This is a genomic window from Pseudomonas sp. 10-1B, from assembly GCF_000935045.1.
Classification (GTDB): domain Bacteria; phylum Pseudomonadota; class Gammaproteobacteria; order Pseudomonadales; family Pseudomonadaceae; genus Aquipseudomonas.
In genome coordinates this window covers 111989-225344 of record NZ_JYKS01000023.1, presented here as the reverse complement: position 1 = coordinate 225344, position 113356 = coordinate 111989, and the positions used below count along the sequence as shown (strand labels likewise).

At 63.2% G+C, this 113356-nt stretch carries 103 protein-coding genes and 1 other RNA gene (1 of these 104 only partly in view); 63 read left to right on the top strand and 41 right to left on the bottom strand.

The features are described 5' to 3' along the window. Positions 1-148 precede the first annotated feature (148 nt). The 9 genes from TZ03_RS14405 to yaaA form a co-directional block, all read right to left on the bottom strand. Positions 149-1252 (bottom strand): mannuronate-specific alginate lyase, encoded by a 1104-nt coding sequence (locus TZ03_RS14405; RefSeq protein WP_051098627.1) that lies wholly within the window; start codon positions 1250-1252, stop codon positions 149-151. Positions 1253-1259: 7 nt separating this feature from the next. Continuing rightward, positions 1260-2699, bottom strand: a complete 1440-nt coding sequence (locus TZ03_RS14400; RefSeq protein WP_051098624.1) for an alginate O-acetyltransferase — start codon at positions 2697-2699, stop codon at positions 1260-1262. Positions 2700-2712: 13 nt separating this feature from the next. After that, entirely contained in the window at positions 2713-4272 is a 1560-nt protein-coding gene (gene algG / locus TZ03_RS14395) for a mannuronan 5-epimerase AlgG (RefSeq protein ID WP_051098623.1), read from the bottom strand. 22 nt (positions 4273-4294) lie between these two features. Then, a complete protein-coding gene (locus TZ03_RS14390; protein WP_051098621.1) occupies positions 4295-5773 on the bottom strand; it encodes an alginate export family protein in 1479 nt (492 codons plus the stop codon). After that, positions 5770-7221, bottom strand: a complete 1452-nt coding sequence (algK, locus tag TZ03_RS14385) for an alginate biosynthesis TPR repeat lipoprotein AlgK (protein WP_051098619.1) — start codon at positions 7219-7221, stop codon at positions 5770-5772. The genes TZ03_RS14390 and algK overlap by 4 nt, the downstream gene beginning before the upstream one ends. A gap of 90 nt (positions 7222-7311) precedes the next feature. Continuing rightward, positions 7312-8478: an alginate biosynthesis protein Alg44 gene (locus TZ03_RS14380; protein WP_051098617.1), complete on the bottom strand. Its 1167-nt coding sequence runs from the start codon at positions 8476-8478 to the stop codon at positions 7312-7314. Between the two features lie 37 nt (positions 8479-8515). Next, positions 8516-9997: a glycosyltransferase family 2 protein gene (locus tag TZ03_RS14375; RefSeq protein ID WP_051098615.1), complete on the bottom strand. Its 1482-nt coding sequence runs from the start codon at positions 9995-9997 to the stop codon at positions 8516-8518. Between the two features lie 73 nt (positions 9998-10070). Further along, positions 10071-11387: a nucleotide sugar dehydrogenase gene (locus TZ03_RS14370; RefSeq protein WP_051098613.1), complete on the bottom strand. Its 1317-nt coding sequence runs from the start codon at positions 11385-11387 to the stop codon at positions 10071-10073. An 848-nt stretch (positions 11388-12235) separates the two neighbouring features. Then, positions 12236-13015: a peroxide stress protein YaaA gene (gene yaaA, locus TZ03_RS14365; RefSeq protein WP_051098611.1), complete on the bottom strand. Its 780-nt coding sequence runs from the start codon at positions 13013-13015 to the stop codon at positions 12236-12238. A gap of 138 nt (positions 13016-13153) precedes the next feature. On the opposite strand from yaaA, the gene TZ03_RS14360 reads away from it, so the two are divergent. The 5 genes from TZ03_RS14360 to moaE all read left to right on the top strand — a co-directional run bounded on the left by TZ03_RS14360 (position 13154) and on the right by moaE (position 17283). Beyond that, the gene (locus TZ03_RS14360) at positions 13154-14281 is read left to right on the top strand and encodes a polysaccharide deacetylase family protein (RefSeq protein ID WP_051098609.1); all 1128 of its coding nucleotides are present in this window, start codon (positions 13154-13156) and stop codon (positions 14279-14281) included. A 281-nt stretch (positions 14282-14562) separates the two neighbouring features. Next, positions 14563-15957: a PhoH family protein gene (locus TZ03_RS14355; RefSeq protein WP_051098608.1), complete on the top strand. Its 1395-nt coding sequence runs from the start codon at positions 14563-14565 to the stop codon at positions 15955-15957. Positions 15958-16118: 161 nt separating this feature from the next. Further along, positions 16119-16589, top strand: coding sequence for a cyclic pyranopterin monophosphate synthase MoaC (moaC, locus tag TZ03_RS14350; RefSeq protein ID WP_051098607.1), 471 nt, complete (start codon positions 16119-16121; stop codon positions 16587-16589). Then, entirely contained in the window at positions 16589-16834 is a 246-nt protein-coding gene (gene moaD, locus TZ03_RS14345; protein WP_051098606.1) for a molybdopterin converting factor subunit 1, read from the top strand. The genes moaC and moaD overlap by 1 nt, the downstream gene beginning before the upstream one ends. Positions 16835-16836: 2 nt before the next feature. Next, positions 16837-17283 (top strand): molybdopterin synthase catalytic subunit MoaE, encoded by a 447-nt coding sequence (gene moaE, locus TZ03_RS14340; protein ID WP_051098605.1) that lies wholly within the window; start codon positions 16837-16839, stop codon positions 17281-17283. Positions 17284-17411: 128 nt separating this feature from the next. Here moaE and rhlB read toward each other — a convergent pair whose 3' ends face one another. Both rhlB and TZ03_RS14330 read right to left on the bottom strand, forming a co-directional pair. Beyond that, positions 17412-18875 carry an ATP-dependent RNA helicase RhlB gene (gene rhlB / locus TZ03_RS14335; RefSeq protein WP_051098604.1) on the bottom strand — a complete coding sequence of 488 codons (1464 nt, stop codon included), beginning with the start codon at positions 18873-18875 and terminating at the stop codon, positions 17412-17414. A 107-nt stretch (positions 18876-18982) separates the two neighbouring features. After that, complete coding sequence (locus tag TZ03_RS14330; protein ID WP_051098602.1) at positions 18983-19639, bottom strand: alpha/beta hydrolase; 657 nt, start codon at positions 19637-19639, stop codon at positions 18983-18985. 332 nt (positions 19640-19971) lie between these two features. On the opposite strand from TZ03_RS14330, the gene TZ03_RS14325 reads away from it, so the two are divergent. From TZ03_RS14325 to TZ03_RS14310, 4 genes are all read left to right on the top strand, one after another. Beyond that, positions 19972-21000: an amino acid ABC transporter substrate-binding protein gene (locus TZ03_RS14325; RefSeq protein WP_051098601.1), complete on the top strand. Its 1029-nt coding sequence runs from the start codon at positions 19972-19974 to the stop codon at positions 20998-21000. A 67-nt stretch (positions 21001-21067) separates the two neighbouring features. Further along, positions 21068-22246, top strand: coding sequence for an amino acid ABC transporter permease (locus TZ03_RS14320; protein WP_051098599.1), 1179 nt, complete (start codon positions 21068-21070; stop codon positions 22244-22246). A 10-nt stretch (positions 22247-22256) separates the two neighbouring features. Beyond that, positions 22257-23354: an amino acid ABC transporter permease gene (locus TZ03_RS14315; RefSeq protein ID WP_051098597.1), complete on the top strand. Its 1098-nt coding sequence runs from the start codon at positions 22257-22259 to the stop codon at positions 23352-23354. A 10-nt stretch (positions 23355-23364) separates the two neighbouring features. Next, the gene (locus tag TZ03_RS14310) at positions 23365-24129 is read left to right on the top strand and encodes an amino acid ABC transporter ATP-binding protein (protein ID WP_003251792.1); all 765 of its coding nucleotides are present in this window, start codon (positions 23365-23367) and stop codon (positions 24127-24129) included. Between the two features lie 173 nt (positions 24130-24302). On the opposite strand, the gene algW is transcribed toward TZ03_RS14310, so the two are convergent. Then, entirely contained in the window at positions 24303-25463 is a 1161-nt protein-coding gene (gene algW, locus TZ03_RS14305) for a Do family serine endopeptidase AlgW (protein WP_051098595.1), read from the bottom strand. A 167-nt stretch (positions 25464-25630) separates the two neighbouring features. On the opposite strand from algW, the gene TZ03_RS14300 reads away from it, so the two are divergent. The 3 genes from TZ03_RS14300 to cysN all read left to right on the top strand — a co-directional run bounded on the left by TZ03_RS14300 (position 25631) and on the right by cysN (position 29478). Continuing rightward, positions 25631-26389, top strand: a complete 759-nt coding sequence (locus TZ03_RS14300; RefSeq protein WP_051098593.1) for a Nif3-like dinuclear metal center hexameric protein — start codon at positions 25631-25633, stop codon at positions 26387-26389. Positions 26390-26643: 254 nt separating this feature from the next. Then, a complete protein-coding gene (gene cysD / locus TZ03_RS14295) occupies positions 26644-27561 on the top strand; it encodes a sulfate adenylyltransferase subunit CysD (protein WP_013974136.1) in 918 nt (305 codons plus the stop codon). 15 nt (positions 27562-27576) lie between these two features. Then, positions 27577-29478: a sulfate adenylyltransferase subunit CysN gene (gene cysN / locus TZ03_RS14290; protein WP_051098591.1), complete on the top strand. Its 1902-nt coding sequence runs from the start codon at positions 27577-27579 to the stop codon at positions 29476-29478. A 425-nt stretch (positions 29479-29903) separates the two neighbouring features. Here cysN and TZ03_RS14285 read toward each other — a convergent pair whose 3' ends face one another. The 3 genes from TZ03_RS14285 to TZ03_RS14275 form a co-directional block, all read right to left on the bottom strand. Beyond that, entirely contained in the window at positions 29904-30170 is a 267-nt protein-coding gene (locus TZ03_RS14285) for a bacteriocin immunity protein (RefSeq protein WP_051098590.1), read from the bottom strand. Then, on the bottom strand, positions 30164-30484 hold the full coding sequence (locus TZ03_RS14280) for an S-type Pyocin (RefSeq protein ID WP_051098588.1): 321 nt from the start codon (positions 30482-30484) through the stop codon (positions 30164-30166). Before TZ03_RS14280 ends, TZ03_RS14285 begins: the two co-directional genes overlap by 7 nt. Positions 30485-30599: 115 nt before the next feature. Continuing rightward, the gene (locus tag TZ03_RS14275) at positions 30600-31079 is read right to left on the bottom strand and encodes an Lrp/AsnC family transcriptional regulator (RefSeq protein WP_016488989.1); all 480 of its coding nucleotides are present in this window, start codon (positions 31077-31079) and stop codon (positions 30600-30602) included. A 126-nt stretch (positions 31080-31205) separates the two neighbouring features. Here TZ03_RS14275 and TZ03_RS14270 point away from each other — a divergent pair, with 126 nt between their 5' ends. Further along, the gene (locus TZ03_RS14270; RefSeq protein WP_051098585.1) at positions 31206-32402 is read left to right on the top strand and encodes a methionine gamma-lyase; all 1197 of its coding nucleotides are present in this window, start codon (positions 31206-31208) and stop codon (positions 32400-32402) included. A 162-nt stretch (positions 32403-32564) separates the two neighbouring features. On the opposite strand, the gene TZ03_RS14265 is transcribed toward TZ03_RS14270, so the two are convergent. Then, positions 32565-33002 (bottom strand): YhcB family protein, encoded by a 438-nt coding sequence (locus TZ03_RS14265; protein WP_051098583.1) that lies wholly within the window; start codon positions 33000-33002, stop codon positions 32565-32567. Positions 33003-33137: 135 nt separating this feature from the next. Here TZ03_RS14265 and TZ03_RS14260 point away from each other — a divergent pair, with 135 nt between their 5' ends. From TZ03_RS14260 to zapE, 3 genes are all read left to right on the top strand, one after another. Continuing rightward, positions 33138-33773, top strand: coding sequence for an alpha/beta hydrolase (locus TZ03_RS14260; RefSeq protein WP_051098581.1), 636 nt, complete (start codon positions 33138-33140; stop codon positions 33771-33773). A 25-nt stretch (positions 33774-33798) separates the two neighbouring features. Further along, entirely contained in the window at positions 33799-35148 is a 1350-nt protein-coding gene (locus TZ03_RS14255; protein ID WP_051098579.1) for a tryptophan--tRNA ligase, read from the top strand. A gap of 164 nt (positions 35149-35312) precedes the next feature. After that, positions 35313-36407, top strand: coding sequence for a cell division protein ZapE (gene zapE / locus TZ03_RS14250; protein WP_051098578.1), 1095 nt, complete (start codon positions 35313-35315; stop codon positions 36405-36407). Positions 36408-36513: 106 nt separating this feature from the next. Here the strand turns inward: zapE and TZ03_RS14245 are convergent, their stop codons facing one another. After that, positions 36514-37434 (bottom strand): GlxA family transcriptional regulator, encoded by a 921-nt coding sequence (locus TZ03_RS14245; protein WP_177328470.1) that lies wholly within the window; start codon positions 37432-37434, stop codon positions 36514-36516. Between the two features lie 258 nt (positions 37435-37692). Beyond that, positions 37693-38733 carry an NADP(H)-dependent aldo-keto reductase gene (locus TZ03_RS14240; RefSeq protein ID WP_051098576.1) on the bottom strand — a complete coding sequence of 347 codons (1041 nt, stop codon included), beginning with the start codon at positions 38731-38733 and terminating at the stop codon, positions 37693-37695. Positions 38734-38990: 257 nt separating this feature from the next. On the opposite strand from TZ03_RS14240, the gene rplM reads away from it, so the two are divergent. From rplM to TZ03_RS14205, 7 genes are all read left to right on the top strand, one after another. After that, positions 38991-39419, top strand: coding sequence for a 50S ribosomal protein L13 (gene rplM / locus TZ03_RS14235; protein ID WP_003260798.1), 429 nt, complete (start codon positions 38991-38993; stop codon positions 39417-39419). Positions 39420-39433: 14 nt separating this feature from the next. After that, on the top strand, positions 39434-39826 hold the full coding sequence (gene rpsI, locus TZ03_RS14230; RefSeq protein WP_003260797.1) for a 30S ribosomal protein S9: 393 nt from the start codon (positions 39434-39436) through the stop codon (positions 39824-39826). Between the two features lie 263 nt (positions 39827-40089). Then, the gene (gene petA / locus TZ03_RS14225; protein WP_051098574.1) at positions 40090-40683 is read left to right on the top strand and encodes a ubiquinol-cytochrome c reductase iron-sulfur subunit; all 594 of its coding nucleotides are present in this window, start codon (positions 40090-40092) and stop codon (positions 40681-40683) included. Beyond that, positions 40683-41894, top strand: a complete 1212-nt coding sequence (locus TZ03_RS14220; protein WP_003251825.1) for a cytochrome b — start codon at positions 40683-40685, stop codon at positions 41892-41894. The genes petA and TZ03_RS14220 overlap by 1 nt, the downstream gene beginning before the upstream one ends. Further along, entirely contained in the window at positions 41894-42673 is a 780-nt protein-coding gene (locus TZ03_RS14215; RefSeq protein ID WP_051098572.1) for a cytochrome c1, read from the top strand. Before TZ03_RS14220 ends, TZ03_RS14215 begins: the two co-directional genes overlap by 1 nt. A gap of 117 nt (positions 42674-42790) precedes the next feature. Beyond that, positions 42791-43414: a glutathione S-transferase N-terminal domain-containing protein gene (locus TZ03_RS14210; protein WP_051098570.1), complete on the top strand. Its 624-nt coding sequence runs from the start codon at positions 42791-42793 to the stop codon at positions 43412-43414. Positions 43415-43424: 10 nt separating this feature from the next. Then, positions 43425-43856 carry a ClpXP protease specificity-enhancing factor gene (locus tag TZ03_RS14205; protein WP_051098568.1) on the top strand — a complete coding sequence of 144 codons (432 nt, stop codon included), beginning with the start codon at positions 43425-43427 and terminating at the stop codon, positions 43854-43856. A gap of 144 nt (positions 43857-44000) precedes the next feature. On the opposite strand, the gene TZ03_RS14200 is transcribed toward TZ03_RS14205, so the two are convergent. The 4 genes from TZ03_RS14200 to TZ03_RS14185 form a co-directional block, all read right to left on the bottom strand. Next, positions 44001-44579, bottom strand: a complete 579-nt coding sequence (locus TZ03_RS14200; protein WP_051098566.1) for a BON domain-containing protein — start codon at positions 44577-44579, stop codon at positions 44001-44003. Then, positions 44576-45169 (bottom strand): phosphoheptose isomerase, encoded by a 594-nt coding sequence (locus TZ03_RS14195; RefSeq protein WP_012274070.1) that lies wholly within the window; start codon positions 45167-45169, stop codon positions 44576-44578. The genes TZ03_RS14200 and TZ03_RS14195 overlap by 4 nt, the downstream gene beginning before the upstream one ends. Positions 45170-45255: 86 nt before the next feature. Then, positions 45256-45627: a YraN family protein gene (locus TZ03_RS14190; RefSeq protein WP_051098564.1), complete on the bottom strand. Its 372-nt coding sequence runs from the start codon at positions 45625-45627 to the stop codon at positions 45256-45258. Beyond that, positions 45627-47444 carry a penicillin-binding protein activator gene (locus tag TZ03_RS14185; RefSeq protein WP_051098562.1) on the bottom strand — a complete coding sequence of 606 codons (1818 nt, stop codon included), beginning with the start codon at positions 47442-47444 and terminating at the stop codon, positions 45627-45629. The genes TZ03_RS14190 and TZ03_RS14185 overlap by 1 nt, the downstream gene beginning before the upstream one ends. A 186-nt stretch (positions 47445-47630) precedes the next feature. On the opposite strand from TZ03_RS14185, the gene rsmI reads away from it, so the two are divergent. The 18 genes from rsmI (at position 47631) to lpxC (ending at position 67042) form a co-directional block, all read left to right on the top strand. After that, on the top strand, positions 47631-48506 hold the full coding sequence (rsmI, locus tag TZ03_RS14180; RefSeq protein WP_051098560.1) for a 16S rRNA (cytidine(1402)-2'-O)-methyltransferase: 876 nt from the start codon (positions 47631-47633) through the stop codon (positions 48504-48506). Positions 48507-48573: 67 nt separating this feature from the next. Beyond that, an RNA gene (gene rnpB, locus TZ03_RS27965) (RNase P RNA component class A) lies at positions 48574-48933 on the top strand. 308 nt (positions 48934-49241) lie between these two features. After that, on the top strand, positions 49242-49697 hold the full coding sequence (mraZ, locus tag TZ03_RS14175) for a division/cell wall cluster transcriptional repressor MraZ (RefSeq protein WP_004575120.1): 456 nt from the start codon (positions 49242-49244) through the stop codon (positions 49695-49697). Then, positions 49694-50641: a 16S rRNA (cytosine(1402)-N(4))-methyltransferase RsmH gene (gene rsmH / locus TZ03_RS14170; RefSeq protein ID WP_051098558.1), complete on the top strand. Its 948-nt coding sequence runs from the start codon at positions 49694-49696 to the stop codon at positions 50639-50641. Before mraZ ends, rsmH begins: the two co-directional genes overlap by 4 nt. Then, entirely contained in the window at positions 50638-50931 is a 294-nt protein-coding gene (gene ftsL, locus TZ03_RS14165) for a cell division protein FtsL (RefSeq protein WP_051098555.1), read from the top strand. Before rsmH ends, ftsL begins: the two co-directional genes overlap by 4 nt. After that, complete coding sequence (locus tag TZ03_RS14160) at positions 50931-52664, top strand: peptidoglycan D,D-transpeptidase FtsI family protein (protein ID WP_177328468.1); 1734 nt, start codon at positions 50931-50933, stop codon at positions 52662-52664. The genes ftsL and TZ03_RS14160 overlap by 1 nt, the downstream gene beginning before the upstream one ends. Beyond that, positions 52661-54151 (top strand): UDP-N-acetylmuramoyl-L-alanyl-D-glutamate--2,6-diaminopimelate ligase, encoded by a 1491-nt coding sequence (locus tag TZ03_RS14155; protein WP_414860308.1) that lies wholly within the window; start codon positions 52661-52663, stop codon positions 54149-54151. The genes TZ03_RS14160 and TZ03_RS14155 overlap by 4 nt, the downstream gene beginning before the upstream one ends. After that, complete coding sequence (locus TZ03_RS14150; protein WP_051098551.1) at positions 54144-55511, top strand: UDP-N-acetylmuramoyl-tripeptide--D-alanyl-D-alanine ligase; 1368 nt, start codon at positions 54144-54146, stop codon at positions 55509-55511. The genes TZ03_RS14155 and TZ03_RS14150 overlap by 8 nt, the downstream gene beginning before the upstream one ends. Beyond that, the gene (mraY, locus tag TZ03_RS14145) at positions 55511-56593 is read left to right on the top strand and encodes a phospho-N-acetylmuramoyl-pentapeptide-transferase (RefSeq protein WP_016488965.1); all 1083 of its coding nucleotides are present in this window, start codon (positions 55511-55513) and stop codon (positions 56591-56593) included. The genes TZ03_RS14150 and mraY overlap by 1 nt, the downstream gene beginning before the upstream one ends. 6 nt (positions 56594-56599) lie before the next feature. Beyond that, the gene (gene murD, locus TZ03_RS14140) at positions 56600-57946 is read left to right on the top strand and encodes a UDP-N-acetylmuramoyl-L-alanine--D-glutamate ligase (RefSeq protein WP_177328467.1); all 1347 of its coding nucleotides are present in this window, start codon (positions 56600-56602) and stop codon (positions 57944-57946) included. Continuing rightward, the gene (gene ftsW / locus TZ03_RS14135) at positions 57943-59157 is read left to right on the top strand and encodes a putative lipid II flippase FtsW (protein WP_051098546.1); all 1215 of its coding nucleotides are present in this window, start codon (positions 57943-57945) and stop codon (positions 59155-59157) included. The genes murD and ftsW overlap by 4 nt, the downstream gene beginning before the upstream one ends. After that, entirely contained in the window at positions 59147-60226 is a 1080-nt protein-coding gene (gene murG / locus TZ03_RS14130) for an undecaprenyldiphospho-muramoylpentapeptide beta-N-acetylglucosaminyltransferase (RefSeq protein WP_051098545.1), read from the top strand. The genes ftsW and murG overlap by 11 nt, the downstream gene beginning before the upstream one ends. Beyond that, positions 60219-61667, top strand: a complete 1449-nt coding sequence (gene murC / locus TZ03_RS14125; RefSeq protein WP_051098543.1) for a UDP-N-acetylmuramate--L-alanine ligase — start codon at positions 60219-60221, stop codon at positions 61665-61667. Before murG ends, murC begins: the two co-directional genes overlap by 8 nt. After that, positions 61664-62620, top strand: a complete 957-nt coding sequence (locus TZ03_RS14120; protein ID WP_051098541.1) for a D-alanine--D-alanine ligase — start codon at positions 61664-61666, stop codon at positions 62618-62620. Before murC ends, TZ03_RS14120 begins: the two co-directional genes overlap by 4 nt. 5 nt (positions 62621-62625) lie before the next feature. Then, a complete protein-coding gene (locus tag TZ03_RS14115) occupies positions 62626-63495 on the top strand; it encodes a cell division protein FtsQ/DivIB (RefSeq protein ID WP_051098539.1) in 870 nt (289 codons plus the stop codon). A 14-nt stretch (positions 63496-63509) separates the two neighbouring features. Further along, entirely contained in the window at positions 63510-64766 is a 1257-nt protein-coding gene (gene ftsA / locus TZ03_RS14110) for a cell division protein FtsA (RefSeq protein WP_051098537.1), read from the top strand. Between the two features lie 55 nt (positions 64767-64821). Next, positions 64822-66018 carry a cell division protein FtsZ gene (gene ftsZ / locus TZ03_RS14105; protein WP_003251871.1) on the top strand — a complete coding sequence of 399 codons (1197 nt, stop codon included), beginning with the start codon at positions 64822-64824 and terminating at the stop codon, positions 66016-66018. Positions 66019-66130: 112 nt separating this feature from the next. Then, the gene (gene lpxC / locus TZ03_RS14100) at positions 66131-67042 is read left to right on the top strand and encodes a UDP-3-O-acyl-N-acetylglucosamine deacetylase (RefSeq protein WP_051098535.1); all 912 of its coding nucleotides are present in this window, start codon (positions 66131-66133) and stop codon (positions 67040-67042) included. 426 nt (positions 67043-67468) lie between these two features. Here the strand turns inward: lpxC and TZ03_RS14095 are convergent, their stop codons facing one another. Next, a complete protein-coding gene (locus tag TZ03_RS14095) occupies positions 67469-67930 on the bottom strand; it encodes a DUF721 domain-containing protein (RefSeq protein WP_051098533.1) in 462 nt (153 codons plus the stop codon). 372 nt (positions 67931-68302) lie between these two features. On the opposite strand from TZ03_RS14095, the gene secA reads away from it, so the two are divergent. The 4 genes from secA (at position 68303) to TZ03_RS14075 (ending at position 74157) form a co-directional block, all read left to right on the top strand. Continuing rightward, positions 68303-71038, top strand: coding sequence for a preprotein translocase subunit SecA (gene secA / locus TZ03_RS14090; protein WP_051098531.1), 2736 nt, complete (start codon positions 68303-68305; stop codon positions 71036-71038). Positions 71039-71210: 172 nt separating this feature from the next. Continuing rightward, complete coding sequence (gene argJ / locus TZ03_RS14085) at positions 71211-72428, top strand: bifunctional glutamate N-acetyltransferase/amino-acid acetyltransferase ArgJ (RefSeq protein WP_051098529.1); 1218 nt, start codon at positions 71211-71213, stop codon at positions 72426-72428. Positions 72429-72583: 155 nt separating this feature from the next. Beyond that, positions 72584-73216 carry a glutathione S-transferase family protein gene (locus TZ03_RS14080; protein WP_051098526.1) on the top strand — a complete coding sequence of 211 codons (633 nt, stop codon included), beginning with the start codon at positions 72584-72586 and terminating at the stop codon, positions 73214-73216. Continuing rightward, positions 73213-74157 carry a Nudix family hydrolase gene (locus TZ03_RS14075; protein ID WP_051098524.1) on the top strand — a complete coding sequence of 315 codons (945 nt, stop codon included), beginning with the start codon at positions 73213-73215 and terminating at the stop codon, positions 74155-74157. The genes TZ03_RS14080 and TZ03_RS14075 overlap by 4 nt, the downstream gene beginning before the upstream one ends. A 137-nt stretch (positions 74158-74294) precedes the next feature. Here the strand turns inward: TZ03_RS14075 and TZ03_RS14070 are convergent, their stop codons facing one another. From TZ03_RS14070 to TZ03_RS14060, 3 genes are read right to left on the bottom strand one after another with little or no spacing between them, the layout of a single operon-like run. Beyond that, complete coding sequence (locus TZ03_RS14070; RefSeq protein WP_051098521.1) at positions 74295-74855, bottom strand: cob(I)yrinic acid a,c-diamide adenosyltransferase; 561 nt, start codon at positions 74853-74855, stop codon at positions 74295-74297. A gap of 1 nt (position 74856) precedes the next feature. Then, positions 74857-76881, bottom strand: a complete 2025-nt coding sequence (locus tag TZ03_RS14065) for an ATP-binding protein (protein ID WP_051098519.1) — start codon at positions 76879-76881, stop codon at positions 74857-74859. A 38-nt stretch (positions 76882-76919) separates the two neighbouring features. Beyond that, positions 76920-77837, bottom strand: a complete 918-nt coding sequence (locus TZ03_RS14060) for a putative 2-dehydropantoate 2-reductase (RefSeq protein WP_051098517.1) — start codon at positions 77835-77837, stop codon at positions 76920-76922. 100 nt (positions 77838-77937) lie between these two features. On the opposite strand from TZ03_RS14060, the gene TZ03_RS14055 reads away from it, so the two are divergent. The 3 genes from TZ03_RS14055 (at position 77938) to TZ03_RS14045 (ending at position 80845) form a co-directional block, all read left to right on the top strand. Further along, positions 77938-78423 carry a YajQ family cyclic di-GMP-binding protein gene (locus TZ03_RS14055; RefSeq protein ID WP_013974099.1) on the top strand — a complete coding sequence of 162 codons (486 nt, stop codon included), beginning with the start codon at positions 77938-77940 and terminating at the stop codon, positions 78421-78423. Between the two features lie 114 nt (positions 78424-78537). Next, positions 78538-79380 carry a mechanosensitive ion channel family protein gene (locus TZ03_RS14050; RefSeq protein WP_051098515.1) on the top strand — a complete coding sequence of 281 codons (843 nt, stop codon included), beginning with the start codon at positions 78538-78540 and terminating at the stop codon, positions 79378-79380. Between the two features lie 220 nt (positions 79381-79600). Beyond that, entirely contained in the window at positions 79601-80845 is a 1245-nt protein-coding gene (locus TZ03_RS14045; RefSeq protein ID WP_051098513.1) for an MFS transporter, read from the top strand. Between the two features lie 229 nt (positions 80846-81074). On the opposite strand, the gene TZ03_RS14040 is transcribed toward TZ03_RS14045, so the two are convergent. Continuing rightward, on the bottom strand, positions 81075-82622 hold the full coding sequence (locus tag TZ03_RS14040) for an AmpG family muropeptide MFS transporter (protein ID WP_051098510.1): 1548 nt from the start codon (positions 82620-82622) through the stop codon (positions 81075-81077). 43 nt (positions 82623-82665) lie between these two features. Then, complete coding sequence (locus tag TZ03_RS14035; protein WP_051098508.1) at positions 82666-83019, bottom strand: MGMT family protein; 354 nt, start codon at positions 83017-83019, stop codon at positions 82666-82668. A 151-nt stretch (positions 83020-83170) separates the two neighbouring features. On the opposite strand from TZ03_RS14035, the gene TZ03_RS14030 reads away from it, so the two are divergent. The 10 genes from TZ03_RS14030 to TZ03_RS13985 all read left to right on the top strand — a co-directional run bounded on the left by TZ03_RS14030 (position 83171) and on the right by TZ03_RS13985 (position 92192). Further along, complete coding sequence (locus tag TZ03_RS14030; protein WP_051098506.1) at positions 83171-84181, top strand: DUF481 domain-containing protein; 1011 nt, start codon at positions 83171-83173, stop codon at positions 84179-84181. A 177-nt stretch (positions 84182-84358) separates the two neighbouring features. Then, positions 84359-85090, top strand: coding sequence for a HugZ family protein (locus tag TZ03_RS14025; protein WP_051098503.1), 732 nt, complete (start codon positions 84359-84361; stop codon positions 85088-85090). Positions 85091-85155: 65 nt separating this feature from the next. Next, entirely contained in the window at positions 85156-85617 is a 462-nt protein-coding gene (locus TZ03_RS14020) for an FxsA family protein (protein WP_051098501.1), read from the top strand. Between the two features lie 535 nt (positions 85618-86152). Further along, on the top strand, positions 86153-86446 hold the full coding sequence (locus TZ03_RS14015) for a co-chaperone GroES (protein ID WP_003260750.1): 294 nt from the start codon (positions 86153-86155) through the stop codon (positions 86444-86446). 48 nt (positions 86447-86494) lie between these two features. Then, positions 86495-88135, top strand: coding sequence for a chaperonin GroEL (gene groL, locus TZ03_RS14010; RefSeq protein ID WP_051098499.1), 1641 nt, complete (start codon positions 86495-86497; stop codon positions 88133-88135). Positions 88136-88482: 347 nt separating this feature from the next. Continuing rightward, on the top strand, positions 88483-89166 hold the full coding sequence (gene colR / locus TZ03_RS14005) for a two-component system response regulator ColR (protein WP_047933189.1): 684 nt from the start codon (positions 88483-88485) through the stop codon (positions 89164-89166). Next, the gene (locus TZ03_RS14000) at positions 89156-90466 is read left to right on the top strand and encodes a sensor histidine kinase (protein WP_051098497.1); all 1311 of its coding nucleotides are present in this window, start codon (positions 89156-89158) and stop codon (positions 90464-90466) included. Before colR ends, TZ03_RS14000 begins: the two co-directional genes overlap by 11 nt. Positions 90467-90573: 107 nt before the next feature. Beyond that, a complete protein-coding gene (locus TZ03_RS13995) occupies positions 90574-91254 on the top strand; it encodes a class I SAM-dependent methyltransferase (protein WP_051098495.1) in 681 nt (226 codons plus the stop codon). 6 nt (positions 91255-91260) lie between these two features. Further along, entirely contained in the window at positions 91261-91959 is a 699-nt protein-coding gene (locus tag TZ03_RS13990; protein ID WP_051098493.1) for a lipopolysaccharide kinase InaA family protein, read from the top strand. Next, entirely contained in the window at positions 91959-92192 is a 234-nt protein-coding gene (locus TZ03_RS13985) for a hypothetical protein (RefSeq protein WP_051098491.1), read from the top strand. The genes TZ03_RS13990 and TZ03_RS13985 overlap by 1 nt, the downstream gene beginning before the upstream one ends. Before the next feature lie 168 nt (positions 92193-92360). Here the strand turns inward: TZ03_RS13985 and TZ03_RS13980 are convergent, their stop codons facing one another. The 9 genes from TZ03_RS13980 to TZ03_RS13940 form a co-directional block, all read right to left on the bottom strand. Further along, positions 92361-95405: a multidrug efflux RND transporter permease subunit gene (locus TZ03_RS13980; RefSeq protein WP_051098489.1), complete on the bottom strand. Its 3045-nt coding sequence runs from the start codon at positions 95403-95405 to the stop codon at positions 92361-92363. Positions 95406-95417: 12 nt separating this feature from the next. Further along, a complete protein-coding gene (locus TZ03_RS13975; protein ID WP_051098487.1) occupies positions 95418-96542 on the bottom strand; it encodes an efflux RND transporter periplasmic adaptor subunit in 1125 nt (374 codons plus the stop codon). Between the two features lie 234 nt (positions 96543-96776). Then, complete coding sequence (locus tag TZ03_RS13970) at positions 96777-97874, bottom strand: DUF1513 domain-containing protein (RefSeq protein WP_051098485.1); 1098 nt, start codon at positions 97872-97874, stop codon at positions 96777-96779. A gap of 2 nt (positions 97875-97876) precedes the next feature. Further along, positions 97877-98941 (bottom strand): imelysin family protein, encoded by a 1065-nt coding sequence (locus TZ03_RS13965; protein ID WP_051098483.1) that lies wholly within the window; start codon positions 98939-98941, stop codon positions 97877-97879. Between the two features lie 18 nt (positions 98942-98959). Next, positions 98960-100387 carry a di-heme oxidoredictase family protein gene (locus TZ03_RS13960; protein WP_051098481.1) on the bottom strand — a complete coding sequence of 476 codons (1428 nt, stop codon included), beginning with the start codon at positions 100385-100387 and terminating at the stop codon, positions 98960-98962. Between the two features lie 277 nt (positions 100388-100664). Next, positions 100665-101999, bottom strand: coding sequence for an imelysin family protein (locus TZ03_RS13955; RefSeq protein ID WP_051098479.1), 1335 nt, complete (start codon positions 101997-101999; stop codon positions 100665-100667). Between the two features lie 160 nt (positions 102000-102159). Further along, complete coding sequence (locus tag TZ03_RS13950) at positions 102160-104211, bottom strand: putative bifunctional diguanylate cyclase/phosphodiesterase (protein ID WP_051098478.1); 2052 nt, start codon at positions 104209-104211, stop codon at positions 102160-102162. 269 nt (positions 104212-104480) lie between these two features. Next, entirely contained in the window at positions 104481-105077 is a 597-nt protein-coding gene (locus tag TZ03_RS13945; RefSeq protein WP_003255187.1) for a superoxide dismutase, read from the bottom strand. 309 nt (positions 105078-105386) lie between these two features. Beyond that, complete coding sequence (locus TZ03_RS13940) at positions 105387-105986, bottom strand: LysE/ArgO family amino acid transporter (protein ID WP_051098475.1); 600 nt, start codon at positions 105984-105986, stop codon at positions 105387-105389. A gap of 104 nt (positions 105987-106090) precedes the next feature. On the opposite strand from TZ03_RS13940, the gene TZ03_RS13935 reads away from it, so the two are divergent. The 3 genes from TZ03_RS13935 to TZ03_RS13925 all read left to right on the top strand — a co-directional run bounded on the left by TZ03_RS13935 (position 106091) and on the right by TZ03_RS13925 (position 108983). Further along, complete coding sequence (locus tag TZ03_RS13935) at positions 106091-106981, top strand: LysR family transcriptional regulator ArgP (protein WP_051098473.1); 891 nt, start codon at positions 106091-106093, stop codon at positions 106979-106981. A 49-nt stretch (positions 106982-107030) separates the two neighbouring features. Then, positions 107031-108026: an NAD-dependent epimerase/dehydratase family protein gene (locus TZ03_RS13930; RefSeq protein ID WP_051098471.1), complete on the top strand. Its 996-nt coding sequence runs from the start codon at positions 107031-107033 to the stop codon at positions 108024-108026. Positions 108027-108113: 87 nt separating this feature from the next. Beyond that, on the top strand, positions 108114-108983 hold the full coding sequence (locus TZ03_RS13925; protein ID WP_051098469.1) for a hypothetical protein: 870 nt from the start codon (positions 108114-108116) through the stop codon (positions 108981-108983). Positions 108984-109090: 107 nt separating this feature from the next. Here the strand turns inward: TZ03_RS13925 and TZ03_RS13920 are convergent, their stop codons facing one another. Both TZ03_RS13920 and TZ03_RS13915 read right to left on the bottom strand, forming a co-directional pair. Beyond that, a complete protein-coding gene (locus TZ03_RS13920; protein WP_051098466.1) occupies positions 109091-110140 on the bottom strand; it encodes an alkene reductase in 1050 nt (349 codons plus the stop codon). Positions 110141-110157: 17 nt separating this feature from the next. After that, positions 110158-110460 carry an ArsR/SmtB family transcription factor gene (locus TZ03_RS13915; RefSeq protein ID WP_051098465.1) on the bottom strand — a complete coding sequence of 101 codons (303 nt, stop codon included), beginning with the start codon at positions 110458-110460 and terminating at the stop codon, positions 110158-110160. A 150-nt stretch (positions 110461-110610) separates the two neighbouring features. On the opposite strand from TZ03_RS13915, the gene TZ03_RS13910 reads away from it, so the two are divergent. After that, positions 110611-111195: an ACP phosphodiesterase gene (locus tag TZ03_RS13910; protein WP_051098463.1), complete on the top strand. Its 585-nt coding sequence runs from the start codon at positions 110611-110613 to the stop codon at positions 111193-111195. A 123-nt stretch (positions 111196-111318) separates the two neighbouring features. Here the strand turns inward: TZ03_RS13910 and TZ03_RS13905 are convergent, their stop codons facing one another. Both TZ03_RS13905 and olsB read right to left on the bottom strand, forming a co-directional pair. Further along, complete coding sequence (locus tag TZ03_RS13905) at positions 111319-112107, bottom strand: lysophospholipid acyltransferase family protein (RefSeq protein ID WP_051098461.1); 789 nt, start codon at positions 112105-112107, stop codon at positions 111319-111321. Next, positions 112107-112862, bottom strand: a complete 756-nt coding sequence (gene olsB / locus TZ03_RS13900; protein WP_051098458.1) for an L-ornithine N(alpha)-acyltransferase — start codon at positions 112860-112862, stop codon at positions 112107-112109. Before olsB ends, TZ03_RS13905 begins: the two co-directional genes overlap by 1 nt. Positions 112863-113023: 161 nt before the next feature. Here olsB and TZ03_RS13895 point away from each other — a divergent pair, with 161 nt between their 5' ends. After that, a protein-coding gene (locus TZ03_RS13895) for an acyl-CoA dehydrogenase (RefSeq protein ID WP_051098456.1) crosses the window boundary here: on the top strand, positions 113024-113356 show its 5' end (the start). The gene runs 555 nt beyond the window's last position; only the first 333 of its 888 coding nucleotides appear in the window; its start codon is at positions 113024-113026; the stop codon falls past the right edge of the window.

Here is a 113356-nt window from a genome sequence, read left to right as displayed (position 1 = left end):
ACAGCGCCCCCCAAACCCCCCACACAAATGTGGCGGGCTACCTAGATCCCTGTAGGAGCGGGTTTACCCGCGAAGAGGCCGGCACAGGCACCGCACATGGCAGGCCCGGCCCTTTCGCGGGTAAACCCGCTCCTACAAGAGCTTTGCGTTACTTTTTCGATTCTGCGCTTGGGTCGTAGACCCGGGTCAGGTCGCCGCCCAGCCGGAAGCTGTTGAACGGCTGCATGCCGCGCTTGCGCTGCAGGGTGTCGCCACTGCACGCATACAGGCTGCAGTAGGGCTCCATCCAGGCGTACTTGCTGTCGATCTTCAGGTCTTTCATGTCCTGCTTCTGGCCATTGCGGGCCTTGAACGCGCTGGGGTCCTTCGACCCGGCCAATACCCGCTGCGCCAGGCGCTGCAGGGCATTGTCGTTCTCGCCACGCACATCCACGCCATTGACCTGGGCGAAGCTGGCGATCATCGCCAGTGGTGGCAGGGCGTAGTTGTGGTAGGCCAGGGCGCGCTGCTTGCGCTTGATCTCGTTGGGCAAGAAGCCCTGCTCGTCGACCTGGTTGGCGCCGATCTTGTATTCCTTCACCGCCCAGTCGAACAGGTCGCGGCGGTCAGTAGCCACGGCCGTGGCCATCACCGACCAGGCCGCCCAGTAGCTGTGGTTGTTGATCTTTTCCAGCGGCAGGTTGCTCCAGTCACGCACGGTTTGCTCGGCCAGGCGGGCGAACCATTTTTCGATCAGCTCTGCCTCGGCCTGGTGCGCGGCCAGCGGCTGCGAGTTGGAGAACTTCAGGCGCAACCACGAACCACTCATGCTGCCCAGCGCCCATTTGCGCATGGATTTGCCGGTGTGGTTGTAGTCGGTCGACATCAGCGCATCGGCACGCGCCCAGCTGCCCAGCCAGGCCAGGGTGCAGTCGAGCTGCGCCGGGCGGCCGTCACGCATGTACTGGCCGACCATCTTGCTCACGACCTTTTCCAGTGTGGTGATGTCCGCGGTGGACTTGCGAAAGGCTTTCTCCGAGGCGACGTTGAGCGTTGCCCGGGCCTTGTCCGAGCCCTCGTACTTGCTGCGGAACTGCAGTGCGCCGGTGTATGGCTTGGGTGCCGCTTCACAGCGGAAATTGCCGTCCCCGGTTTTCAACTGCTCGATGCCCTCGTAATACCCCTGCGGTGGCACCAGGGCGGCATGCGCGGCACTGCCAAACAGGGCCAAGGCAAGCAGGGCGGGGCTGAAGATTGGTTTGAATGCAGTCATGGTCGCCTCACTGGCCGGCCTGCGCGGTCTGCGCAGGCATGGCGAAGTTGTTGCGTTTGCAGAGCTTGGCCTCGACCTTCTGGGTGCCGCTTTCCGGCCCCTGAATCTCGAACGCCAGCAGGCTCTGGCTGGCCCAGTCCTCGTCTTCGCGCATCTGGAAGACAAAGCGGCCGTCGGTTTCGGAGGTTTCCGGTTTTTCCAGCTTGATGTCCTCGTGGCGGCCGTTGAGGTACCAGAGGGTGGCCTGCAGCACCTTCACCGACGGGTCTTCGAACTTGACGTCCATCTGCAGGTTGCGGTTGACCAGGTTTTTGATCACGCCGCCCTTGCCGTTGACCATCAGCTCGTTGTTGCCGGGCTTGAGGGTGGTGCTGGCGCTCATCAGCGCCGGTCGGTCATCGCAGCCGTCGTCGAGCAGGCCAAGGATCTGCCGCCAGATGGTTTCCTGGTCCAGGCGGTACAGCGGCGAGAATTCCCAGATCAGGATCTTCGGCGGGTTGTTCTGGAATTCTTCGCTGCCCAGGTACTGGATCATCGAGCCTTCCAGGCCGCCGCCAGGGAAGGCGACGTTGAGCACGTCGGCGCCAATGTACTGTTCGAGGAAACCGGAGAAGTTGTAGTTCTTGCCACTGTGGCTGGTGCCGACCAGGGTGATCTGCGCGTTGCCGCCGTCACCGAACAGGTCGTCGCCGCCGCTGGAACCTTTCGGTTCGGTGGCGAACTGGTCCATGTACTGGACGGCGTAGCTGGTGCCGCATAGCTGGCCGGCGACGTTGTGCAGGGTGCCGGTCTTGCCCATGCGCCCGGACTTGTGGGTTTCGAATTCCTTGCGCGGGATGCCTTCGAAGGCCGGCATCTTGTGCACGGTGTCGGCCACGATCTTGGCCGCGCGCTCGGCGCCGTACGGCGTCCAGTGCTGGTCGCCACGGAAGTAGAAGTCCTTGCCCTGGTCGGCGGCGGCCAGTTGCTCGTTGGTCAGCGGCGACAGGTCGGGCACGTTGTAGCCCATGCTGGCGAAGCGCTTGAGCATGGCCTGGTAGTTGCCCAGGGCCTTCTGGTAGTCGAACGCGGCTTTCTCGGCCGGGTTGAGCATGTTGCGGTTCACCAGGCCACGGGTCGGCTGGTACACCACCACCAGTTCCACGCCGCGCTTCTTGAATGCGTCGTGCACCTGCTGCAGGCGCTTGTAGCCGGCCGGCGTGGTGTTGAACTCGGTGCGCAGGTCTTCGCGGGTACGGAACAGCCAGTCACCCTGGGCCTGCACCAGCGTGGTGAAGTTCTGCTGGTAGCGGGTGGTGTAGCGGCTGGCGTCGTGCGCTTCGGGGCACAGCTGGCAGCAGGGCTCGGCGCTGAAGGTCGGGGCCTTGACCTCTTCGGCGCGCACGCCCTGGCTGATCGCCAGGAGGGCGGCGGACAGGCCCAGCAGTTTCATCAGGTGTGGAGTCATGGTCTGGGCTTCCTTAATCGATCATTTCGGTCTGGCGTTCGACCGGGTCGATCAGCACAGCCTTCTGCTGGCGCACCAGCAGGTCGAGGATTTCGTCCTGGCGTTCGCCGAGGATGCCGTTGAGGCTGATGCCACTGGCCTTGCGCGGGGCGAGCATGGACACCTTGTACAGCTCGACCGACAGCGGCGAGTCGATCGACAACGGGCCGGAGCCGTTGGCCGCCAGCTCGCCGCCGACCACGATCAGCGACACCTTGGTGTCGAACGGGTCGAGGGCGATGTCGCGGTCGGTGTCGGAAAGGTCCTTGATGTGGCCGTACACGCCGACCAGGCCGTTGGCCATGGCGACGTTTTCGTACAGGCGGATGTTCACGCTGTTACGCACGCGGATGCCGTGGCGGCGGTTGTTGATCAGCTTGTTGCCCCAGATCAGGTTGTCGCCGCTTTCGTACAGGGTGATGCCGTCGGTGTGGTTGCGGTAGATCTCGTTGTAGGCCACCAGGTTGTTGACGCTGTTACGGTCGATCACCACGCCGGAGAGCTTGTTGTCGTAGCTCTTGTTGTTGATGATCCAGCTGTCGTTGACCTCACGCGAAACGATGATGCCGTGCTTCTTCTTGGTGCCATGCACCGTGTTGCCGGCGATGATCAGCCGGTGCGAACGGTCGTGCGGGTCGATGCCGTAGACGATGTTGTCGCGGTAGGTGCTGTCCTTGACCACGAAATCCTGGGTCTCGTAGCAGTAGAAGCCGTACCACATGTCGCTGAACTCCGAGCCGATGATCCAGCCGGTGGGCTCCGGGCGGCCCATGCGCTTGGCCATGTTCGGTGTGTACTGCGAGATGCTCACGCCATACGACTTGGACTTGGCGTAGCCGAAGCTGGCCATCTTGCTGTTGACGATGTAGGTCTCGGTGCCGCCCCACGACAGCAGGAACGGGCGGAATTCCTTGGGCGAGCGGAAGGTCGCCGGGCCGTTGTCCTTTTCCCGCCAGCCAGTTACCTGGGTGTCGGTGACGAACAGCTTGCCGTCGTTGACCAGGAACGAACCGCCCTCCTGGGACAGGCGCAGCTGCTTGACCTTGCCGTCGATCTCGAGGATGCCCTTCTGCCCGACCACGATCGGCAGACGCGCCAGGTAAACCCCTGGCTCGACTTCGCTGAGGTACTGCCGGGGTACCTTCTTGCTCAGCTCGACCAGGTCGACATGGCCGTCATCGACGAAGATCGCCTGCGGGATGCCGTGCTGGCGCTGCACCCACTCGGCTGCCTTGTTGTCACCGCCGACGAACTCCTTGAGGGTGTCCTCCTGGAACATGCGGCGCAGGCTGACCTTGCCCTTGTGGCGGCGGTCGATCTTCTTCTGCACGGCCTGGGCGGTGTAGCCGGTCAGGTCGGGCAGCTTGGGCGGGTCCATCTGCAGCGGCTCGATCGGCGCGCTGGCCACGGTGTAGGTCTTGGCCTGCTGCAGCTCCTTGGCGATCACCTGGGGCTCTGCGGCGCTGGCCAGGCCCGAGGCCAGCAGCAAGGCGCTGGCCAGCAGGCTGTGACGTAAGTGCGGGTGAAGGTTCATAACGGTAAGTCCTCTACCGGCCTCAGAAGCGCCAGATCACATCGACGAAGGCGCGGTGCATGTACGAGTCCGTTTCCTTGCCGTAGGCGTCGCCTGGCTTGAACACGCCGGCGCGCAGGCGCACCAGCGCGGAGGGCTCGTCGATGGCCTGGCTCATCGAGGCCGGCAACAGGCCTTGCTTGAAGTACTTGGTCACGACCACGTCCATTTCCTGGCCGAGGTCTTTTTCGCCGTCTACCAGTGGGCGGTTCACGCCGTTGTCGTTGACCACCGCGTTGATGCCGCTGGAGCCGATGTTCTGGTTGCCGTCGACACGCCAGAACTTGTGGTAGATGAAGCTGGCGTCGTAGTCGTCGCGCAGTTGCCAGGAGGCGAACAGGGTGGCCGCCTGCAGGTTGCCCAGCTCGCCGCGGAAGGCTTCGCCGAAGCGGTGCACGCGTGAGCGGGTGCCGGTGTAGTTGGAGCGGTTGCTCTCCAGGCCAGTCTGCTCGAAGTTGTTCGAGCCGTCGTCGCCACCGCCGCCGCTGCCGCGGGCGTATGCCGCACCGACCTGCCATTGCGGGTCCAGGCGCAGGCGGATACCGAGGTCGGTGGCCCAGGCGTTGACGTCGCCGCTCTGTTTGCCGGTGGCGACCTGTTCGTCACCTACGGCCTGGCTGCTCAGGGTGTCGCGGTCACCGGTCAGCCAGGTGACGCTGCCCCAGTAGTTGACGGTGTGATCGTTGCGCCAGTTGTAGGCGTCGCTGTTGGCCTCCAGGCCCAGCCAGGTGAGGTCGCCGGTGCGGGTCTTGTCCAGCCCGTCGATGGTTTCGCCCGGGTTCTTCAGGCTGCCGCTGTCGTGGCTGTGGTGGGCACGTACGCCTACCCAGTGGCCAGGTGTCCACTGCGTGGCGAGGTTGCCGTAGATGTGCGTGCGGTCCTTGTCTTCCGGGGCCAGCTCGGTCAGGTCGGTGCGGTATTCGCTGAAGCGCTGGGCCACGCCCAGGTCGGCCTTGAGCAGGGTGGTGTCGAAGGTCCAGTTCAGCGCCTCGATGTTGGTATCGCGCCACATGCCATCGTCGCTGCGCAGGCGCTGGCGGCCCAGGCGCAGCTGTTCGCCGGGGTACTGCGTGAGGCCGCTGTAGCCGACCCAGAACTCACGCATGGCCAGGTAGCTCTTGTCTGGCGTACGGCCGTGGTTGCTGGTGTCGGTGGCGCTACCGTCGTCGTTCTGGCGCAGGGTATCGGTTTCGATGGTGTCGGTGGCGGCCACAGCCTGGCCCATGGCGTAGGCGCTCCAGTTACCGCGCTCGCCATACACCCAGGGGCGCAGGTCAAGGCCCAGGCCGTTGACGTCACCGCCGGAGCGGGTGCCGAGGTCGCGGTCGTCTTCGGACTGGCCAGTGATCTTCACATCGAGGCCGAAGTTTTTCTGGGCCGTCATGTCGGCCAGGGTCGGGCAGGACCACAGCAGGGCGAAGCTCAGGCCGATGCCGGCTTTCACGAAGGGATTGAGCGTCATAGCGAGTCCTCACCGTCTACTTCTTTTTCGTCGTCTTGCAGGGCTTCGAGGGCCAGGGTGCTGTTGCTGCCCTGGGCCATGCTGCCGCGGGCCTGCTTCTCCTGCGCCAGCAGGCGCTGGGCCTGGCTGCGCTGGTCAGGCGTGAGTTGCTGGTCGAGCTGTTGCAGCAGTTCGCTGGACTGCGGCGTCGGGTTTACCTGCGACAGCTGGGCGAACACCCAGGCGTTGCCTGGTTCAGGGCGGATGCCATGGCCTTCGCTGAACAGCTGGGCCAGGGCGTAGTCGGCGCTGTTCTGCCCGCCACGGGCGGCGGCCAGCAGATGGTCGACCGCCTTCTGCGGCTCGACGTTGCCCAGGTAGCCGCGGCGGTACAGCTGGCCCAGGTAGTAATGGGCGCTGATTTCGCCGGCATCGGCGGCGGCCTGCAGGTGTTGCTCGGCTTTTGCCGCATCGGCAGGCAGTGTCTTGCCTTCGTAGTACAGGCGCCCCAGTAACAGTTCGGCGCGTGGCTGTTCGGCTTCGCGGCCCTTGTCGATGTAGGCCAGCAACTGGTCGTTGTCGCCCAGTTCGGGGAAGTCGTACACCAGCTGGGCCAGGCTGACCCAGGACGCCGGGTTGGCCGGGGCCACCTGTTCGAGCAGCTCCTTGGCGGTTTTTTCGTCGGTCTGGCCGAGGCTGCGGTCGGCCAGCACCCGGGCAACGCTGTCGACCCGGGTGGCCGGTACTGCGCCGCGGGCGTAGGCGGCCTTGAGCTGATCGAGCAGGGCGGCCTGCTGGTCGGCCTGGCCACGCTTCTGGTACACGGTGGCCAACTCGACGTAGCAGATGTCGGTGGTGTTCAGGGCGGCCTTGCAGATCTTTTCCACTTCGCCCAGATGCTGGTCGTAGGTGCCCTGGGTGCGGTACAGCAGCACCTGGGCCAGGCCCGCTTCCGGGTTGCCGGCGGCGCGCCACTGGTCGATCTGCTGCTGTGCGTTGACCTTGGGGAAGCTCTGCGGATAGGTCAGATAGAGCATCGCCAGCGGGATCAGGGTATTGCTTTCACCTTGCTGGGCGGCGAGCTTGAGCAAGGTCTCGGCTTCTTCACGCTCGGCCTGGGTGCTGTCGGGCTTGGCCACCAGCAGGCGGCCAAGGCGCGCCTGGGCACGTGGCGAGGTGGCCGCGGCGGCGCGGTAGGTGGCCTCGGCTTCCTTGACTTGCGCCGGGTCGCGGGTGGCCACCTTGATGTCGGCCAGGCCCACTTGCGCATCGCTGTAGCCCAGGTCGGCCAGGGCCTTGTAGTTGCGTTCGGCCAGCGCCGTGTCACCGCGCTTCATGGCTTCGTTGGCCAGGCGCTGGTCAGGCAGGCCGGCACAGCCGGCCAGGGTGATGGTGATGGCCATGGCCAGGCCACATAGTCCCAGGTTTACTCGCACCCTGTGGGAGCGGGCAAGCCCGCGAATTGGCATGGCCGGCGATGCTGCCCATGCTGGCCTCTTCGCGGGCGAGCCCGCTCCTACATGGTATGTGTTGGTGTCAGAGATCATTGTCCGATCCTCTTACAGACCACGGGCCACGGCTTTGTCGATCAGCCAGTTCAGCGAGGGGCCACGGTCGCTGTTGACCGAAGTAGGGCGCCCGGCCAGTTCAGCCGGCATGGCGCTGTCGGGCTTGATCTGCACGCGGATGTCGGAAGACAGGTCTTCACTGTTGAGGCTGGTGCTGCTGACGATCTGGCCAGTACGCACTTCGTCTTCGCCGGCGACCTGGAAGTTGACCCGGGTACCCGGCTTGACCTCGTCGAACTGGCGGTAGCTGAAGCGTGCCTCGACCATCGGGTTGGTGGTACGTGGGATCAGCTGGAAGATCGGCTGGCCCTTGGCGGCGTACTGGCCGTCGTCCACCAGCTGGCGGGCGACCACGCAATCGCAGGGGCTGGTGAGGGTGCCGGACAGCTGCTTGCCGAACAGCTCTTCGATCTTCGCCGGCTCCAGTTGCGCGTCTTCCAGGTTGCCCTTGAGCATGTCCAGCATGCTGGTGGTGAAGCTGGCCAGTGGCGCACCCTTGGCGATCTGCCCGCCGCTTTCGACCAGGCTGTTGACGGTGCCGTCGCGCGGCATGGTGACGTTGGTGGTCGGTACCGCGACCACGCCGGCTTCGGCATGGCTGACGAAGTACATGCCGTACAGCGACTTGGCGACGAAGCCGAAGGCCGCCACGCCGACCACGAACACGCCGAGGGTGACGGTGACCGCCTTGAGCCGGCCGAAGGCGCTCAGGCCATTGCCACCGTCCTTCTGCTTGCGCGCCTTGGTGAAGTTGTCGCGCTGCAGGGTGCTGAGCACGTCGCCGACGCTGATCAGCTCACCCGACAGGTGCGTGGTGATGATGTGCCGCAAGGTGGCGATGTCGCGTGGTTCGAGGTTCTGGAACTGCGCACCGGTACGGCCGCTGTCGGGGTGGTACGAGCGCACCTGGAACTCGATGTCGATCGACAGCCCCAGGTTGTCGACCACGAACTGCAGGCGCCCGCGCAGCACATCGCCCACCGCCAGCTGTTGCTTGGTATGGAAGCTCAGGCCACCGGCGGACAGGTCATCGACCTTCACTTCGTGGGTCTGGCGCTGGGCGTCCAGGAAACGCAGCTTGGCGGGAATGCGCACCCGGGCATGTTGGCGCTGGGCTTCGGACTCATGCACGACATTGACGTTCACGGCGGTATTCATGGTGGTTTGTTCCTGTTAGATCCGATCCGGGTTGGGCTCACACGACCATGAACAGCACAGCGACGAAGATGCTGGCAGCCGAGAAGGTCATGGTCCGCGAGGACCAGGTGTTGAACCATTGTTGAAAGCTGGCGAGGTCACGCTTGAGGGCAGTGGGCTGACGCGTCCACGACTGTTTGTCGAGGCGGAAGAACACGTAGATCTTCATCAGCGCGCCGATGATCTGGTTGTAATAGAGAATCAGCGGGTAGGCCGGGCCGACGTTGTGGCCGGAGCACAACAGCATGATGGTGAGGATCAGGCGGGTGATGCCGATCCACAGCAGGTACACCAGCAGGAAGCCCAGGCCGAACTTGAGGCTGGCGATCACCGCCACGGTCAGGCCCAGCAGGCTGGTCCACATCGACACGCGCTGGTCGAACAGCACGATGCTGGTGAACAGCCCCAGGCGGTGCAGGCCCAGGCCCAGCGCGCGGGAGTTCTGCCGCAGGTTGTTGCCGTACCAGCGGTACATCAGCTTGCGGCTGGCCTTGAAGAAGCTCTTCTCCGGCGGGTGTTCGACCGTGTTGATGGCGGCGTCCGGCACGTAGAAGGTGTCGTAGCCCAGGCGCATCAGGCTGAACCAGCTGGACTTGTCGTCACCGGTGAGGAACTTGAAGCGGCCCAGGCGCCAGTGCATCAGCGAGTCGCTTTCGACGTCGGCGATGAACTCAGGGTTGGTCACCACGCTGGCGCGGAACATCGACATGCGCCCGGTCATGGTCAGCACGCGCTTGGACAGGGCCATCGAGCACATGTTGATGTGGCGCTGGGCGAAGCGCAGCTTGTGCCACTCGCTCATGATGTAGCCGCCACGCACTTCGCAGAACTCGTTGGTGGTCAGGCCGCCGACGTTGGGGAACAGCTTGAACCATGGCACGGTCTTGCGCACCACGCCATCGGCCAGCACGGTGTCGCCGTCGATCACCGCCACCACGGCGTTCTCGTCCGGCAGCATGCGCGAGATGGCACGGAAGCCGTAGGCCAGGCCATCGCGCTTGCCGGTACCGGCGATGCGCACGATGTCCAGCTTCACGTGGGCGGGTGGGTTGTACTTGGCCCACAGGCTTTTCACCAGCAGTTCATCGGACATTTCCACCAGCGAGCAGACCACGGTGGTGGGGAAGCCACAGTTGATCGCCTCGCGGATCACCGAGCTGTACACCTGGGCGGTGGTCAGCGCTTCGATACGGAAGCTGGTCACCATCAGGTACACGTGGGACGGGTCGGCGGCCTGGCCCATTTTCCGCACCTTGCGGCGCAGGTACGGGTACACGCCGTAGAGGAAGATCATGCCGCGGATGAAATGGGTGGCGCCCATGGAATAGCGCCAGATGCCGACTGCGCCGACCAGGAAGATGAAGTGCTTCGACTGTGAGTCGAAGATATCGGCTGGCAGGGCCAGGGCGATCAGCATGAGCAGGCTCATGTAGAGCAGCCACCCGGCGCACTGCAACAGCACTGTCTGGAGCCTTTGCATGTTCAGCATCCGTCGAGAATTCGGAAAGGGAGGGCGACGCAAGTGGGGAGGCTTGCGTCGCCCGGCCGAGCACTTACCAGCAGATGCCTTCGGTACGGCTGGTGGCGCAGGTCGGTTTGCTCATGAAGCCGACCAGGTCGATCACGTGCTTGCCGGCTGGCGCCTGCTGGGCCAGTGCGCGGAACTGCTCGTCACGGTTGCCGAGGACGATGATGTCGGCGTTGTCGATCACCTTCTGGAAGTCGCCGTTGAGCAGCGACGACACGTGCGGGATCTTCGACTCGATGTAGTCCTTGTTGGCGCCGTGGACACGGGCGTACTGGACGTTCTCGTCGTAGATGTCCAGCTGGTAGCCCTTGCCGATCAGGCGCTCGGCCAGTTCCACCAGCGGGCTTTCGCGCAGGTCGTCGGTGCCGGCCTTGAAGCTCAGGCCAAGCAGGGCGACCTTGCGTTTGTCGTGGGCTTCGATCAGGGCGAAGGCGTTCTGCACTTGCGATTCGTTGCTGCGCATCAGCGAGTCGAGCAGCGGTGCACGCACATCGAGGCTGGCGGCGCGGTAGGTGAGGGCGCGTACGTCCTTGGGCAGGCACGAGCCGCCGAAGGCGAAGCCAGGGCGCATGTAGTACTGGGACAGGTTCAGCGCCTTGTCCTGGCAGACCACGTCCATCACCTCACGGCCATCGACGCCGACGGCCTTGGCGATGTTGCCGATTTCGTTGGCGAAGGTGACCTTGGTGGCATGCCACACGTTGCAGGTGTACTTGATCATCTCGGCCACTTCGACCGGCTTGCGGATGATCGGCGCGTCCAGCTCTTCGTACAGGGCCTGCAGGACGTCGCCGCTGGCGCTGTCCAGTTCACCGATGACGGTCATCGGCGGCTGGTCGTAGTCCTTGATCGCGGTGCTTTCACGCAGGAATTCCGGGTTGACCGCGACACCGAAGTCGACACCGGCCTTTTTGCCCGAGCAGTCCTCGAGGATCGGGATGACCACGTTCTTGACCGTGCCCGGCAGTACGGTGCTGCGCACCACGATGGTGTGGCGGCTGGTCTTGTCACGCAGCACGTAGCCGATTTCGCGGCACACCGACTCGATGTACTCCAGGCCCAGGTCGCCGTTCTTCTTGCTGGGCGTACCCACGCAGATCATCGACACGTCGCTGGCACGGATGGCTTCAGCGAAGTCGGTAGTACCGCGCAGGCGGCCATTGGCGATGCCCTGTTGCAGCAGTGCTTCCAGGCCAGGTTCGACGATGGGCGACTTGCCCTGGTTGATCAGGTCGATCTTGGTGCTGGACACGTCCACACCGATCACTTCATGGCCACGCGCCGTCAGGCAGCCTGCACAGACTGCACCTACATAACCCAAACCAAAGATGCTGATACGCATCGCTATCACCTCATGTGTTTATCACGCCAGCGCCTCCGGGAAGCGCCGGGCTGGGTTGATTAACAACAGTTTTTGGGCGCACGGCTCCATGGCGAATGCACACTTCGCCGAGCGCAGGCAAAATAAATCTGGAGCGCAAAAGTTATGCACTCAAAGTTGGCAGTAAAAAGCCATCAACTAAAAAACGTGCCCTGAAATGCAGCCGTCTTTATTGCAAAGCGCTACGTGGCGCGTTGCTGTGCTTGTTTTTTCAAGTGGAAAAATCCTTTGAAATCAACCACTAGGACGATTTGTAAGGGGCGCGTCTCTCCTCCGTGGACAGGGATTTCGGATAAAACCGTAATGCCTGTCGAAGTTATCGAGGCGGGTAGTGGATACCTGCCATTGTCATCTGTAAGTCATCTCTCACAACCCGCAGGCAGGAAAATCGTTACGGCACTATGAGCGATTGGTCGTAGCAGAAGTTCCTGGCTGAGTTTCGCCCGAATGAAAGATTTCTAAATATTTATTCAGTTGTGAACAGTTTCACTTTGATAGCACACGAGTGTTTTACCCCCGTGTATCAAGGGTGAGACTGTTACGAGATATTTTTATGCCAGCATCGAAAAAATTTTCCCAAAATTCGTCAAAAAACCTATGAGCGGTCTTATGGCGTTTTGCGATAAGGATAGGTTCGTCTGATTTTTGGCGTCAGTTTTGTGGCGCGATGGCGAGATGAAGCGTGCCCTGTTGCGGGGCAGGGAAGGGATGTTTCATGGCTACGGGCCTCTTCGCGGGTAAACCCGCTCCTACAGGTGTAACGCATTACCTGTAGGAGCGGGTTTACCCGCGAAGAGGGCCGTGCAGGCTTACTCAGCAGGATGATCGCGCAGGAACACCAAGTGATCCGGCTTGGACTGCTCGGCACTGTAGTAGTACCCCTGCACATCGAACTGCTTGAGCTGCTCCGGGTCGCTGATGCGTTGCTGGATGACGAAGCGGCTCATCATGCCGCGGGCTTTCTTGGCGTAGAAGCTGATGATCTTGTATTGGCCGTTCTTCAGGTCCTTGAAGTCGACATTGATCACCCGGGCCTTCAAGGCACTGCGTTTGACCGCACTGAAGTACTCGTTGCTGGCCAGGTTCAGCAGCACGTCATCACCCTGCTCAGCCAGCGCCTGGTTCAGCCATTCGCTGATGCGCGTGCCCCAGAAGGCGTACAGGTCCTTGCCGCGGGCGTTGGCCAGCTTGGTGCCCATCTCCAGGCGGTAGGGCTGCATCAGGTCGAGCGGGCGTAGCAGGCCGTACAGGCCCGAGAGCATGCGCAGGTGGTCTTGCGCATAGCTGAAGTCATCCTCGCCCAGGCTCTCGGCGTCGAGGCCGGTGTACACGTCACCCTTGAACGCCAGCAGTGCCTGCTTGGCATTGGCCGGGGTGAAGTCCGGGGTCCAGCTGCCGAAGCGCGCGGCATTCAGCCCGGCAAGCTTGTCGGACAGGTGCATCAGTTCGCTGATCTGCGCCGGCGACAGTTCGCGCAGCTGCTGGATCAGTTCCTGGGAGTCGTCCAGGTACTGGGGCAGGGTGAAACGCTCGGTCACCGGCGGGGTGTCGTAGTCGAGGGTCTTGGCGGGGGAAATCACCGTCAGCATCGGGTCGGCTCCTGGCATCGTTGGCCGGGGATTCTACGGGTTGGGCGGTGCAAGTCCAAACTATGGCGACGATAGTCACAGACCATGGGGCGGCGCAGGCGCTATAGTGCGCGTTTCGCCGTTGCGGAGCCTTCTACCGTGCGCATTGCCTCTGCCTTGCTGGCCGCTCTGCTGAGCCTGGCCGTGCAAGCCGCCCCTTCACCCCAGGTAAGCCTGGACCGCAGCCTGTGGCCCGAGCAACTGGACAGCCCGGCGCTGTTCGATGTGGCCTCGCGGGCTGAAATCCTCTCGTTCGCCCAGGTGCTGCACGAAAGCGAGCAACTGGACGATGCGGCGCTGGCGGCGCGGCTGGGGCTGCGGCAGATCAACCTGCAGAAGGTGCGCCAGGTTCGGGCGCGCATGTGGCAGCGCTTGTGGCAGGGCTATCAACAGGCGCAGCGCAGTTGCGAGCAGGATGCCTCGTTCTGCTACCCGGTGACGTCTATGGCTGATTTGCGCACCCAAGCGGCGACGTTCGCCGCCGATGTCGGCACGTTCTATACCGGCTGGATCGAACCAAGCCATCAGTTCCATGTACGCTACCTGGACGAGCAACTGCGCAAGGCGGCGTTGCTGCCACAGACCAGCAGTGAGGTGCAGCGGCTGTCTGCGCGCGAGCGCAATGGTGAAGAACTGAACGACCGCATGTTCCTGCTGACCTTCGTCGGCGGGCCCGGGCCTGCTGGCGGCAATACCGATCTGCTGACCGCTTACCTGCGTCGACAGAAGCTGGACGGTACCTTCTTCGTGCTTGGCAACCGCCTGCAGCAACGCCGCGACAGCGGGACGGCGCATGCCTTGCGCCAGCTTTATGGTGGGCAGTGCGTGGGTATCCAGGGTTGGGAATACCGTTCCCATGCCCAATGGACCGGCTGGCAGGACTCGCTGCGGCGCAGCCAGGCGCGGGTGCAGGCAGATCTTTCGGACCAATATGTGCCGCTGTTCCGCCCGCCTTATGGCCAGCGCCGGGCCGATGGCGAAGCCTTCATGGCCAGCCAGCAGTTGCGGGTGTCGTTATGGGATATCGATGCCCAGGATGATGGCGCACTGAGCGCGCAGGCCTCGGCGCAGCGGGTGCTGACCCTGATGTTGCTATGGCGCAAGGGGGTGATCCAGTTCCATGACAGCTTGCCCAAGGCCCAGCCGGCGGTGGAGTGGCTACTGCGTAATACCGCACAGAGCGGGATTGGCTGGGAGGATTGCCGGGAATATGGATATCGCGAATAGAGGGTGTGACTTTTGACTGTAGTCCCGTCTGGCTTCGCCGCCAAGGCCTCTTCGTCAATCGGAAAAATAAACTTCAAAAACGCGTAAAAATGCTTTTTTCGGTCATGGTTTTTGCGGTATGAAGAAACCAGACAGCCGATTCCTGCAGCACAGGTGGCGTCATCCAGGCCCACCTTGGCAGGTTCGCTTCCCGCCCGTAACAACGCGGATACGGGAGGACCGGCAGTCACTTTGCGGCGTAACAGACCACGCCGTGTGGCTTCGACATAAGGTGACCGAGTATGGATGACCAAGGACGCAACCCTTCCTCCAGCAAGCCAATCCTGTATGTGCTCGATACCAACGTCCTGATTCACGACCCCAACGCATTGCTCAACTTCGAGGAGCACCACGTCGCCATCCCGATGACGGTGCTGGAGGAACTCGACAAGCTCAAGACCGGTAAACAGACCATTGCCGCAGAATGCCGCCAGGCCATCCGCCTGATCGACCAGACCCTCGGGGACGCTTCGCCCAGCGATGTCGAGCAGGGCGTGCCGATCCAGCGTAACAAGAGCGGGCCCAAGGGCTTCCTGTCGATCCTGATGAGCCCGCGCAACGAACCGAGCAAGTTGCTGCCGGAAAACCTCAACGACAACATCATCATCAACACCCTGCTCGAAGTACGCAGCCGGCGCACCGATCTGGACGTGGTGCTGGTCACCAAAGACATCAACATGCGCCTGAAGGCGCGCGCTTGCGGCATCGCGGCCGAAGACTACAGTACCGACCAACTGGTCGACGACGTTTCCTTGCTGTCCAAGGGCTACCATTCGGTCACCGGCTCGTTCTGGGACCGGGTGAGCAAGGTCGATACCCGCCAGGAGCGTGGCCGTACCTGGCACCGTGTGCAAATGATCGACAACCTGCCGGCAGTGCATATCAACGAGTTCATCATCGATGAGCAGGGCTTCGTCGGCTGGATCAAGGGCATCCGCAACGATGAGCTGCTGTTGCTCGACCTGCACCAGGAGCCGCTGCTGCACCAGGAAGCCTGGGGCCTGAAGCCACGCGACATTCATCAGAGCCTGGCGCTGTTCGCCCTGCTCGACCCGGATATCCACCTGGTCAACCTGACCGGTGCCGCCGGTTCCGGCAAGACCATCCTGGCCCTGGCCGCGGCCATCGAACAGACCATGGTCAGCAAGCGCTACCGGCGCATCATCGCCACCCGCAGCGTGCAGGGGCTGGACCAGGAGATCGGCTTCCTGCCAGGTACCGAGGCCGAGAAGATGGAGCCCTGGCTGGGTGCTATCACCGACAACCTCGAAGCCTTGCACATGGATGATGAAAGCACCCATGGCAGCGTCGAGTACATCCTTGAACGCGTGCCGTTGCAGTTCAAGTCGCTGAACTATATCCGTGGCCGTAGCTTCCAGCAGAGCCTGATCCTGATCGACGAGTGCCAGAACCTGACGCCGCACCAGATGAAAACCATCATCACCCGTGCCGGCTCCGGGTCCAAGGTGGTCTGCCTGGGCAACCTGGCGCAGATCGACACCCCCTACCTGTCCGCGACCAGCTCGGGCCTGACCTACCTGACCGAGCGCTTCAAGGACTTCCCCCATGGCGTGCACATCACCCTGCAGGGCGTGCCCCGTTCGGTGCTGGCCGAGTACGCCGAGTCGCATCTGTAACCTTCCCCGGCCTCTTCGCGGGCCTGCCCGCTCCTACAGGATCTGCATTCTACCTGTAGGAGCGGGCTTGCCCGCGAAGAGGCCGGGCCTGCCGATACATTCCTCTGCTCAAACCTGACTCACAGGTTTACACTGCAGGTTCCCTTCACAGGAGCAGAGCAGTGCTGACACATCTTGATTCCCAGGGGCGCGCCAACATGGTCGACGTCACTGAAAAGGCCGTGACCGAGCGCGAGGCCATTGCCGAGGCACGGGTGCGCATGTTGCCGCAGACCTTGCAGATGATCGTCGACGGTGAACACCCCAAGGGCGATGTGTTCGCCGTGGCTCGCATTGCCGGGATCCAGGCGGCGAAAAAGACCAGCGACCTGATCCCGCTGTGCCATCCGCTGATGCTGACCAGCGTCAAGGTCGAGCTCAGCGCCGAGGGTCAGGACGCTGTGCGTATCGTCGCCCGCTGCAAGCTGGCCGGGCAGACCGGTGTCGAGATGGAGGCGCTGACCGCTGCCAGCGTTGCCGCGCTGACCATCTACGACATGTGCAAGGCCGTGGATAAGGGCATGGTCATCGAGCAGGTGCGCCTGCTGGAAAAACTCGGCGGCAAGAGCGGCCACTACAAGGTGCAGGCGTGATGAAGGTCAAGGTGATGTACTTCGCTCGTTACCGCGAACTGCTGGGTGTGGATGCCGAGCGTTTGGCGGGTGAGTTCAAGGTTGTCGAAGATGTGCGCCAGGCGTTGATAGGCAAGGGCGGGCAGTATGAGGTACTGGCCGAACAGAACCTGATGTGCGCGCGCAACGAAGAGCTGTGCAAGCTCGATGAGCCGCTGGAAGAGGGCGATGAAGTGGCGTTCTTCCCGCCGGTGACCGGAGGCTGAACATGACAGTGCGAGTGCAGGAAGGCACGTTCGACCCGGGGGCCGAAACCAATGCCATGCATGCGGCCAACGTCGGTGTGGGCGCGGTGGTCGGTTTTGTCGGCTATGTGCGGGATTTCAATGATGGTCGCGATGTAGCGGGGATGTTCCTTGAGCACTACCCGGGCATGACCGAAAAGGCCCTGGCCAAGATCGTGGTCGAGGCCGAGCAGCGCTGGCCGTTGCTCAAGGTGGAAGTGTTGCACCGTATCGGCGCGCTGGAGCCGGGCGAGCCGATCGTGTTCGTCGGTGTGGCCAGTGCCCATCGGCAGGCGGCGTTCGATGCCTGCAATTTCATCATGGACTACCTGAAGACCCGGGCGCCGTTCTGGAAGAAGGAGAATACCCAGGAAGGGCCGAGGTGGGTGGAAGGCAGGCAGAGTGACCAGGATGCCGCTGAGCGCTGGTAGGTATTTGCTTGATGGCCGGGGCTTCGCCCCGGTTCGCGGGCTTGCCCGCTCCCACAGGTACCGCACAGCTTCTGGAACCTGTGCAGTACCTGTGGGAGCGGGCAAGCCCGCGAAAAATCCAACACTAATCAGTGATGCTTGCGCGGCACCGGCTTCAGTAGCTCATCCGGCGGCATCTCGCACTTGATCTTGCGCCCCAGCAGTTCTTCGATCGCTGGCAACTGATACGAATCATCCTCCCCGGCAAAGCTGATCGACACGCCACTGGTCCCCGCACGGCCGGTCCGGCCAATGCGGTGCACATAGTCGTCCGGGTCTTCCGGCAGGGTGAAGTTGATCACGTGGCTGATGCCATCGATATGGATGCCGCGCCCGGCCACGTCGGTGGCCACCAGCACGGTGATGCGCCCTTCGCGGAAGCTTTCCAGGGTACGGATACGCTTGTGCTGCGGCACGTCACCCGACAGCTGGGCGGCATTGATGCCGTCGCGCACCAGTTTTTCCTCGATGCGCCGCACTTCGTCCTTGCGGTTGGCGAACACCATCACCCGTTCCCACTTGTTCTGGGTCACCAGGTTGTACAGCAGCTTGTACTTGTCGCTGCCGGCTACCGCATACACGTGCTGCTCGACCGTTTCGCTGGCCACGTTCTCCGGCTCGATCTCGACGATGGCCGGGTTGGTGGTCCACTGCTTGGCCAGGTTCATCACGTCGTCGGTGAAGGTGGCGGAGAACAGCAGGGTCTGGCGCTCGCTTTTCGGCGGCGTCTGGCGAATGATCTGGCGGACCTGGGGGATGAAGCCCATGTCGAGCATGCGGTCGGCCTCGTCCAGCACCATCACCTCGACCATGTCCAGGTGCACCTCGCCGCGCTGGTTGAAGTCCAGCAGGCGGCCCGGGGTGGCCACCAGGATGTCGCAGTGACGCGCTTCCAGGGCCTTGAGCTGCTTGTCGAAGTCCATGCCGCCGACGAAGCTCATCACGTTCAGGCCGGTGTACTTGGTCAGGGCAACGGCATCCTTGGCGATCTGCACCACCAGCTCGCGGGTGGGGGCGATGATCAGCGCGCGTGGCTCGCCCATGTAGCGTTCCTTGGGCGGTGGCGTCTGCTGCAACTGGGAAATGATCGAGATCAGGAAGGCCGCGGTCTTGCCGGTGCCGGTCTGGGCCCGGCCGATGGCGTCCTGGCCACGCAGGGTGTAGCCCAGCACCTGGGCCTGGATCGGCGTGCAGTACGGGAAGCCCAGGTCGTGGATGGCGTGCATCAGCTCGTTGGACAGCTTGAAGTCGTGGAAGCGGGTCTTGCCTTCCTGCGGCTCGACCACGAAGTCTTCCGGCTTCCACAGGCTGGCCTGTGGCTTGGGTTTGCGCTCGCGACGCGGTTTGTCCCTGGCCGGTTTGTCGGCCGGTGGCGTAACGGCGGCAGGCTGTTCAGCCTTGGGCGCGGGCTTGGCGCGTGGGGCGGCCGGTTTTGCTGCGGGCGGTGCCTCGCTGGCGGGCGTTGGCGCAGGCGGCGTCACGCTGGCAGCAGGAGCGACGGCCTGTGGCGCGGCGTCTCCCTTGCCGAATATTTTCTTGAGTGCCTTGAGCACGATCGTCTCATCAACTGGTTAAGGAATGTACGCCGGGCAGTGTAATGCAAGATTCGGGCGCGGCGTAGTGGAATAGCCTCACAACTACAGGTACAAGCGGCTACGGCTCATTGCAGTTGCCTGGCCAGCCAGTCGTGGATGTCGTTCAACTCTTCGACCACCACTTCGTGTTCCATCGGGTATTCGTGCCAGCGGGCGGCAACGCCCCAGGTGTTCAGGTACTCGAAGGCGGTGCGGCCCATGGCCGGGATCACCACCGGATCGTGCACGCCGTGCAGGCACAGGGCCGGGGTGCGTTGCTGGCAGGCGCTCAGCTGATGGCTGTCGGTGAAGGTCGGGGCGTAGGTGGACAGGGCGATCACCCCGCCCAGCGCCTCTTGCCACTTTATATAGGCAGTGTGCAGCACCACCGCGCCACCCTGGGAGAAACCGGCGAGGAAGATCCGCGACAAGCTGATGCCTTTGGCCTGTTCGGCCTTGATCAGGGCAATGACCTGTTCGGCCGATTCTTCCAGCTGCGCTTCGTCGATGGCGCGGGCCGGGGTCATGGCCTTGATGTCATACCAGCTGGGCATGACATAGCCGCCGTTGATGGTCACCGGGCGGGTCGGCGCCTGGGGCATGACGAAACGGGTGCTGAGCAGGCGTTCCTGCATGAATTCGGCCACTGGTAGGAAGTCGTAACGGTCGGCCCCCAGGCCGTGCAACCAGATCACACAGGCGTCAGCGGTTTTCTGGGGTTCGAGAATCAGCGGATTGGTCATGACTGCTCCGAAAGTGTGCGGGTCTTGTTATGGCGTGCGTGAAAAGAAGGCGCAGGAAATGATTGTCGGAAAAAGAATGTCGCAACGATACAACTTTCCCTACTTGACGAGCACTTAAACGCTCCAGCCAGTAAATTTGGTACGCGCTTTGCAGTTCAACCTCCGATGCAAAGGGCAGGCCGTGACGGTAACACCCTTTGTAAGCGAAGGCTGTCACAGAACAGCCCATTGCGCCAATTGACCCAATAACAAGCCAATACGGGTCGGATACGCCTCAAAAGGGTGCGGTGCAATTCCGGCTCGATACAACAAGAGCGATTTGGAGGTTGTGAATGAAGATGTTGAAAACCACCCTGGCAGTCCTGACCGCTGCCGCCGCGCTGGGCGCCGTGAGCAACGCCCAGGCCGGCGCTACCCTCGATGCGGTAAAGAAGAAGGGCTTCGTCCAGTGTGGCGTGAGCGACGGTCTTCCAGGCTTCTCGGTACCTGATGCGCAGGGCAAGATCGTCGGTATCGATGCCGATGTCTGCCGCGCTGTGGCCGCCGCCGTGTTCGGCGACGCGACCAAGGTCAAGTTCAGCCAGCTCAACGCCAAGGAACGCTTCACCGCCCTGCAATCGGGTGAAGTCGACGTGCTGTCGCGCAACACTACCTGGACCAGCTCGCGCGATGCCGGCATGGGCCTGGTGTTCGCCGGTGTCACCTACTACGACGGTGTCGGTTTCCTGGTCAACAAGAAGCTGGGTGTTTCCAGTGCCAAGGAACTCGATGGCGCCACCATCTGCATCCAGGCCGGCACCACCACCGAGCTGAACGTGTCGGACTTCTTCCGCGCCAATGGCCTGAAGTACACCCCGATTACCTTCGACACCTCCGATGAGAGCGCCAAGTCGCTGGAGTCGGGCCGTTGCGACGTACTGACTTCGGACAAGTCGCAGCTGTTCGCCCAGCGTTCCAAGCTGGCCGCGCCGACCGAGTACGTGGTCCTGCCGGAAACCATCTCCAAGGAGCCGCTGGGCCCGGTGGTGCGTAAAGGCGACGAAGAATGGTTCAGCATCGTCAAGTGGACCCTGTTCGCCATGCTCAACGCCGAAGAGGCGGGCATCACCTCGAAGAACGTCGAGGCCGAGGCCAAGGCCACCAAGAACCCGGACGTTGCCCGTCTGCTGGGCGCCGATGGCGAGTATGGCAAGGACCTCAAGCTGCCCAAGGACTGGGTAGTGCAGATCGTCAAGCAAGTCGGCAACTACGGCGAAGTGTTCGAGAAGAATCTGGGCCAGAGCACCGACCTGAAGATCGACCGTGGCATGAACGCCCTGTGGAACAACGGCGGCATCCAGTACGCGCCACCTGTGCGCTGATGGCTGCACCCTGCGGCGGCATCCCGCCGCCGCAGGCTGTTCGGAACCCTACTTTCCGGGGCATTTCATGCAAAATCGAATCGGCGCACAAAAGGGGTTATCCCTGAGCGATCCACGTGTGCGCGCGTGGCTGTTCCAGATTCTCACGATAGCCTTCGTGGTCGGTCTGGGCTGGTACCTGTTCCACAACACGCAAACCAACCTGCAACACCGGGGTATCACCTCGGGCTTCGACTTCCTCGACCGCAGTGCCGGCTTCGGCATCGCCCAGCACCTGATCCCCTACGTGGAATCCGACAGCTATGCGCGGGTGTTCGTCATCGGCCTGCTCAATACCCTGCTGGTGACCTTCATTGGCGTCATTCTGGCGACCATCCTCGGCTTCATCATCGGGGTGGCGCGGTTATCGCCGAACTGGATGATCAACAAGCTGGCGACCGTGTATGTGGAAACTTTCCGCAATATCCCGCCATTGCTGCAGATCCTGTTCTGGTACTTTGCCGTGTTCCTGACCCTGCCGGGACCGCGGGGCAGCATCAACATCGACGACATGTTCTTCATCAGCAACCGCGGCCTGAACATGCCCGGCGCGTCCATGGCCGACGGTTTCTGGCCGTTCGTGATTGCCCTGGCCTTGGCACTGCTGGCCATCGTGGCGATGGTGCGGTATGCCAACAAGCGCTTCGACGAGACCGGCGTGCCGTTCCACAAGTTCTGGGCAGGGCTGGCGCTATTCATCGCCATCCCCGGTCTGAGCGTGCTGTTGTTCGGCAACCCGGTGACTTGGGAGGTGCCGCAGCTCAAGGGCTTCAACTTCGTCGGTGGCTGGGTACTGATCCCCGAGTTGCTGGCGCTGACTCTGGCGCTGACTATCTATACGGCCGCCTTTATCGCCGAGATCGTGCGTTCCGGTATCCGTTCGGTCAGCCATGGCCAGACCGAGGCCGCGCGCTCGCTGGGCCTGCGTGAGGGCCCGACCCTGCGCAAGGTGATCATCCCCCAGGCACTGCGGGTGATCATTCCACCGCTGACCAGCCAGTACCTGAACCTGGCGAAGAACTCGTCGCTGGCGGCCGGTATCGGCTACCCGGAGATGGTCTCGCTGTTCGCCGGTACGGTGCTCAACCAGACCGGCCAGGCCATCGAGGTGATCGCGATCACCATGAGTGTCTATCTCGCCATCAGCATCAGCATTTCGCTGCTGATGAACTGGTACAACAAGCGCATTGCGCTGATCGAGCGGTGAGGATACGCCCGTGAATGCCCATGTTTTCAAACCCGACATGCCGCCACCGGTGAAAACCGTCGGCGTGCTCGCATGGATGCGTGCCAATCTGTTCTCCAACTGGCTCAACACGCTGCTGACCCTGTTCGCCATCTACCTGGTATGGCTGATCGTGCCACCGCTGCTGCAGTGGGCGTTGCTCGATGCCAACTGGGTCGGCACCACCCGCGCCGACTGCACCAAGGAGGGCGCCTGCTGGGTGTTCGTGCAGCAGCGCTTCGGCCAGTTCATGTACGGCTATTACCCGGCCGAGCTGCGCTGGCGCGTCGACCTGACCGTGTGGCTTGCCGTGCTCGGCGCCGCGCCATTGTTCATCAAGCGTTTCCCGCGCAAGGCCTTCTACGGTCTGGGCTTCCTGGTGCTGTACCCGGTACTGGCCTACACCCTGCTGCACGGTGGCTACCTGGGCCTGGAAAGCGTACCGACCAGCCAATGGGGCGGGCTGATGCTGACCCTGGTGATCGCCACTGTGGGTATTGTCGGCGCCTTGCCGCTGGGCATCCTGCTGGCCCTGGGGCGGCGTTCGCGGATGCCGGCGGTGAAGGTGGTGTGCGTCACCTTCATCGAGTTCTGGCGCGGCGTGCCGCTGATCACCGTGCTGTTCATGTCGTCGGTGATGCTGCCGTTGTTCCTGCCCGAAGGCATGAGCTTCGACAAGCTGCTGCGGGCGATGATCGGCGTGATCCTGTTCCAGTCGGCGTACATCGCCGAAGTAGTGCGTGGCGGCTTGCAGGCCATCCCCAAGGGCCAGTATGAAGCCGCTGCGGCCATGGGCCTGGGCTACTGGCGCTCGATGGGCCTGGTGATCCTGCCGCAGGCGCTCAAGCTGGTGATCCCCGGCATCGTCAACACCTTCATTGCCCTGTTCAAGGATACCAGCCTGGTGATCATCATCGGCCTGTTCGACCTGCTGAACAGCGTCAAGCAAGCCGCCGCCGACCCGGCCTGGCTGGGCATGGCCACCGAGGGCTACGTGTTCGCCGCCCTGGTGTTCTGGATTTTCTGTTTCGGTATGTCCCGCTACTCCATGCACCTGGAGCGCAAGCTGGACACTGGCCACAAGCGTTAGGAGTTTCGAAATGAGTGAAGCGATCAAGCAGCCTGCCGGCCCTGAAGGCATCATCCAGATGCAGGGTGTGAACAAGTGGTACGGCCAGTTCCATGTGCTCAAGGACATCAACCTGAACGTGCGCCAGGGCGAGCGCATCGTGCTGTGCGGGCCGTCGGGCTCGGGCAAGTCCACCACCATCCGTTGCCTCAACCGCCTGGAAGAGCACCAGCAAGGGCGCATCGTGGTCGATGGCGTCGAGCTGACCAACGACCTCAAGCAGATCGAGGCCATCCGCCGCGAGGTGGGCATGGTGTTCCAGCACTTCAACCTGTTCCCGCACCTGAGCATCCTGGAGAACTGCACCCTGGCGCCGATGTGGGTGCGCAAGATGCCACGGCGCAAGGCCGAGGAAATTGCCATGCACTACCTGGAGCGGGTGCGTATTCCGGAGCAGGCGCACAAGTACCCGGGGCAGTTGTCTGGCGGCCAGCAGCAGCGAGTGGCGATTGCCCGCGCGTTGTGCATGAAACCGAAGATCATGCTGTTCGACGAACCGACCTCGGCGCTGGACCCAGAGATGGTCAAGGAAGTGCTCGATACCATGGTCGGCCTGGCCGAGGATGGCATGACCATGCTCTGCGTGACCCACGAGATGGGCTTTGCCCGCACCGTGGCGAACCGGGTGATCTTCATGGATAAAGGCGAGATCGTGGAGCAGGCGGCGCCGGATGACTTCTTCGACCGGCCGCGTAGCGACCGGACCAAGTTGTTCCTCAGCCAGATCCTGCATTGATGTAAAAAGGGCTGCTGACGCGGTCCACTGTGGGAGCGGCCTTGTGTCGCGATAGGGCCGCAAGGCGGCCCCGGGGATAAATGCTGCGAAGCTGAAATCCTGGGGCCGCTACGCGCCCCATCGCGACGCAAGGCCGCTCCCACAGGATTGCGGAACGGCTCCAGGCCTCAGGTTTACTTCTCTTCTTGCGTTGCCGCTGGCGCTGGCGGCGGCCGCAGCCCCACCTCGGCAATCAGCTTCAACTGCTGCCCATTGCGCATCACCTCGATGCTGATCTTCTCGTTGGGCTTGATCCGTGCCACCTGGTTCATCGACTTGCGTCCGTCACCGGCTGGTTCGCCATTGATACTCAAGATCACGTCACCCAGCTGCAGCCCGGCCTTGGCCGCCGGCCCTTCGCGGAAGATACCCGCCACCACGATGCCCGGGCGGTCCTTCATGCCGAACGACTCGGCCAGCTCCTGGCTCAGCGGCTGCACTTCGATGCCCAGCCAGCCACGGATCACCTGGCCGTGCTCGATGATCGACTTCATTACTTCCAGCGCCAGTTTCACCGGGATGGCGAAGCCGATGCCTTGCGAGCCGCCCGACTTGGAGAAGATCGCCGTGTTGATGCCGATCAGGTTGCCGTTGGCATCGACCAGCGCGCCGCCGGAGTTGCCCGGGTTGATCGCCGCGTCGGTCTGGATGAAGTCTTCGTAGTTGTTCAGGCCCAGCTGGTTGCGGCCGGTGGCGCTGATGATGCCCATGGTCACGGTCTGGCCGACGCCGAACGGGTTGCCGATGGCCAGCGACACGTCACCGATGTGGATGGTGTCGGAACGGCCGATGGTGATGGCGGGCAGGCTCTTCAGGTCGATCTTCAGCACCGCGAGGTCGGTTTCCGGGTCGCTGCCGATCACCCGCGCCAAGGTTTCGCGGCCATCCTTCAGCGCCACGACGATCTGGTCGGCACCGCTGGTGACGTGGTTGTTGGTCAGCAGATAGCCCTCGGGGCTCATGATCACCGCCGAACCCAGGCTCGACTCCCAACGGCGCTGCTTGGGCAGGTTGTCGCCGAAGAAGCGGCGGAACTGCGGGTCTTCGAACAGCGGGTGGGCGCTCTTGTTCACCACCTTGGTGGTGTACAGGTTGACCACCGCCGGCGCAGCCAGGGTCACCGCGTCGGCGTAGGACACTGGGCCTTGCATGATCCGCGTGGTCTGCGGCGCCTGTTGCAGGTTGACGTCCTGGCTGGGCAGGCCGACCCATTCCGGAAAGCGCTGGATGATCAGCATGGCGATCAGTACGCCAGTAAGCAGGGGCCAGCCAAAATAACGCAAAGCCTTGAACATGAACGAATCCTGGAAAGAGCGGGGCCAGCGGCCGCGCGGTGGGGCATGAACGCGCGCGATCATACACCGGTTCCCCCAGTGCCGGCGACGGCCCATAATGGCCGGCATTATACGGGCGTTGCATGCGCGTTGTGCCCGAGAAAAATGCAGATTTCGAGGAGATTTTCATGGCCGTCGCTCTCAACACCCTGGTCGAGGAAGCCGAGCGTTACCTGGGCAGCGCGAAGATCCAGGATTATTGCCCCAATGGCCTGCAGGTCGAAGGCCGGCCGCAGGTCAGCCGCATCGTCAGTGGCGTTACTGCCAGCCAGGCATTGCTGGATGCGGCGGTCGAAGCCGAAGCCGACCTGGTGCTGGTGCACCATGGCTACTTCTGGAAGGGCGAGAACCCATGCATCACCGGCATTCGCCAGCGCCGCCTGAAGACCTTGCTGAACAACGATATCAGCCTGCTGGCATTCCACCTGCCGCTGGACGTGCATCCCGAGGTAGGTAACAACGTGCAGCTGGCGCGGCAACTGGACATCACCGTCGAAGGGCCGCTGGACCCGGAGAACCCCAAGGTGGTCGGGCTGGTCGGTTCGCTGGCCGAGCCGATGACCGCCCGCGATTTTGCCCGGCGGGTGCAGGAAGTACTGGGGCGTGAGCCGCTGCTGGTCGAGGGCGAGCAGATGATCCGCCGGGTCGGTTGGTGCACCGGGGGCGGGCAGGGCTACATCGACACGGCGATCGCGGCCGGGGTGGACCTGTACCTTACCGGTGAGGCGTCGGAGCAGACCTATCACAGCGCACGCGAGAATGGCGTCAGCTTCATTGCCGCCGGGCACCATGCCACCGAGCGCTATGGGGTGCAGGCGCTGGGTGATTACCTGGCGCGGCGGTTTGCCGTGGAGCACCTGTTCATCGATTGCCCGAATCCGATCTGACCTTACTGGCCTCATCGCCGGCAAGCCAGCTCCCACAGGTGCTGCACATGACATGAAGCCCATGCGGTCGAGGTGGGAGCTGGCTTGCCGGCGATTGGGCCGCAAAGCGGCCCCAATACCAGCCAAACCCCCAGTCATATCGTTAGACTTTTTCGATCTAGCCGGCCTCCTAAATAGAAGCAGCCGCTGTGATAAAGTGCCTCGCTCGAACACGGCCCGCAGGCCGTCCATAAGATCGTTTTTCGTGAGTAGCCATGGTCGACAAACTGACGCACTTGAAACAGCTGGAGGCGGAAAGCATCCACATCATCCGCGAGGTGGCCGCCGAGTTCGACAACCCGGTGATGCTTTACTCGATCGGCAAGGATTCCGCCGTAATGCTGCACCTGGCGCGCAAGGCCTTTTTCCCGGGCAAGCTGCCGTTCCCGGTGATGCACGTCGACACCCAGTGGAAATTCCAGGAGATGTACAGCTTCCGCGACAAGATGGTCGAGGAAATGGGCCTGGAGCTGATCACCCACGTCAACCCCGAGGGTGTGGCGCAGGGCATCAACCCGTTCACCCATGGCAGCTCCAAGCACACCGACATCATGAAGACCCAGGGCCTGAAACAGGCGCTGGACAAGCATGGTTTCGACGCCGCCTTCGGTGGCGCGCGACGCGACGAAGAGAAGTCGCGGGCCAAGGAACGCGTGTACTCGTTCCGGGACAGCAAGCACCGTTGGGACCCGAAGAACCAGCGCCCCGAGCTGTGGAACGTATACAACGGCAAGGTCAACAAGGGCGAGTCGATCCGCGTCTTCCCGCTGTCGAACTGGACCGAGCTGGACATCTGGCAGTACATCTACCTCGAAGGCATCCCGATCGTGCCGCTGTACTTCGCCGCCGAGCGTGAGGTCATCGAGAAGAACGGCACCCTGATCATGATCGACGACGAGCGCATCCTCGAACATCTCACCGATGAAGAGAAAGCGCGCATCGTCAAGAAGAAGGTGCGTTTCCGTACCCTCGGCTGCTACCCGCTGACGGGCGCTGTCGAGTCGGAAGCCGAGACCCTGACGGACATCATTCAGGAAATGCTCCTGACCCGTACGTCCGAACGCCAGGGCCGTGTCATCGACCACGATGGCGCCGGTTCCATGGAAGACAAGAAACGCCAAGGCTACTTCTAATTTCAGGGTTACTCCATGTCGCACCAATCTGATCTGATCAGCGAGGACATCCTCGCCTACCTGGCCCAGCACGAGCGCAAGGAACTGCTGCGTTTCCTGACCTGCGGCAACGTTGACGACGGCAAGAGCACCCTGATCGGGCGCCTGCTGCACGACTCGAAGATGATCTACGAGGACCACCTCGAGGCCATCACCCGTGATTCGAAGAAAGTCGGCACCACCGGTGAAGAAGTCGACCTGGCGCTGCTGGTCGACGGCCTGCAGGCCGAGCGCGAGCAGGGCATCACCATCGATGTCGCCTACCGCTACTTCTCCACCGCCAAGCGCAAGTTCATCATCGCCGACACCCCGGGCCACGAGCAGTACACCCGCAACATGGCCACCGGCGCCTCTACCTGCGACCTGGCGATCATCCTGGTCGACGCGCGTTATGGCGTGCAGACCCAGACCCGCCGCCACAGCTACATTGCTTCCTTGCTGGGCATCAAGCACATCGTGGTCGCGGTCAACAAGATGGACCTCAAGGGCTTCGACCAAGGGGTCTTCGAGTCGATCAAGGCCGATTACCTGCAGTTCGCCGAAGCCATCAACCTGACCCCGAGCAGCCTGCACTTTGTGCCGATGTCGGCGCTCAAGGGTGACAACGTGGTCAACCACAGCGAGCGTTCGCCGTGGTATGCCGGCCCGACGCTGATGGAAATCCTCGAAACCGTCGAAGTCTCGGCCGACCGCAACTTCACCGACCTGCGTTTCCCGGTGCAGTACGTCAACCGCCCGAACCTGAATTTCCGCGGCTTCGCCGGCACCATCGCCAGCGGCGTGGTGCACAAGGGCGACGAAATCGTTGTGCTGCCGTCGGGCAAGAGCAGCCGGGTCAAGTCCATCGTCACCTACGAAGGTGAGCTGGAAAACGCCGGCCCCGGCCAGGCCGTGACCCTGACCATGGAAGACGAGATCGACATCTCCCGTGGCGACCTGCTGGTGCACGCCGACAATGTGCCGCCGGTGACCGACCAGTTCGACGCCATGCTGGTGTGGATGGCCGAAGAGCCGATGCTGCCGGGCAAGAAATACGACATCAAGCGCGCCACCAGCTACGTGCCGGGCTCGATCGCCAGCATCATCCACAAGGTCGATGTGAACACCCTGGAGCAGGGCGCTGCCAGCGCGCTGCAACTGAACGAGATCGGCCGCGTCAAGGTCGCCCTGGATGCCTCGATCGCCCTGGATGGCTACGACAGCAACCGCACCACCGGCGCGTTCATCGTCATCGACCGCCTGACCAATGGCACCGTCGGCGCCGGCATGATCATCGCCCCGCCAGTCCTGCCGCACGGCAGCATGGGCCACCATGGCAAGCAGGCGCATGTGTCCACCGAAGAGCGTGCCCTGCGCTTCGGCCAGCAGCCGGCCACCGTGTTGTTCAGCGGCCTGTCTGGCGCTGGCAAGAGCACCCTGGCGTATGCCGTGGAGCGCAAGCTGTTCGACATGGGCCGTGCGGTGTACGTGCTCGACGGCCAGAACCTGCGTCACGACCTGAACAAGGGCCTGCAACAGGACCGCGCTGGCCGCACCGAAAACTGGCGCCGCGCCGCCCATGTGGCGCGCCAGTTCAACGAAGCCGGCTTGCTGACCCTGGCCGCGTTCGTGGCCCCGGATGCCGAAGGCCGCGAGCAGGCCAAGGCGCTGATCGGCAAGGAACGCCTGGTGACCGTCTACGTCCAGGCTTCGCCGCTGGCCTGCCGCGAGCGTGACCCACAAGGCCTGTACGCTGCCGGTGGCGACAACATCCCGGGCGAAAGCTTCCCGTACGATGTGCCGCTGGACGCCGACCTGGTGATCGATACCCAGACCACCAGCGTGGACGAGGGCGTGAAGCAGGTACTGGACGTGCTGCGCCAGCGTGGCGCGATCTAAGCGCTGGCTGCAAGAAAAACCCCGCTCCGGCGGTAATGCCAGTCAGCTAAGCAATTTGGGGCCGCTTTACGGCCCTTCGCGGGCACGCCCGCTCCCACAGGGACCGCGCATTTACATAGCTCAGCGCCAAACCTGTGGGAGCGGGCGTGCCCGCGAAGGGCTGCAGAGCAGCCCCAGTAAAGTCTGCAGAAACCTTAACTGACTGGTATTAGCATCGGCGGTTTTTTTTGTGGCCGTCACTACAGGCACACATTCTGTGGAGCGGCCTTGAAAATTCTATATGTCGTTACAGTTTGCCGAAAACAAGCCGAGAGCACTTGTCGAGGCACTGATCACGTCGCTCGATGTGGGGCCTGCTGATACCGAAGCTATGAGCTTTCTGGTTCAGCACCTGATCAGCTATTTCGCTCACGGTTCTGATTCGTTCATCGCGAATCCCTGAACAGGGATAGCCCCTTCGACTTTCTCCACGTCACGATGCGTGTCATTACCTGTTCGGCACTGCCATCCTGTTCATCCCCGGAGTAATAGATCAGGTCCGAGCCATCGGGGTGGGCCACCAATTCGATGAAGTGTTCCAGCAATCGGTCCTGCCAGGCCATGGGGCCTGTCGCTTGAATCAAATCTTCAACAATCGTCCGGAACTCACTGTATGAATAGTCCGCAAGGTTGTGCTTTTGGTTGATCACCATGGTGCCTCCGATGACAACGCATACTGCAGAGCGCTCATGATCCGCAGGTTTTCAGCGTCGTACATCAGCCCGCCCCATTCGGGTGGGTCCAGGTAGCAGAGCTGATACGAGCGCAGGCCCTTCGCGGTGTCATGGAACGGTGCGCGGGGTGGCCAGCCTTTCTTGAGGCGGTTGAGCTGCGCAGGAATGAATTGCCGGGAGCAGATCGGGTCTTCGGCAATGGCCAGCCAGAAGGACTGGGAGAAATGATCGAAGTTGTCGAATGTCTGTCCTGCGAGTTTCCTGATGATGAAGTCTGGAAGAAGGCTAGCCATGTAGTCGTCCCTCGGGTTGGCGGCATGGAAAGCGTGCCTGGGGACGACTTTTCTGTATGTCAGCTGCGGGCTCGTCAATCAGTAGGACCGTTCCCACCGCTCGGAAAGATCTGTCTCAGATGTGTTTTTCCGACACAGGAATCACCCGCTTTTCCTTAACCGCCTTGTAGGAAAAACTCGAATAGATCTCCTTCACCCCCGGTAACCGCTGCAGCACTTCCCGCGTGAATTCCCCAAACGATTCCAAATCCCGTGCCAGTATCTCCAGCAAAAAGTCATACCGCCCCGAAATGTTGTGGCAGGCGACGATCTCGGGAATTTCCATCAGCCGCTGCTCGAATGCCAGCGCCATGTCCTTGGTATGCGAATCCATCATGATGCTGACGAAGGCGGTCACGCCAAACCCTAGCGACTTGGGCGAGAGGATGGCTTGGTAGCCGGTGATGTAGCCGTTGTCTTCCAGCAATTTCACCCGTCGCCAGCAGGGCGAGGTGGTCAGTGCCACCTGGTCGGCGAGTTCGGCGACGGTGAGGCGGGCGTTGTCCTGCAGGGCGGCGAGCAGGGCGCGGTCGGTGCGGTCGAGGCTCGAAGGCATGTTTTGCCCTCCTGGTCCGGTAATTATTGTTTTTGTTCCAATCAGCGCCCAGATGCGTGGCTACTTTGGAAAAAATCGGGCAGCTCGGTGGCATAAGCTTATAACAAACCACCAGAGGCTGTTGCCATGCGCGACTCCCATAACAACACCGGTTTTTCCACGCGGGCCATTCATCATGGCTACGATCCGCTTTCTCACGGTGGCGCCCTGGTGCCGCCGGTGTACCAGACCGCTACCTATGCCTTCCCCAGCGTCGAATACGGCGCTGCGTGCTTCGCCGGGGAGGAGCCGGGGCATTTCTACAGCCGCATCTCCAACCCCACTTTGGCCTTGCTCGAACAGCGCATGGCCTCGCTGGAAGGCGGCGAGGCGGGGTTGGCGCTGGCGTCGGGTATGGGGGCCATTACCTCGACGATCTGGACCCTGCTGCGGCCCGGTGACGAGCTGATCGTCGGGCGTACCTTGTATGGCTGCACCTTTGCTTTCCTGCATCACGGCATTGGCGAATTCGGGGTGAAGGTCCGTCACGTCGACCTCAATGACATCAAGGCCCTGAAGGCGGCTATCACCAGCAAAACACGCATGATCTACTTCGAAACGCCAGCCAACCCCAACATGCAACTGGTGGATATCGCGGCGGTCGCCGAGGTGGCACGCGGGCATGACCTGCATATAGTGGTCGACAACACCTATTGCACGCCCTACCTGCAGCGGCCGCTGGAATTGGGGGCAGACCTGGTGGTGCATTCGGCGACCAAGTATCTCAGTGGCCATGGCGATATCACCGCCGGCCTGGTGGTGGGGCGCAAGGCGCTGGTCGACCGCATTCGCCTGGAAGGGCTGAAGGACATGACCGGGGCGGTGCTGTCGCCACACGACGCGGCGCTGCTGATGCGCGGGATCAAGACCTTGGCCCTGCGCATGGACCGCCACTGCGCCAATGCTCAGCAGGTGGCGGAGTTCTTGGCCCGGCAGCCGCAGGTTGAGCTGATCCACTACCCGGGGTTGCCATCGTTCGCCCAGTACGAGTTGGCGCAGCGGCAGATGCGCTTGTCGGGTGGGATGATCGCCTTTGAGCTCAAAGGAGGGATCGAGGCCGGGCGGCGCTTCATGAATGCGCTACAACTGTTTGCCCGAGCGGTGAGCCTGGGGGATGCCGAGTCGCTGGCGCAGCACCCGGCGAGCATGACGCATTCCAGCTATACCGCGAAGGAGCGCGCGCATCACGGGATATCGGAGGGGTTGGTGCGCTTGTCGGTGGGGCTGGAGGATGTGGAAGACCTCCTGGCGGATGTCGAGCAGGCATTGCAGGCTTGTAGCTAGGTTGTTTGGGCCGGCCTCTTCGCGGGCACGCCCGCTCCCACAGGTATTGCGCAGATTTCAAATGCTGTGGCGTACCTGTGGGAGCGGGCGTGCCCGCGAAGAGGTCAGTGAATCCAGCCCACAAAAAAGGCCTCTCGCGAGGCCTTCTGCATGTTCAGCGAATCAACGCTTGAGCCCGTAGCTCTCGTCGAGCATGCCCGGCGAGTTCGGCGCTTTTGGCGCGTAGTCACGCGGCACTTCGGCGGTGTCCTTCGGCGGCGTCAGGCGGTCACGCGGGCCTTGCGCGCCTTCGGAATGCAGCGCGGCCAGCAGGCGCTGGCGAGTCACGTCGTCGAGGGCCAGGGTATTGGCACCGTCGGCCAGGTGATCCTGGACATCCTGGTAGCTCTGGGTCAGCTTCTTGACCAGTACCGCAGTGCTGTTGAAATGGTTGACCACTTCGTTCTGGTAGCTGTCGAAGCGCTGCTGGATGTCGTCCAGCTGACGCTGGGTGCTGCTTGGCGCGGCATTGGGCAGCAGGCGCGCGACGACGAAACCAACCACCACGCCAATGACCAGCGCCAGGGTCGGCAACAACCAAACAAGGAGCGAGAGTTCCACGAGTCCTTCCTCTATAAACGGCTTTGCTTTACGTTAACGGCTCAGACCTGCGCTGTATACCGCGAGCGATCGCAAATCAGAACAGAATTCCTCACCTAGACGAATCGACCCCTCCCGAGGTCACGGAGTAGTGCCTTGCTTGTCCGCGAAACCCCCTTGTTCATCGATGGCCCCTGCGGCCAGCTGGAAGCCTTGTACCTGGACGTGGCCGAAGCCCGCGGCGCGGTGCTGATCTGCCATCCCAACCCAGTCCAGGGCGGCACCATGCTCAACAAGGTGGTCTCGACCCTGCAACGCACCGCCCGGGATGCTGGCTACGTGACCCTGCGTTTCAACTACCGTGGCGTTGGCCAGAGTGCCGGCAGCCATGACATGGGCGCCGGCGAAGTGGCCGATGCCGAGGCCGCCGCTGCCTGGCTGCGCGAGAAACACCCGCAGCTGCCGCTGGTGCTGATGGGCTTCTCGTTCGGCGGGTTCGTCGCCACCAGCCTGGCTGGCCGCCTGGAAGCTGCTGGCGTCGAGCTGCGCCAGCTGTTCATGATCGCCCCGGCGGTAATGCGCCTGACAGCGGAATTCCCGCTGCCGCAGCACTGCCCGATCACCGTGGTGCAGCCGGACGCCGACGAGGTCGTCGCGCCGCAACTGGTTTACGATTGGTCTGACAGCCTGTCGCGCCCCCATGAGCTGCTGAAAGTGGCAGAATGCGGACACTTCTTCCATGGCAAGCTGACCGATCTGAAGGATCTGCTGCTGCCGCGCCTTTCGAACTGAGCCAAGCCTGAATAAGCGAACACCCATGACCACGCGCATTCTTACCGGTATCACCACCACCGGCACTCCGCACCTGGGCAACTACGCCGGCGCCATTCGCCCGGCGATCCGTGCCAGCCAGCAGCCCGGTGTCGATTCGTTCTACTTCCTGGCCGACTACCACGCCCTGATCAAGTGCGATGACCCGCTGCGTATCCAGCGTTCGCGCCTGGAAATCGCCGCCACCTGGCTGGCCGGTGGCCTCGACCCGGACAAGGTGACCTTCTACCGCCAGTCCGACATCCCGGAAATCCCCGAGCTGACCTGGTTGCTGACCTGTGTGGCGGCCAAGGGCCTGCTCAACCGTGCGCACGCCTACAAGGCCTCGGTGGACAAGAACGTTGAAGCTGGCGAAGACCCGGATGCCGGCGTGACCATGGGCTTGTTCAGCTACCCGGTGCTGATGGCTGCTGACATCCTGATGTTCAACGCCAACAAGGTGCCGGTCGGTCGTGACCAGATCCAGCACGTGGAAATGGCCCGCGACATCGGCCAGCGCTTCAACCACCTGTTCGGCCAGGGCAAGGACTTCTTCACCTTGCCGGAGGCGGTGATCGAAGAGAGTGTGGCGACCTTGCCAGGCCTGGACGGGCGCAAGATGTCCAAGAGCTATGACAACACCATTCCATTGTTCACCAGCGCCAAGGACATGAAAGACGCCATCTCGCGCATCGTTACCGACTCGCGCGCGCCTGGCGAAGCGAAAGACCCGGACAACTCGCACCTGTTCACCCTGTTCCAGGCTTTCTCGACGCCGGCGCAATGCGCCGAGTTCCGCGAAGAACTGCTGCAGGGCCTGGGCTGGGGCGAGGCCAAGCAGCGCCTGTTCCAGTTGCTGGATGGCCAGTTGGCCGAGAAGCGCGAGTATTACCACCAGCTGATCGCCCGCCCGGCGGACCTGGAAGACATCCTGCTGGCAGGCGCGACCAAGGCCCGCAAGCTCGCCACGCCGTTCCTCGAGCAGCTGCGCGAGGCGGTTGGCCTGCGTTCGTTCCGCAGCAGCGTGCAGGCCAGCACCGAAGTGAAGAAAAAAGCGGCCAAGAGCGCGCGTTTCGTCAGCTTCCGTGACGAAGACGGTAGCTTCCGCTTCCGCCTGCTGGCCGCTGATGGCGAGCAACTGCTGCTGTCGCGCAGCTTCGCCGACGGCAAGAGCGCCGGTGCCGTCAGCAAGCAGTTGCAGCAGGGTGGCGAGGCCGATGTGCGCGTCGAAGGCCTGGGCTTCGGCCTGTGGCTGAATGGCGAGCAGGTTGCCGACGGGCCGCAGTTCGACAATGCCGAGGCCCGTGATGCGGCCATTCAAAGCCTGCACGAAGCCCTGGCGCCACAGCAGGACTGAGGCATTTTATTTGTAGGAGCGGGTTTACCCGCGAACACCGGCAAAGCCGGTGCCAGGTATCGCGTTGCCTGCTTCGCGGGTAAACCTCTCCCACAGACGCATTGCCATAAGGCGGGCCTGTCGCTACAGTGACGGCCCGTTTTTTGTTGCCTCGCTAACGAATCATGACTCCCTTAGAACGCTATCAAGCAGATCTGAAACGTCCCGACTTCTTCCATGACGCGGCGCAGGAAACTGCGGTGCGTCACCTGCAGCGCCTGTACGACGACCTGGTACACGCGCAGAACAACAAGCCGGGCGTGTTCGGCAAGCTGTTCGGCAAGAAGGAGCAGACCCCGGTCAAGGGCCTGTACTTCTGGGGTGGGGTAGGGCGAGGCAAGACCTACCTGGTCGATACCTTCTTCGAAGCACTGCCGTTCAAGCAGAAGATGCGCACGCACTTCCACCGCTTCATGAAGCGCGTGCACGAGGAAATGAAAACCCTCAAGGGCGAGAAGAACCCGCTGACCATCATCGCCAAGCGCTTCAGCGAAGAAGCCAAGGTGATCTGCTTCGACGAATTCTTCGTGTCGGACATCACCGACGCGATGATCCTTGGCACCCTGATGGAGGAGCTGTTCAAGAACGGCGTATCGCTGGTGGCCACCTCCAACATCGTGCCGGACGGCCTGTACAAGGACGGCCTGCAGCGTGCGCGCTTCCTGCCGGCCATCGCCATGATCAAGCAGTACACCGATGTGGTGAACGTCGACAGCGGGGTCGACTACCGCCTGCGTCACCTGGAGCAGGCCGAACTGTTCCACTACCCGCTGGACGAAGCGGCGCACCAGAGCCTGCGCGCCAGCTTCAAGGCGCTGACCCCTGAGTGCACCCAGGCGGTCGAGAACGACGTGCTGATGATCGAGAACCGCCCGATCCATGCCCTGCTCACTTGCGACGACGTGGCCTGGTTCGACTTCCGCGCCCTGTGCGACGGGCCGCGCAGCCAGAACGACTACATCGAACTGGGCAAGATCTTCCACGCCGTGCTGCTGAGCAACGTGGAGCAGATGGGCGTCACCACCGACGACATCGCCCGCCGCTTCATCAACATGGTGGATGAGTTCTACGACCGCAACGTCAAGCTGATCATCTCGGCCGAGGTGGAGTTGAAGGACCTGTATACCGGCGGGCGCCTGAGCTTCGAGTTCCAGCGTACCCTGAGCCGGTTGCTGGAGATGCAGTCGCACGAATTCCTGGCGCGCGCGCACAAGCCCTGAGATCAGCTACAAGCTACAAGCTACAAGCTACAAGACAGAGCAGCCCGCATGCTGACCTGCTTTAGCTTGCAGCTTGCAGCTTGCAGCTTGCAGCTGCTGGAAGCCCTCAAGCCTCCTGCATGAACTGCTGCCGATACTGGTTCGGCGACAACTCGGTGTGCTGGCGGAACAACCGCGCAAAGAAACTGGCATCGTCATAGCCCACCTCGTAGCTGATGGTCTTGATGCTCTTGCGCGTGCTCGACAACAACCCCTTGGCTGTCTCGATCCGCAACCGTTGCAGGTAGTGCAGCGGCTTGTCGCCCGTCGCCCCCTGGAAGCGGCGCATGAAGTTGCGGATGCTCATGCCGTGGTTGCGAGCCACGTCCTCGAAGCGAAACTTGTCGGCGAAGTGTTCCTCCAGCCAGTGCTGGATCTGCAGGATGATCAGGTCCTGGTGCAGCTTCTGCCCGCCAAAGCCCATGCGCCCCGGGGTATAGTTGCGCTGCACTTCGTAGAGGATATCGCGGGACACGGCGCGGGCCACGTTGGCGCCGCAGAAGCGTTCGATCAGGTAGATGTAGAGGTCGCAGGCCGAGGTGGTGCCACCTGCGCAATACAGGTTGTCGGCGTCGGTCAGGTGCTTGTCCTGGTTCAGCCGGATCTTCGGGAAGCGTTCGGCAAAGCTGTTGAAGAAGCGCCAGTAGGTGGTCGCCTCCTTGCCGTCGAGCAGGCCAGACTCGGCCAGCCAGAACACGCCACTGGCCTCGGCGCACAGCACCGCGCCGCGGGCATGCTGGTCGCGCAGCCACGGCAGCACCTGTGGATAACGTTGCAGCAGGTTGTCGAAGTCGTCCCAGAAGGCCGGGAGGATGATCACATCGGCGTCGTCCAGGCCACCTTCGACCGGCAGTTGCACATTGCTGAAGCTGTCCACGGGCTGGCCGTCGGGGCTCACCAGGCGGATCTCGAACATGGGCTGCAGGCCCAGGCCCAGCTGTTTGCTGTAGCGCAGGCTGGCGAGGTGGAAGAAGTCCTTGGCCTGCATCAAGGTCGACGCGAACACCTTGTCAATGGCCAGGATGCTGACGCGCCGCAGCGACGCGGAGGGTTGGGTAAACATCATTGTCATTGTTCTTATAGGGTAGAGTGGTCAATCACCGGCTGGATCGTCTTATTTTTTGGCGATTGTGTCTAGCCCGATGCACCGCGTGGCCTTCTTCGCGGGCAAGCCCGCTCCTACAGGGCCTGCGATGAACAGTGTAGGAGCGGGTTTACCCGCGAAGAGGTCGGCACAGGATTGCGCTCAAGGCGCCGGGTTCGGCTGCTCCTGGTGAATCGCCTCGATCGCCGCCAGCAGTTCGTCGCTCAGGTTCAGCTCGAGGCTGGCCAGGTTGCTGTCCAGTTGCTCCAGGCTGGTCGCGCCAATGATGTTGCTGGTCACGAATGGCTGCCGGGTGACGAACGCCAGGGCCATCTGCGCCGGGTCCAGGCCATGCTCGCGGGCCAACTGCACGTAATGGCTGCAGGCCGCTACGGTTTGTGGGTTGGAGTAACGGGCAAAGCGGCTGAACAGGGTCAGGCGTGCGTTCTCTGGCCGTGCGCCGTTCTCGTACTTGCCCGAAAGCATGCCGAACGCCAGCGGCGAATAGGCCAGCAGGCCACACTGCTCGCGGATGGCCACCTCCGCCAGGCCTACCTCGAAGCTGCGGTTGAGCAGGTTGTACGGGTTCTGGATCGACACCGCCCGCGGCCAGCCACGGTTTTCAGCCAGTTGCAGGAACTTCATGGTGCCCCAGGGCGTTTCGTTGGACAGGCCGATATGGCGGATCTTGCCCGCGCGAACCTGCTCGTCGAGCACTTCGAGGGTTTCTTCCAGCGGAGTGAAGTGGTCCTGCGGCAGGTGCTGGTAGCCCAGCTTGCCGAAGAAGTTGGTGCTGCGCTCGGGCCAGTGCAGCTGGTACAGGTCGATACGGTCGGTCTGCAGGCGCTTGAGGCTCTCGTCCAGTGCCGCGACGATGTGCTGGCGGTTGTGCTTGAGCTGGCCGTCGCGGATGTGGCTGATGCCATTGCCAGGGCCGGCGACCTTGCTGGCCAGGAGCCAGTCATCGCGGTCGCCCATCTGGCTGAACCAGTTGCCGATGATGCGCTCGGTGGCGGCGTAGGTTTCCGGGCGGGGCGGCACCGGGTACATCTCGGCGGTGTCGATGAAGTTGACCCCGGCGGCCTTGGCCCGGGCAATCTGTTCGAAGGCCTCGGCCTGGACGTTCTGCTCGCCCCAGGTCATGGTGCCCAGGCACAGGGCGCTGACGTTGAGGTCGGTACGGCCGAGCTGGCGGTATTCCATCGGGTAGACACTCCTAGGCAAAGAAGCCCATCAAAGCAGGTTGAAATTTTTCGCGCAATCTGGATAATTCGGCCCCTCTCCGTGTGGCGGAAGTGATGCACCACCACGCAGGAAGAACCCCGTCGAACATTGGCGTGCCTGACCCGAGCCCCCAAAAGCGTCAGCGTTCGGCTGCGCGCTTGCCCTTGGCAAGCTGTGCACTATCCAGTAAGATTCGCCGTCTATTTTTCGCTGGGCGGCCTCTGAGGCTTTAGAGAATGAAAACTTTTACTGCTAAACCGGAAACAGTAAAGCGCGAGTGGTTCGTAGTCGACGCCGCTGGCCAGACCCTGGGTCGTCTGGCTACCGAAATCGCTAGCCGTCTGCGTGGCAAACACAAACCAGAATACACCCCTCACGTTGACACCGGCGACTACATCGTCGTCATCAACGCCGAGCAGGTTCGTGTGACTGGTGCCAAGTCTTCCGACAAAATGTACTACTCCCACTCCGGTTTCCCGGGCGGTATCAAGGAAATCAACTTCGAGAAGTTGATCGCCAAGGCCCCTGAGCGTGTTATCGAAACTGCGGTCAAAGGCATGCTGCCGAAGAACCCGCTGGGTCGCGACATGTACCGCAAGCTGAAAGTGTACGCGGGTGCTGCTCACCCACACACTGCTCAGCAGCCTCAAGAACTGAAGATCTAACGGGATAGTTCATTATGTCGGCGACTCAAAATTACGGCACTGGCCGTCGCAAGACCGCAACCGCTCGCGTATTCCTGCGTCCGGGTACTGGTAACATTTCCATCAACAACCGTTCTCTGGACGTGTTCTTCGGTCGCGAAACCGCTCGCATGGTTGTTCGTCAGCCGCTGGAGCTGACCGAGACCGTCGAGAAGTTCGACATCTACGTCACCGTTTCCGGTGGTGGTGTCAGCGGTCAAGCCGGTGCGATCCGTCACGGTATCACCCGCGCTCTGATGGAATACGACGAAACCCTGCGTGGCGCTCTGCGTCGTGCTGGTTACGTCACCCGCGACGCTCGTGAAGTCGAGCGTAAGAAAGTGGGTCTGCGTAAAGCGCGTAAGCGTCCTCAGTACTCCAAGCGTTAATACCGCTTCGGCAGTCGAGAAAAGCCCGGTTCCTTGGAACCGGGCTTTTTTTTTGGCTTGAACTAACCTGTCAGCATGTCGGTGACCACTTGTCGCATAGACGCAGATCAAGCAAAGCGCTGGTTAAGGCCCCTTGCCGGGGTAATCACCTTGTCAGTGTGTGGATTTGTTTCTTACCATGGCGACCAATTTTTACGGCCACAGACACAACCTAAGTACAGGCCTGATTCAACAGGCCAAGCAAGCTGATGGGAGAGGACTGAATGAGCAATGACGGCGTCAACGCAGGCCGGCGCCGCTTCCTCGTAGCCGCGACATCCGTGGTCGGGGCAGCGGGGGCAGTGGGGGCTGCGGTACCGTTCGTGGGGTCATGGTTTCCCAGTGCCAAGGCGAAAGCCGCGGGTGCACCGGTGAAGGTCAATATCGCCAAGGTCGAGGCCGGGCAGCAGATGGTGGCGGAGTGGCGTGGCCAGCCTGTGTTCATCGTGCGGCGAACGGAAGAAATCCTCGGTAACCTGAAAAAAATCACCGCTGACCTGTCCGACCCCGAGTCCAAGGCTTCTGTGCAGCCGACCTACGTCGACCCGGAGGTTCGCTCGATCAAGCCGGAAATCCTGATTCTCGTTGGTTTGTGCACGCACCTGGGCTGCTCGCCCACCTTCCGTCCGGAAGTCGCGCCAGCCGACCTCGGCCCGAAATGGGTAGGTGGCTACTTCTGCCCCTGCCACGGTTCCCACTATGACCTGGCTGGCCGTGTCTACAAGTCGCAGCCGGCGCCCCTCAACCTGCCCGTGCCACCGCACTCTTACGAGTCGGACGAGATCATCGTCATCGGCGTCGACCAGGAGAACGCATGATGAGCAAGTTCATGGACTGGATTGATGCTCGCTTCCCCGCTACCAAGATGTGGGAAGACCACCTGAGCAAGTATTACGCGCCCAAGAACTTCAACTTCCTGTACTTCTTCGGCTCCCTGGCGCTGCTGGTGCTGGTCAACCAGATCGTCACCGGTGTGTGGCTGACCATGAGCTTCACGCCCTCGGCGGAAGAGGCATTCGCCTCGGTCGAGTACATCATGCGTGACGTGGAATACGGCTGGATCCTGCGCTACCTGCACTCCACCGGTGCATCGGCGTTCTTCATCGTGGTCTACCTGCACATGTTCCGTGGCCTGCTCTACGGCTCGTACCAGAAGCCACGTGAGCTGGTATGGCTATTCGGCATGCTGATCTACCTGGCGCTGATGGCCGAAGCATTCATGGGCTATCTGCTGCCTTGGGGCCAGATGTCGTACTGGGGCGCCCAGGTGATCATCTCGCTGTTCGGTGCCATCCCGGTGATCGGTGACGACCTCACCCAGTGGATCCGCGGTGACTACCTGATCTCGGGCATCACCCTGAACCGCTTCTTCGCCCTGCACGTGGTTGCCCTGCCAATCGTGATTCTCGGCCTGGTGGTACTGCACATCCTTGCCCTGCACGAAGTGGGCTCGAACAACCCCGATGGCGTCGACATCAAGAAGAAAAAGGACGAAAACGGCATTCCGCTGGACGGCATTCCATTCCACCCGTACTACACCGTCAAGGATATCGTCGGCGTGGTGGTATTCCTGTTCGTGTTCTGCGCCGTGGTGTTCTTCTTCCCGGAAATGGGTGGTTACTTCCTGGAGAAACCGAACTTCGAGCAGGCCAACGCCTTCAAGACGCCGGAGCACATCGCGCCCGTGTGGTACTTCACGCCGTTCTACGCGATCCTGCGTGCGGTACCTGACAAGCTGATGGGCGTCATCGCCATGGGTGCGGCCATTGCCGTGCTGTTCGTGCTGCCCTGGCTCGACCGCAGCCCGGTACGTTCCATGCGTTACAAGGGCTGGATCAGCAAGGTCTTCCTGCTGGTGTTCTGCGTGGCCTTCGTCATCCTCGGTGTGCTGGGCGTACTGGCACCGACACCTGGGCGTACCTTGCTGTCGCAGGTGTGCACGGTGTTGTACTTCGCCTACTTCCTGCTGATGCCGTTCTACACAAGGCTCGAGAAGACCAAACCGGTTCCGGAAAGGGTGACTGGCTGATGAAAAAGTTGATTGCAGTATTTTTGCTGGCAGTGATGCCTGCCTTTTCCTTCGCTGCCGAACACGGCCTGGAACTGGACAAGGTCGATATCGACCTGACCGACAAGGCTGCCATGCAGGACGGTGCGCGTACCTTCGCCAACTATTGCATGGGTTGCCACAGTGCCAAGTTCCAGCGTTACGAGCGGGTGGCCGATGACCTGGGTATCCCTCACGAGCTGATGCTAGAGAAGCTGGTGTTCACCGGTGCCAAGATTGGTGACCACATGCAGATCGGCATGCAGCCCAGCGATGCCAAGACCTGGTTCGGCGCCGCGCCGCCCGACTTGACCCTGGTGGCCCGGGTACGTGGCACCGACTGGCTGTACACCTACCTGCGCAGCTTCTACGAGGACCCATCGCGGCCTTATGGGGTGAACAACAAGGTGTTCCCGAACGTCGGCATGCCTAACGTACTGGTCGGCCTGCAGGGTAACCAGGTGATCGGCTGCAAGCAGGTGCAGACCGTGACCGATGGCAAGAAGCAATTCGACCCGTTGACCGGCAGCCCGGTCACCCATGAAGCCTGTGACCAGCTGACCATCACGCCGAAATCCGGTACCCTGACCACCGAGCAGTTCGACGAGAAGGTCAAGAACCTGGTGACCTTCCTGGCCTATTCGGCCAACCCGGTCAAACTGGAAAGCCAGCGCATCGGTACCTACGTGTTGCTGTACCTGGCTTTCTTCTTCGTATTCGCCTACTTGCTCAAGCGTGAATACTGGAAGGACGTGCACTGATCACGCAGTAGTTTCTGGTTGTTGAACGCGCCCGGGGTGCCCTAGCAAAACAGCTAGGGCACCCCGGGCGCGTTTTCATTTACAGTTGCACAAGTATCCCGTGCGAGGAGCCGCTACATGGGCGCAACCAACAGGTTAGCCTGCTATTCCGACCCCGCTGATCACTATTCTCATCGGGTACGCCTGGTGCTGGCCGAGAAAGGCGTCAGCGTGCAGGTCATCGATGTCGATCCCGCCCGCCTGCCGCCCAAGCTGGCCGAGGTGAACCCTTACGGCAGTGTGCCGACCCTGGTCGATCGGGACCTGGCGTTGTATGAATCGACCGTGGTGATGGAATACCTCGAGGAGCGTTATCCACACCCGCCGCTGATGCCGGTATACCCGGTTGCCCGCGGTAACAGCCGTTTGCTGATGCATCGCATCCAGCGCGACTGGTGTGCCCTGGCCGATACCGTGCTTGACCCGCGTAGCACCGAGGGTGCCCGTACCGAGGCGCGCAAGGCCTTGCGCGAAAGCCTGACCGGTGTCTCGCCATTGTTCGGCGAGTACGCCTGCTTCATGAGTGACGAGCAAAGCCTGGTCGATTGTTGTCTATTACCCATACTCTGGCGATTGCCGGTGTTGGGCATCGAGTTGCCGCGGCCAGCCAAGCCGCTGCTTGATTACATGGAGCGGCAGTTCGCCCGCGAGCCTTTCCAGGCGAGCCTGTCCTCCGTAGAACGTGAAATGCGCAAGCTTTAAGGAGCCGTTGATGAACTCCAGTCGCCCCTATCTGGTTCGAGCACTGTACGAGTGGATCGTCGACAACGATTGCACGCCTCATATGCTGGTCAACGCCGAATACCCGGCAGTGCAGGTGCCACAAGGTTTCGCCAGTGACGGCCAGATCGTCTTGAACATCTCGCCAAGTGCCGTGCGCAGCCTGCACATGGACAACGACGCGGTCAGCTTCGAGGGCCGCTTCAGTGGCGTGGCCCATTCGCTGTTCGTGCCGGTTGGCGCCATCCTGGGCATCTACGCCCGCGAAAATGGCCAAGGCATGGTCTTCGAGCTGGAACCGCCGCTGATGGATGGCGATGACCTGGAAGACGATGATGTGCAGCCGGATGACGATGGCCCGCCAGAAGGTGGTGGCCAGCCGCCGCGCCCGACTGGTCGACCAAGCCTGAAAGTGGTCAAGTAACAAAAAAGGCGATCCAACCGGATCGCCTTTTTCTTTGTTTGCATCGCGGCGCATTCTTCGCGGGTGAACCCGCTCCCACAGGGTTTTGCTCATATCCCTGTGGGAGCGGGTTTACCCGCGAAGAGGCCAGCACAGGCTAATGAATCAGTCGATGTACTCGAACAGCTTGACGATCTTCTGCACACCCGACACACCCTGCACCACGGCAGTGGCCGAGTTGGCCTCCTGCTGGGTCACCAGGCCGAGCAGGTAGACGATACCGTTCTCGGTAATTACCTTGATGCGCGAGCTGGGTACGGCATTGTCGGTCAGCATCTGGGTCTTGATCTTGGTGGTCAGCCAGGCGTCGTTGTTACGCGCCAGGATGGAGGAGGGCTGCATCACCTGCAGCTCGTTGTGCACTTTCTTGACCCGCTGTACCTGCCCGGCGGTCTGCTCGGCCAGGCTCTTGAGGTCGGCGCGTGGGGTCTGGCCGGCCAGCAGGACGATGCCGTTGTAGCTGCTGACAACGATGTGCGAACCTTTGTCCAGGTCAGGGCTGGCCTTGGCGATGTTCACCGAGGCCTTGGTTTCGATCAGCGAGTCGTCGATCTTGCTGCCGATGGTGCGCGTACCGCGATCGTCCTCGATCGGCGAATTGCGAGTAGAGGTGAGTACCGAGCTGCAGCCGGTGACGCTCAGGCACAGGGTCAGGGCCATCAGGCCGAGGCGCATAGGGGTCATTCTTCACTCCCGAACAGTTGGCTGTCGATCAGGTCGCACAGACAGTGGATCGCCAGCAGGTGGACTTCCTGGATACGCGCGGTAACCGTCGAAGGTACGCGGATTTCCACGTCTTCGGGCAGCAACAGCGAAGCCATGCCGCCGCCGTCGCGGCCAGTCAATGCTACGACAATCATTTCGCGGTCATGTGCGGCCTGGATCGCCTGGATCACGTTGGCCGAGTTGCCGCTGGTGGAGATCGCCAGCAGAACATCGCCGGGCTGGCCCAGGGCGCGGATCTGCTTGGAAAAGACTTCGTTGTAGCTGTAGTCGTTGGCGATCGAGGTCAGGGTCGAGCTGTCGGTGGTCAGCGCGATGGCCGGCAGGCTCGGCCGTTCGCGCTCGAAACGATTGAGCAGCTCCGACGAAAAGTGCTGGGCATCGCCGGCCGAGCCGCCATTGCCGCAGGCGAGCATCTTGCCCTCGTTGAGCAGCGCATTGACCATGACCAGGCTGGCCTGCTCGATGTGCGGTGCCAGGATGTCCATTGCCTGTTGCTTGGTATCGATGCTGGCCTGGAACAGCCGGCGAATTCGGGATTGCATGTCCATCTGGTGACCTTAAGTGGGGCGGTGGCCGGCGCTACGCGCAACAAAGACCAGCCCGCGAAACATAGAGCAAAAAAATTGAAGTGGGTTCAGCATTCGAAGGCGTTTTTCAGCCATTGAAGCGGCCTGCCTGCGTGGTGGCTGCCCTGCAAGGCGACTACGTCGAAGCGGCAGGGGTGGTTGCCCCAGTGGGGCTCCTTCTGCAGGAACAGACTGGCGGCGAGCACCAGCCGTTTCTGCTTGCGCCCGTCGATACTGCCGAGGGCGCCACCGAAGCCCGCGTGCAACCGGTAGCGGACTTCGACGAATACTACTGTATCGGCGTCGAGCATGACCAGATCAAGCTCGCCGCCTTTGCATCGCCAGTTGCGTGCCAGCAGTTGCAGGCCCTGCCCTTGAAGGTACTCAAGGGCCTGGGTTTCTGCCGCTTGCCCGGCGCGGGTGGGCGACGCTGCAGCCATCAGCGAACGGTGTCAGGCAGGCGCTTGACCTGGCCGCCGGCGAACTCGGCCCATGGCAACTGGCGCTCGACACGCTGGTTGGCGTTCATGCTCAGGCTGCCCGAAAGGCCCTGGACACGGTTGTCCGGCAGCGCTTTCAACTGGCCCAGGCGCGGCGCCAGGCTGTAGGCATCGACGCCCATGGCATACAGGCGGCCCAGGCTGCCGGCGGCTTGCGGCCACTGCTGTACCACCTGCTGGCGCAGGCTGTTGCTGGTGTCGAGCAGCCACGGCGTTTCGCAGAAACGGATGCCGTTCATGTCGTTGTACTGGTTGACGTCACCGCTGGCGCTGTACAGGTTCGAGGTGGCGTACACCGGCACGTCCCCGGCGTACTGGAAGTTCAGGGTCGGCTTGATCTGCTGGGCCTGTTGCGGGGTGGAGGCGAGGAAGATGAAGTCGATGTCCTGGCGGCGCGACGGTTGTGCGGCGATGTTGCCGCCTACCGTGCTCTGCAGGCTCTTGGCGCGGCCTTCGCTCTGGCGCAGCTGGAACAGGTCGGCAATCTGCTGGGCCAGGGCGACCGGCTGGGCGATGCGCTCGGCGGCGAGCAGGGTGCCACCGTTGCCTTCCCAGTCCTGACGGAAGGCGGCGAGCACACGGTCACCCCATTCGCCGCTCGGCACCAGGGCCACCGCGCGGACCATGCCATCGGCACGGGCGCGACGGGACACTTCGCGAGCTTCGTCTTCGGCAGCCAGGCCGAACTGGAACAGCTGCGGCGGGGCCTTCTGGCCGGCGTCGGCGTAGTTCAGGGCCAGGGTGGTGATAGGCAGTTGCGGCTTGGCGGCCAGTTGCTTCACCAGTGGTTTTTCCAGCGGGCCGATGACCAGTTGCACGCCGCTGGCCTGGGCCTGGCGATAGAAGTCGTCGAGCGAGCCGATGCGCGAGCTGTCGAACAATTGCACGGCGGGTGCTGGCTGGCCGGCTTGCTGGGCCTGGAAGTGCGCGGCCATGAAGCCATCACGCAGGGCGCGGGCAACACCGGCCAGTGGGCCTTCCTGGGGCAGCAGCAGGGCAATCTTGGTCAGCGGTTGGCTGGCCAGTTCCTTGAGCTTGGTCAGGGCCACAGGTAGTTGCTGGGCGGCCGGGTGCTCCGGGTGCTGCTTGACCCAGGTGTCGATAGCCGCTTGTTGCTGCTCCAGGGTGCCGGCGCTTTTCACCGCGAAGGCCAGGCTGGTCCAGCCGGCCAGGGTCTGGTCATTGCTTGGCTGCTGCAGTTGCTCTGCCGGCAGCGAGGCGACCAGGGCCCAGATAGCGTCATTGTTGGCGCTGGCGGCCTGATCGCTGAGCAGCGGGGCCAGTAGCACGCGCTGCTGCGCGGCAGCCAGGGCCTGGCCGTCGGCTTCGAGGGCGGCGGCATGCACGCTGTAGGTGCGCACCTGCAGTTCTGCTGGCAGCTCGGCGATGTGCTGCAGGCTGGGGTGAGCCAGGGCGGTCAGGGCGGCCTTGGGCTGGTTGCGGCTCATGGCCAGCTCGGCGCCGAGGGTGCTGGCGAACACTTGCTGGGCCGGCTTGAGCGTGTCCAGCGGGACCTGCTCGAGAATGCGTGCGGCGCGTGGGAAGTCCTTCTGCTTGTAAGCCAGGTCGGCTGCGCTCAGGCGCAGCAGGGCGGCGTCCTCCGCCGACTTGCTGGAAGCGGCCTTTTCGAGCAGTTGCTCGATGCTGGCGTCCGGGGTGCGTGGCAGTTCGCCCAGGCTGGATGAGGGCGAGCTGGCGCAGGCTGCCAGCAGGGCAGCGAGGCAGAGGGCTGTGAACAGCCGCAGGCAAGCGATCATGTAAAGGTCCTGTTACTCGATCAAGGTGGCCGGCAATTGTACCCAAGCACTGGCCGGGGCGCGATGTTGCCGTGTCGATCCTTCACTATAGGTGGCCTGCCGTCTATCGCCGTCGAAGTTCTTTGCGCCCTGTTGCAGGCGCTCGGGCTACAATGGCGCCTTTGATCCGAAAGACAGGTGTGCGCAGTGATTGATGTGGCAGGGGCTTCGAAATCCGCGGTGGGGACGCTGTATGTGGTCGCAACCCCCATTGGCAACCTCGACGACATGAGCGCCAGGGCGCTGAAGGTACTGGCCGATGTGGCCCTGATCGCCGCCGAGGACACCCGCCATTCGATCCGCCTGCTGCAGCACTTTGGTATCGAGACGCCGCTGGCGGCCTGCCATGAGCATAACGAGCGCGACGAGGGCGGGCGTTTTCTCACCAAGCTGTTGGCGGGTGAAGATGTGGCGCTGGTCTCCGATGCTGGCACGCCATTGATCTCCGACCCGGGCTACCACTTGGTGCGTCAGGCGCGGGCCGCGGGTGTGAGGGTGGTGCCGGTGCCGGGTGCCTGCGCCTTGATCGCCGCGCTGTCGGCGGCCGGCCTGCCGTCGGACCGCTTCATCTTCGAAGGCTTCCTGCCGGCCAAGGCGGTGGGGCGCCGAGCGCGCCTGGAGCAAGTCAGGGAGGAGCCGCGCACGCTGATCTTCTACGAAGCCCCGCACCGTATCCTGGAATGCCTCGAAGACATGGAGGCGGTATTCGGTGGTGAGCGCCCGGCGCTGCTGGCGCGCGAGCTGACCAAGACGTTCGAAACCCTCAAGGGCCTGCCCCTGGCCGAGCTGCGGGCCTTCGTTGCCGGCGACAGCAACCAGCAGCGCGGTGAATGCGTGGTGCTGGTCGGTGGCTGGAGTGCGCCCGAGGGCGAGCAGGCGATCAGCGCCGAGGCGCAGCGTGTGCTCGACCTGCTGCTGGCGGAGTTGCCGCTGAAGCGGGCAGCGGCGCTCGCTGCGGAAATTACCGGGGTGCGCAAGAACCTGTTGTATCAAATCGCCTTGGAAAAGCAGAAAGTTAAATAGTGGCAAATTGATATAAATGCCGGTATCGCTTGTTCTCGGGCGCGCGTGCCGGTAACCTTGGCGGCGGAGAGTCGATCGGACAGTCGCTGCCGTCTTTTGTTCCGCAAAAGATGGGGGAGGAAAGTCCGGGCTCCATAGGGCAGAGTGCCAGGTAACGCCTGGGAGGCGTGAGCCTACGGAAAGTGCCACAGAAAACAACCGCCTAAGCACTTCGGTGCCGGTAAGGGTGAAAAGGTGCGGTAAGAGCGCACCGCACGGCTGGTAACAGTTCGTGGCTAGGTAAACCCCACTCGGAGCAAGACCAAATAGGGTTCCATCAGGCGTGGCCCGCGTCGGAACCGGGTAGGTTGCTAGAGGCGTCCAGTGATGGCCGTCGTAGAGGAATGACTGTCCTCGACAAAACCCGGCTTACAGATCGACTCTCCACCTTTCCTTCCCTGCTTGAATCGATAGCAGATGCACTCCGGTAATACCGAAAAAATCTTAATCTTAATAAATCACTTTAACTTCGAACTCCATTCGCTTGCGTGGGTTTGATTTTTCTCGTGTTTTTTTCTTCTAGGTAGTCCTTCCACATTCCCTTATCGCGCTAAATCTCGGTCCTGTAAGGCTTTTCCTTATGAACGTGCCTTGACGGTGCTGCGGGCGGATTCCTATAGTGTGCGCAAGTGGCAGAAAGTGGGATGAAGTGGGTTTTCTGACACAAAAAAGCTACCATTGTGGGGAATCGCAGCCGTGTTCCGCGGAGCCAACGCCGTCAGCCTCGATGCCAAGGGCCGTCTCGCCATGCCGAGCCGGTACCGTGACGAGCTCGATTCGCGTTGCAATGGTCAACTGATCGTGACCATCGACGCCGTTGATCCCTGCTTGTGTGTCTATCCCCTCGATGAGTGGGAACAGATAGAAGCCAAGTTGCGTGCCTTGCCATCGTTGCGTGAGGAAAACCGCCGTCTGCAGCGTTTGCTGATCGGTAATGCGGTTGACCTGGAGCTCGATGGCAGTGGGCGTTTCCTGGTGCCGCCCCGCCTGCGTGAGTACGCCAAGCTCGACAAGAAGGCGATGCTGGTGGGGCAACTGAACAAATTCCAGCTGTGGGATGAAGATGCCTGGAACGCGGTTTCGGCAGCCGACCTTGCAGCTATTCAACAACCGGGTGCCATGCCCGACGAATTGCGTGACCTGATCCTGTGACCATAGATAGCGGCTTCAACCACATCACCGTCCTGCTCGACGAAGCTGTCGAGGCATTGGCCCTGCGCGCCGACGGTTGCTATCTGGACGGCACCTTCGGCCGTGGCGGGCACAGTCGGCTGATTCTCAGCAAGCTCGGGCCGCAAGGGCGGCTGCTGGGCTTCGACAAAGATCCACAGGCGATTGCCACGGGGCAAGCGCTGGCGGCCGAAGACGGCCGCTTTGTCATTGTGCAGCGCAGCTTTGCCGAGCTGGGTGCGGAGGTGGCCGAGCGCGGCCTGGATGGCAAGGTCAGTGGCGTGCTGCTGGACCTGGGCGTGTCCTCGCCGCAACTGGATGACCCCGAGCGCGGCTTCAGCTTCCTCAACGATGGCCCGCTGGACATGCGCATGAATCCTGGCCAGGGCATCAGCGCCGCCGAGTTCATCGCCACTGCACCCGAAGAAGAAATCGCCCGCGTGTTCAAGGAATACGGCGAAGAGCGTTTCGCCAAGCGCATGGCCCGCGCCGTGGTGCAGCGCCGCGAGCAGCAGCCGTTCACCCGTACCGGCGACCTCGCCGAAGTGCTGAAGGTGGCCAACCCGGCCTGGGAGAAGGGCAAGAACCCGGCGACCCGTGCCTTCCAGGGGCTGCGCATTCACGTCAACAACGAACTGGGCGACCTCGAGGCTGGCCTCGAGGCCGCGATCGACGCGCTGGAAGTGGGTGGCCGCCTGGCGGTGATCAGCTTCCACTCGCTGGAAGACCGCATCGTCAAGTTGTTCATGCGCAAGCTGGCCAAGGGCGAAGCCGACAACCTGCCACGCAACCTGCCGGTACAGCACAAGGTCTTCGAACCGAAAATCAAGCTCATCGGCAAGGCCCAGTTCGCCTCCGACGCCGAGCTCAAGGCCAACCCGCGGGCGCGCAGCGCCGTGATGCGGGTGGCGGAGAAGCTGCGGTGAGCAGGCTGTTTGCCAAACCTTTGCCAGGCGGAAGCTTCCTGATGCTTCTGCTGTTCATCGCTGTGCTGATTTCGGCCATCGCCGTGTCCTACAGCGCGCACTGGAACCGTCAACTGCTCAACACTCTGTACGGCGAGCTGAGCGATCGCGACAAGGCCCAGGCCGAGTGGGGCCGGCTGATTCTCGAGCAGAGCACCTGGACCGCTGCCAGCCGCATCGAAAGCCTGGCTTCCGAGCAATTGAAAATGCGCGTGCCTGCGGCTGACGAAGTACGGATGGTGGCGCCATGATGAAGCTCGAAGGCGCACTCTACCCGTGGCGCTTCCGCGTGGTGCTCGGCCTGCTGGCACTGATGGTCGGGGCCATCTGCTGGCGCATCATCGACCTGCAGGTGGTCGACCGTGACTTCCTCAAGGGCCAGGGCGACGCACGCAGCCTGCGGCACATTCCCATCCCGGCGCACCGTGGCCTGATCACCGACCGTAATGGTGAACCGCTGGCGGTCAGTACCCCGGTCACCACCCTGTGGGCCAACCCCAAGGAAATGCAGGCCTCCAAGGACCGCTGGCCGCAACTGGCCGCAGCCCTGGGACAAAACCCGCAGCAACTGAGCGAGCGTCTGACCCAGCAGGCCAACAAGGAATTCATCTACCTGGTCCGTGGCCTGACCCCGGAGCAGGGCCAGCATGTGCTCGACCTGAAAGTACCGGGCGTGTATGGCCTGGAAGAATTCCGCCGCTTCTATCCAGCCGGTGATGTCACCGCCCACATGGTCGGCTTCACCGACCTCGACGACCACGGTCGCGAAGGGGTGGAGCTGGCCTATGACGAGTGGCTGGCCGGCGTGCCCGGCAAGCGACAGGTGATCAAGGACCGGCGTGGCCGCTTGATCAAGGACATCCAGGTGACCAAGAACGCCAAGGCCGGAAAGACCTTGGCGTTGTCGATTGACCTGCGCCTGCAATACCTGGCCACCCGCGAGCTGCGCAATGCCATCGCCGAACAGGACGCCAAGGCCGGCAGCCTGGTGATCATGGACGTCAAGACCGGTGAGGTCCTGGCCATGGTCAACCAGCCGACCTACAACCCGAACAACCGCCGCAGCATGTTCCCGGCGGCGATGCGCAACCGGGCGATCATCGACGTGTTCGAGCCAGGTTCCACGGTCAAGCCGATCTCCATGAGCGCGGCGCTGCAGAGTGGCCGCTGGAAGCCGACCGACAAGGTCGAGGTGTACCCGGGTAGCCTGCAGATCGGCCGTTACACCATCAAGGACGTATCCCGCAGCGAGGGCCCGATCCTTGACCTGACCGGCATCCTGATCAACTCCAGTAACGTCGGCATGAGCAAGATCGCCTTCGACATCGGCGGCGAGGCCATCTACCGGGTCATGTCCCAGGTCGGCCTGGGCCAGTACACCGGCCTGGGTTTCCCGGGCGAGCGCGTTGGCAACCTGCCCAACCACCGCGAGTGGCGCAAGGCCGAGACCGCGACCCTTTCCTATGGCTACGGCGTGTCGGTGACCGCCCTGCAACTGGTGCATGCCTACGCGGCGCTGGCCAACGACGGCAAGATGGTGCCGCTGTCGATCCTCAAGGTCGACAAAGTCCCTGAAGCCGTGCAGGCCATTCCGAAAGAAACCGCCGAAACCATCCAGGGCATGCTGCAGCAGGTGATCGAAGCCCCGCGCGGTGTGTTCCGCGCCCAGGTGCCGTTCTATCACGTGGCCGGCAAGTCGGGTACCGCGCGCAAGGCCACCGTGGGCTCCAAGGGCTACACCGAAAACGCCTATCGCTCGTTGTTCGCCGGCTTCGGGCCGATGAGCGACCCGCGCTACGCCATCGTCGTGGTCATCGACGAGCCGGGCAAGGGTGGCTACTTCGGCGGCCTGGTTTCGGCGCCGGTATTCAGCAAGGTCATGTCCGGCACGCTGCGTTTGATGAACGTGCCGCCAGACAACCTGCCACCGCCAACCGAACAATCGCAAGTCAACGCAGCAGCCGCCAAGGGAGGGCGTGGATGATGACAATGCCATTGAGCAAACTTTTCGCCCACGCCAGCCGTGACCCGCTGATTCGTGAACTGACCCTGGACAGCCGCAATGTGCGCCCGGGTGACCTGTTCCTGGCCGTGCCGGGCGCCAAGGTCGACGGTCGCGAGCATATCGCCGATGCCCTGGCCCGTGGCGCTGCCGCCGTGGCCTATGAAGAGCAGGGCGCCAACGTACTGCCGCTGACCGACGTGCCGCTGATTCCGGTCAAAGGCCTGATTGCCCAGTTGTCGGATATCGCTGGCCGCTTCTATGGCGAACCTAGCCGTCAGCTGAACCTGGTGGGCGTGACCGGCACCAACGGCAAGACCAGCGTCACCCAACTGGTGGCGCAGGCACTCGACCTGCTTGGCCAACGTTGCGGCCTGATTGGCACCTTGGGTACCGGGTTCCATGGCGAGCTGCAGAGCGGTCGCCTGACCACGCCGGACCCGATCGCCGTGCAGGCGACGCTCAACGACCTGAAAAAGGCTGGCGCCAAGGCCGTGGCCATGGAAGTGTCCTCCCATGCCTTGGAGCAGGGCCGTGTCGCCGCCCTGGAATTCGACATCGCGGTCATGACCAACCTGTCCCGCGACCACCTGGACTACCACGGCAGCATGCAGGCCTACGAGGCCGCCAAGGCCAAGCTGTTCGCCTGGCCGAGCCTGCGTTGCCAGGTGGTCAACCTGGATGACCAGTTCGGTCGCCGCCTGGCTGCCGACTTTGCCCGTCGCCCGAGTGTCGACCATGTCGAGACCCGGCTGCTCAGCTATAGCCTGGAAAACCCGGACGCCTCGCTGTTCTGCCGTGAAGCCGTGTTCAACGATGATGGCGTGCGCGCCACCCTGGTCACTGCCCAGGGTGAGCGCACCCTGCGCAGCCAGCTGCTGGGCCGCTTCAACCTGAGCAACATGCTCGCCGCCGTGGCGACCCTGCTGGCGCTGGATTATGCGCTGGACGAGATCCTCAAGGTCACCCCGCAACTGCAGGGGCCGGTGGGTCGCATGCAGCGCCTGGGTGGCGGCGACAAGCCGCTGGTGGTGGTTGACTACGCGCACACCCCGGACGCCCTGGAGAAAGTGCTCGAAGCCCTGCGCCCGCATGCCCACGGCAAGCTGCTGTGCCTGTTCGGTTGCGGCGGCGACCGTGATCGCGGCAAGCGCCCGCTGATGGCCGAAGTGGCCGAGCGCCTGGCTGATCGCGTGCTGGTCACCGACGACAATCCACGTACTGAAGACCCGCTGCGTATCTTCGACGACATCCGTCCCGGTTTCGCCAGGCCGGCCGAGGTCGAGTTCGTCGCCGGTCGTGGCGAAGCCATTGCCCACCTGATCGCCACTGCCGCTGCCAACGATGTGATCGTGCTGGCCGGCAAGGGGCACGAGGATTACCAGGAGATCAACGGCCAGCGCCATGACTTCTCCGATTTGATCGAAGCCGAAAAGGCACTTGCAGCCTGGGAGGCTCCACATGCTTAAGCCAATGGCACTCAGCCAGCTGAGCACTGCACTGAATGGTCGCCAGATCGGCGCCGACGCCAGCTTCAGCGGTGTCAGCATCGACAGCCGCAGCGTCAGCGCCGGGCAACTGTTCGTCGCCTTGGCCGGCCCGCGTTTCGATGGCCACGATTACCTGGCCGATGTGAAGGCCAAGGGTGCTGTCGCGGCCCTGGTCGAGCGTGAAGTAGCCGATGTCGACCTGCCGCAGCTGCTGGTGGCTGATTGCCGCCTGGCCCTGGGCCAGCTTGGTGCGCTGAACCGCGCCGGCTTCGACAAGCCCGTGGTGGCCATTACCGGTTCCAGCGGCAAGACCACGGTCAAGGAAATGCTCGCCAGCATCCTGCGTACCCGTGGCCTGGTACACGCCACCCGCGGCAACCTGAACAACGACCTGGGTGCGCCGCTGACCCTGCTGGAGATCGCCGCGGAGCACAGCGCCGCGGTGATCGAGCTGGGCGCCTCGCGCATTGGTGAGATCCGCTACACCGTCGGCCTGACCAAGCCGCAGGTGGTCATCATCAACAACGCCGGTACCGCCCACGTTGGCGAGTTCGGCGGCCCGGAGAAGATCGTCGAGGCCAAGGGCGAGATTCTCGAAGGCCTGGGCGAGGGCGGTATCGCCATCCTCAACCTGGACGACAAGGCCTTCGCCATCTGGAAGGCCCGTGTCGGTGCGCACAAGGTCATCAGTTTTGCGCGCAGCGACGCGAATGCCGATTTCTACGCCAGGGACATCGGTCGCGATGCCCGTGGTTGCCCGTCGTTCAAGCTGCATGGCGCCGGCGACGTGGTAGACGTGCAGCTCAATGTACTGGGTGAACACAACGTCAGCAACGCCCTGGCTGCTGCCGCCGCTGCCCATGCCGTTGGTCTGAGCCTGAGCGGCATCGCCGCCGGCCTGGCTGCCGTGCAACCGGTCAAGGGCCGTACCGTGGCGCAGATCGCGCCGAACGGCGTGCGGGTGATCGACGATAGTTACAACGCAAATCCCACCTCCATGTGCGCAGCCATTGATATACTCGCCGGCTTTTCCGGACGCACCGTTCTGGTGCTTGGGGATATCGGCGAACTGGGGCAATGGGCGGAAGAAGGCCACCGTCAGGTGGGTGACTACGCGCGTGGCAAGGTCGACGCCCTGTACGCAGTGGGTTCCAACATGACACATGCGGTCAAGGCGTTCGGCGCCAATGGCCGCCATTTCGCTACTCAAGCTGAGCTGATCGACGCGGTTAGCGCCGAAAACGCCAGCGACACCACTATCTTGATCAAGGGCTCGCGCAGCGCTGCGATGGAAAACGTCGTGGCAGCATTGTGCGGTGCCAGCGGGGAGAAACATTAATGCTGCTGCTGTTGGCCGAGTATCTGCAACAGTTCCACAAAGGCTTCGCGGTCTTCCAGTACCTGTCCCTGCGCGGGATTCTTGGTGTACTGACCGCGTTGTCGCTGGCGCTGTGGCTGGGGCCGTGGATGATTCGTACCCTGCAAATTCGCCAGATCGGCCAGGCCGTGCGTAATGACGGCCCGCAATCGCACCTGTCCAAGTCCGGCACCCCGACCATGGGCGGTGCGCTGATCCTGTCCGCCATCGCCATCAGCACCTTGCTGTGGGCCGACCTGAGCAACCGCTACGTCTGGGTGGTGCTGATCGTCACCCTGGCGTTCGGTGCCATCGGCTGGGTCGATGACTACCGCAAGGTGATCGAAAAGAACTCCCGAGGCCTGCCAAGCCGCTGGAAGTACTTCTGGCAGTCGGTGTTCGGCCTGGCTGCGGCGGTGTTCCTCTACAAGACCGCACCGACCAGCGTCGAAACCACGCTGATCCTGCCGTTCATCAAGGATGTCACCATTCCGCTGGGCATCGGCTTCGTCGTGCTGACCTACTTCGTCATCGTCGGTTCCAGCAACGCGGTCAACCTCACCGACGGCCTCGATGGCCTGGCGATCATGCCAACGGTGATGGTCGGCGGCGCCCTGGGCATCTTCTGCTACCTGTCGGGTAACGTGAAGTTCGCCGAATACCTGCTGATTCCCTACGTGCCGGGCTCGGGCGAGCTGATCGTGTTCTGCGGCGCATTGATCGGTGCCGGCCTGGGCTTCCTGTGGTTCAACACCTACCCGGCACAAGTGTTCATGGGTGACGTTGGCGCGCTGGCGCTGGGCGCCGCGCTGGGCACCATCGCCGTGATCGTGCGCCAGGAAATCGTCCTGTTCATCATGGGCGGCATCTTTGTCGTGGAAACCCTGTCGGTGGTGATCCAGGTCGCCTCCTTCAAGCTGACCGGCAAGCGCGTGTTCCGCATGGCGCCGATCCACCACCACTTTGAACTCAAGGGCTGGCCAGAGCCACGGGTGATCGTCCGCTTCTGGATCATCACCGTGATCCTGGTGCTGATCGGCCTTGCCACCCTGAAACTGAGGTAGATGAGCGTGTCACTGATCGCTTCCGACCAATTCCGCATCGTTGTCGGCCTCGGCAAGAGCGGCATGTCCCTGGTTCGCTTCCTGGCGAGCCGGGGCATTGCCTTTGCGGTCGCCGACACCCGCGAGCAACCGCCGGAACTGGACACCCTGCGCCGTGATTACCCGCAGGTGGAAGTGCGCTGTGGTGAGCTGGACGTGGACTTCCTGTGCCGCGCCAACGAGCTGTACGTGAGCCCCGGCCTGGCCCTGGCCACTCCGGCCCTGCAGCAGGCGGCCGCGCGTGGGGTGAGGCTGTCCGGCGACATCGAGCTGTTCGCCCGCCACGCCAAGGCGCCGATCATTGCCATCAGCGGTTCCAACGCCAAGAGCACCGTCACCACCCTGGTCGGCGAAATGGCCGCCAAGGCCGGCAAACGTGTGGCCGTGGGCGGTAACCTCGGCACCCCGGCGCTGGACCTGCTGGCCGATGACGTCGAACTGTACGTGCTGGAACTGTCCAGCTTCCAGCTGGAAACCACCGACCAGCTCAACGCCGAAGTGGCCACGGTGCTGAACATCAGCGAAGACCACATGGACCGTTACAGCGGCCTGCCGGCCTACCACCTGGCCAAGCATCGGATCTTCCGCGGTGCCCGCCAGGTGGTGGTCAACCGCCAGGACGCCCTGAGCCGGCCGCTGCCGGTGGAAGGCCGTCCGTGCTGGACCTTCGGCCTCAACCAGCCGGACTTCAAGGCCTTTGGCCTGCGTGAAGTGGACGGCGAAAAGTACCTGGCATTCGAATTCCAGGCACTGATGCCAGTGCGCGAGCTGAAGATCCGTGGTGCCCACAACCAAAGCAACGCCCTGGCGGCGCTGGCCCTGGGCCATGCCGCGGGCTTGCCGTTCGCGCCAATGCTCGCAGCCCTGCGCCAATTCGCTGGCCTGGCCCACCGCTGCCAGTGGGTGCGCGAGCGTAACGGCGTGAGCTGGTACGACGACTCCAAGGCCACCAACGTCGGTGCCGCCCTGGCCGCCATCGAAGGCCTGGGTGCCGATATCGAAGGCAAGCTGGTGCTGATCGCTGGCGGCGATGGCAAGGGCGCCGAATTCAACGCGCTGCGCGAACCGGTCAAGCGCTTCTGCCGTGCCGTGGTATTGCTCGGTCGTGATGCCGAGCGCCTGGCGGCAGCCTTGGGCGACGATGTGCAACTGGTGCGGGTCAAGACCCTCGACGAAGCCGTGCAGCAGTGCGCCGAGCTGGCCCAGGCCGGCGACGCGGTGCTGCTGTCGCCGGCGTGCGCCAGCCTCGACATGTTCAAGAACTTCGAAGAACGCGGGCGCCTGTTCGCCCAGGCAGCGGGAGGCCTTGCATGATCTTCGGCATCCTCAAGCCCTACCCGTCGCCGCTGATCAGCGGCCGTGGCATCGACCTGGACTTCCCGTTGCTTGCCGGCTGCCTGGCATTGCTGGGCCTGGGCCTGGTGATGATCACCTCGGCGTCCTCGGAAGTGGCTGCGGTGCAGTCGGGCAACCCGCTTTACCACATGACCCGCCACTTGGTGTACGTGTTCCTTGGCCTGGTCGCCTGCGGCGCGACCATGCTGGTGCCGATCGCCACCTGGCAGCGCATGGGCTTCCTGATGCTGCTGGGCGCCTTCGGCCTGCTGGTGCTGGTACTGGTCCCCGGTATCGGCCGCGAAGTGAACGGCTCCATGCGCTGGATCGGCTTCAGCTTCTTCAACGTCCAGCCTTCGGAAATCGCCAAGGTGTTCGTGGTCATCTACCTGGCCGGCTACCTGGTACGCCGGCAGACCGAGGTGCGCGAAAGCTGGATGGGCTTCTTCAAACCGTTCATCGTGCTGCTGCCCATGGCCGGCCTGCTGCTGATGGAGCCAGACTTCGGCGCTACCGTGGTGATGATGGGCGCGGCAGCGGCCATGTTGTTCCTTGGCGGGGTGGGGTTGTTCCGCTTCAGCCTGATGGTGGTGCTGGCGGTGGTCGCGGTGTTCGTGCTGGTACAGGCGCAGCCGTATCGGATGGCGCGTCTGATCACCTTCACCGACCCCTGGTCCGATCAGTTCGGTTCGGGCTACCAGCTGACCCAGGCGTTGATTGCCTTCGGCCGCGGTGAGTGGCTGGGCGTGGGTTTGGGCAACAGTGTGCAGAAGCAGTTCTACCTGCCCGAAGCGCACACCGACTTCGTGTTCTCGGTGCTGGCCGAAGAGCTCGGTGTGGTCGGTTCGCTGGTGACCATCGCGCTGTTCGTGTTCGTCACCGTGCGTGCCCTGTACATCGGCCTGTGGGCCGAGAAGGCCAAGCAGTTCTTCGCCGCCTACATGGCGTTTGGCCTGGCCTTCCTGTGGATCGGCCAGTTCCTGATCAACATCGGCGTGAACGTCGGCCTGCTGCCGACCAAGGGCCTGACCCTGCCGTTCCTCAGCTATGGCGGCAGCTCGCTGGTGATCTGCTGCGCCTGCGTGGGCCTGTTGCTGCGCATCGAGTGGGAAAGCCGCACGCACCTGGGCAGCGAAGAACACGAATTCAGCGAAAGCGATTTTGCCGAGGAGACCAGTCATGGCCGCTGACGGCAAGAACGTACTGATCATGGCCGGCGGCACCGGCGGGCATGTGTTCCCGGCCCTGGCCTGCGCCCGTGAGTTCCAGGCGCGCGGTTACAGCGTGCACTGGCTGGGCACCCCGCGCGGTATCGAGAACGAGCTGGTGCCACAGGCTGGTCTGCCATTGCATCTGATCCAGGTCAGCGGCCTGCGCGGCAAGAGCAAATTGTCGTTGCTCACGGCGCCGTTCACCCTGGTCAAGGCCGTGCTGCAGGCGCGGCGCATCATTCGTCAGCTCAAGCCGGTGTGTGTGCTGGGCTTTGGCGGCTACGTGACCGGCCCTGGCGGCGTGGCCGCGCGGCTGTGCGGCGTGCCGCTGGTGATCCATGAGCAGAACGCCCGTGCCGGTACCGCCAATCGCTTGCTGGTGCCACTCTCGGCGCGGGTCTGCGAAGCTTTCCCGAACACCTTCGAGGCCAGTGACAAACGTCGCACCACCGGCAACCCGGTGCGCCCGGAGCTGTTCATGGACGCGCAACGCGCGCCCCTGGCCGAGCGCCGTGCGCGGCTGTTGGTGCTCGGCGGCAGCCTGGGTGCGGAACCATTGAACAAATTGTTGCCTAAGGCCCTGTCCGAAGTGCCCGCAGCGCTGCGCCCAGAGGTGTTCCACCAGGCCGGCAAGCAACACGCGCCGATCACCGCCGAGCGTTATCACGAGGCGGGCGTCGAGGCTCAGGTAGAGCCCTTCATCAAGGACATGGCCCAAGCCTATGGCTGGGCCGACATGGTGGTGTGCCGGGCCGGTGCCCTGACCGTCAGCGAGCTGGCGGCAGCAGGCCTGCCTTCGATGCTGGTGCCTTTGCCCCACGCCATCGACGACCACCAGACCCACAACGCCCAATATCTGGCCCGTGAAGGCGCTGCCTTCCTGATGCCACAAGCGACAACTGGCGCAGCGCAGCTCGCTGAACGCCTGAACGAGGTGCTGATGCAACCCGAGAAACTCAACGTCATGGCAGGCACCGCGCGGCGCCTGGCCAAACCTGCCGCAACCAGCACCGTGGTCGATATCTGCCTGGAGGTGGCCCATGGTTGAGAGCCAGAAAGCCATGCCCCACCCGAAGATGGGCCGTATCCGCCGTATTCACTTCGTCGGTATCGGCGGCGTGGGCATGTGCGGCATCGCCGAAGTGCTGCTGAACCTGGGCTATGAAGTGTCCGGTTCGGACCTGAAAGCCTCGCCGGTCACCGAGCGCCTGGAGTCGTTCGGCGCCGAGATCTTCGTTGGTCACCGTGCCGAGAACGCCGCCACTGCCGATGTGCTGGTCGTGTCCAGCGCCATCAACCCGGCCAACCCGGAAGTGGCCACCGCCCTGGAGCGGCGTATTCCGGTGGTTCCGCGTGCCGAGATGCTTGCCGAACTGATGCGCTATCGCCATGGCGTGGCCGTTGCCGGCACCCACGGCAAGACCACCACCACCAGCCTTTTGGCCTCGGTATTCGCTGCCGGCGGCCTGGACCCGACCTTCGTCATCGGTGGCCGCCTGACCGCTGCTGGCACCAATGCCCAGCTCGGTACCAGCCGCTACCTGATCGCCGAAGCGGACGAAAGCGACGCCAGCTTCCTGCACCTGCAGCCAATGGTGGCCGTGGTCACCAACATCGACGCCGACCACATGGCGACCTACGAAGGTGACTTCAACAAGCTGAAGAAAACCTTCGTCGAGTTCCTGCACAACCTGCCGTTCTATGGCCTGGCGGTGATGTGCCTGGACGACCCGGTGGTGCGCGAGATCCTGCCGCAGGTCAAGCGCCCGACCGTGACCTATGGCTTCAGCGAAGAGGCTGACATCCGCGCCATCAACGTGCGCCAGCAGGGCATGCAGACCCACTTCACCGTGCTGCGTCGTGACCGCGAGCCGCTGGATGTGTCGGTGAACATGCCCGGCAACCACAATGTGCTCAACGCCCTGGCCACCATCGCCATCGCCACCGACGAAGGCATCACTGACGAAGCCATCATCCAGGGCCTGTCCGGCTTCCAGGGTGTCGGCCGACGCTTCCAGGTATACGGCGAGCTGCCGGTCGAAGGCGGCAGCGTGATGCTGGTCGACGACTACGGTCACCACCCGACCGAAGTGGCCGCGGTGATCAAGGCCGTGCGTGGTGGCTGGCCAAGCCGCCGCCTGGTGATCGTTTACCAGCCGCACCGCTACAGCCGCACCCGTGACCTGTACGACGATTTCGTCCAGGTGCTGGGCGATGCCAACGTGCTGCTGCTGATGGAGGTCTACCCAGCCGGCGAAGAGCCGATCCCCGGTGCCGACAGCCGCCAGCTGTGCCACAGCATCCGCCAGCGCGGCAAGCTCGACCCGATCTACATCGAACGTGGTGCCGAGTTGGCGCCGCTGGTCCAGCCGTTGCTGCGCGCCGGCGACATCCTGCTGTGCCAGGGTGCTGGTGATGTTGGCGGCCTCGCCCCGCAATTGATGAAAAGCCCGCTGTTCGCTGGCGCCAAGCAGGAGAAGTCGAAATGACCAGCGCTTACGACAAGCTGCACTCGACCCTGGACGTCAAGGCGTTCGGCCGCGTCGCGGTGCTGTACGGCGGCAAGAGCGCCGAACGTGAAGTGTCGCTGAAATCCGGCGCCGCGGTGATCGATGCGCTGACGAGCGCCGGTGTCGACGTGGTCGCCATCGACGTGGGCGACGACCTGCTGGCACGCCTGCAGAGCGAGAAGATCGACCGCGCCTTCATCATCCTCCACGGCCGTGGCGGTGAAGACGGCAGCATGCAAGGCCTGCTCGAGTGCCTGGGCATCCCTTACACCGGTAGCGGCATCCTCGCTTCGGCCCTGGCCATGGACAAGCTGCGCACCAAGCAGGTGTGGCAAAGCCTGGGCATTCCGACCCCACGTCACGCCGTGCTGGCGAGTGAAAGCGATTGCTTGGCGGCGAGCACGGAACTGGGCTTCCCGCTTATCGTCAAACCCGCCCATGAAGGCTCTAGCATCGGCATGGCCAAGGTGAACAGCGCCGAGGAACTGGTCGCCGCCTGGCAGGACGCCGCCAAATACGATTCCCAGGTACTGGTGGAGCAGTGGATCCACGGCCCTGAGTTCACCATCGCGGTACTGCGCGGCCAGGTGCTGCCGCCGATCGCCCTGGGTACGCCGCACGTGTTCTACGACTACGACGCCAAGTACATCGCCAACGATACCCAGTACCGCATTCCCTGCGGCCTGGATAGCGCCAAGGAACAGGAACTGATCGACCTGACCGCACGCGCCTGTGATGCCATCGGCATCGAAGGGTGGGGGCGGCTGGACGTGATGCAGGACGAGCAGGGCCGGTTCTGGCTGCTCGAAGTCAACACCGCACCGGGCATGACCGACCATAGCCTGGTGCCCATGGCGGCCCGCGCGGCAGGCCTGGACTTCCAGCAACTGGTGCTGGCGATCCTGGCCGAAAGCGTGGCGACGCGAGGTTAATCACCATGCAAGGCGCGATGATACGTCAGCAGCAACCCGTTACCGGCCGTAGCAAGCCGGTGCCGCGTGGTGCCAGCCGGCTGGTGGCCGACGAGCCCGTATCGGCGCGCCTGCCGCGGCCCAGCCTGGGCGGCCTCAAGCGCCTGTTGTGGCCGGTGCTGCTGGTGGCGGCCGGCTTTGCTGCCTACGAGGGCGCCATTCGCCTGATGCCCTATGCCGACCGGCCGATCACCAAGATCGACGTGCAGGGTGACCTCAGCTACATCAGCCAGCAGTCGGTGCAGCAGCGCATCGCGCCCTATGTGGCCGCGAGCTTCTTCAGTGTCGACTTGCCGGCGATGCGCGCGGAACTCGAGCAGATGCCGTGGATCGCCCACGCCGAAGTACGCCGGGTATGGCCCGACGAAGTGGTGATCCGCCTGGAAGAACAGCTGCCGGTGGCGCGCTGGGGTGACGAGGCCTTGCTCAACAACCAGGGCCAGGCCTTCACTCCGCGCGAGCTGGCCAATTATGAGCACCTGCCGCAGCTGGCCGGGCCGCAGCGTGCTCAGCAACAAGTCATGCAGCAGTATCAGGTATTGAGCCAGATGCTGCGCCCCCTGGGCTTTTCCATCGCTCGCCTGGAGCTGCGCGAGCGGGGCAGCTGGTTCCTGACCACGGGCGCGAGCAGCGCCGGGCCGGGCATCGAGCTGCTGCTGGGGCGCGATCATCTGGTGGAGAAGATGCGCCGTTTCATTGCCATTTACGACAAGACACTCAAAGAGCAGATCACCAACATCGCCCGCATTGATCTGCGTTACTCCAACGGACTTGCCGTTGGTTGGCGGGAACCGATTGCACCGACGACGGCCCAACCCGCCGTTGCGAAGAATTAGAGAGAGGCAGGACCATGGCAAACGCGCATAGCGGCAAAATGATCGTCGGGCTGGACATTGGCACCTCCAAGGTGGTGGCGCTGGTGGGTGAAGTGGGCGAAGACGGCACTCTGGAAATCGTCGGGATCGGTACCCATCCGTCCCGCGGCCTGAAAAAAGGCGTGGTGGTGAACATCGAGTCCACCGTGCAGTCGATCCAGCGCGCCGTCGAAGAAGCGCAGCTGATGGCCGGCTGCCGCATCCACTCGGCGTTCGTCGGTGTGGCCGGTAACCACATTCGTAGCCTGAACTCCCACGGCATCGTCGCCATCCGTGACCGCGAGGTCAGCCTGGCGGACCTGGAGCGCGTGCTTGACGCTGCCCAGGCCGTGGCCATTCCGGCCGACCAGCGCGTGCTGCACACCCTGCCGCAGGACTACGTGATCGACAACCAGGAAGGCGTGCGCGAGCCGCTGGGCATGTCTGGCGTGCGTCTGGAAGCCAAGGTTCACGTGGTGACCTGCGCGGTCAACGCGGCGCAGAACATCGAGAAGTGCGTACGCCGCTGCGGCCTGGAAATCGACGACATCATCCTCGAGCAGCTGGCCTCGGCCTACTCGGTGCTGACCGACGATGAAAAAGAGCTGGGCGTGTGCCTGGTGGACATCGGTGGCGGCACCACCGACATCGCCATCTTCACCGAGGGCGCGATCCGTCACACCGCGGTGATCCCGATCGCCGGCGACCAGGTGACCAACGACATCGCCATGGCCCTGCGTACACCTACCCAGTACGCCGAAGAAATCAAGATCCGCTACGCCTGCGCCCTGGCCAAACTGGCCGGCGCTGGCGAGACCATCAAGGTGCCGAGCGTGGGCGACCGCCCACCGCGCGAGCTGTCGCGCCAGGCCCTGGCCGAGGTGGTGGAGCCGCGTTACGACGAGCTCTTCACCCTGATCCAGGCCGAACTGCGCCGCAGCGGCTACGAGGACCTGGTGCCGGCCGGCATCGTCCTCACCGGCGGCACCGCGAAGATGGAAGGTGCCGTGGAACTGGCCGAGGAAATCTTCCACATGCCGGTACGCCTGGGCGTGCCGCACAGCGTTCGGGGCCTGAGCGACGTGGTTCGCAACCCGATCTATTCCACCGGCGTGGGCTTGCTCACCTACGGCCTGCAGAAGCAGACCGAGGACCTGCCCCTGACCGGCAACAGCAGCAGCAACAGCTATGGCGATGAACCGAAGGCCCCAGTGCTTGAGCGCTTCAAGCGGTGGGTCCAGGGCAACTTCTAAGTTTCAAAGCAGTAGTGGTAGGCGCGACAACTAGAGAACTGTAAGGAGAGGGAAAATGTTCGAGCTCGTAGACAACGTCCCGCAAAGCCCGGTCATCAAGGTGATCGGCGTTGGTGGTGGTGGCGGCAACGCCGTCAATCACATGGTCAAGAGCAGCATCGAAGGCGTGGAATTCATCTGCGCCAACACCGATGCCCAGGCGCTGAAAAACATCGGCGCGCGCACCATCCTGCAATTGGGCACTGGGGTGACCAAGGGCCTGGGTGCCGGTGCCAATCCGGAAGTCGGCCGTCAGGCTGCGCTGGAAGACCGTGAGCGCATCGCCGAAGTGCTGCAGGGCACCAACATGGTGTTCATCACCACCGGCATGGGCGGCGGTACCGGTACCGGTGCAGCGCCGATCATCGCCGAAGTGGCCAAGGAAATGGGCATTCTCACCGTTGCCGTGGTGACCCGTCCGTTCCCGTTCGAAGGCCGCAAACGTATGCAGATCGCCGATGAAGGCATCCGCATGCTGGCTGAGAGCGTCGACTCGTTGATCACCATCCCCAACGAGAAGCTGCTGACCATCCTGGGCAAGGATGCCAGCCTGCTGTCCGCCTTCGCCAAGGCCGACGATGTACTGGCCGGTGCCGTGCGCGGTATCTCCGACATCATCAAGCGCCCGGGCATGATCAACGTCGACTTCGCCGACGTGCGCACCGTGATGGGCGAAATGGGCATGGCCATGATGGGTACCGGCTGCGCCAGCGGCCCGAACCGTGCCCGGGAAGCCACCGAGGCAGCGATCCGCAACCCGCTGCTGGAAGACGTCAACCTGCAGGGCGCCCGCGGCATCCTGGTGAACATCACGGCCGGCCCGGACCTGTCGCTGGGTGAATACTCCGACGTGGGTAGCATCATCGAAGCCTTCGCCTCCGACCACGCCATGGTCAAGGTCGGCACCGTGATCGATCCGGACATGCGTGACGAACTGCACGTGACCGTGGTGGCCACTGGCCTGGGTGCGCGCATCGAGAAGCCAGTCAAGGTGGTGGACAACACCCTGCAGACCGCCCAGCAGGCGTACGAAGCGTCCAACCCGGCGCCGGTTCGCCAGGAGCAGCCAGCGGTCAACTACCGTGACCTGGAGCGCCCGACCGTCATGCGCAACCAGGCCCATGCAGGTGCTGCGGCAGCCGCTAAACTGAACCCTCAGGATGACCTGGACTACCTCGATATCCCGGCATTCCTGCGTCGTCAGGCTGATTAATGGAATTTATCAGGGGTATAAAGGTGATTGGTATTCATCAAAGGTTGGGTCTGTTATCATCCCCAGCCTTTGTTGATACCTGTTCGCAATTTGCGCTGAAGCGGCCAATGCCATGATTAAACAACGCACCCTGAAGAATACCATCCGTGCCACAGGTGTCGGTCTGCACTCCGGGGAGAAGGTTTACCTGACCCTCAAGCCTGCACCTGTTGACACCGGCATCGTCTTCCGCCGCGCCGACCTCGACCCTGTGGTCGAGATCCCTGCGCGTGCGGCCAACGTCGGCGAGACAACCATGTCGACGACGCTGGTCAACGGTGACATCAAGGTCGATACGGTCGAGCACTTGCTCTCCGCCATGGCGGGCCTGGGCATCGATAACGCCTACGTCGAGCTCTCCGCCTCGGAAGTGCCGATCATGGATGGCAGCGCCGGTCCTTTTGTATTCCTGATTCAGTCTGCCGGCCTGGAAGAACAGGACGCAGCCAAGAAGTTCATCCGCATCCTGCGTGAGGTAACCGTGGAAGAGGGCGACAAGCGCGCCACGTTCCTGCCTTTCGAAGGTTTCAAGGTGAGCTTCGAGATCGACTTCGATCATCCGGTCCTCAAGGGCCAGACCCAGAGTGCGGTTGTCGACTTCTCCAGCACCTCGTTCGTGAAGGAAGTCAGCCGCGCCCGCACCTTCGGCTTCATGCGTGACATCGAGTACCTGCGCAAGCACAACCTTGCGTTGGGTGGCAGTGTCGAGAACGCCATCGTGGTCGACGAGACCGGTGTGCTCAACGAAGACGGCCTTCGTTCCGATGACGAATTCGTCAAGCACAAGATCCTCGACGCCATTGGCGACCTCTACCTGCTGGGCAACAGCCTGATCGGCGAGTTCAAGGGCTACAAGTCCGGCCACGCGCTGAACAACCAGCTGCTGCGCAAGCTGATTGCCGAAACCGATGCCTGGGAAGTGGTCACTTTCGAAGATGCCAGCACGGCACCGATCTCGTACATGCGCCCTGTTGCGGCCGTGTAAGTTCGAACACTCTCTAGTTCATTGAGGCCACCTTTGGGTGGCCTTTTTTATAGGCGGGATTTGGGGTTGGTGGGTTTTCGGTTTGGGTTTTTGGGCGGGGCTGGCGAGTGTTCGGTTTGAGCTTTGTGGTGGGGCTGACAGGGGTTCAGTTTGAGTTTTGTAGTGGCGCGGAAATCGAGCGCCGCCCGCGCGGCGCTTCGCGGGCAAGCCCGCTCCTACGTTTGTTTCGGGCCAATTATTCCTATGCCAATCGCGCGCGACCGCCTTGGCGCATATCTCGATATCGCGTCGTACAAACAGGGCGGTCGCGTTCCTCTGGCACAGGCGTGACTGGCCCGAAACAAACGTAGGAGCGGGCTTGCCCGCGAAGCGCCGCGCGGGCGGCGCTCGATTTCCGCGCCACTGCAAAAATCAAGACGAACGCTCTCAGCCCTTATCTTTATCCTGAGCATGAGTCGCCAGCCGTTCCAGTGCTGCGCGCAGTTTGGGGTCGGCAATGCCCTCGGCGGTGTCGCGCAAACTCTCGGCAGCCATGTTCGACAGCTCGGCAGCATGCCCGCCGCGTTTGGCCGGCACCAGCGGGGGCTGGACCTTGTACAGGATGCGCCTGAGGTTGCCGAACGCCTCCATGCCCTGCAGCGCCGCCAGCAGGCGCTTCTGCTGATAGCGCAGGCGGGTGGCCCAGTGCCCGTCGGTGACCACCAGTAGCAAAGTGCCATCGCGCCACGACGCCACGTGGCAGTGCTCGCGGGCGGCCGGTTGCAGCTGGCTTTCCAGCAGGCGCTGCAGGTGCTCCAGGCGTTCGGCCTGGTTCAGCAGCAGGCGCAGCGGGCGGACCTGGCGCAGCAGGGCCGAGGGTGGCTGGGCGGGGGAGGGTTTGTAGGCCATGGGGGTACGCGTGAGGTTACATGGGCAACAGTCTAACATCTCCGTTGCCTGTACCGGCCTCTTCGCGGGTGAACCCGCTCCTACAAGAAACCGGTAACCCTGTAGGAGCGGGTTCACCCGCGAAGAGGCCGGTACAGGCGACGCAAGATAAGACTGGTTCTCGATACCTTTCATGTTCCCAAGCCTTGAACTCCGGGAAAATGCCCCTATCTAAACCAAGCCCCCGCCAAAGCGCTGTGCCAGCATCGTGGAAATCCACCACTTTCCTCACCATCGTTTCCGGGTAGAATGCTCGTTCGCATGCGGCCTCAGGGCTGCACGGGCGACTCATGGGGCCGCCCTCCATCCCTACGTGTGGAAGATCCTGCCGATATGTTTGCGCCTTTGTTAAAGAAACTTTTTGGAAGCAAGAACGAGCGTGAAGTCAAACGCATGCTCAAGACGGTGAGTATCGTCAATGCCTTCGAAGAGAAGATGGTGGCCCTCTCCGACGAGCAACTGCGGGGCAAGACCGCAGAGTTCAAGGAGCGCCTGGCCAAAGGCGAGACACTGGACCAATTGCTGCCCGAAGCCTTCGCCGTAGCCCGTGAGGCCGGCAAGCGCGTGATGGGCATGCGCCACTTCGATGTGCAGCTGATCGGCGGCATGACCCTGCACGAGGGTATGATCGCAGAAATGCGCACCGGTGAAGGCAAGACCTTGGTCGGTACCCTGGCCGTGTACCTCAATGCACTGTCCGGCAAGGGTGTGCACGTGGTCACCGTCAACGATTACCTGGCCCGCCGTGACGCCAACTGGATGCGCCCGCTGTACGAGTTCCTCGGCCTGTCGGTCGGTATCGTCTCGGCCTTCCAGCCGCCAGAAGAAAAGCGTGCCGCCTACGCCTCCGACATCACCTACGGCACCAACAACGAATTCGGTTTCGACTACCTGCGCGACAACATGGCGTTCAGCCAGGAAGAGAAGTTCCAGCGTGAACTGAACTTCGCCGTGATCGACGAAGTCGACTCCATCCTCATCGACGAAGCGCGTACCCCGCTGATCATTTCCGGCCAGGCCGAGGACAGCTCCAAGCTGTACATCGAGATCAACCGCCTGATCCCGCGCCTGACGCAGCACATCGAGGAAGTCGAAGGCCAGGTCACCCAGGAAGGCCACTTCACCATCGACGAGAAGAGCCGCCAGGTCGAGCTGAACGAAGCCGGTCACCAGTACATCGAGGAAATGCTCACCCAGTCCGGCCTGCTGGCCGAGGGCGAGAGCCTGTACTCCGCGCACAACCTGAGCCTGCTGACCCACGTCTACGCCGGCCTGCGCGCGCACAAGCTGTTCCACCGCAACGTCGAGTACATCGTCCAGGACGGCCAGGTCCTGCTGATCGACGAGCACACCGGCCGTACCATGCCCGGCCGTCGCCTGTCCGAGGGCCTGCACCAGGCCATCGAGGCCAAAGAAAACCTGAACATCCAGGCCGAGAGCCAGACCCTGGCCTCGACCACCTTCCAGAACTACTTCCGCCTGTACACCAAGCTGTCCGGCATGACCGGTACCGCCGACACCGAAGCGTTCGAGTTCCAGTCCATCTACGGGCTCAACGTAATGGTCATTCCGCCGAACAAACCGCTGGCGCGTAAGGATTTCAACGACCTGGTGTACCTGACCGCCGACGAGAAATACGCCGCGATCATCGCCGACATCAAGGAAAGCATGACCGTGGGGCGCCCGGTGTTGGTGGGTACCGCGACCATCGAAACTTCCGAGCACATGTCCAACCTCCTGAAAAAGGAAGGTATCGACCACAAGGTACTGAACGCCAAGTACCACGAGAAGGAAGCCGAGATCATCGCGCAGGCCGGTGCGCCGGGCGCGCTGACCATCGCCACCAACATGGCCGGCCGTGGTACCGACATCCTGCTGGGCGGTAACTGGGAGGCCGAAGTCGCCGCCCTGGAAAACCCGACCGCCGAGCAGGTTGCCCAGATCAAGGCCGACTGGCAGAAGCGCCACCAGCAGGTGATCGAGTCGGGCGGCCTGCACGTGATCGCCTCCGAACGTCACGAATCGCGCCGTATCGACAACCAGCTGCGGGGCCGTTCCGGCCGTCAGGGCGACCCGGGTTCCAGCCGCTTCTACCTGTCGCTGGAAGACAGCCTGATGCGTATCTTCGCCTCTGACCGGGTGAAGAACTTCATGAAGGCGCTGGGCATGCAGTCGGGCGAAGCCATCGAGCACCGCATGGTCACCAACGCCATCGAGAAGGCCCAGCGCAAGGTCGAAGGCCGCAACTTCGACATCCGCAAGCAGTTGCTCGAATACGACGACGTGGCCAACGAGCAGCGCAAGGTGATCTACCACATGCGCAACAGCCTGCTGGCCGCCGAGAACATTGGCGACACCATCGTCGAATTCCGCAAGGAAGTACTGGACGCTACCATCAGCCAGCACATTCCGCCGCAGTCGCTGCCCGAGCAGTGGGACGTGGCCGGTCTGGAAGCTTCGCTGGCCAGCGATTTCGCCATGAAGCTGCCGATCCAGCAGTGGCTCGACGAGGACGACCACCTCTACGAAGAGACCCTGCGCGAGAAGCTGCTGAACGAAATCACCACCGCTTACACCGAGAAGGAAGACCAGGCCGGTATCGACGCCCTGCGTACCTTCGAGAAGCAAATCCTGCTGCGCGTGCTGGACGACCTGTGGAAAGACCACCTGTCGACCATGGACCACCTGCGTCACGGTATCCACCTGCGTGGTTATGCGCAGAAGAACCCGAAGCAGGAGTACAAGCGCGAATCCTTCAGCCTGTTCCAGGAGCTGCTCGAGTCGATCAAGCGCGACACCATCCGCGTGCTGTCGCACGTGCAGGTACGCCGCGAAGACCCGGCCGAAGAGGAAGCCCGCCTGCGCCGCGAGGCCGAGGAACTGGCCAGCCGCATGCAGTTCCAGCATGCCGCCGCCTCGGGCCTGGGCAGTGAGCAACTGAGTGAGGAGGGCGCTGAAGTGGCCGTCGCCTCGGCACCGGTGCGCAACGACCAGAAGCTGGGCCGCAACGAGCCGTGCTGGTGTGGTTCGGGCAAGAAGTTCAAGCATTGCCACGGGCAGATCGAGTGATCTGACCTGAATGGGGCCGCTTTGCGGCCCATCGCGACACAAGGCCGCTCCTACAGGGATAGCGCACAGCCGTAACGCTGCGCCGTCCCATGTGGGAGCGGCCTTGTGTCGCGAAAGGGGCGCGAAGCGGCCCCGCTTTTCGACATCAACCGTATTTTCTAGGAGCGCTCTAATGGCTGTTGGTCTTGGTCCTTTGCCCACCCTGCACCCGGTTCCGGGTTTTGAACTCGGCATCGCTTCTGCCGGCATCAAGCGCCCAGGGCGCAAGGATGTGGTGGTCATGCGCTGTGCCGAAGGCTCCAGCGTGGCGGGCGTGTTCACCCTCAACGCCTTCTGCGCAGCACCGGTGATCCTGTCCAAGCAGCGTGTACAGGGCACCGTGCGCTACCTGCTGACCAACACCGGCAACGCCAACGCCGGTACCGGCGCGCCAGGCCTGGCCGCTGCCGAGCGCACCTGCGCCAAGTTGGCCGAACTGGCGGGTGTGCCAGCCGAGTCGGTACTGCCGTTTTCCACCGGCGTGATCGGCGAGCCGCTGCCGGTCGAGAAGATCGAAGGCGCGCTGCAGGCGGCCCTCGACAACCTGTCGGAAAACAACTGGGCTGAAGCCGCCACCGGCATCATGACCACCGACACCCTGCCCAAGGGTGCCAGCCGCCAGTTCCAGCACGATGGCGTGACCGTTACCGTCACCGGCATCAGCAAGGGTGCCGGCATGATTCGCCCGAACATGGCGACCATGCTCGGCTATATCGCCACCGACGCCAAGGTTGCCCCGGCGGTACTCAAGGACCTGATGCTGGACGGCGCCAACAAGTCGTTCAACCGCATCACCATCGATGGCGACACCTCGACCAACGATTGCTGCATGCTGATCGCTACCGGCAAGGCCAACCTGCCGGAAGTCACCGAAGCCAGCGGTGCGCTGTTCGAGGCGCTGAAAAAGGCCGTGTTCGAAGTGTGCATGGAAGTGGCCCAGGCCATCGTCCGTGACGGCGAAGGCGCCACCAAGTTCGTTACCGTGCAGGTCAATGGCGGTGGCAACCACCAGGAATGCCTGGACGTCGGCTACGCCGTGGCCCACTCGCCGCTGATCAAGACCGCACTGTTCGCCTCCGACCCGAACTGGGGCCGGATCCTCGCCGCGGTTGGCCGTGCCGGCGTGCCAGAGCTGGATGTGAGCCTGATCGACGTATACCTGGACAGCGTGTGCATCGCCAGCAAAGGCGGCCGCAGCCCGAGCTATACCGAGGCCCAGGGCTCGGCAGTGATGGCCCAGGAAGAGATCACCATCCGTATCGAGCTGGGCCGTGGCCAGTGCAGCGAAACCATCTGGACCACCGACCTGTCCCACGAGTACGTGAAGATCAACGCCGAGTACCGCACCTGATTTAATACTGGGGCCGCTTCGCGGCCCTTTCGCCGGCAAGCCAGCTCCCACAGGTACAGCGTAACCTTCAGGCCCTGTGCTGTACCTGTGGGAGCTGGCTTGCCTGCGATGGGCTGCAAAGCAGCCCCAAAATCCCAAACCAATGGAGCCGAACCATGAGCTATCACCTGATCATCGGCGACAAGCTGTATTCCTCCTGGTCGCTGCGTGGCGCCCTGGCCCTCGAGCTGGCCGGCGTGCCCTACGAAGAAACCCTGATCAAACTCAACCAGCCTGACACCCGTCAGCGCATCCTCGCTTTCTCCGCTACCGGCAAGGTGCCGCTGCTCAAGACCGAGCACGGTGTGATCGCCGACTCCCTGGCCATTGCCGAATACCTCAACGAACGCCACCCCGAGGCCCAGCTGTGGCCTGCCGACGTGGCGGCCCGGGCACAGGCCCGTTCGGCCTGCGCGCAGATGCACAGCGGTTTCTTCGCCCTGCGCGGTGCCATGCCATTCGACCTGTCGCGTGACCAGGCCCTGGACAGCGTGCCGCTGGAGGTACAGATCGATATCGATCGTATCGTCGCGCTGTGGTCCGAATGCCGCCTGGTGGCCAAGGACCACGGCCCGTTCCTGTTCGGCAAGCCGAGCCTGGCCGATGCCTTCTTCGCCCCAGTGGCCGTGCGCCTGCGTACCTACCGGGTGGAGGTGCCTGCAGAGGCAGCGGCCTACATCGAGACCATTTACGGCTGGCCGGCCTTCCAGGCCTGGCAGCAAGCTGGCCTGGCGGAGCGTGAAGGGTGAAACGGATTCATGTAGTAGCTGCCGTCATTCGTGGCGCTGATGGCCGTATCCTGATTGCGCGGCGTGCCGATACCCAGCACCAGGGCGGCCTGTGGGAGTTCCCGGGCGGCAAGGTGGAAGAGGGTGAAGGCGTCGAAGCGGCGCTGGCCCGTGAACTGCGCGAAGAGCTGGGCATCGAGGTGAGCCGTTCGCGCGCACTGATCAAGGTCAGCCATGACTACCCGGACAAGCAGGTGTTGCTGGATGTGCGCGAAGTCGAGGCGTTCACCGGCGAGCCGCATGGCGCCGAGGGCCAGCCGCTGGAATGGGTAGCGCCACGCGACTTGTCGCAGTATGACTTCCCGCAGGCCAACAAGCCGATCGTTGCCGCTGCGCGCCTGCCGGACCAGTACCTGATCACCCCGGATGGCCTGGAAGTGCCGCAGCTGCTCAAGGGCATCCAGAAGGCAGTGGCCAGCGGCATTCGCCTGATCCAGTTGCGTGCCCCGGACATGTACGACCCCAAGTACCGCGATGTGGCGGTGGATGCGGTCGGGCTGTGCGCGGGCAAGGCGCAGTTGATGCTCAAGGGGCCGCTGGAGTGGCTGGGCGACTTTCCGGCGGCCGGCTGGCACCTGACCGCCGCGCAATTGCGCAAGTACGCTGCCAGAGGCCGGCCGTTCCCCAAGGAACGCTGGCTGGCGGCGTCCTGCCACAGCGCCGAAGAACTGGCCCTGGCCGAGCAGATGGGCGTGGACTTTGTCACCTTGTCACCGGTGCAGGCGACCCAGACTCACCCTGAGGCGGTGCCATTGGGCTGGGATGAGGCGCAGCGCCTGATTGCCGGGTTCGACAAGCCGGTCTACCTGCTGGGTGGGGTAGGGCCGGGTGACCGGGAGCGGGCCTGGGAGGCTGGGGCACAGGGTGTGGCCGGGATTCGGGCGTTCTGGCCTGAGATTTGAGTGATTGGGGCCGCTTTGCGGCCCTTCGCGGGCAAGCCCGCTCCTACGAAGGAATCGCGTGAGCCTGAAGGGCTCGCGTACCCCTGTAGGAGCGGGCTTGCCCGCGAAGGGCTGCAAAGCAGCCCCAAAAATCTGCTCTAAGGCCTATCAGCAGGCTGCCACAAAACCTCAGCCACCCCCTGCCGCCGCCCAATGATCCGTGCCGCCACGAACAGCAAATCCGAAAGCCGGTTGATATACGCCAACCCAACCCCTTCCAACGGCTCCAGCGCATTCAACTGCTGACAGCGCCGCTCGGCACTGCGCGCCAGGCTGCGGCACACATGCGCCTGCGCCACCAGCGCCGAACCACTGGGCAGGATGAAATTCTTCAACGGCCCCAGCTCTTCGTTCCACATGTCGATGGCTGCCTCCAGGCGCTGCACTTCCGCCAGGTTCAACGCCTGATAACTGGGCATCGCCAGCTCTCCACCCAGGTCGAACAAGCGGTGCTGACACGGCGCCAGTACTGCGCTCACTTCATCCAGCCCTTGCTCGGCCAGCCCTGCCAGCAACAGGCCCAGTTGGCTATTCAGGCTGTCCACCTCGCCAATCGCCTCGATCCGCGGGTGGTCCTTGGGCACCCGGCGCCCGTCGCCGAGGCCGGTTTCGCCTTTGTCGCCAGTGCGGGTGTAGATCTTCGACAGGCGGTAGCCCATGTCACTTCTCCGTTTTGGCCGGCGCTGCCGGCTGGCCGAGGGGCAGGCGCAGGGTGAAGCAGGTACCCTGACCGGGCGTGGACTGCACTTCCATCTGCCCCTTGTGATTGTTGGTGATGATGAAATACGAGACCGACAGGCCCAGGCCGGTGCCCTGGCCGATTTCCTTGGTGGTGAAGAACGGCTCGAAGGTTCGTTTGCGCACCGCCTCGGGCATGCCGACGCCGTTGTCCTCGACCTGGATTTCCGCCCACGGCGGGTTCAGCCGGGTGCGCAGGGTGATGCGCCCGGGCTCGCTGGGTTGCGGCCGCAGGTGGATGGCCTGGGCGGCGTTTTTCAGCAGGTTGAGCAGTACCTGTTCCAGTTCGTTGGCGGTGCATGGCACTGGCCCCAGCTCGGGGTCGAACTGGCGCACGATGGCCTGGCCCTTGAAGTCGAAGCCAATGGCAAGGTCGAAGTCGTTGCCGGCAATCTCCAGCGCCTGGTCGATCAAGGCCGGCAGGTCGCAGGGCGCCAGCTGGCGGTTGCTGCGGCGGCTGAAGCTGAGCATGTGGGTGACGATCTTCGCCGCCCGAGCACCGGCCTGCTGGATGCCGTCGAGCAATTGTGGCACTTCGCGGCTGTCCAGGTAGCGGTTGACCGTGGCCAGGTCGATACCCAGCTCTTCGGCCTGCTCCTGGTTGCGCGGCAGCTCTGGCGACAGGCGCCGGCGGATGTTCTGCACGTTGTGCAGGATGGCGCCCAGCGGGTTGTTGATTTCGTGGGCCATGCCGGCGGCCAGGCCACCGACCGAGAGCATTTTCTCCGACTGCACCATCATCTCTTCCAGTGACAGGCGCTGGGTGATGTCATCGATGCGGATGACCACGCCACGGCCACCGCCGCCGGTCAGCGGGTAGAAGGTCAGGGCGTAGTGGCGTACGTCGTCGCCCTTGGACCAGGTGACCCGTTCGATCTTCGCCACCCGGTGCTTTTCCACGGTTTCTTTCAATTGCGGCAAGAACGGTTTGAGCGGTTCGAAGGCGATGAAGATCGGCTGGTTCAGCGCTTCGTCCAGCGGCGTGCCGGAAAGCACCGTGGCTTCATGGTTCCATTGGGTCACGTAGAGCTGTTCGTCGAGGGCGATCAGCGCCGAGGGCATCGAGTCGATGATGCTGTTTAGGTAGTTCTGGAAGCCTGTGAGTTTTTTCTCGATCTTGCTGCGTACCTGGACTTCCAACTCCAGCTTGCGGTTGGTGTGGCGGGTTTCCTCGGCCAGGCCTTGGGCTTGGTCATAGGCAGTCTGGAATTCGTCGCGAGTACGCTTGAGTTGCTGCTCGCGGGCTTCGATGCGCGAGAGCATGGTGTTGAAGGCTTCGGCCAGGCTGCCGATTTCATCGTCGTTGCCGCGCTGGGCGCGCAGGGCGTAGCTCTCTTCGCGGGTGACCTGGCGGCTGAGCTCTTCGAGCTGGTTGATCGGCTGGGTGATCAGGCGTTTGATCTGCCGGGCGATGACGATCCACAGCAGCACACTGAACACCAGGATGCCCAGGCTGGCGCTGAGGGTGCCGGTGTAGAAGGCGGTCGGCAGTTCGCTGCTGGCTACCAGCAGCAGGTGCGCCGGTGGGTTGGCATCGCGTGGCATGCGGATCAGTTGGGTGCTGCGAAACTCCATCAGGCGCCAGCCGTCGATGTTGCGAAAGCGCTTGGGCAGGGCCAGTGGCTCGCCGTGCTGCAACTGCGCCAGCATGCGGCCATCGCCACCATAGACAGCGGCGGCGCGCAGCGGGGTGTAGCTGTCCAGTTCCTTGAGCAGGGCGCTGGCGCTTTCCGGGGTGTCGCCGGCACGGGCCGACAGCTGCGGGTTGGCCACCAGCCGGCCAATGGTCTGCAGTGCTTGCGGCGCCATGCTTTCCTGGGTGATCCAGTAGGCGGCGCTGATGAAGGTGAGGTTGGCCACCAGCAGGATGGTCACCAGCAACACCAGCAGGGCCGCCAGCAGCTTCTGCCCGACCGGGAGGTTTTCCAGGCGTTGGCGCAAGGTCATGGGCTAGGCAATGTCCGTATCCGGTTGAAGGGGTTGCGTCAGTCGCTGGGCAAACCACGCGCGCGCAGGTTATCGACCAGGCGCTGCTGCAGGCGTTCCAGCTGTGGCAACTGCAGGCGGTGGCGGCCTGCGGCGCGGCAGGCATGGCCGAGCAGGTAATGCAACTCGGTGCGCCGACCTGCGCGCACGTCCTGGTACATGGAAGAGTAGTTGGCCGCGGTGGCTAGGATCACCCGTTGCACTTCCTCGGCCAGCTCATCCGCCGCTTCCGGCTGGCCACAGCGGCGCAGTAGCTGCGCCAGCTCGGTACACAGTGCCTCCACTTCATCCAGGTGCCCCAGCAGCCCGCCGTTCTGGCAGTCGTGCAGCACGGTCAGCGGGTTGATGGCGCAATTGAGCGCGAGTTTGCGCCACAGGCGGGTAAGGATGTCCACCGTCCACTCGGCGGGGATGCCGGCCTGCTGCAGGTCATCGAACCAGGCCGGGAGCGTCGGGTTGCATGGGTCGCCCAGCCAGTTGAAGCCGTGGCCGGCAAAGCGCACCTGCCAGTCACCCTCGCGGAAGGCCCCTTCGGTGCTGGAGGCGAAGATGCAGCGCGCGTGGGGCACCAGCTCGGCGACTTCGTCCTGGCTGCCCAGGCCGTTCTGCAGCAGCAGCACTTCGGCGCCTTCGGCCAGCCGCGGCGCCACGCTGGCAATGGCCGGGGCGGCGTCGTAGGCCTTGCAGGCCACCAGCAGGCGGTGGATCGGGCCCGCTGCCTGCGCGGTTTCGGCGGGAATGGCGTAGTGGCGGCGCTGGTCCTGTTCGACCAGGGTCAGGCCGCCGGCCCGCTGGTAGGCCTGCAACCGTTGCCCGTCACGCAGGATCAGGCGCACTGCCTTGCCTGCGCGCGCCAGGCGGCAAGCCCACAGGCTGCCCAGGCTGCCGGCGCCGAGAATATGCCAGGTGCTGCTCATATGCGTTTCGCAACCCGTTATAATGAGCCCGCATTTTAACCGTCAAACCCAGCGCGCTCCATCTTCAGCCCGAGCGCGCTTTTATTTTGGGAGAACAACCATGCCTTCGTTCGACGTGGTATCGGAACTGGACAAGCACGAAGTGCAGAACGCGGTCGACAACGCCATCAAGGACCTGGACCGCCGCTACGACCTCAAGGGCAAGGGCACCTTCGAGTTCAAGGACAAAGAACAGACCGTGATGCTCACCGCCGAGGAAGAGTTCCAGCTCGAAGCGATGCTGGAAATCCTGCGCCTGGCCCTGGTCAAGCGCAAGATCGACGTGAAGTGCCTGGAAACCAAGGACCCGTATGCCTCGGGCAAGGAAAAGAAACAGGAAGCCAAGTTCCGCGAAGGCATCGACAAGGACCTGGCGAAGAAGATCGTCGCCACCATCAAGGACGCCAAGCTGAAAGTGCAGGCCGCCATCCAGGGCGAGCAGGTGCGTGTTACCGGCAAGAAGCGCGACGACCTGCAGGAAGCCATTGCCCTGCTGCGCACCAAGGAATTCGACATGCCGCTGCAGTTCAACAACTTCCGCGACTGATGCAGGTGCCGCCCGGAACCCCGATGGCGTAATGATGTCCATGGGGGCCGGGGCCACGTAATCACGCGCGGCCTGTTCTACCTTGTACTTGCCGCTCGGCATCAGGAGATGAATATGGATTTGAACGCTGAAGTCGATCAGCTGGTCCGCCAATCCCAGACCTGGGTCCCTTTGATCATGGAATACGGCAGCCGTGTGCTGCTGGCGCTGCTGACCCTGGCAGTCGGTTGGTGGGTCATCAACAAGGTCAGCGCCCGCCTGGGCAAGCTGGTTGGCCTGCGCAACGCCGACCTGGCGCTGCAGGGCTTCATCAGCACGCTGGCGAATATCGTGCTGAAGGTGCTGCTGTTGGTCAGCGTGGCGTCGATGATCGGCATCGAGACCACCTCGTTCGTCGCCGCCATCGGTGCCGCGGGCCTGGCCATCGGCCTGGCCTTGCAGGGCAGCCTGGCGAACTTCGCCGGTGGTGTGCTGATCCTGATGTTCCGCCCGTTCCGCATTGGTGACTGGATCGAGGCGCAGGGCGTGGCCGGCACCGTCGACAGCATCCAGATCTTCCACACCGTGCTGCGCACCGGTGACAACAAGACCGTGATCATGCCCAACGGCAGCCTGTCCAACGGCATCATCACCAACACCAACCGCCAGCCGACGCGCAAGGTGGTGTTCGATGTGGGCGTGGACTACGAGGCCGACCTGCAGAAGGCCCGCAACGTGCTGCTGGAGCTGGCGCAGGATCCGCGTGTGCTGCCTGACCCGGCGCCGCAGGCGGTGGTGGCGACGCTGGGTGACAGCTCGATTACCGTGTCGCTGCGTCTGTGGACCAAGACCTCCGATTACTGGGACGTGATGTTCATGCTCAACGAGCATGCGCGTGACCGGTTGAAGGCCGAAGGGATCGACATTCCGTTCCCGCAGCGGGTGATTCGTGTGGTGCAGGAGACTGCTACGCAGTAACACCGCGTTGGTATTGGTTGGGGCCGCTTCGCGCCCCTTCGCGGGCAAGCCCGCTCCTACAGGTACTGCGCTGCCCTCGGGTTTGGCGCTCAATTCCCTGTAGGAGCGGGCTTGCCCGCGAAGGGGCGCGAAGCGGCCCCGGCTTTTTACACTTGTTCACAGCAAAACCCCGCCATTTCTGGCATATAGCCTGACCCCACCTGTCCCCCAATACGCCATCATGAAACCACTGCTGTACATCACCCCCTTGCGCGCCTTGCTGTTCGGCCTGACCCTGGCCCTGTTCGAGCTGCTGACCTACCTGGCCAGCGATGCCGTGATGCCGGCCATGCCAGTGGTCGTCGGTGACCTCGACGCCAGCCCCGAATACATCCCGCACGCGCTCAACCTGTACCTGCTCGGTGGCGTGGTGCTGCAATGGCTGATCGGCCCGCTGGCCGACCGCTATGGGCGGCGGCCGCTGCTGCTGATTGGCTGTGCGTTCTTCGGCGTGGCCTGCCTGGCCACCTTCTGGGTCCATGACATCGGCCTGTTCAACCTGCTGCGCCTGTTGCAGGGCATCGGCCTGGGCTTCGTGGTCACGGTCAGCTACCCGGCCCTGAACGAGGCCTTCAGCGAGGCGGACGCCGTGCGCATGATGGCCTTGCTGGCCAATATCGCCTTGCTGTCACCACTGCTCGGGCCACTGGTGGGTACTTTGCTGCTGCAGTGGCTGGACTGGCGCTGGCTATTCGTGGCCTTCGCCATTGGTGCGGTGCTGGCCTGGGTGCTGCTGTACCGGCTGATGCCCGAAACCCTGGGTGTGGAACGTCGTGATGGCTCACGCCTGGCGTTCACCCCGATCCATTTGCTGCCGCTGCTGGCGGGTTACGCTCAGTTGCTGGCCAACCGTCGCTTTGTCGCTGGCAGTGCCGCCCTGGGGCTGGTCGGTTTGCCGTTGATTGGCTGGATCGGCCTGTCGCCGGTGCTGCTGATTCACGATGAGGGGCTGAGCACCATGGAGTACGCCTTGTGGCAACTGCCGGTGTTTGGCGGGCTGATCCTCGGCAACTTGATCATCAACCGCATCGCCGACCGCTATCCGCTGCCGGCCTTGGTGCGTGGCGCGCTGTGGCCATACCTGGCCGGCCTGTGCCTGATGGTGCTGGCGACCTGGTATTGGCCGAGCGTGACTAGCGTGGTGGCGGGTATGTCGCTGTATGCGCTGGGGCTGGGCGTGGCCAACGCGGTGTTGTACCGCATGACGCTGTTTGCCAGCGAGCAGAGCAAGGGCCTGGTTTCGGCCATGCTGGGCATGATCACCATTGCCCTGCTGGGGCTGGGTGGGGCGGTGCTGGCAATGATTGGTGCCGGTGCCAGCCTGCTGCACTTCGCCCTGGCGGCGGGGGTGGCGGGGGCGTTGGCGCTTTGGCCACTGTGGTTCGTCGTAGGTGGGCAGTCTGGGGAAGGGGCTGTCGCTCAGTAGTCTGTGTTTGCCTGTCCCGGCCCTATCGCCGGCAAGCCGGCTCCCACAGGTACTGCACAGGGCTTGAGGCCTATGCGGTCGAGGTGGGAGCAATTGTCTTGTATTGCCTGGACTGGCCTCATCGCCGGCAAGCCGGCTCCCACAGGTACTGCACAGGGCTTGAGGCCTATGCGGTCGAGGTGGGAGCTGGCTTGCCGGCGATAGGGCCAGAACAGGCGGTCAAAATCTATCAGGGCCGCTCGGCCGCCGAGTTTTCCTCTGCCACCGGAGTCCCGCGCCCGGACTCCTGGCGCCACTGCAAGGCGATCAGGATCAGCGTAGGCACGCCCAGCAGGGCGGTGATCAGGAAGAAGTCGTGGTAGCCGAACTTCTCCACCATGACCCCCGAATACCCGCCGATCAGGCGCGGCAACAGCAGCATGATCGAGCTGAGCAGCGCGTACTGGGTAGCCGAGAACTTCAGGTTGGTCAGGCTCGACAGATAGGCGACGAAGGCCGAGGTGGCCATGCCGGAGCTGAAGTTGTCCAGCGAGATGGTCACCACCAGCATCTTCAGGTTCGGGCCCATGTCGGCCAGCATCAGGAACAGGATATTGGTGCCTGCCGAAGCCACGCCACCGATGAACAGGATCGGCATGATGCCGAAGCGCACGATCAGCAGGCCGCCGATCCCGGCGCCGACCAGGGTCATGACCAGGCCGAAGATCTTGCTGACGCTGGCGATCTCGTCCTTGGTGAAGCCCATGTCGATGTAGAACACGTTGGCCATCACCCCCATCACCGTGTCCGACATGCGGTAGGTGGCGATCAGGCCGAGCAGCAGCAGGGCCTGCCAGCGGTAGCGGGCGATGAAGTCGTTGACCGGGGTCAGCACCGGTGCCAGGCCGCGCCGGCCGAGGCTCGACAGGCACGCCCAGGTCAGCAGCACATAGAGGATCAGGCGCAGGAAGGCACGGTCTTCCAGCAGCAGGTCGAGTGGCGAGGCATCGCCGGTTATGACGCTGGACCAGCCGGTATTGAACATTTGGGTGAAACTGGCCGGTACCGACACCAGCAGGATGATCAGCACGAACACCGACGCCAGTTGGTGCATCAGCCCGTAGCGTGCTGCCGACAGCTGGGTGCGCAGGGGCACCGGTGGCTCGCGCATGACCAGGGTGGTGAACAGCGCAGGCAGCATCATCACGGCGAAGATGACGTAGGTGCCGGCCCAGGCCTTGTGCAGGTAGCTGAAACCGGTGGAGCCGAACCATTCCGCGAAGAACAGTGCACCGGCCGTGGCGAGCAGGGCCGCCACCCGGTAGCCGGCCATGTAGCTGGCGGCGAGTGCGGCCTGGCGCTGGTCGTCGGCGATTTCCAGGCGGTAGGCATCGACGGCGATGTCCTGGGTGGCCGAGGCGAAGGCCACCAGCACCGCCAAGGCGATCAGCCACGACAGGTGCTGTTGCGGGTCGCACAGGCTCATGCCGACCAGGCCGATCACCACCAGCGATTGCGACAGCAGCAGCCACGAACGCCGGCGCCCCAGGCTGCCGAGCAGCGGCAGGCGCCATTGGTCGAGCAGTGGCGACCATACCCACTTGAAGGCGTAGGCCAGGCCGATCAGGCTGGCGTAGCCAATGGTCTCGCGGGCCACGCCGGCTTCGCGCAGCCACACCGACAGGGTCGAGAACACCAGCATGTAAGGCAGACCGGCGGCGAAGCCGAGCAGCAGAAGTACCAGGGTTGACGGGCTGGCATATGCAGCAAGCGCAGCGCGCCAGGTTTTACGGGGCATGGGCCAACATCTGCCTCAAGTTTGCGAAAACAAAGCGCGCACTCTAACCGCTGTGCTCCATCGGGCGCCAGCCATGGCGCGTCATATCCACACGATTGTTGGTTACATTCACACCTTCCGCACGCAGTCGTGCCCGTTGTTCATCCCCCGACGGAGTACCCAGTGCCAGGCTCAGACGGCCACCTGCGCCGAGCACCCGATGCCAGGGCAGGCGGGTATCCGTGGGCAACTGCCCCAGGGTGCGCCCGACCCAGCGCGCCGCCCGCCCAAGCCCCGCCAGCTCAGCCAGCTGGCCATAGCTGACCACCTTGCCGGCCGGCACTTGACCGAGTACCGAATACAGCGCCGTTCGTCGGCCCTCGGCAGAGGCGAGGGCGTGTTCATATCCAGCGGACATCACGCCCCCACTGGGCTGCAGGTGAAACCGGACCGGCGGTCTGGCAAATGAGAGTTGAACTCAACGGCATGCTCCCGGTCTGTGCTTGTTCTGGTCGTCGGTATCTGGATAATGCCCGGCTTTTTCGTCAAATCGAACCCGTAGTCCGCCTATGTATTCTAGATCCTTTTTGTGCCTGCTAGCTGCCACCCTGTGCGCCTCCCCGGTGTTCGCCGACACAGTGTGGATGAAGAACGGTGACCGGCTCAGCGGCAAAATCAAAGTCTTCGACGGCGGCAAACTGCTGCTGGAAACCTCCTATGGCGGCTCTATCGCCCTGGACTGGAAAGAGGTCCAGACCCTGGAGAGCGACCAGGAGATGTTGGTCAAGCAGGACGCCTATAGCGGTGAGAGGGCCAAGTCGCTGAAGGCCGCCGAGCCTGGCAAGGTGACCCTGGCCAATGGCGAGACGCCGAAGACCGTGGAGTTGGCCAGCATCGAGCAGATCATGAAGCCCAAGCCGCTGGTCGAGGACTTGGTGTGGAAAGGCAACGTCGACGTCGCCCTGGACTACAAGCGTGCCGAGAACGATACCGACGACTACGATGTCGGCTTCAAGACCACCGCTCGCCACGACCGCTGGCGGCACAATGCCGAAGGCGAATACAACCGCGAGACCAAGGATGACGTCACCACCACCAACAACTGGAGTGCCGAGTACGCCCTGGACCGCTTCCTCACCGAGAAGTGGTTCTGGCAAGGGCGCCTGGAGTACAAACGCGACCACATAGAGGACCTGGCCCGCCAGCGCACCGTGGGTACCGGCCCGGGTTACCAGTTCTGGGATGACGAGCTAGGGGCGTTCTCGCTGGGTTCGCTGATCAACCGCACCGACTTCGAGTACCAGGATGGCGCCAAGGACAACTTCTATTCCGCGGCGGTGAAGTGGGACTACACCCGCTACCTGATCGGCAAGAACGTGCAGTTGTTCACCAATGGCGAGTTCGCCAAGCCCCTGGGGAACGTGGCCGACTACTCGCTGGATGCCGAGGTTGGCTTGCGCTACAAGGTCACCGAGTGGGCCTCGCTCAACCTCAAGGCAGAGAAGGACATCATTTCCGGCACGCGGGACAGCGATCTGGACAAGACCCGCTATACCGCTGGCTTTGGCGTGACCTGGTAGATCCCTTGGGGCCGCTTTGCGGCCCATCGCGACACAAGGCCGCTCCCACAGGGGGACGCGATCCCTTGTGGGAGCGGCCTTGTGTCGCGAAAGGGCTGCGCAGCGGCCCCATTGGCACTGGATGTGATAATGCTTATCTTGTCCCCCATCCAGTCCGCCGCCAGGAGCCGCCCTCAAGTGACTACCAACGCCATCCGCCCCGCCCGGGAACTACTGCTCAAGGAATACCGCGGCGTGCTCTCGACCCATTCCAAATCGATGCCCGGCTACCCCTTCGGCTCGGTCGTGCCGTATTGCCTGGATGCCCAGGGCAACCCGCTGATCCTCATCAGCCGCATCGCCCAGCACACCCACAACCTGCAGAAAGACCCCAAGTGTTCCCTGCTGGTGGGGGAGCGCGAAGCCGAGGATGTGCAGGCCGTGGGGCGCCTGACGGTGATGGCCGAGGCGCACAAGCTGGTGGACGAGGCCACCATCGAGGCCGCCGCCGAACGCTACTACCGCTACTTCCCGGACGCCGCCAACTACCACAAGGCCCACGACTTCGACTTCTGGGTGCTGCAGCCGGTGCGCCACCGCTACATCGGCGGCTTCGGCGCGATCCACTGGCTCGACCAGGTGACCTTGGCCAACCCGTTCGCCGGCAAGGCCGAGGCGAGCATGGTCGAGCACATGAACAGCGATCACGCCAATGCCATTGCCCACTATGTGGCGCTGACCGACCTGCCGCGCTATGCGCCAGCGCAGATGGTCGGGGTGGACAGCGAGGGCATGCACCTGCGCATTGGCCAGGCGGTACACTGGCTGCCTTTCCCAAGTATTTGCAACACGCCGACACAAGTCCGCGAAGCCCTGGTTTTGCTGGCTCGCGCCGACCAGTGGCCGGTTGCGACGGAAGTCGAGGGTTGAAATCCGCAGCACAGGCATCCATCTGAGGTCTTATTGGAAGGTTCTCTTCCGTCGAGGAATCCTTGATGCGTGCTTTTCTACTGCTGTTTCTGATTTTTCCTGTGCTGGAGCTGTTCGTCTTCGTCAAGGTCAGCGCCGCCATCGGTTTCTTCCCGGCGCTGCTGCTGATCATCGCCGGCTCCGCCCTGGGTGTGCTGGTGATGCGGGTGGCCGGCCTGGCCACCGCACTGCGTGCCCGTGAAAGCCTGCAGCGTGGCGAACTGCCCGCCGAGGACATGTTCCAGGGCATGATGCTGGCCGTCGGTGGCGGCCTGCTGTTGCTGCCGGGTTTCATCAGCGACGTGCTGGGCCTGTTGTGCCTGCTGCCGTTCACCCGCCATCTGGCTGCGCGCAAGATGCGTGAGCGTGCCGAAGCCCAGGCCATGCGCCAGCGCGCGTTCCAGGACGACCCGTTCCAGGCGCAGCCGCGTGATGGCGGCCATCGTCCGAACGTGATCGAGGGCGAGTACGAGCGCCGCGACAAATAAAGGCCGGGGGCCGCTTCGCGCCCCATTCCGACCGGTCCGGCGCCCCGGCAAGGCTGTTCTCATAGAACAACACATAACTTATTGATTAGCAGGGTCCCTGTGGGAGCGGGCATGCCCGCGAACACCGGCGCAGCCGGTGCCATCCACCGTGTTGGATTCTTCGCGGGCACGCCCGCTCCCACAGAGGCCGCGTCGCGCTAACGAATTGAGTTCTCTGCGCGACAGAGCAGCCCACAGGAAATATGCATCCCCTGTGGGAGCGGCCTTGCCGGGGCGCCGGACCGGTCGGAATGGGGCGCGAAGCGGCCCCAGCTTTTTGCGCAATCCACTGGCTAATGAAAAATTTTCTGAAACAAGCCTTGTAATTGAATATGGCGGCCTCATGTATGTGGTCACCGCAAGGTTTCTGGTGGCAACGCCAGACATGACTCAGGTGGTTCGCCCATTGCGGGCCACCTCCCGGCAACGCCGGACTGCATCAACCCGCCGGTGTCGACACCGGCCGATGAAAACCACAATTTGGGAGAGATCGACAATGAAGCTTCGTCCTCTGCATGACCGCGTCGTCATCCGTCGCAGCGAAGAAGAATCGAAAACCGCTGGCGGTATCGTCCTGCCGGGTTCGGCCGCTGAAAAACCAAACCGCGGCGAAGTCGTCGCCGTCGGCACCGGTCGCATCCTGGACAACGGCGAAGTTCGCGCGCTGGCCGTGAAAGTGGGTGACAAAGTGGTTTTCGGCCCTTACTCGGGCAGCAACACCGTGAAAGTCGATGGCGAAGACCTGCTGGTCATGGCCGAGAACGAAATCCTCGCCGTCATCGAAGGCTGATTTCCCCGACTTCCCGTTACTCCAAAGAATTCCAAGGATTAAACGATCATGGCTGCTAAAGACGTAAAATTCGGCGATTCCGCTCGTAAGAAAATGCTGGTTGGTGTCAACGTTCTGGCTGACGCGGTAAAAGCGACCCTCGGCCCGAAAGGCCGCAACGTGGTCCTGGCCAAGAGCTTCGGCGCGCCGACCATCACCAAGGACGGCGTTTCCGTCGCTAAAGAAATCGAGCTGAAAGACGCCTTCGAAAACATGGGCGCCCAGCTGGTCAAGGAAGTCGCTTCCAAGGCCAACGACGCTGCCGGCGACGGCACCACCACCGCTACCGTCCTGGCTCAGGCCATCGTCAACGAAGGCCTGAAAGCCGTCGCTGCCGGCATGAACCCGATGGACCTGAAGCGCGGCATCGACAAGGCCACCGCTGCCGTTGTCGCCGAGCTGAAGAACCTGTCCAAGCCGTGCGCCGATTCCAAGGCCATCGCCCAGGTAGGTACCATCTCCGCCAACTCCGACAACTCCATCGGTGAAATCATCGCCGAAGCCATGGAAAAAGTCGGTAAAGAAGGCGTGATCACCGTTGAAGAAGGCTCGGGCCTGGAAAACGAACTGTCCGTCGTAGAGGGCATGCAGTTCGACCGTGGCTACCTGTCGCCGTACTTCGTCAACAAGCCGGACACCATGGTTGCCGAGCTGGAAGGCCCGCTGCTGCTGCTGGTCGACAAGAAGATCTCCAACATCCGCGAGCTGCTGCCAGTGCTGGAAGCCGTTGCCAAGGCCGGCCGCCCACTGCTGATCGTTGCCGAGGACGTCGAAGGCGAAGCGCTGGCTACCCTGGTAGTCAACAACATGCGCGGCATCGTCAAGGTTGCCGCGGTCAAGGCACCGGGCTTCGGCGACCGCCGCAAGGCCATGCTGCAGGACATCGCCGTTCTGACTGGCGGCCAGGTCATCTCCGAAGAAATCGGCCTGTCCCTGGAAACCGCTACCCTGGAGCACCTGGGTAACGCCAAGCGCGTGATCCTGTCCAAGGAAAACACCACCATCATCGATGGTGCTGGCGCTGACACCGAGATCGAAGCACGCGTGAAGCAGATCCGTGCCCAGATCGAAGAAACTTCCTCGGACTACGACCGTGAGAAGCTGCAAGAGCGTCTGGCCAAGCTGGCTGGCGGTGTTGCCGTGATCAAGGTCGGTGCCGGCACCGAAGTTGAAATGAAAGAGAAGAAAGCCCGCGTTGAAGACGCCCTGCACGCTACCCGTGCAGCCGTTGAAGAAGGCGTGGTGCCTGGCGGTGGTGTTGCCCTGGTTCGCGCCCTGGCGGCCATCGCTGACCTGAAAGGCGACAACGAAGACCAGAACGTCGGTATCGCTCTGCTGCGTCGTGCTGTCGAAGCGCCGCTGCGCCAGATCACTGCCAACGCCGGCGACGAGCCGAGCGTGGTTGCTGACAAGGTCAAGCAAGGTTCGGGCAACTACGGTTACAACGCCGCTACCGGCGAATACGGCGACATGATCGAGATGGGCATCTTGGACCCAGCCAAGGTCACCCGTTCGGCGCTGCAAGCTGCTGCTTCGATCGGCGGTCTGATGATCACCACCGAAGCCATGGTTGCCGACCTGCCGGAAGACAAGCCAGCTGCTGGCATGCCTGACATGGGCGGTATGGGTGGCATGGGCGGCATGATGTAAGCCAGCCTTACCCCCTGCACCATGAAAAAGCCCCGGTTCGTGAGAGCCGGGGCTTTTTCGTTTTTCTATGATGGCCATTGGGGCTGCTGTGCAGCCCATCGCGACACAAGGCCGCTCCCACAGGGATCGCATAAGCCTCTGGGAAATTCTATGGTTTCTGGCAATGGTATCAGGGTTATCAGTGCTCGCCGCGGCATCTTCAGCGTGTGTGAGATCGAGCCCGTGAAGGATCAGTGAAAAAACCGTCAAGTCCGGTGAATTTTCCCTGGGGCTGGCACCGTGCGGGCATAGGCCTTAAGCTGCGCCTGCCGCGCACTACAGCGAGAAGCGCCGCACAGGAGAAACCGATGCGCATTCTTTTGGTTGAAGACAACCGCGATATCCTGGCCAACCTGGCCGATTACCTGGGCATGAAGGGCTACACCGTCGACTGCGCCCAGGATGGCCTGTCCGGCCTGCACCTGGCTGCCACCGAGCACTACGACCTGATCGTGCTCGACATCATGCTGCCCGGGATCGATGGCTATACCCTGTGCAAGCGTCTGCGCGAGGATGCCCGCCGCGACACGCCAGTGATCATGCTCACCGCTCGTGACCAGTTGGACGACCGTCTGCAAGGTTTCCGCTCCGGTGCCGACGATTACCTGCTCAAGCCGTTCGCCCTGTCGGAGCTGGCGGCACGCATCGAAGCGGTGCTGCGCCGTGCCCAGGGCGGCGGGCGCCGTACCCTGCAGGTGGCCGACCTCAGCTATGACCTCGATACCCTGGAAGTCACCCGCCAGGGCCGGCTGCTCAAGCTCAACCCGGTCGGCCTCAAGTTGCTGGCGGTGCTGATGCAGAAAAGCCCACATGTCTTGCGCCGTGAGGTGCTGGAAGAAGCCCTGTGGGGCGACGACTGCCCTGACAGCGACAGCCTGCGCAGCCATGTGCACCAGCTGCGCCAGGTGATCGACAAACCGTTCGAAAAAACGCTGTTGCATACCGTCCATGGCGTCGGCTATCGCCTCGCCGAGGGCCGCGATGGAGTTTAAGCAAAGCCTTGCCCAGCGCATCATCATCGCTTTTGCCCTGATGAGCGCGCTGGTGGCCGGGGCCTTCGCCTTCGGCATCGTCGCCACCGTGCACCTGGTCGAAGAGCGGCTGATTTCCTCGGTGCTGGGCGGTGACCTGCAGCGCCTGCTGCGCATGGACAGCGTCAATGACTGGAGCCACCGGCCGCGCCCCGACCAGTTGTTCTACTTCAGCGGCGGGCGTGACGACTTCGAGCTGCCCAAGGACCTGCGCCACCTCGACCGTGGCTTCCACGAGGTGTTCCGCGACCAGCTGTCGTACCACGCCATGGTCGAGATCGTCGATGGCCGCCACTATGTGCTGCTGCAGGACCAGAGCGACTTCGAAGAGCGCGAGCGCGTGCTGTTCGCGGTGGTGGTGGTGGGCTTCGTGCTCAGCCTGGTGCTGGCGGTCATCCTCGGCTGGCTGGTGGCGCGCCGGGTGATGGCGCCGGTGATCCGCCTGGCGCGCCAGGTACGCCACCGCGACCAATTGCTGGGCCTGGCCCCGCCCTTGGCGCCGGACTATGCCGCGGACGAAGTCGGCCAACTGGCGGTGGCCTTCGACGACACCCTGGGCCGCCTGCGCGACGCGTTGACCCGCGAACGGCTGTTCACCAGCGACGTCAGCCACGAACTGCGCACGCCCTTGATGGTGCTGGCCACTTCCTGCGAGCTGCTGATGGAGAACCCTACGCTGGACGCGCGCTCGCGCAGCCAGGTGGAGCGCGTGGCGCGGGCCACGGAAGAAATGCGTGAGCTGGTCAAGACGTTCCTGATGCTGGCCCGGGCGCAGCGCGACGAAGGCGCGGTGGCATCCCGGGCGACCCTGCGGGAAGTGGCCGACGAACTCATCGGTGTCTGGCGCGACACCATCGAGCAGAAGGGCTTGGCCTTGTATTTCGATGGACGCGTCAGTGCCAGCCCGGTGCTGTACAACGCCACCTTCCTGCAGTCGGTGATGGGCAACCTGCTGCGCAATGCGGCGCACTACACCGACAGTGGCTACATCCGTTTGAGCCTGGAAGCCAATGGCTTCAGCGTGGAGGACAGTGGCGTGGGGATCCCCGAAGAGCAGCGCGAGGCGATGTTCCGGCCGTTCGTGCGTGGTGACGAGCGGCGCGGCGAGGGCCTGGGGTTGGGCTTGTCGCTGGTACAGCGGATCTGTGACGACCAGGGCTGGCATGTCACCCTCACATCAACCTTCCCGCACGGTTGCCGTTTTCAGGTGGACCTGAGCAACACTGCGGCCAAGGGCGAGCTGGAGCCGTTGCCCGAGTAATGTGCTGTAACGGCTGATGTGGCGGGCAACACTTTTTTCACATTGGCATGACCTGATTCCAACGCTTGATTACCTAAGGTGGGCGCAATGGAGTCAGGAGATGCCCAATGCGTAGCCCCATCAAGCTTGAATTTTCCGAGAAGTACGACGAACAACATGCGCGTGAGTACTTTCTCAAGCACCAGGATGGCCTGGCGCGACGTCTATCCCACAAGCGAGATGAGCAACTGGCGCGTCGTGCCCTGGCATTGGCCGGTGAGCCTGGCCTGGTCCTTGACCTGCCGTGCGGTGCCGGCCGCTTCTGGCCACTGCTGGCAGAAAAACCCAACCGGGTGATCATTGGTGCTGACAACTCCGAGGCGATGATCGAGACAGCCTGTGCCGCGCAACCGCCAGAGGTGGTGGCACGGGTACGGCCCTTGCAAACCTCGGCGTTTGCCATCGACCTGCCGGACAATTCGGTGGACAGCATTTTCTGCATGCGCCTGTTCCATCACATTGGCGAAGCGCCGCACAGAAAGGCCATTCTTTCGGAATTTCAACGGGTTAGCCGTGATAGTGTGATCCTGTCACTGTGGGTGGATGGCAACTTCAAGGCCTGGCGCCGGAAAAAGCTGGAGCAGCGCCGCAGCGCCAAGGCCGAGCAGGACAATTACCAGAACCGTTTCGTGTTACCGGCCGATACGGTCGAAGAAGAATTCACGGCCGCCGGCTTCAGAATCCAGGAGCGCCTCGACTTCCTGCCGTTCTATGCCATGTGGCGGGTCTATGTGTTGCGTAAGGGGTAGTGTTTGATGGCTGTAGCCCAGAAAGGGGAGTCGCGGTTCGATTTTTACTGGCGCCAGCAGGGCGAGTGGGTCGAGGAGCCTAACCAGCGGCGCGGTGGCGAGAGTGGCGTGCAACGCCTCAACGATGCCGATGGCAAGCTGCTGTACGCCAAGCGCCAGGTCGGGCATATCTACCGCAGCCTGCTACACCCTTTCGGGCGGCCCACCGTACTGCGTGAACTCGATGCGCTGAACAGCTTCGAGCAGCTGGGCGTGCGTGTACCGCGCATCGTCTTCTGTGGCGCCGAGCGCGATGCCGACCACCAGTGGCGTGCGCTGCTGGTGAGCGAAGCGCTGGACGGCTTCGTCGAGCTCGACACCTGGCATGCCGAAGGTGCCCGTGAGCGCTACCCACAGGTGGTGCATGAGCGCATGCTCAAGGACCTGGCGGACAACCTCGCGCGCATGCACCTTGGGCATTGGCAGCACGGCTGCCTGTATGGCAAGCATGTGTTCATCAAGGTGATCGGCGAGGGCGAGCAGGCCCGCGTCGAAGTGGCGCTGCTGGACCTGGAGAAGTGCCGGCGGCGCATCAGCTGCCAGCGCGCGGCGGGTAACGACCTGCGCCAGTTGCGCCGCCATTCGTCGTTGAACGATGCGGAGTGGCAAACACTGCTCTACTTTTACCAGATGGCGTTTGGCAGCGCTGTCAAAGGGTTAGAGTAATGAAACTAGAAATAGCTCGAGCTTTATTCCTGATTGCTGGCCTGGCGGTGACCACCGTGGCGGTGGCAGCCTGGGAAGAGCCGAGGCCAATGGTGTTCAGCAAGGCCGCGATGGCCGACCAGTGTGCGTTGCCGCGGGATCTTAAACCGCAGCAGCAGGCCAAGGTCGAGCCGGACCAGGACCTGTTGCTGTTCCTGTTCGGCATGCGCCAGGGCTTGCGGCCGTCTGGCTGAAGCTGGGGTGGAGGGAAATGCCAGAGGCCCCGCAATCGCGGGGCCTCTGGCGTTTTTGCATGTGCCTCACCGGCCTTTTCGCGGGCTTGCCCGCTCCCACAGGTACTGCACTGGTTCCGAAACGGGTGCCATACCTGTGGGAGCGGGCAAGCCCGCGAAGAGGCCCGTTCAGGCCTCAACGGGCTCCTTGGCCACCGTCTTGTGCGCCAGCAAGGTGTAGATACACGGCAGCACAAACAGGGTAAACAGCGTCCCGATCGACATCCCGGTGGCAATCACCGTACCGATGTCAAAACGGCTGACCGCGCCCGCCCCGGTCGCCAGAATCAACGGCACCATGCCGAACACCATTGCCGCCGTGGTCATCAGCACCGGCCGCAGGCGAATGGCCGCCGCTTCCTCGATCGCCTCGCGCACGCTCAGGCCCAGTTCCTTGCGCAACTGGTTGGCGAACTCGACGATCAGGATACCGTGCTTGCTGATCAGCCCGATCAACGTCACCAGCCCGACCTGGGTGTAGATGTTCATGCTCGATATGCCGAGGAACAGCGGCAACAGCGCGCCGCAGATCGACAAGGGTACCGTCACCAGAATCACCAACGGGTCGCGGAAGCTTTCGAACTGCGCCGCCAGCACCAGGAAGATGATCGCCAGCGCCAGGCCGAAGGTGACCCACAACGCGCTGCCTTCCTGCACATACTGGCGGGCCACGCCGGCGTAGTCGAAGGCGAAGCCTTCCGGGGCTTCTTCGCGGGCGATGTCCTGCACCGTCTGCAGCGCCTCGCCCAGGCTGACCATGGGCACGCCCTGGATGATCGCTGCGTTCAACTGCTGGAACTGGTTGAGCTGGCGTGGGCGGGCGCGGTCGCTGAGGGTGATCAGGGTCGACAGTGGCAGCAGTTGGCCCTGGTCGTTCTTCACGTAGTAGTTGTTCAGCCAGCCGGGGTTGTCGCGGTACGGCCGCTCGACCTGGGCAATCACCTTGTAGCTGCGGCCTTCCAGGGTGAAGCGGTTGATTTCCGCCTCGCCCAGCAAGGTCGCCAGGGTGCCGCCCAGGGTGTCCATCGATACCCCCATCTGCGCCGCCTTGGCCCGGTCGATATCGACTACCACCTCGGGCTTGTCGAAGGCCAGGTCGATGTCGAGGAAGGCGAACTTGCCCGACTCCTGGGCGCGGGCCTTGATGCGTTGGGCCACATCCAGCAGCGCCGGGTAGTCACCCGCGGTATTGATCACGAACTGGAACGGCAGGCCCTCGCCAGTGCCGGGCAGCGACGGCAGGTTGAAGCCGAAGATCTGCAGGCCGGCGATTTCCTCGAGCTTGGCCTGCACCAGCGGCAGCAGCTCCATCTGCGTGCGCTCGCGCTCGCTCCAGGGCTTGAGCAAAAAGCCGCCGATGCCGCTTTGCACGCCATTGAAACCGTTGATCTGGAACGACGAGTAGTACTCCGGGAAGGCCTTGAACAACGGGGTGAACTCGTCGGTGTAGGCGTTGAGGTAGTCGAGGTTGGCCGGCTGTGGCGAACTGCTCATCATGAAGATCACCCCTTGGTCTTCGTTGGGCGCCAGTTCGTTCTGGGTGAACTTGAGCAGCACCGGGATCAGGCACAGGATGATCAGCGCAAACACCAGCACCACTGGCCGGCTGTCCAGAGTGGCGTGCAGTAGGCGCTGGTAGCGCACTTTCAGGCGCCCGAACAACAGGTCCAGGCGATGGGCCAGGCCGCTGGGGTTCTGCTCATGGCGCAGCAGCAGGGCGCACATCATCGGTGACAGGGTGAGGGCGACGATGCCGGAAATGATCACCGCGCCGGCCAGGGTCAGGGCAAATTCCTTGAACAAGGCGCCGGTCAGCCCGGTGAGGAAGCCTATTGGCGCATATACCGCTGCCAGGGTGATGGTCATCGATATCACCGGCATGGCGATTTCGCGGGCGCCTTCAAGGGCCGCATCGAACGGCGACTTGCCTTCTTCCATATGCCGGTGGATGTTCTCCACTACGACAATGGCATCGTCCACCACCAGGCCGATGGCCAGCACCATGGCCAGCAGGGTCAGCAGGTTGAGCGAATAGCCCATCATCTGCATGAAGAACAGCACGCCGATCATCGACAGGGGAATGGTCACCACCGGGATCAGTACCGAACGCAGGGCGCCGAGGAACAGGAACACCACCACGATGACGATCAGCACCGCTTCACCAAGGGTCTTGATCACTTCGTCGATGGAGGCCTGGATGAACAGCGTGGCATCGTAGGCGATCGAGACCTTCAGCGCCGAGGGCAACTGGCTTTCCAGCTCGGGCATGATGCGCCGCACTTCCTTGATGACTTCCAGCGGGTTGGCGGCCGGGGTGGCCTTGATGCCGATGTATACCGAGGGGGTGCCGTCGAACGAGCTGACCGTGTCGTAGTTTTCCGCGCCCATTTCGACCCTTGCCACATCGCCCAGCAGCACGCGGCTGTCGCCGCTGGTCTTGACCGGCAGGGCGGCGAACGCCTCGGCCGACTTCAGCTCGGTGCTGGCGTTGATGCTGGTGACCACGTATTCGCCCTTCACTTCGCCGGCGGCAGACAGGAAGTTGTAGCGGCGCACGGCAGTGGTGACGTCGGTGGCCGACAGGCCGAAGCCGGCCAGTTTCACCGGGTCGATCCAGATGCGCATGGCAAATACCTGGTTGCCGAGGATTTCCGCCTCGGCCATGCCCGGCAGGGTGGCCAGTTTGGGCTGGATCACCCGGGACAGGTAGTCGGTGATCTGTGGGTTGCTCATCTCTTTGCTGTAGAAGCTGATGTACATCAGCGCCGAGGCATCGGCGGCTTCCTTGCTCAACACCGGGTCTTCGGAGTCCTGGGGCAGTTTGTTGCGCACCTCGTTGGCCTTGGCCAGCAATTCGGTGAACAGCCGGTCGCTGTCGGCGCCGATGCGCGCATAGATGGAGATGATCGAGAAGTTCTGCCGGCTCACCGAGGTCATGTAGTCGATGCCTTCGGCGCTGGCCAGGCTTTGCTGCAGCGGCTGGGTGATGTAGCCCTGGATGGTCTCGGCGTTGGCGCCGGGGTAGGCGGTGGTCACGGTGATCAGGGCGTTTTCCATTTGCGGGTACTGGCGGATCTGCAGCGTGTTCCAGGCCTGGAAACCCAGCAGCAGGATCAGCAGGCTGACCACGCTGGCCAGCACCGGGCGGCGGATGAACGGGTCGGTGAACGCCATGCCAGCCTCCTGTCAGTCCTTGTCCGGTGCGCCCTGTTCGGGCTTGAGGGCTTTGTCCTGGCCGATGCGGATCGCGGCGCCAGGGGTGAGCTTGAGTTGCCCGGCGGTGACCACCTGTTCCCCGGCCTGCAGGCCCTTGCTGACCACCACCACGCCGTCGCGGCGCTCGCCAGTCTGCACGGTGCGTTGCTCGGCGGTCAGTTGCGGCTGGCCATCCTTGTCCTTTTTCGGCGTGGCGACGTATACCGAGTTGCCATACAGGGTGTAGGTGATGGCGCTTTCCGGCACCACCACCTGCGGCTGCGGGTCGGGCAGCAGGATCAGCAGGCTGGCGAACATGCCGGGCAGCAGTTTGCCGTCCGGGTTGGCCATGGTGGCGCGCACCAGCAGGTTGCGCGTGGTTTCCTCGACCTTGGGGTTGATGGCGCTGAGGCTGGCAGGGAAGGTCTGGCCCGGATAGGCGGCTACTTGCACCAGCACCTGCTGGCCCAGGCTCAGGTGTGGCAGGGCTTGTTCCGGCACGTTGAAGTCGACATACAGGCTGGACAGGTCCTGCAGGGTGGCGATCACGCTGCCGGCAGCCAGGTAATCGCCGACGTCCACCTGGCGGATGCCGATGGTGCCGCTGAATGGCGCGCTGATGCTCTTCTTGGTCTTCGACGCCTTGAGTTGCTCGACCACTGCTTTGTTGCGCAGGTACTGGGCGTTGAGGCGGTCGAACTCACCACGGGAGATGGCCGAATCGCCAACCAGTTGGCTACCCCGGCCGAAGTCGACCTTGGCCAGGCCCAGGTCAGCCTGGGCGGTGCCGAGCAGTGCGGTCTCCTGGTCGTCGTTGAGCCGCAGCAACAGTTGCCCGGCTTTCACCTTTTGCCCGGAGTCGAAGTACAGGGCCTTGACGATGCCTTCCACCTCCAGGCTCAGCTCCACGCCCTGCAACGCCTTGAGGCTACCGACGGCAGGCAGGCGCTGTTGCCACTGGCGCTGTTCGGCCAGGGCAGCCGCCACGGTGATGGGCGGCTTGGGGGCAGTGAACACCTGGATCTGCTGGTAGATCGAGAAGAATTTGTAGCCCCCCAGGGCCAGCACGATCAGCAGAACCACGGCCAACATGATGAGCATGCGGCGGCGCAGCATAGGTCCGGTTCCTTGGATACGGTTGTTATTCGCTTGGACACGACAACGGGCGATCCTGCCCACGTGTGGATGGGGGAAGTATTGACTGTTTTTCGGGGAAGGGGAGTGAATTGCCTGCACCGGCCCTATCGCCGGCAAGCCAGCTCCCACAGGTACACTACTGGTCTCGGGGCCTGTGGTGTACCTGTGGGAGCTGGCTTGCCGGCGATAGGGCCGGTGCAGGCAGCAGAAAAATCAGACCAGATGCAGGTGGTTGTCCCAGAAACCGGACGGCAGGTTCATCGGCTGCCCGACCAGCTCGGCCTTGCGGCAATCATAGAAGCGGCAACGGCCTTGCCCGGAGGTGACGACAAAGCCGTCCTTCACCGCGCCAACCCCCGCGCAGTCGGGCATCGGTGCATCCAGCCGCACCGCGCCACTGTCCAGGTCCCAGACGAACAAACGGTTGGCACGGGGCGCGGTCAGCGCTACCAGCCGCAGTTCGCTGTGGATGGCGACGCTGGCGGTGTACTGGGCCATGGCCTGCAACTGCCGCTCCGGCACCGGGAACGCCTTGAACGGCTCGCCCGGGCGCTTGATCGCCAGCAGCTCGGCGGTTTCATCGGCATCGCCCATGAACTGCTGGCAAGCGGCGATGGTGCCATCGCTGCCCACCGCCAGGTGGCGCACGCTGTTCATCTGCTGGGCCAGGGTTTCCTTGCTCAGCAGGGTGCCGTCACGCTGCATCAGCACCAGGCTCGGCTCCATGGCGTCGAGGTTCATCTCCACCCGGCTTTCGGCTTCGGTACGGATACCACCGTTGGCCACGATCAGCGTTTCGCCGTCCGGTAGCCAGGCCACTTCGTGCGGGCCAATGCCGTGGGTCGGGATCTCGCCGGTGTGCACCAGGCGCTCGCCTTCGAAGCGGTACACGCCGAGCACGCCACGCCCCGGGTCGGTGGTGTCGTTCTCGGTGGCATACAGCCATTCGCCACCTTTGTGAATGACCGCGTGGCCGTAGAAGTGCCGGTTCGGTTGCGAGGCAACGGTCTGCAGCAGGCGCCCGTCGCGCAGGTCGACCAGGTAGCTCTCGGTACCGGGGCGGCGGGCGACGAACAGGGCGACTGGTAGCTCGGGGTGGTGAATGATGGCATGGCAACGCTGGGCGACCTGGGTGCTGAACACCTGGGTGCCGTCCAGGCGGAAACCGACGGCGTAGTGCTTGCCGTCGCCGTCGTCACGCGCCGAGAGCAGCAGGGGTTCGCTGCTTTTGTTGCGGAACAGGCTCCAGCCGCCCAGGGTCAGGGCGCTGAGCAATACGCTACCGAGTTTGAGGGCCTGGCGTCGCAACATGATCAGTCACCGTCGTTGGCATTGAAGCCCAGCTGGATGTTCAACGCCTTGGCCAGCTCGCCTTCGTGCAGGCGGTGGACGACGTTGAGGCTGTCGTAGATCTGGTTGAGGGCCTGTTGGCCGGCGTCGTCGGCCAGCAACTCGTCCAGGGTCTTTTGGTTGTCGGCCAGCAGTTTGAGCGAGGTAGCGTAGGCGTCGTCGATCTTGTCTGCCAGGGCTGTCTGATCGCTGGGCAGCAGGCCGCGCAGGCCCTGGTTGTCGACCCCGACCCACACTGCCTGGGCGGCCTTGAGGCTGGCTTGCAGGCTGTTCATCGAATTGTGGCTACGCCAGGCTTCGGCCTGCAGTGGCTGCGGGATGCCTTTGCTCTGGCGGCCCATCGGTGCACCGAGCTTTTTCTTCAGGGTGTCCAGGGCGGTGACCTGGGCGCGCAGCAGGTCGGCGATGGCCTCATGGGAGTCGGCGTAGCGCTGGTTGGGGAACTTGGTCATCTGCGAGAGCATGCCGTCGGTGCTGTTCCAGCCCTTGAGGATCTCCTCGGCCAGGGCCTTCTGGTGTTCGCCGATGGCCACCAGCAGCGGGCAGTAGCGGGCTTTCTGCTCTGCAGTGGCGATATCGGGCTTGCTGTCGAAGAGGATGTACTCGTAGGCCGACAGGCCACGTACCACTACGCTGGCCTTGCCCAGAGCCGCGACATCGACCGGCTTGTCGCCGTTGACCAACTGCTCGACCTGGCGCCCGACCAGGTTCTTCTTGTCGGGCCAGAACTGTACCTGCCAAGCGCGGTTGCCTTCGGCCAGCGGGCCTACCAGCAGCGGTTGCAGCTCGGCCCAGGCCTTTTGCGCGTTGAGGAAGTCGGCACGGGCCTTGTCCAGGGTTTCCTTGCCTTCGCAGTAGGCCAGGGCGCTGGCAGCCAGCGTGCGGTCGGCTTCGACCCAGCGGCTGTAGGTGGGCAGGATCACCTGCTTGGCGATGGCGGCGGAGGTGACTGCTTGCGGGTCCTGCGGCGAGCAGGCGCCGAGGGCGAGTGCGGCGAGGCTGGTGAACAACAGTTTGGGTCGGAACATGCCCGGCTCCTTGCGCTTTTAAAGTGAGTTCAGGAAGGCCAGCAGCGCGGTGCGCTGCTCGGCATCGAAAGTGAGTACGAAGTTGCGTGCCGCCTCGGCCTCGCCGCCATGCCAGAGCACGGCTTCGAGCAGGTTGCGGGCGCGGCCGTCGTGTAGGAACTGGCTGTGGCCACTGACCGTTTCGCTAAGGCCGATGCCCCACAATGGCGGGGTGCGCCAGTCTTGGCCGTTGGCGGCGAATTCGGTGCGTTCGTCGGCCAGGCCCGGGCCCATGTCATGCAGCAGCAGGTCGCTGTAGGGGCGGATCAGCTGATTGGCCAGCTCCGGCTCGCCGGCATCGGCGGCGGTGGTGAACTGAGGTGTGTGGCAACCCTGGCAGCCTGCCTGGTAGAACAGGTTCTTGCCCGCCAGTACCTGTGGCGAACCTACGTCGCGGCGGGCCGGCACGGCAAGGTTGCGGGTATAGAAAGTGACCAGGCGCAGGATGTTGTCGCTGACTTCCTTCTCGTCATCGGCGCCGTCGCCGTTGGGCGCGGCCAGGCAGTCGGCCTGGGCCGGCGTGCAGTCGTCGTTGGGCTGCAAGGTGGTGGTCAGGCCCATGTCGCCGGCAAAGGCATGCACATTCTGCTGGTTGACGTTGGGCTGCCCGGCCTTCCAGCCGAAGCGACCGACCACGGTCTTGCCCAGGGCATCGTCCCAGACCCGGTTGGCCCGCCCGCGGATGCCGTCGCGGTTGCGGTCGTCGGGGTCTTCGTTGGCCAGCAGGTCGGCCTCAGGGATGGCTTCGAGCAGGCCCAGGCCGATCATCGGCGGTGCCACCCGTGCTGAAAAACGCGTGTCGGGGTGCATCACGCCATAGCCGAGCTGGGTGATCTGCAGGGCCGGCTTGCGCAGTTCGACCTGGTGGCCGTCCTTGAACGACACGGTCTGGCTGGTGTAGCTCACCCGTACCTTGCCTTCGGGCGTCACGCCGGGGATGGCCATGTCCTGCAGCTGGGTGCCGTACACCGGCTCGGGCACCACGCCGAGGCGCTCGATCACCTTGGCCAGGTAGGGCTGGTCGGGAATCGACAGGCGCACCAGCATGCCCACCGCGTTGCTGTCGCCCGGCTCTGGCGGGTGGCCGCGGCCGTCGCGCACGTGGCAGTTCTGGCAGGCGTTGGTGTTGAACAGCGGGCCCAGGCCGTCACGCGCGGTGGTGGTGGACGGGGCAATCACCCAGGGGTTGCGGAAGAAGCTGTTGCCCACGGCGAAGTCCAGGCGCCGCTCGGGCGAGAGGTTGGCCGAGGGCAGGGAATAGGCATTGCGGTCGCTGCGCTGCACGGTCGCCTTGCCAGCCGACAAGGCTTCGCCGGGCTCGGCCTGGGTGAAACGCGGGGCGTCGTCACAGGCGGCGAGGGCCAAGGCCAGCAGCAGAAGGGGGAGTCGGGACAGCGACGAGGACATGCAAAATCCTGGGCGTGGACGAAAAACCGGCGTGCAAGCTTAGCAGGGTGGGGGAGTTTGAATAAGAGCAATTTGCAATTGCTGGATGAAATCGGTGTCAGTTGGCCATGGCCTGTGTTGGCCTGTTCCGGCCCTATCGCCGGCAAGCCAGCTCCCACAGGTAAAGCTCAGGCCCTGAAGCCAGTGCTATACCTGTGGGAGCTGGCTTGCCGGCGATAGCGCCAGAAGCAAAAAAGGCGACCCGAAGGCCGCCTCTTTCAGAACCGCTACAGCAGGATCAGAACTCGTGATCCGCGGTATCCGGGTTCAGGTTGGCAATGCCCAGCTTGCCTGCAGCCTGCTCGATCGCACCGGTCTGCTTGACCAGCGAGGCGATGGCGTCACGCACGATCTGGTTGCCGGCGGCGTTGTCGGCGGCGATCAGCTGGTCGTAGTGCTCGCCTTTGAGGGCGTGGTCGACGATTACCTGGATCTTGGCTTCGGTGGCTTCCAAATCGGCCTTGAGGGTGGCATCGGTGGCCGGGTCGACCTTGGCCACCAGCGACGACAGGCTCGGGCCGGTCACCTTGCTGCCGTCCGGACGGGTGTACTCGCCCAGGTAGACGTTGCGGATGCCCTTGGCGTCGTAGAAGTGCGAGTAGTGGGTGTTGTCGCTGAAGCAGTCGTGCTCGTCTTCCGGCGAGTTGGCTTCCAGCGAAACCTTCATGCGCTCGCCGGCCAGTTCGCCCAGCGACAGGCTGCCCATGCCGAACAGCATCTTGCGCAGGCCGTCGTTGGCCGGCTCGGCTTCCAGCTTGGCGCGGTAGTTGTCGGCGACGTTCGGCGCCCAGTTGCCGACCATCTCTTCGAGGTCCTTGACCAGCAGGTCGGTGACCGCTTTCAGGTAGGCACGGCGGCGGTCGTTGTGGCCGCCAGTGGCGCCCTGGCCTTCCAGGTAGTCCGACGCCGGGCGGTTGCCTGCGCCTGGGCCGGTGCCGTTCAGGTCCTGGCCCCAGAGCAGGAACTCGATGGCGTGGTAGCCGGTGGCGACGTTGGCTTCGGAACCGCCCAGCTCGTTCAGGCTGGCCAGTTTCTCGGGGGTGATGTTCTTGACGTCGACCTTCTCTTCGCCCACCTGGATCTCGGTGTTGGCGATGATGTTGGCGTTGGCCGCCGGGTTGCCCAGGGCGTGTTCGTAGCTCTTGTCGACGTAGTCGATCAGGCCTTCGTCCAGGGGCCAGGCGTTCACCTGGCCTTCCCAGTCGTCGATGATGGTGTTGCCGAAGCGGAAGACTTCGCTCTGCAGGTACGGTACGCGCGAGGCGAACCAGGCTTCCTTGGCGGCCTTCAGGGTTTCGTCGTTGGGCGTGGCCAGGAACGCGTCGATGGCGCTCTGCAGGGTCTTGGCGGTGCTCAGCGAATCGCTGTACACGGCGTAGACCAGCTCGGCGTAATGCTTGACCACGGCCTTGCCGGCGGCTTCGTCGACAGCCCCGGGCGCGGCGGCGGTGCTGGCGGCAGCGGGTGCCTGGGCTTGCGGCGCGGCGGCCTTGTCGTCCTTGCCTTCACCGCAACCGGCGAGGGCGATGGCAATGGCCAGCAGACTGGCGGAGGCCAGAGGCATTCGAATCATTATTGGTTTTCCTGCGTCGTGTGGTTGGACCAAGGGGGTTGACCGTGCGCCGTGGCACGCGAAACCGCAACATCATGCGAAAGATTTGCATTTGCTGTAAAGGGGGCTGGCGCGCAATTCATGTAAATGCACTTCACTGCCGGTAACCGCCGGGGCAGGCTCAGAGCATCGAAACCTGATTGCGCTGCGCCTGCTTGAGGAAACTGGTCAGCTCGCGGGCCGACAGCGGTTTGCTGTAGTGGTAGCCCTGGCCCTCGTGGCAGCCCTGGGCGACGATGTAGGTTTCCTGTTCGGCGGTTTCCACGCCTTCGGCGATCACCTGCATCCCCAGGCTCTTGCCCAGCTGGATGATGGCGCGAACGATGGTGGCGTCGTCATCGTCGTCGAGCAGGTCCTGGACGAAACTCTTGTCGATTTTGATCTTGTCCAGCGGCAGCGATTTCAGGTAGCTGAGCGACGAATAGCCGGTGCCGAAGTCGTCGATGGCAATCAATGCCCCGGAGCGGCGCAGGCTCAGCAGGTGCTGGGCGGCGGTGCTGATGTCTTCCATCAGGCCGGTCTCGGTGACTTCCAGCTCCAGGCTGCGTGGTGGCAGGCGGTAGGCCTGCAGCAGGTTGTTGACCACCCGCGGCAGTTCGCTGTGGTGCAGCTGCACGGTAGACAGGTTGACCGCCATGCGCAGGTCGCTGAAGCCCAGGTCGTGCCATTCGCGCAATTGCCGGCAGGCCTGGTCGAGCACCCATTCGCCGATGCTGATGATGCTGCCGTTCTGTTCGGCCAACGGGATGAACTGGTCCGGCGGCACCATGCCCAGCTCCGGGTGCTGCCAGCGCAGCAGCGCCTCGACGCCGACCACGCGGTGATCGCGGTAGCTGATCTGTGGCTGGTACACCAGGTACAGCTGGTTGCGCGGCAGGGCTTCGCGCAGGTCCTTTTCCAGCTCGCGGCGGCGGCGCATCTCGCTGTCGACGCTGGCGATGTAGAACTGGTAGCGGTTGCGCGAACGGGCCTTGGCCAGGGTCATGGTCTGTTCGGCCTTTTGCAGCAGTTTCTCGGTGCTGTCGCCGTCTTCGGGGAACAGGGTGATGCCGATGGTGGCGCGCAGGCGGATCTGCTGGTGGTCGAGGTCGAACGGCACTTCCAGGTCGTCGAGGATGCTCTGCGCCAGTTCGGCCGCCTCGTAGGGCTGTTCGATATTGGCCTGCACCAGGGCGAACTGGTCACCGCCCAACCGCGCCAGGGCACCCAGGCGGCCGCTATGGGCACGCAGGCGGTCCGCCAGGGCCAGCAGCAGCTGGTCGCCGACCTGGTAGCTGAACTGTTCGTTGATGCCCTTGAAGTCGTCCAGGCCCACGCATAGCACCGCCACACGGTGTTGCAGGCGGCCGCCGTCGACGAGGATCTTGTCCAGTTGCTGCTGCAGTTGCTGGCGGTTGGGCAGGCCGGTGAGAAAGTCGTATTGGGCCATGCGTTGCAGGCTGTTTTCGGCTTCGTGGCGCAGGTGGGTATTGCGCTCGATCGACGCCAGCAACTGGTTGGCAGTGTTGACCCACAAGCCCAGCTCGTTCTTCTCGTGGCCCTTGAGCAGTGGGATCTGGTGCTGGCTGGGACGGTCGGGGTTGATCTGGGTGAGATGCTCGATGATTTTCGACAGCGGTTTGGTCAGTAGCCAGTGGTAGACCAGGTACAGCACCAGGCCCATGGCCATGGCCCGCAGCACGCCGGAAATGAAGATGATCACCGCGTTGATCAGGAACCCCTCGCCGTAGGACGAGGTATCGAGGGTTATGCTCAGGTCGCCGTAGTATTCGCTGTAGGGGCCGCGGCCGACCAGTTGCGTGGTGTAGGTGCGTTCCTGGCCAAGGATCAGGTCGGTCAGCCAACGCATGGATGTGTCCCGCAGTGGGCGGGACTTTTCTGCCAGCATGGTTTCGTTGGGGTGGCCGATGGAGGCCATGCGTACCGATTCGTCCTGGAACAGGCCTTCCATCACTTGCATGCCCATTTCGCGGTCGAGGCTGTACACCGCCTGGGTCGAGGGGTCACGGAACATGTCGAGGATGCGCTGGGCATCGTTGTTCACGGTCTGGCGAGTCTTGTAGGTGTCGTAGATGATTTGCGCACAGCTGAGCACGACGCCGACCGCCAGCGCCGACAGCAGCACGACCCTCAGCAACTTGACCGACAAGCTGTTCCGCAATTCCAGCTTCAATGGGGTTTCCTTAATCCATGCGCATGGCATCATTTTGCCATCAACGATGACGATACACTATCGGTCGACCATGAGCAGTGTATCGGTTGCCTGACCCCGCAACTTGAATGCGCTATATCAATCTTCCAGACGTTTGATGTTAGCGCGCTATGCTGGCTGAGCAAGCATTTGCAGGTTGGTTGATAGTGAAATCCGTGCTGGTTTCTTCGCGGGCACAGGTATAAAAAAACCCGGCACATGGCCGGGTTCTTCGTTCAAGGCTGAATCAATCAGGCCTTGAAGGTCTTGCCTTCGAACTGTTCGGCAACGAAGGCCCAGTTGACCAGGTTCCAGAACGCCTCGACGTACTTCGGACGCAGGTTGCGGTAGTCGATGTAGTAGGCGTGTTCCCAGACGTCGCAGGTCAGCAGCGGGGTGTCGCCGCTGGTCAGCGGGCAGCCGGCGCCGATGGTGCTGGCCAGGGCCAGGGAACCGTCAGCTTTCTTCACCAGCCAGCCCCAGCCGGAACCGAAGGTGCCAACCGAAGTCTTGGTGAACTCTTCCTTGAACTTGTCGAAGGAACCGAAAGCGGCGTTGATGGCGTCAGCCAGGGCACCGGTCGGCTGGCCGCCGCCGTTTGGCGACAGGCAGTTCCAGTAGAAGGTGTGGTTCCAGACTTGAGCGGCGTTGTTGAAGATACCGCCCGAAGAGCTCTTGACGATCTCTTCCAGGGTCTTGCCTTCGAATTCGGTGCCTGGGACCAGGTTGTTCAGGTTCACGACATAGGTGTTGTGGTGCTTGTCGTGGTGATACTCCAGGGTTTCCTTGGAGATGTGCGGCTGCAGGGCATCGTGGGCGTACGGCAGCGGCGGCAATTCAAAAGCCATGGTGGATCTCCTGATTCAGGTCTGTTTGCGGTTTGCGCAAGGCCGATCACGGGCGGCCCGATAAGCGTCGGCGAGTTTGTACTCTTTGCGACGCAAGGGCTGGATCATAGCACCGGGCCCGGCGCATAACCACGCAACAAAGATAGGGAATAGAGGTTCCAGAGCGGTTGGGCGATGCCGACCGGTGGTCTCGGGTTTTGCCTGCCAGGGCCTCATCGCCGGCAAGCCGGCTCCCACAGGGATAGCACCGACCTCAGGCCTGGTGATATGCCTGTGGGAGCCGGCTTGCCGGCGATGAGGCCCTTGAGGTCAGTTGAAGATCAACTGCGCTGCCACCGCGAACATCATCACCGCCACCATCAGGTCGAGCATGCGCCAGGTCGCCGGCCGTGCCAGCCATGGTGCCAGCCAGGCCGCGCCGATCGCCAAAGTCGAGAACCACAGCAGCGAAGCACTAGCGGCCCCGGCCACGTAAGCACCAGGCTCGGTCTGCTGGGCGCCCAGCGAGCCGATCAGCAGCACCGTGTCGAGATACACGTGCGGGTTCAGCAGGGTCACCGCCAAGGCACTCAGCAGCACGGCACGGCGCGAGCGTGTGCCCTGGCCCTGCTGATGTTGCAGGCTTTGTTTCGAACAGGCGCTGCGCAACGCCTTGGCGCCGTACCAGATCAGGAACACCGCACCGCCCCAGCGGGCGACTGCCAGCAAGGTCGGGTTGTGCGCCAGCACGGTAGCCAGCCCGAACACCCCGGCAGCCACCAGGATGGCGTCACAGATGATGCACAACGCCGCCACCGGCAGGTGATGCTCGCGGCGCAGGCTTTGGGCGAGGACGAAGGCGTTCTGGGCGCCGATGGCCATGATCAGGCCGAAGGCCACCAGCATGCCGTTGAGATAGCTTTGCCACATGGCGCGCGCTCCAAAAATGAATTGCCGTAAAAGATGCTGGCCATTGTGATGAACGCCGCTGTATAAGAAAAACAAATAAAGCTGATCCGTCATTAGGAAAATCGATGTTCGACTACAAGCTGCTGGCCGCCCTCGCGGCGGTGATCGAACAGGGTGGTTTCGAGCGTGCGGCGCAGGTGCTGGGCTTGTCGCAATCGGCCATCTCCCAGCGCATCAAATTGCTTGAGGCCCGGGTCGGCCAGCCGGTGCTGGTGCGTGCCACACCGCCGAGCCCGACCGAAGTCGGCCGCCAGTTGCTCAACCATGTGCAGCAGGTGCGCCTGCTCGAACGCGACCTGCAGCGCCAGGTGCCAGCGCTGGACGAGGAGGGCATGCCGGAGCGCCTGCGCATCGCCCTCAACGCCGACAGCCTGGCCACGTGGTGGGCAGGCGCGGTGGGCAGCTTCTGCGCGCAGCAGAACGTGCTGACCGACCTGGTGGTGGAAGACCAGGAGGTGGGCCTGAAGCGCATGCGTGCGGGCGAAGTGGCGGCCTGCCTGTGCGGCAGCGAACGGCCGGTGGCCGGGGCGCGCAGCCTGCCGTTGGGGGCCATGCGCTACCGGGCGCTGGCCAGCCCGGGGTTCATGGCGCGGCATTTCCCGCAGGGTTTCGTGGCCAGCCGCCTGGCGCGTACCCCGGCGATCGTCTACGGGCCGGATGATTTCCTGCAACACCGCTACCTGGCATCGCTGGGCATCGAGGACGGTTTCCTGCACCACCTGTGCCCGTCGTCCGAAGGTTTCCTGCGCATGACCGAAGCCGGTCTGGGCTGGGGCCTGGTGCCCGAACTGCAGGCTCGTGAGCAACTGGCCAGCGGGCAGTTGGTGGAAATCTGCAGCGATACCCCCATCGATGTGCCGCTGTACTGGCATCATTGGCGCAATGGCGGGCAACTGCTCGCGCAACTGACCGACCACCTGCGGCACACCGCACGGCAATGGCTGGTGCCCTTGTAGCCACGGCTGGCGTCAGTTGCATCTGAAATCTGGCAAGACGGAGTCTTACATGCGAATTCTGGTCACTGGCGCGAGCGGCTTCATTGGCGGGCGCTTTGCGCGCTTTGCCCTGGAGCAGGGCCTGGACGTGCGGGTCAGCGGCCGCCGTGCCGAAGGTGTCGAGCACCTGGTCAAGCGCGGTGCCCAGTTCATCCCCGGCGACCTGGGCGATGCCGACCTGGCCCGCCGCCTGTGCCAGGGCGTCGAGGCGGTGGTGCATTGCGCTGGCGCCGTGGGCAACTGGGGGCGCTATCAGGACTTCTACCAAGGCAATGTGGTGCTCACCGAGAACGTGGTCGAGGGCTGCCTGAAGGAACACGTGCGGCGCCTGGTGCACCTGTCGTCGCCGTCGATCTACTTCAATGGCCGCTCGCGCCTGGACATCCGTGAAGACCAGGTGCCGCGCCGCTTCCACGACCATTACGGGCAAACCAAGCACCTGGCCGAGCAGAAAGTGTTCGGCGCCCAGGAGTTCGGCCTCGAAGTGCTGGCGTTGCGCCCGCGCTTCGTCACCGGCGCCGGCGATGCCAGCATCTTCCCGCGGCTGATGCAGATGCAGCGCAAAGGCCGCGTGTCGATCATCGGCAACGGCCTGAACAAAGTCGACTTTACCAGCGTGCACAACCTCAACGAGGCGCTGCTCAGCGCCCTGTTCGCCGACGACCGGGCACTGGGCCAGGCCTACAACATCAGCAACGGCCAGCCGCTGCCGCTGTGGGATGTGGTCAACTATGTGATGCGCCAGATGCAGTTGCCGCAGGTGACCCGCTATCGCGCCTACGGCCTGGCCTACAGCCTGGCGGCGCTGAACGAGGCGGCCTGCATGCTGTGGCCAGGGCGCCCGCAACCGACCCTGTCGCGCCTGGGCATGCAGGTGATGAGCCGTGATTTCACCCTGGATATCAGCCGTGCCCGGCAGTACCTGGACTACCAGCCCAAGGTCAGCTTGTGGACGGCGCTGGATGAATTCTGTGCCTGGTGGAAGCACCTGCCGCCGGGGCAGTGAAGCTGCCGGGCTGACAATGCTCATCTACACGTCGCGCTTGCGGTTTATACTCGTGCCTCTTTGCGACTACTGCGGTTGAATGTATCCATGCGTAACCATGCTCATGATGACTACGATGAGGTGCCTACCTTGCGGGCCGGCACCGTCGATGATGACGAACTGATACCGGCACACGTTGTGCGCAGCCGCCAGAAAGCCGCCCGTGGCGCCAGTACGGCGCCGCTGTGGGCATTGCTCGGGGCCTCGTTCATCGCCTTGGCGGGGCTGGGCTGGTGGAGCTTCCAGCAGATCTCGCTGATGGAGCAGCAACTGGTGGCGACCCAGGAAAGCTTTGCCCGCATCAGCGAAGAGGCTGCCGGGCGCTTGCAGGCGATCAGCGGCAAAGTGGCGGCCAGCGAGTCCAACGCCACCACCGGCAGCGAAGCGCTGAAACTGCAGCTTCGCCAATTGCAGCAAGGCGTGGCCGGGCAGACTGGCGACCTGGGCAAGCGCCTGGAGCAAGTGCTGGCCGATACCCGTGAACAGCAAAAGGCCGTGACCGAGCTGCAGACCCAGTTGCAGGCGCAGTTGAAGCTGGTGAATGGCGAACTGGCTGCGTTGCGCTCGGGCCAGGTCGATGGCGGCAAGCTGGATGCCCAGTTGAAGGGCTTGAACGAGCAGGTTGCTGCACTGAAGGCCGCACAGGTGGATGGTGGCAAGCTGGATAGCCAGCTCAAGAGCCTGGGCAGCGACGTGGCCGCACTGAAGAAACAGGGTAACCCGAGCGCGGCGATCCAGAGCCTGGAGCAGGACATGGTCGTGCTCAAGAGCCAGATCGACAACCGCCCGGCTGCGGCGTCGGCTAGTGGTGCTTCAGTGCAGGAGTTCGATGCCTTCCGCGCGCAGATGACCCGCAACCTGAATACCTTGCAGAGCCAGATCCAGAACCTGCAACAGCAGATCAACGCCCGGCCCTGAGATCACCTGAGCTTCTTCGCGGGCACGCCCGCTCCCACAGGGTCAACACAGCCTTCGAGCTTGGCGCTGAACCTGTGGGAGCGGGCGTGCCCGCGAATGGCCATCAATCACAACCGCGGATAATCGATGTAACCCACCGGCCCCTTGGCATAGAAGGTCTCTGGTCGCGCCTCGTTCAAAGGCGCATCCGCCGCCAGCCGCGCCGGCAGGTCAGGGTTGGCGATGAACGGCACGCCAAACGCCACCGCATCGGCCTTGCCACTGGCCAGGGCTGCATTGGCACTGGCCTTGTCGAAGCGCTCGTTGACGATGTACGGACCACCGAATGCCTCTTTGATCAGCGGGCCGATGCTGTCATCGGCTTCGCGCTCCCGCGAGCAGATGAAGGCGATGCCGCGCTTGCCCAGTTCGCGGGCCACATAGGTGAAGGTTTCGGCGCGGTCGGCGTCGCCCATGTCGTGGGCATCGGCACGCGGTGCCAGATGCACACCTACACGGTTCGCCCCCCACACGTCGATGGCCGCATCGGTCACTTCCAGCAGCAGGCGCGCACGGTTTTCCAGCGAACCGCCGTAGCGGTCGGTGCGCTGGTTGGTGCTGCTTTGCAGGAACTGGTCGAGCAGGTAGCCGTTGGCGCCGTGGATTTCCACACCATCGAAACCGGCGGCCTTGGCATTCTCGGCACCGCTGCGGTAGGCCTCGACGATGTCGATGATTTCTTCGGTTTCCAGCGCGCGCGGGGTGGGGTAGTCACTGAGCGGGCGCACCAGGCTCACATGGCCCTTGGCCTGGATCGCGCTGGGGGCTACCGGTAGCTCGCCATTCAGGTAGCTGGGGTGGGAGATACGGCCAACATGCCACAGTTGCAGGAAGATGCGCCCGCCTGCGGCATGGACGGCCTTGGTGACATTGGTCCAGCCACGCACCTGCTCATCGTTCCAGATGCCGGGGGTATCCGGGTAGCCGACGCCCATGGCGCTGACCGAGGTCGCCTCGCTGAGGATCAGCCCGGCGCTGGCGCGTTGCACGTAGTATTCGGCCATCAGGGCATTGGGCACGCGGCCGTCGTCGGCGCGGCAGCGGGTGAGCGGGGCCATGATGATGCGGTTGGGCAGTTGCAGGTCGCCCAGTGTGAGTGGATCGAAAAGTGTGGTCATGACGGTTACCTGCCTGTTCAGAGCGCTTGGCGCAGTTGTTCGAGGAACGCCTGGATAGTGGCTTCGTTGCGTTTGAAGAAGTGCCATTGGCCGATCTTCTGGCTGCTGATGAGCCCGGCGCGTTGCAAGGTGGCCAGGTGGGCGGAGACGGTGGACTGCGACAGGCCGCAGCGTTGGTCGATCTGCCCGGCACACACACCGTTTTCGGTGCTGTGGTACTGGTCGGGGAATTGCGCTGCCGGGTCCTTCAGCCAGCTGAGGATTTCTCGCCTGACCGGGTGGGCCAGCGCTTTTATGATTTCGTCGAGATCGAGAGGCATGGGTTGAGGCTCGTTGTAGCGGTATATCGCGATAGGACGAAATGTAAATCGCCAAGTCTCGATATACAAATATGAAGAGGTTCTGAGCTGAGCACGAATCGCTATATCGCGTTATAACGATATGCTGGTGAGCGGTGCTAGACTGCGCTGATGAACTACCTCGCACACTTGCACCTTGGCGGGCCGGCGCCGCAACAACTGCTTGGCAGCCTGTATGGCGACTTTGTCAAAGGCTCGCTGGAAGGGCGCTTTCCGCCTGCGCTGGAGGCGGCCATCCGGCTGCACCGGCATATCGACAGCTACACCGACCAGCACCCATTGGTGCTGGCGGCGCTGGCACGCTTTCCGCGCGAGCGGCGGCGTTTTGCCGGCATTGTCCTGGATGTGTTCTTCGACCATTGCCTGGCGCGGCATTGGCTGGACTATGCCGAGCAGCCGTTGGCGCAGTTCACTGGGGACGTTTACCGGGTACTGCTGGCCGAGCCGGAGTTGCCGGGGCGGCTGGCGCGGATTGCGCCGTTCATGGCGGCTGATGACTGGCTCGGGGCATATGGCGATTTCGCCATGCTGGAGCAGGTGTTCAATGGCATTGCCCGGCGGCTGTCGCGGCCGGAGGGGGTGGTTGGGGTGATGGGCGAGCTGGAGCGGCTGTATGAGCCGCTGATGGCTGACTTTCGTGAGTTTTACCCGCAGTTGCAGGCCTTTGCGGCGGCGGGGCGGATGTCTGACAGTTAATCCTGTGTTGGTTTTTCGCGGGCTTGCCCGCTCCCACAGGTACTGCACAAGGCTTGAGGGCTGTACGGTCGAGGTGGGAGCGGGCAAGCCCGCGAAGAGGCCAGAACAGATGATGCAATAGGCTCAGGCAGCCCGCGCCTGCCGCCGTGGCGCCACTTCAACCTCTTCAACCCCGAACAACGCCAGCTGAATCGCCTGCTGCGCCTGCAACGCCAGCACCGCGCGCTCCTTGCCCACGCTACCAATCGGCTGCAACAGGTGAATGCACACCTCGCCGCGCGGTTGGGCAAACAGGCGCATCAGGTGCGACACCAGGTCATCATCGCCAATGAACGGCGCAATCGGGTCGATCTGGCCATCACGCAGGTACTGGATGGCCACCGGCTGCACCGCCACGCCCCGGTCGATGGCACCTGCCAGCAGGCGGCCATGAAAGGTGCGCAAGGTGCGGCCGTTGGTGGTGGTGCCTTCGGGGAAGATCAGCAGCGGGCGGGCCAGGCCCAGTTGCCCGGCGATCTGCTCGCGCAGGCGCTGGCTGTCACCACCACCACGGCGAATGAACAGGGTGCCGGCCTTTTCCGCCAGCCAACCGGCCAGTGGCCAGTGGCGTACTTCGGCCTTGGACAGGAACGACAGCGGCAGCAGCATGCCGAGCAGTGGGATATCGGTCCAGGAAACATGGTTGCTGACCCACAGCATCGGCCGCTGTGGCAGCTCGCCCAGCACCCGTACCTCGAACGGCAGGGCCGCGACCAGGCGCTTCATGAACAGGCAGGTCCAGCGTTGGCGGCGCTCGATGGGCGCGTTGAACCCCAGGCGCTCGCCCAGGGCGATCATGCTGGCCATCAGCATGCCCAGCAGCAGCACCAGCAACAGTCGTGTCAGGCGGGCCAGTGCCCGCAGCTGCGGCATCAGACCGCCGCCTTGAAGTGGCGGGCGTAGCGCGGGCACAGCTCGTCGCGCTTGAGCAGGATGAATACGTCGGCCACCTGGAAGTCCTCGTCCCAGCACGGTTCGCCGCAGATCTTCGCACCCAGGCGCATGTAGGCCTTGAGCAGCGGTGGCATTTCGGCGATGACGTTGCTCGGCAGGGGCAGGTTCGGCAGCGGGTTCTTCGGCTCGGCACGCAGGTGTTCGGTACACAGGTAGCGTTCGCGCAGGCGCTGCATCACCGCATGGGCCTGCACGCCGCCGTCCTGCATGGGGATGCTGGCGCAGCCCATCAGGTAGCTGTAGCGGCCCTCGTTGAGCACTTCGGCCAGCTCGCCCCAGAGCACGGCGATGGTGCCGCCGTTGCGGTAGTCGGGGGCCACGCAAGTACGGCCCAGCTCCAGTATCGGGCCTTGCAGTTGCAGCAGGCCGTGCAGGCTGAATTCTTCTTCGCTGTAGAAACGGCCCAGGCTGCTGGCGGCCTGGTGGTCGAGCAGGCGAGTGGTGGCGACCAGCTCGCCGCTGCTCAGGTCGCGCACGCCAATGTGGCGGCAGTGCACGTCATAGTCATCCATGTCCAGGCCGTGCTCGGCACCTTTGAGCTTGGCCTTGAATTCTGCGCTGAACACTTTGTAACGCAGGGCCTGGGCCTCTTGCAGGGCCGCGGCGCCGACCAGGCGTTCGGCTTGCAGACGGCGTTCGGTGCTGTTGTCGCCAGAATGAGCGATCCGAGTCATTACGAGTCTCCATAAGCCAGCCATGAAGGGTTGCGGCCGGTCGGCTTTGTTGTGCAAAGTCAGCCTAGGTAGACGGGGTGTCACCCCTGTGAATCTTTGGTGATGCTTGCGTGACACCCACCCCGAGCCTTAACCGAAAGCCCTCAGCAAGGAGCCTACCGATGGCCTGGTTGCAACGACTCAACGACCCGCTTCGCCAAGCGCTGGCGGGCACCCTGGGCGAAACCTATGCCGTGCTGCTCGAACGCCTTGGCCCGGTTGCCCCGTTCGAACTGGCGGTACTGGGCGGGCGCGCGATGGCCACGCCGGGCCTGGCATTTCTGCTGGGTTACCAGGCCGCCTTGCGCGTGCTGTGGCCCAGCGCGCCGCCCAGCCTCGGCGCCCTGTGCGCCACCGAGCGGCGCAGCGTGCGGCCGGCGGACATGCGCACGCGCCTGGACGGTTTGCGCCTGACGGGCAGCAAGGATTTCGTCACCGCGGGCGTGGAGGCGGAG

Excerpts from the sequence above, each read along its gene's own strand:
- TZ03_RS14215 (WP_051098572.1), top strand. The coding sequence starts at position 41,894 with ATGAAAAAGTTGATTGCAGTATTTTTGCTGGCAGTGATGCCTGCCTTT.
- TZ03_RS13945 (WP_003255187.1), bottom strand. The coding sequence starts at position 105,077 with ATGGCTTTTGAATTGCCGCCGCTGCCGTACGCCCACGATGCCCTGCAG.
- TZ03_RS14050 (WP_051098515.1), top strand. The coding sequence starts at position 78,538 with ATGGATTTGAACGCTGAAGTCGATCAGCTGGTCCGCCAATCCCAGACC.
- TZ03_RS14275 (WP_016488989.1), bottom strand. The coding sequence starts at position 31,079 with ATGCCTTCGAGCCTCGACCGCACCGACCGCGCCCTGCTCGCCGCCCTG.
- TZ03_RS13975 (WP_051098487.1), bottom strand. The coding sequence starts at position 96,542 with ATGCTGCGCCGCCGCATGCTCATCATGTTGGCCGTGGTTCTGCTGATC.
- TZ03_RS14370 (WP_051098613.1), bottom strand. The coding sequence starts at position 11,387 with ATGCGTATCAGCATCTTTGGTTTGGGTTATGTAGGTGCAGTCTGTGCA.
- TZ03_RS13995 (WP_051098495.1), top strand. The coding sequence starts at position 90,574 with ATGCGTAGCCCCATCAAGCTTGAATTTTCCGAGAAGTACGACGAACAA.
- secA (WP_051098531.1), top strand. The coding sequence starts at position 68,303 with ATGTTTGCGCCTTTGTTAAAGAAACTTTTTGGAAGCAAGAACGAGCGT.
- TZ03_RS13935 (WP_051098473.1), top strand. The coding sequence starts at position 106,091 with ATGTTCGACTACAAGCTGCTGGCCGCCCTCGCGGCGGTGATCGAACAG.
- TZ03_RS14300 (WP_051098593.1), top strand. The coding sequence starts at position 25,631 with ATGGCCGTCGCTCTCAACACCCTGGTCGAGGAAGCCGAGCGTTACCTG.
- TZ03_RS13990 (WP_051098493.1), top strand. The coding sequence starts at position 91,261 with ATGGCTGTAGCCCAGAAAGGGGAGTCGCGGTTCGATTTTTACTGGCGC.
- ftsW (WP_051098546.1), top strand. The coding sequence starts at position 57,943 with ATGATCTTCGGCATCCTCAAGCCCTACCCGTCGCCGCTGATCAGCGGC.
- TZ03_RS14060 (WP_051098517.1), bottom strand. The coding sequence starts at position 77,837 with ATGAGCAGCACCTGGCATATTCTCGGCGCCGGCAGCCTGGGCAGCCTG.
- TZ03_RS14320 (WP_051098599.1), top strand. The coding sequence starts at position 21,068 with ATGCAAAATCGAATCGGCGCACAAAAGGGGTTATCCCTGAGCGATCCA.
- TZ03_RS14185 (WP_051098562.1), bottom strand. The coding sequence starts at position 47,444 with ATGATCGCTTGCCTGCGGCTGTTCACAGCCCTCTGCCTCGCTGCCCTG.
- TZ03_RS14285 (WP_051098590.1), bottom strand. The coding sequence starts at position 30,170 with ATGGTGATCAACCAAAAGCACAACCTTGCGGACTATTCATACAGTGAG.
- TZ03_RS14270 (WP_051098585.1), top strand. The coding sequence starts at position 31,206 with ATGCGCGACTCCCATAACAACACCGGTTTTTCCACGCGGGCCATTCAT.
- ftsZ (WP_003251871.1), top strand. The coding sequence starts at position 64,822 with ATGTTCGAGCTCGTAGACAACGTCCCGCAAAGCCCGGTCATCAAGGTG.
- TZ03_RS14045 (WP_051098513.1), top strand. The coding sequence starts at position 79,601 with ATGAAACCACTGCTGTACATCACCCCCTTGCGCGCCTTGCTGTTCGGC.
- rpsI (WP_003260797.1), top strand. The coding sequence starts at position 39,434 with ATGTCGGCGACTCAAAATTACGGCACTGGCCGTCGCAAGACCGCAACC.
- TZ03_RS13905 (WP_051098461.1), bottom strand. The coding sequence starts at position 112,107 with ATGCCGCAGCTGCGGGCACTGGCCCGCCTGACACGACTGTTGCTGGTG.
- TZ03_RS14375 (WP_051098615.1), bottom strand. The coding sequence starts at position 9,997 with ATGCAAAGGCTCCAGACAGTGCTGTTGCAGTGCGCCGGGTGGCTGCTC.
- TZ03_RS14000 (WP_051098497.1), top strand. The coding sequence starts at position 89,156 with ATGGAGTTTAAGCAAAGCCTTGCCCAGCGCATCATCATCGCTTTTGCC.
- TZ03_RS14310 (WP_003251792.1), top strand. The coding sequence starts at position 23,365 with ATGAGTGAAGCGATCAAGCAGCCTGCCGGCCCTGAAGGCATCATCCAG.
- TZ03_RS14255 (WP_051098579.1), top strand. The coding sequence starts at position 33,799 with ATGACCACGCGCATTCTTACCGGTATCACCACCACCGGCACTCCGCAC.
- TZ03_RS14205 (WP_051098568.1), top strand. The coding sequence starts at position 43,425 with ATGAACTCCAGTCGCCCCTATCTGGTTCGAGCACTGTACGAGTGGATC.
- TZ03_RS14245 (WP_177328470.1), bottom strand. The coding sequence starts at position 37,434 with ATGCAGGCCAAGGACTTCTTCCACCTCGCCAGCCTGCGCTACAGCAAA.
- petA (WP_051098574.1), top strand. The coding sequence starts at position 40,090 with ATGAGCAATGACGGCGTCAACGCAGGCCGGCGCCGCTTCCTCGTAGCC.
- cysD (WP_013974136.1), top strand. The coding sequence starts at position 26,644 with ATGGTCGACAAACTGACGCACTTGAAACAGCTGGAGGCGGAAAGCATC.
- TZ03_RS14150 (WP_051098551.1), top strand. The coding sequence starts at position 54,144 with ATGCTTAAGCCAATGGCACTCAGCCAGCTGAGCACTGCACTGAATGGT.
- TZ03_RS13955 (WP_051098479.1), bottom strand. The coding sequence starts at position 101,999 with ATGATTCGAATGCCTCTGGCCTCCGCCAGTCTGCTGGCCATTGCCATC.
- TZ03_RS14095 (WP_051098533.1), bottom strand. The coding sequence starts at position 67,930 with ATGGCCTACAAACCCTCCCCCGCCCAGCCACCCTCGGCCCTGCTGCGC.
- olsB (WP_051098458.1), bottom strand. The coding sequence starts at position 112,862 with ATGACTCGGATCGCTCATTCTGGCGACAACAGCACCGAACGCCGTCTG.
- TZ03_RS14030 (WP_051098506.1), top strand. The coding sequence starts at position 83,171 with ATGTATTCTAGATCCTTTTTGTGCCTGCTAGCTGCCACCCTGTGCGCC.
- TZ03_RS13980 (WP_051098489.1), bottom strand. The coding sequence starts at position 95,405 with ATGGCGTTCACCGACCCGTTCATCCGCCGCCCGGTGCTGGCCAGCGTG.
- TZ03_RS14330 (WP_051098602.1), bottom strand. The coding sequence starts at position 19,639 with ATGACCAATCCGCTGATTCTCGAACCCCAGAAAACCGCTGACGCCTGT.
- TZ03_RS14015 (WP_003260750.1), top strand. The coding sequence starts at position 86,153 with ATGAAGCTTCGTCCTCTGCATGACCGCGTCGTCATCCGTCGCAGCGAA.
- TZ03_RS14065 (WP_051098519.1), bottom strand. The coding sequence starts at position 76,881 with ATGACCTTGCGCCAACGCCTGGAAAACCTCCCGGTCGGGCAGAAGCTG.
- TZ03_RS14190 (WP_051098564.1), bottom strand. The coding sequence starts at position 45,627 with ATGGCTGCAGCGTCGCCCACCCGCGCCGGGCAAGCGGCAGAAACCCAG.
- TZ03_RS14155 (WP_414860308.1), top strand. The coding sequence starts at position 52,661 with ATGATGACAATGCCATTGAGCAAACTTTTCGCCCACGCCAGCCGTGAC.
- TZ03_RS14070 (WP_051098521.1), bottom strand. The coding sequence starts at position 74,855 with ATGGGCTACCGCCTGTCGAAGATCTACACCCGCACTGGCGACAAAGGC.
- TZ03_RS14160 (WP_177328468.1), top strand. The coding sequence starts at position 50,931 with ATGAAGCTCGAAGGCGCACTCTACCCGTGGCGCTTCCGCGTGGTGCTC.
- TZ03_RS14390 (WP_051098621.1), bottom strand. The coding sequence starts at position 5,773 with ATGACGCTCAATCCCTTCGTGAAAGCCGGCATCGGCCTGAGCTTCGCC.
- TZ03_RS13985 (WP_051098491.1), top strand. The coding sequence starts at position 91,959 with ATGAAACTAGAAATAGCTCGAGCTTTATTCCTGATTGCTGGCCTGGCG.
- cysN (WP_051098591.1), top strand. The coding sequence starts at position 27,577 with ATGTCGCACCAATCTGATCTGATCAGCGAGGACATCCTCGCCTACCTG.
- TZ03_RS14080 (WP_051098526.1), top strand. The coding sequence starts at position 72,584 with ATGAGCTATCACCTGATCATCGGCGACAAGCTGTATTCCTCCTGGTCG.
- TZ03_RS14325 (WP_051098601.1), top strand. The coding sequence starts at position 19,972 with ATGAAGATGTTGAAAACCACCCTGGCAGTCCTGACCGCTGCCGCCGCG.
- argJ (WP_051098529.1), top strand. The coding sequence starts at position 71,211 with ATGGCTGTTGGTCTTGGTCCTTTGCCCACCCTGCACCCGGTTCCGGGT.
- TZ03_RS13915 (WP_051098465.1), bottom strand. The coding sequence starts at position 110,460 with ATGCCTCTCGATCTCGACGAAATCATAAAAGCGCTGGCCCACCCGGTC.
- lpxC (WP_051098535.1), top strand. The coding sequence starts at position 66,131 with ATGATTAAACAACGCACCCTGAAGAATACCATCCGTGCCACAGGTGTC.
- TZ03_RS13940 (WP_051098475.1), bottom strand. The coding sequence starts at position 105,986 with ATGTGGCAAAGCTATCTCAACGGCATGCTGGTGGCCTTCGGCCTGATC.
- TZ03_RS14400 (WP_051098624.1), bottom strand. The coding sequence starts at position 2,699 with ATGACTCCACACCTGATGAAACTGCTGGGCCTGTCCGCCGCCCTCCTG.
- TZ03_RS14020 (WP_051098501.1), top strand. The coding sequence starts at position 85,156 with ATGCGTGCTTTTCTACTGCTGTTTCTGATTTTTCCTGTGCTGGAGCTG.
- zapE (WP_051098578.1), top strand. The coding sequence starts at position 35,313 with ATGACTCCCTTAGAACGCTATCAAGCAGATCTGAAACGTCCCGACTTC.
- TZ03_RS13970 (WP_051098485.1), bottom strand. The coding sequence starts at position 97,874 with ATGTTGCGACGCCAGGCCCTCAAACTCGGTAGCGTATTGCTCAGCGCC.
- moaD (WP_051098606.1), top strand. The coding sequence starts at position 16,589 with ATGAAGGTCAAGGTGATGTACTTCGCTCGTTACCGCGAACTGCTGGGT.
- TZ03_RS14405 (WP_051098627.1), bottom strand. The coding sequence starts at position 1,252 with ATGACTGCATTCAAACCAATCTTCAGCCCCGCCCTGCTTGCCTTGGCC.
- murG (WP_051098545.1), top strand. The coding sequence starts at position 59,147 with ATGGCCGCTGACGGCAAGAACGTACTGATCATGGCCGGCGGCACCGGC.
- TZ03_RS14200 (WP_051098566.1), bottom strand. The coding sequence starts at position 44,579 with ATGACCCCTATGCGCCTCGGCCTGATGGCCCTGACCCTGTGCCTGAGC.
- murC (WP_051098543.1), top strand. The coding sequence starts at position 60,219 with ATGGTTGAGAGCCAGAAAGCCATGCCCCACCCGAAGATGGGCCGTATC.
- groL (WP_051098499.1), top strand. The coding sequence starts at position 86,495 with ATGGCTGCTAAAGACGTAAAATTCGGCGATTCCGCTCGTAAGAAAATG.
- TZ03_RS14195 (WP_012274070.1), bottom strand. The coding sequence starts at position 45,169 with ATGGACATGCAATCCCGAATTCGCCGGCTGTTCCAGGCCAGCATCGAT.
- TZ03_RS13960 (WP_051098481.1), bottom strand. The coding sequence starts at position 100,387 with ATGTCCTCGTCGCTGTCCCGACTCCCCCTTCTGCTGCTGGCCTTGGCC.
- TZ03_RS14355 (WP_051098608.1), top strand. The coding sequence starts at position 14,563 with ATGGATGACCAAGGACGCAACCCTTCCTCCAGCAAGCCAATCCTGTAT.
- rplM (WP_003260798.1), top strand. The coding sequence starts at position 38,991 with ATGAAAACTTTTACTGCTAAACCGGAAACAGTAAAGCGCGAGTGGTTC.
- TZ03_RS14280 (WP_051098588.1), bottom strand. The coding sequence starts at position 30,484 with ATGGCTAGCCTTCTTCCAGACTTCATCATCAGGAAACTCGCAGGACAG.
- TZ03_RS14240 (WP_051098576.1), bottom strand. The coding sequence starts at position 38,733 with ATGGAATACCGCCAGCTCGGCCGTACCGACCTCAACGTCAGCGCCCTG.
- moaE (WP_051098605.1), top strand. The coding sequence starts at position 16,837 with ATGACAGTGCGAGTGCAGGAAGGCACGTTCGACCCGGGGGCCGAAACC.
- TZ03_RS14380 (WP_051098617.1), bottom strand. The coding sequence starts at position 8,478 with ATGAATACCGCCGTGAACGTCAATGTCGTGCATGAGTCCGAAGCCCAG.
- mraY (WP_016488965.1), top strand. The coding sequence starts at position 55,511 with ATGCTGCTGCTGTTGGCCGAGTATCTGCAACAGTTCCACAAAGGCTTC.
- TZ03_RS13925 (WP_051098469.1), top strand. The coding sequence starts at position 108,114 with ATGCGTAACCATGCTCATGATGACTACGATGAGGTGCCTACCTTGCGG.
- TZ03_RS14220 (WP_003251825.1), top strand. The coding sequence starts at position 40,683 with ATGAGCAAGTTCATGGACTGGATTGATGCTCGCTTCCCCGCTACCAAG.
- TZ03_RS13930 (WP_051098471.1), top strand. The coding sequence starts at position 107,031 with ATGCGAATTCTGGTCACTGGCGCGAGCGGCTTCATTGGCGGGCGCTTT.
- algG (WP_051098623.1), bottom strand. The coding sequence starts at position 4,272 with ATGAACCTTCACCCGCACTTACGTCACAGCCTGCTGGCCAGCGCCTTG.
- TZ03_RS13920 (WP_051098466.1), bottom strand. The coding sequence starts at position 110,140 with ATGACCACACTTTTCGATCCACTCACACTGGGCGACCTGCAACTGCCC.
- ftsA (WP_051098537.1), top strand. The coding sequence starts at position 63,510 with ATGGCAAACGCGCATAGCGGCAAAATGATCGTCGGGCTGGACATTGGC.
- TZ03_RS14040 (WP_051098510.1), bottom strand. The coding sequence starts at position 82,622 with ATGCCCCGTAAAACCTGGCGCGCTGCGCTTGCTGCATATGCCAGCCCG.
- TZ03_RS14055 (WP_013974099.1), top strand. The coding sequence starts at position 77,938 with ATGCCTTCGTTCGACGTGGTATCGGAACTGGACAAGCACGAAGTGCAG.
- TZ03_RS14035 (WP_051098508.1), bottom strand. The coding sequence starts at position 83,019 with ATGTCCGCTGGATATGAACACGCCCTCGCCTCTGCCGAGGGCCGACGA.
- TZ03_RS14120 (WP_051098541.1), top strand. The coding sequence starts at position 61,664 with ATGACCAGCGCTTACGACAAGCTGCACTCGACCCTGGACGTCAAGGCG.
- TZ03_RS13910 (WP_051098463.1), top strand. The coding sequence starts at position 110,611 with ATGAACTACCTCGCACACTTGCACCTTGGCGGGCCGGCGCCGCAACAA.
- colR (WP_047933189.1), top strand. The coding sequence starts at position 88,483 with ATGCGCATTCTTTTGGTTGAAGACAACCGCGATATCCTGGCCAACCTG.
- algK (WP_051098619.1), bottom strand. The coding sequence starts at position 7,221 with ATGCCAATTCGCGGGCTTGCCCGCTCCCACAGGGTGCGAGTAAACCTG.
- TZ03_RS14115 (WP_051098539.1), top strand. The coding sequence starts at position 62,626 with ATGCAAGGCGCGATGATACGTCAGCAGCAACCCGTTACCGGCCGTAGC.
- TZ03_RS13965 (WP_051098483.1), bottom strand. The coding sequence starts at position 98,941 with ATGTTCCGACCCAAACTGTTGTTCACCAGCCTCGCCGCACTCGCCCTC.
- TZ03_RS14210 (WP_051098570.1), top strand. The coding sequence starts at position 42,791 with ATGGGCGCAACCAACAGGTTAGCCTGCTATTCCGACCCCGCTGATCAC.
- yaaA (WP_051098611.1), bottom strand. The coding sequence starts at position 13,015 with ATGCTGACGGTGATTTCCCCCGCCAAGACCCTCGACTACGACACCCCG.
- algW (WP_051098595.1), bottom strand. The coding sequence starts at position 25,463 with ATGTTCAAGGCTTTGCGTTATTTTGGCTGGCCCCTGCTTACTGGCGTA.